This window comes from Halomonas sp. 111, assembly GCF_052379685.1.
GTDB classification, from domain to species: domain Bacteria; phylum Pseudomonadota; class Gammaproteobacteria; order Pseudomonadales; family Halomonadaceae; genus Vreelandella; species Vreelandella citrativorans.
This window is the reverse complement of record NZ_JBQSYV010000001.1, coordinates 1-113,985: the sequence shown is the minus strand read 5'-3', so window position 1 is coordinate 113,985 and position 113,985 is coordinate 1. Positions and strand designations below refer to the sequence as shown.

The window sequence follows — 113,985 nt, the reverse complement described above, 5'->3', positions numbered from 1 at the left end:
CCAGGTAGTAGTCGCAGCTGCCAAATTCAAAGGTCGTGAACTCAAGGTCGATATTAAAGCGCTTGGCTGCGGCTTCAAGGGCGCGAATACCTTCGGGCATGACTTCGGTACCAATGCCGTCGCCAGCGATCACTGCAATACGGTGGGCCATTTGGATTCCTTGTTATTAAAAAAGATGAGCGATGAACGCAGTGTAGCCGCTATCTGAGTGATAATAATCAGGCTACTATTCAAGCTATTGTTGCCTGAAAGTGGAGAATCCATGTCGGCGCTAGACGATCTTGCATTTTTTCAGCAGTTAGCACGTGCAGGAAGTTTGACAGGAACGGCGCGTGAACTGGGGCTTTCGCTGTCGGCGGTGAGCAAGCGCTTAAAGCAGCTAGAGGCGCGGTTGGGCGTGGAGCTTGCCGCACGCACTACTCGGCGGCTGACACTCACGGCAGAAGGCGAACGTTATCTCTCCCGCGGGGCGCTGATTCTGGATGAGTTGGGGGAGCTTGAGAACTCTCTCAACGACACACATAAGCATGGGCTTAGCGGACGGCTGCGGGTTAATGCCACCTTTGGTTTTGGTCGGCAGCACATTGCGCCGCTGCTCTCCACCTTTTGTGCAATGCACCCAGCGGTTGAGGGATGGCTGGAGCTCACCAATTTCCCGCTTAACCTGAGCGATCACGGCTTTGATGTCGGTATACGGATTGGTGAGCCGCCGGATTCCCGTTTGATTGCTCGGCCAATTTTGCCCAATCGCCGAGTGCTGTGTGCTGCGCCTGGTTATATCGCCCGTATGGCACCATTGAACGCGCCTGGCGACCTTGTGCGCCAGGCATGCCTGGTGATTCGTGAAAACGATACGGACTTTCCCCTTTGGCGTTTTGAGCGCTGTAATGACCCTGGGTGTGTTCAGTCAGTGAAGGTGAGTGGGCGGCTGGCCAGTAACGATGGAGAAGTCATAACTCGGTTGGCCCTGGACGGACACGGGATAATGATGCGCTCCTGGTGGGACGTAAACGAGCACTTGGCCAGTGGGGCGCTGGTGCCGCTGCTGCCTGAATGGCAGGGCGTGCGGGCCGACTTTTATGCGGTATTTGAGCAGCGCCGCCATGTGCCCACGCGGTTACGCGCATTTATTGAGCATGTGCAGCGTGACATAAGCGGGCGAGTGCCGCCGTTGCCAGGCCTCGGTCTCGATGAACGACGGTGACCGGCTCATCACGCACTGACACGCTCGGTCAGAAACCATTGGATAAAATAAGTATCTTGTTAGGGACTCAGTTCTGGGTATGTAGCAAGGCCTTTGGCGAGGCGAGCACCGCGACCGGGGAGGGCCGCGGCGCATCCTTGCTACGTTAAATGGTTGCGATGCGTTGGCATAAGATGCGCACTTATAACGTAAGCTGCGCTTTAATAATTGGCCAAGCGGGTTCGCCGTCGGTGTTCGTTACATCGGTAAGCATGGCTTCTACCCGCTCGGGGTGATTGCTGATCCACTCCTGGGCTACCTCGGAAAGCGCACGCTCGTCTTGGCCAAACGCTTGGATCATCCAGCTTTGTTCGTCAGCGGTGAAGCTGAACTGCTCAAAAAACGTAGTGATATTGGGGTTGGCTTCAGCATAGTCGGCGCGCAGCACGGTAAGTACCTCACTTTCACCGTTGTTTTCACCGAACAGGTTATCTGGATCCTCCAAGTAACGCATGGGTAACTCAAGGTTCATCCAGTGAGGAGTCCAGCCGACCCAGACCACCGCTTGTTCACGCTCGATAGCATCGCGAGCGGCGGACAGCATGGCGATTTCGCTGGTATCAACCAGGCGCCAGTCACCCAGCTCCCAAGCGTCATTATCAATGGCGTCATGGAGAATTTCGCTGGCCGCCGAGCCAGCGCCAAAGCTGAGAATCTGACCGTTAAACAGGTCGCGGTTTTCGGCAAGGTCAGCAAAACTTTGAATGCCGCTCTCGTAAATATAGGTAGGCACCGCCAGCGTCATTTGCGCGCCATCAACGTTGTTCGCCACATCAATCAGCACGCCTGACTCTTTGCGTGGGGTGAACATGTCACGCTGAGCAGGCAGCCAGGCGCCCAGAAATACATCGATATCACCGCTCTCCATACCCTGATAGATCACCTGCAGGCCAATCTCTTGCGCGCGGGTTTCATAACCCAGCGGGTTTAACAGCTGTTCGGCTATTTCCGTCTTTACGGTAATGCCAGGCCAAGCGGGAACACCAAAATCAAGTGTTTGATCATCGCCGTGCGTGGTGGACGCAAAGGCAGCGGATAAGAGTGCTGTGGCTACCAACGGCATGCTGGGTGAGAGGCGTAGGCAGGTTTTCATTGAGATCTCCTTGCTGAGTTTTTATATCGCGCGGGGCGGTTTATGAGTGGCGTGCCAACACACGCAGGCGAGAGGCGAGCATGTCGCGGTCCAAATACGTGCCCTGGAGGTGACGAGCGCCGCTATCAAGGGTAATGACGGGGCACGAACGCTAATATCGGTTGCTTCGTCCTGAAAACGAAAATCGACCGGGGCTCACCCGGATAGGATGCGCACTCGTCATGGCTCAAGCAAATGATTAATATGGCCTCTAAGACCTTATTTTACTTATAGGTGAATTTATCATGAGTCAGTTACCGCCACTGTTATGGCTACAGGCATTTGAGTCGGCGGCGCGAACGCTCAGCTTTACCGCGGCTGGAAATGAGTTGGCTGTTACCCAGGCGGCCATTAGTCAGCGAGTTCGGTTGCTGGAGGAGCGGTTGGGGCAAAAGCTCTTTGTGCGCCATGCGCGAAGCTTAACGCTTACGCCTGTAGGGCAAGCCTGGCTGCCCAGTATCAATGATGCTTTTTCGCGGATCAGCGAAGGAACGGCTGAGGTGTTTGGCGCTACCAGCGGGCAGCCTGTGACATTAAGAGCCACGCCGATTCTCCAGCAATCCTGGCTGGCGCCGCGTTTGGCTGCTCTTTACCAGCACTGTCCACACATCACCATTCGCCTGGTCAGCGCTATCTGGCCAGATGACTATGGGGTAGAGGGCGCTGATATCGAAATCCGTTATGGGCGGGGTGAATGGAGTGGCGTTGAAATGCACTCGCTAGGTGATGAACAACTGCTGCCAGTGTGTTCGCCAGCGCTTGCTGCAACGCTAACAACGCCTGCCGATTTAAGAGGGCACACATTGCTTCACGCGGTAGGTTTTGGTGTCGGCTGGTCAGGCTGGCTACAGGCGGCGGGCGTGGGTCATTTGGAAACGCAATGTCGTGCTATGACATGCGATAACCAGGTGATGACGTTAGCGTTAGCTAGCCAAGGCGCAGGGGTCGCGCTCATTCATCACCGTTTGTTGGAACAGCGCAATGACCTGGTGACGCCGTTTCCGGCCATTAGTGTGCCAAGCGATGAGCAGTTCTGGCTGGTACGTCCCAGCCGTCGGCAGGTAGATGACGAAGCAGCCTTAGTCTGGGCGTGGTTAGCGAAAGATATTGGGGCTGCCTAGGAGCGTTTTAAGAATAAATGCTCCAATTTTCTTGCCATTTTCGTGCAGGCGTGAAGAATGAAGCGCCTTCGATAAGTTAAAAAAAGGCGTGTTGTATGGATTTCTCGGTACCTCAACTGTTGACCGCGTTGGTTGATCGCGGCAACGGGCTGTTATGGGGCAGTGTGCTGATCTACTTGCTGATCGGCGCAGGCCTCTACTTTACGATACGAACCGGTGCGATCCAAGTGCGCTATTTCGGTCACATGTTTAAACTGCTGCGCACCTCGCGCAACGCAGGTGACGGAATTTCTTCATTCCAGGCACTCTCCACCAGCCTGGCGGCACGCGTAGGCACCGGCAACCTGGCAGGTGTGGCGGTGGCGATCTATTTTGGTGGCCCAGGCGCGATTTTCTGGATGTGGATGACCGCCATGGTGGGTATGGCGACCAGCTTCATTGAATCTACCTTGGCGCAGGCCTATAAAACAGACCATGGGGATAGCACCTTTCGCGGCGGCCCCGCCCGTTATATTGAACGTGGGCTTGGGCTGCGCTGGCTGGCCGTGCTGTTTTCCATCTGTTTGATTGTAGCGTTTGGATTGGCGTTTAACAGCGTACAGGCCAACTCCATCGCCCAGGCCATGGAGCAGGCATTTGCTGTTCCCACCTGGGCCATGGGGTTAGTCTTGGTGGTAGTTGTGACGCCGATTATCTTTGGTGGCTTAAAGTCCATCGCCAAGGTCGCGGAGCTGGTGGTGCCATTAATGGCTCTGCTTTACCTGCTACTCGCGCTTGTTGTGGTCGGGCTTAATATCGGTGACTTCCCAGCAGCCATCATGACCATTGTGAAGAGCGCCTTTGGCCTTGAGCAAGCGGCTGGTGGGGCTGTGGGGTATGCCGTGTCACAAGCGATTATGAACGGCATTCAACGCGGCCTGTTCTCCAACGAGGCGGGCATGGGTTCGGCGCCGAATGCGGCAGCCACCGCCAGCACGCGGCCTAATCATCCGGCTGCCCAGGGCTTTATTCAGATGCTGGGTGTGTTTCTGGATACGCTGGTTATTTGTACGGCCACGGCGGCCATTATTATTATGGCAGGGCCTGAGCTGTTAGCCGGTGAAGAGACGAATGGTATCCAACTGACCCAAATGGCGCTTTCAAGCCACGTAGGCGATTGGGGAGGCATGTTTGTAGCTGTCGCTATCTTGCTGTTCGCGTTTACTTCTTTGATTGCCAACTACTCTTACGGCGAGTCCAATATTGAGTATTTAGCGGGTCGCCGAGCGCCGGTAGCGATTCTCCTTTACCGCTTGGCGGTGCTGGCGATGATCATGGTGGGATCGATGGCGAGTCTGGGGGCGATCTGGAACTTTGCAGATCTTTCCATGGGTATGATGGCAATTATTAACCTGGTGGCTATCCTGCTGCTTTCACCGGTTGCTTTTGCGCTGTTCCGTGATTACGAGGCGCAGTTGAAGGCAGGCAAAGAACCTACCTTTGACCCCAGCAAATTCCCCACGTTAGCCAATAAGGTTGATCCCAAGGCGTGGCCTAAAAAGCACTAATCATCAGCCAACTAAAACCCTGCTCATACAAAAGCGGGGTTTTTTTTATAGATATCATCATAATTCGATTTTATCGAACGTAACACTCATATCATTGCGCTTTTGATTAATCAAAATCATCGTAAAATAGCGTCAATTCCTTATTAACCCTACGTTGGAGCTTTTTTTAAATGACAACTCGTGCCCTGCTGGTTACCTCCTCTGTACTTGGTGAAAACGGCCAATCTATCGCCTTGGCCAACCACTTCCAAAGCCGTGCGGCTGCCCGCGAAGGCGTCGATGTCACTAAGCGTGACGTGATTGCCGATGCGCTGCCTCACCTGGATATTGCGGAACTGGGCGCATGGCAGACACCGGCTGACGAGCGCAGCGACGAGCAGAAAGCACTGGCTGCTCGCTCTGATGAGCTGTTGGCCGAACTGCGTGCTAATGACGTGTTGGTCCTGGCGGTACCGATGTATAACCTGGGTATTCCTTCGCAGTTAAAAGCCTGGTTTGACCGTGTACTGCGTGCTGGCGAAACGTTCCGTTACACAGAAAACGGCCCACAAGGTCTCGTCGAAGGTAAGCGGGTGATTATCCTGGCGGCCCGTGGTGGTATGTATGCGGGGTCGGACAGGGATAGCCAAACGCCGCACCTGAAAAGCATGCTAGGCTTGATAGGCATTACCGATGTTGATGTCGTGTACGCAGAAGGTCTGAACATGGGCGAAGAGCAGCGTGCTGCAGCACAAAAAGAAGCGTTTCAGGCAATTGATCAGCTGGTGGAAGCGCTATAAGCCCGTTAGCCTGAGGTAATTACGGAGAATTCGTTATGGCCCGTCCCGAGCTTTTGGAGCAGATCTATACGATTGTTGATCAGATTCCGGCGGGGCGGGTCACGACGTATGGGCGTATCGCCGCTATGACCGAAGGCGCCACACCGCGAATGGTGGGGTCTGCCATGCGCCACTTGCCCGATGGTCATGAGCTTCCCTGGCACCGGGTGATTGCGGCCTCACTTAAACTTGCTGACCACGGCGGTGCTACCCGTCAGCATCAGAAATTGCGTGATGAAGGCGTGATGTTTGATGCCAAGGGCCGCGTGCCGCGTCACCTGGTGTGGCCGGATGAGCCGTAGAATACGTCATTTCAATGAGAAGCCGCGCAGTTGCGCGGCTTTTTCGTTGTGCGGTCATTTACCCCTTTCTGAAAAGCGCTAAGTACGTGCCCCATCGAGGTGAACGTCCTGTGCTTTTTTCGTCATGGCACCGGTAAGCCGGCAGAGCAATAAAGCGGCCACGCCACACAGCGTAAGTGTTAGTGGCATCAAGTGAGGCCCTTGGGTCGCCAGGCTGGCAATATAGCCGACGGCCGCCGCGATCACATAGTGCAGGGTACCCATCAGCGCCGACGCCACACCGGCCTGAGTCCCGCCGGCGTTCATGGTTAGCGCGGTCAAATTACCAAACACCAGCCCAAGCGCGCCGATCGCAACCGCTAGCAGCGCCACGTACGTTTCGAACGTGACCATATCCATCGTGACGACCAGATATAAAAGCGCCCCCGCCAGTGTATGTATACCAAGCCCGAGATAAGTCACCCCGGCAGGCGTCATACCGCGTGCAGACAACGCATTGGATAGCATACCAGCGATAATCAGCCCGACGGAATTGGCGGCAAACAGATAGCTGAAATGGGTCGGGGTCATGCCAAAATGGTCGGTAAACACAAACGCCGCGGCGCTGATATAGGTGAAAAGTGACCCCAGAACAAAACCACCGGCCGCCGTATACGCCATGAAGACCCGACGACGCGACTGAGCCAGATACCCACGCACAACACTGCCTACGCTAAGCGCTGTGCGCTGCCTAACGTCAAGCGTCTCGGGAATGCCTATCAGGCTCCATGCCAAGCCGATGACGCCCAAGCCGGCCAGCGCCCAGAAGATACCGCGCCAGCCACCGTGCTCAAGCAGAAAGCCTCCCATCATAGGCGCCACGACGGGTGCAATCATCATGACTTGCATCAATAGCGAAAAGATTTTGGCAGAGCTTTTCACATCGCAAAGATCGGCCACAATGGCACGTGGAGCGACCAGGCCTGCGGCCGCGCCGATGGCCTGTAAAAAGCGGGCGGCGAGCAGCCATTCAAGCGTGGGTGCCATGGCCGCGACCACCGAACCCACCACAAAGATTACAAGCCCCACCAGAAGCGGCATTCTCCGCCCAAAACGCTCCAGCAGCGGGCCATAAAGACACTGCCCCAGCGCTAGTCCTGCCAAAAAGACCGATAGCGTTTGTTGCACGCTGCCCGCCGAGACCTCATAGGTCTGCGCAATCATCGGCATGCCGGGCAGATACATATCAATCGGCATGGCATCGAGTGCGGTCAACAGGGCCAGCAGAATGACCAGCGCCATACCCACTGTACTTTGGTGAGTATTCTCACGAATGACCTGTTCAGTCATGATGCTCTCCTGCAAGCCTTGCGATACTGTCGCCCATGAGGCGTTCAAGTGCGTTGAGACGTGCCTCAAAGCGCTCGGTGCCAATATAGATAAGCGCCACGTGGAGGCTATCCACCATGCCCATGTAGGCGTGGCCTAGCATCAGGGCATCTTGATCGGAAAGTGCCTTTCCCACATGGCGACGCAGCGCTGTCGTGAAATCTGCTAACAGCTGTTGCATGTAAGTTTCGTAGCCTTCCTGAAGCTCATGAAAAAGCGACTCGGGCGGAATATACGAGGTGCGTAGCAGAAACCGAAAGTGCTCTGAGTCGGCGTAGCGTACCAACAACGATTCGCAATAGTGCTGGCCTGGCAGCCCAGTATTGGAGTGCTCAAAGCATTCCTGGGCAAATTGTGATTCAACTTTCAAGGCATCTTCAAACACCGCCGAAAACAGCGCGTCCTTATTTTTGATATGCGAATAAAGCGACGCTTTGCGAATACCGGCGTCGGCAGCAATTCCCGACAATGAAGCGCCCTCATAACCATGCTGGGCAAACTGGGCAACGGCTGCGTTGAGCACCCGGCGCAATGCGGGTGTCGTTGTGGGTAACATTTCTTGCTCTCCAGACATGAAGTTCTTAATGGCGCATGCGTCAAACATGCCAAACCCAAGAGATGCATCATAATGCAAAAACTACCGACCGGTAGGTAGTTTTTTTGGTTTATAAAAAAGGCCCTTTCGGGCCAAATAAAATTGACTGCTATCCGATTTAAAACGTAGCTGTCTAATTTAAAACATTGTGTTGTCGTTGGCCGCTTCTTCCGGCACAGACTGGATGACATCCCAGTGCTCGACGATCATTTCATTTTCAACGCGGAAGATATCCACAACGGCCTCACCGCGATGCTCATCACCATTGGTAGAGTGAACATGCAGCCAGACCAGGTCACCATCGGTCGCACTACGCACGATCTCGCTCTGGTAGTCCGGGTTTTCCTGGAAGTAGCCTGCAAAGTAATCCACGAAAGGCGCTTTGCCATCCGGTACTTCCGGTTCGCGCTTATACTTCAATGGAACCTGATTTCAGTGACCAGTCCCGCCAGCGTAGATCAAACAGATCCTTGCGGCGATCCTTCATGTTCGTCACTGAGCCCTCTGCGCGCACCACGGTTAGGCGAGTCAAATCCAGGTCCGAGAAGAAAATCATCTCGGTATTGGGTGTGGTTTCCGCCAGCACTGCATCGTGGGGGAAGGCGAAGTCAGAAGGGGTAAAGACGGCAGACTGCGCGTACTGAATATCCAGGTTTTCAATCGAGGGCAGGTTGCCGACGCTACCGCAGAGTACCACGTAGCACTCGTTCTCGATGGCACGTGCCTGGCCACAGTGACGAACCCGCAGGTAGCCATTCTTGGTGTCGGTCCAGAACGGTACAAACAGGATATCCATGTCCTGATCGGCCAGTAGACGGCCGAGTTCCGGGAACTCTACGTCGTAGCAGATCAAAATGCCCACGCGGCCTGCATCGGTGTTAAACACCTGCAAGTTGTCACCGCCTTCGATTACCCAATCGCGACGCTCCTGAGGAGTGATATGCAGCTTGGCTTGCTTGTCGACTTCACCATCGCGGTGGAAGAGGTAGGCAACGTTGTAGAGCCGGTCATTTTCGCCCACTTCAATCATTGAGCCGCCAACAATATTGATATTGTAGGAGACCGCCATGCGTGAAAGTTCGGTTTTAAAGCGTTCGGTAAAGCCTGCCAGAAAACGTATCGCCGCCATTTGGTCCTGCTGAGCGGCACGGTCTTGCAAGCCCATCAGCGGGGTGGTAAACAGCTCCGGAAAAACCGCAAAGTCACTCTGGTAATCTGAAAGCGCGTCGACAAAATACTCAATCTGCTGAAGGGCGGCTTCTACCGAGGCAAACTCACGCATCTGCCACTGTACGGCGCCAACACGCACTTGGGTTGGGCGCGTATCCAGCACGTTTTCGGCAGGCTCAAAGAGAATATTGTTCCACTCGAGCAGGGTCGCGTAGCCCTTGGACTGCTCATCTTCGGGCAGGTATTTGCGCAGCAGGCGTTTTACCTGGAAGTCGTTAGCCAGTTGGAACGACAGAATGGGATCATAAATCTCCTTGCGAGAGACTTTTTCGATGTACTGGGCCGGCGTTAGCTCATCGGCATGCTGATAGTATTCGGGAATGCGCCCGCCCGCCAAAATGGCGCGCAGGTTATGCGAACGACACAGCTCTTTGCGCGCTTCGTAAAGGCGCCGCCCCAGGCGGTAACCGCGGTAGTCCGGGTGAATCAGCACATCCAGCCCGTACATCGCATCGCCATTTTCATCGTTGAGAATAATCTCACGATGGCCAATCAGGTCGTCATATTTATGCGGGTTGGAAAACTCGTCGTAATCCACCTGAACCGTTAGCGCGACGCCTACCAGATTGCCGTCATCTTCAATGGCGATCTGGCCGTCGGGAAACTCCTGAATCAGCTTGTCGATGGTGTGGCGGGGCCAGGCGCCGCCAATATTATGATAGACAGCGTCCATCAATGTCTTGAGCTGATCGTAATCATCGCTCGTCAGGTTGCGCACATTTAGATGCAGGTCTTCCAGGGACATATCAGGGGGTTCCAGAATAAAAAAGAAAACAGCCTAGTACATGATGGCTAGGCGCTGCCCGGCTTATTCACCGACACGTTTCCCACCAGTGGGCGCGTCAAGGTTTGCGCCATGATGACGCCCGCCAGAATCAGAAGTCCACCGGTAAAGTGGAAGCCTGCCACTTGCTCGCCCAGCATCGCCATGGCAATCAGTGCGCTGAACAGAGGCATCAGGTTGATAAAAATGCTCGCCTGGTTAGCGCCAATTTGGCGGACCGCGCGCATCCATAAAAATGTGGTAATGACGGAGGCAGGAATGCCTGCATAGAGAATAAGCCCAATGTTCTGGCTATCTACAGGCGTCATTGGCCCCATCAAATAGGGCGGCAGCAAAAACAGTACCGCAAAACATACCTGAGCATAGAGCATTACCCAAGGCGGTAAGTTCATTTTCCAGCGCTTTAGCATAACGCCGTAGAGCGCGTAGCAGCTTGCTGCCACCACCATTAGCGCATCGCCATGGGCAACCTCAAGCTGAAGAAGCGATAAGGGATTACCGCGGCCCAGCAACACGGTGACGCCGATAAAGGCCAGCACGCCGCCCATAACGCCGCCCAGGGTTGGCGGTTCACGCAGGATAAGCGCACTCAGCAGTACGGTTAAAAGCGGCACCATCGCAGCTAGAATCCCCATGTTGGTAGCCGTTGTGGTTTCCGCTGCAACATAGGCCAACCCTTGCCATAGCCCCATACCTAAAAGACCCAGTAAGGCGAGTTTCGGCCAGTTACGGCGTATTTCTGCACGATGACGAAGCACGGCCGGAAGCACGAAGGGCGTCATCACCGCTAGCGCCAACAGCCAGCGTAAAAAAGCGATGCTGCTCGGCGCAATCGCGCCTACGGTCAACTGATTAATGGTCATGTTGCCCGACCAGATCAGCACGGTGGCTAGTGGTGGCAAAAAGTAAATCAACGGCATAGCGGTTTTCCTTATCGTTAGCCGAATAATGTTACGTGCTTTAACGCAATGAGCAAGACTGAGAAACGATGGCTCTGGATCTCCCTGGTAAGTCGTAAAGGGCTGTACGACGGCGATTGGATGTCATACGCTTGTTTGAATAACGCCAAGGAGAACCGTGATGACCCGTGCACCCGCTTACCCGCATCTTTTCCAGCCAATTACGATTGGCCATTTAACGCTGCCCAACCGCATTTTAATGGGCTCCATGCATACCAACCTGGAAGAGACGCCCAATGGGTTTGCAAGATTAGCGGCTTTTTATGCTGAGCGTGCGCGGGCCGGGGTAAGTTTAATCGTCACCGGGGGGATTGCGCCAAATCCGGAAGGCGCGGTGTTTCAGGGCGCCAACGCGCTAACCGATGAGACCCAATTGGCAGAGCATCGCCAAGTGGTGGAGGCTGTTCACGCGGAAGGCGGGCACCTGTGCATGCAGATTCTCCATGCGGGGCGCTACGCCTACTCGCCTGAATTGGTGGCGCCCTCGGCAATTCAGGCACCCATTAATCCATTTACTCCCCGTGAACTAAGTAGTGACGACGTTGAGCAGCAAATTGCCGACTACGTGCGCTGCGCATGCCTGGCGCAACAGGCAGGTTATGACGGCGTCGAAATAATGGGCTCGGAAGGCTATCTGATTAATCAGTTTATTTGCCAGCGGACCAATCAGCGCAGCGATGCCTGGGGCGGTAGTTTTGAGCATCGCATTCGCTTTCCGCTGGAAATTGTTAAACGCATTCGAGCGGCAGTGGGCCAGCGCTTTGTGGTGATTTTTCGCCTGTCGATGATTGACCTGGTGGAAGACGGCAGCACATGGCAAGAGATCGTCACGCTTGGCCAAGCGGTGGAAGCCGCGGGTGCCGATATCATCAATACCGGGATTGGTTGGCATGAAGCGCGGGTGCCCACCATTGTCACTAGCGTGCCACGCGCGGCCTTTACCGAAGTGACCCGGCGAGTAAAAGCAGCGCTTTCGGTGCCGCTGATCACCACTAACCGGATTAATATGCCAGAGATTGCCGAACAGGTGCTGGCCGAAGGCCACGCCGATATGGTGTCCATGGCGCGGCCGTTTTTGGCAGACCCTGAGTGGGTACGTAAAGCCGAAGCGGGGCAGGCCGATGAAATCAATACCTGTATTGCCTGTAACCAGGCCTGCCTGGATCACACCTTTGCAGGCAAGCTCACCTCTTGCTTGGTTAACCCGCGCGCCTGCCATGAAACCGAACTTGTGATTGAACCCGCTATCACGCCTAAACGCGTGGCCGTGGTGGGCGGTGGGCCAGCGGGGCTTGCCACGGCCGTTACCGCCGCCAGTCGGGGCCATCACGTCGTGCTGTTTGAGCAGCGTGACACGCTGGGCGGGCAGTTTAATTACGCGCGTCGGATTCCTGGCAAAGAGGAGTTTAACGAAACCCTACGCTACTACCGCGTCATGCTGGAAAAGTACGCGGTAGAGGTCCGCTTGAACACCCGTGCCACTCCAGAAGCGCTGGCTGAGTTTGACGATATTATCATCGCCAGCGGCGTACGCCCGCGCACGCTGTCGCTGCCCGGCGCTGAACACCCCAGTGTGCTGAGCTATGCCGATGCCGTTGAATCCCCCGAGCGGGTAGGTCGCCGGGTTGCCGTTATCGGGGCAGGCGGTATTGGTTTTGATGTTTCCGAGCTTTTGGCCCATGAAGAGCATCCGGCCCTTGATGTTGATACCTGGTGCGACGAGTGGGGCGTTGACTTGGCCGTTAGCGAACGCGGCGGTTTAAAAGCCCCTGTGGCGCCCGCTGTCTCACGTGACATTGTCATGCTACAGCGTAAAACCTCTAAGCCTGGCAAGTACTTGGGTAAAACCACTGGCTGGGTACACCGGGCTTCGCTAAAGGCACGCGGCGTTTCAACTTTAACGGGCTGCGAGTATCTTAAAATTGATGATGATGGGCTGCATATTCGCCGCGATGGCGAGGACAGCGTGCTGGGTGTGGATACGGTGGTGGTATGCGCGGGGCAGGAGTCAGTGAGTGATTTAGTGGCGCCGCTTGAAGCGCTCGGTAAACCGATTCATATCATTGGCGGTGCCGATGAGGCGGCAGAGCTTGACGCCAAGCGCGCTATTGATCAGGGAATGCGCTTGGCTGCCCAGCTTTAACCGCGTTGATAGTGGCGGGTGACGCTTATCCATAAATGACGATAGACTGACTGATCCATCACCTTATTAAGCATAACGTGATGTTTAAAGGCGCTAGTGGCACCCAGCTGGCGCTGTAACTGTGTCTGCAAAAGACAATGTCAGTGAAAGACAATGTCAGTGAAAAAGGATAATTGCCATGACGTCGGAGTGTACCCCCCGTTTTTTAGCCAGCGATAACACTTCTGGTATTTGTCCGGAAGCCATGGCGTATCTGCTGGAAGCTAATCAGGTTGATGACTTGGCGTATGGCAATGACCATTGGACCGAGCGTGCGGCGAACCGCTTTCGTCAAATGTTTGATTATGACTGCGAAGTGTTTTTTGTTTTTAACGGTACTGCGGCTAACTCACTGGCGCTTTCTGCGATGGGGCGCAGTTACCATAGCGTGATTTGTCATGAGCTGGCGCATATTGAAACTGACGAGTGCGGCGGCCCGGAGTTCTTCTCCAATGGCGCCAAGCTGCTGACCTCGTCAGGGGCGAATGGCAAGCTTACCCCTGAGGGGATTGAGGCGCTGGTGACGCGGCGTAGCGATATTCACTACCCAAAACCTAAAGTGGTTTCGCTGACCCAGGCGACCGAAGTAGGAACGGTATATACCCGTGAAGAACTGCTGGCCATTCGCGCGATTGCCGATAAGCATGATTTGCGTCTACACATGGATGGCGCCCGCTTTGCCAATGCCTGTGCCAGCTTGAATGCTACGCCTGCCGAGCTGACCTGGCAGGTAGGCGTTGATGCACTGTGTTTTTCTGGGACTAAAAATGGCTTGGCGATGGGCGAGGCGATTTTGTTCTTTAATCGCGAGCTGGCAGAAGATTTTTCGTATCGCTGCAAGCAAGCAGGTCAGTTGGCATCCAAAATGCGCTATATATCAGCGCCGTGGCTGGGCCTTTTGGAGAGCGGGGCGTGGCTCACCAATGCTCAACATGCTAACGCAATGGCACAATATTTAACGGAAGGGCTGCAAGCGCTGCCTGGTGTGTCGTTGATGTTTCCTGCTCAGGCAAACAGCGTCTTTGTTGAGTTGCCAGCCCATGCAATTAGCGCCCTAAAAGCCAAGGGGTGGACCTTCTATACGTTTATTGGCGCTGGTGGGGCACGCTTTGTATGTGCCTGGAATACCACCGTTGAATTACTGGATTTACTGATCGCGGATGTCAACGTCGCGCTTGAGCAGCACTCTGGGTAGCAAGACTCTGGAGGTTTTAGGCGTATCGCTTTTTATACCGCCGCTGCACACGCAGCGGCGGTTTTTTTGTAGACGCTCAATAAAAAGGCGTGACGCCTGGCCCGCCATGCCAATGTTGATCATTAGTGAATCGTTAAACGTTTCTGATGAAGTGCTTTTTGGTTAAAACCCTGTTGTATCAACATTCTGCCTTTGAAGTGCGGGACTTTTCTGGCGTATGCCTATGCGTATCACATGTTAGCGTTGAAGTTTTAGTCATCACATTTTGCTAATGCTGGCTACGCTAATAGAGCGACACCTCGTTCGGCTCACCACGATAAAATATTCATCCGGGTGGTGATTGCCTGGGGATGGCCATAGGAGGGTTTCATGAGCATCTTTGACCACGTTCAAGACCGTTTTGCCCGCGTGCAGCAAGAAGACATGAGTTTGGAAGAGTATCTGGCGCTTTGTCGTCGTGACCCAACGGTTTATGCCAGCGCCGCGGAGCGCATGTTGGACGCCATCGGCGAGCCTGCTGTGATTGATACGGCAAAGGATCCGCGCTTATCGCGTATTTTTTCCAATAAGGTAATACGCCGCTACCCGGTTTTTGCTGAGTTTCATGGTATGGAGGAGGCCATTGAGCAGATAGTGGCTTACTTCCGTCATGCCGCCCAAGGACTTGAGGAGCGCAAGCAGATTCTCTATCTGCTGGGGCCGGTGGGTGGCGGTAAATCATCACTTGCGGAGCGCTTAAAACTGCTAATGGAGCGTATTCCTTTTTACGCCATTAAAGGCTCACCCGTTTATGAGTCGCCGCTTGGGTTGTTTTCACCGGAAGAGGATGGCGAACTGCTTGAAAAAGAGTATGGAGTTGCGCCGCGCTATCTGAAAAGTGTGATGTCCCCTTGGGCCGCCAAGCGTTTAAAAGAGTACGGCGGCGATATTTCCCAGTTTCGTGTAGTGCGCCTTTATCCCTCGCGGCTGCACCAGGTAGCAATTTCTAAAACGGAACCGGGTGACGAGAATAACCAGGATATCTCCTCGTTAGTGGGTAAAGTCGATATCCGTCAGCTTGAGCTTTACTCCCAGGATGACCCGGATGCTTATAGCTTCTCGGGCGGGCTTTGCCGCGCTAACCAGGGGTTAATGGAATTCGTTGAGATGTTTAAGGCGCCCATCAAGGTGCTGCATCCGCTGTTGACTGCCACCCAAGAGGGGAATTACAACCCAACGGAGGGGATGGGCGCCATTCCGTTTGATGGCATTATTCTGGCGCACTCCAACGAATCCGAGTGGCAGGCATTTCGCAATAACCGCAACAACGAGGCCTTTCTTGACCGTGTATATATCGTCAAAGTGCCTTACTGCTTGCGAGTGTCTGAAGAGATCAAAATCTATCAAAAGCTACTGGAAGACTCTTCCCTCAATGCCGCACCCTGCGCACCCGATACGCTGCGCATGCTGGCGCAATTCTCGGTACTGTCTCGGTTAAAAGTGCCCGAGAACTCCAGTATCTACTCCAAAATGCGCGTGTACGATGGCGAAAATCTAAAAGATACCGATCCGCGTGCCAAATCGATACAAGAGTACCGCGATGCGGCAGGCGTGGACGAAGGTATGCAAGGCCTCTCCACCCGTTTTGCGTTCAAGATTCTTTCCAAGGTATTTAACTTTGACAGCACCGAGGTTGCCGCTAACCCGGTACACCTGCTGTATGTGTTGGAGCAAGCGCTTGAGCGTGAGCAACTACCCTCTGAAGTATTTGAGCGTTATCTGGGCTTTATTAAAGAATTTTTGGCGCCGCGCTATGTGGAGTTTATTGGCAAAGAGATCCAAACGGCTTATCTCGAATCCTACAGCGAGTATGGGCAGAATATTTTTGATCGCTATGTGACCTATGCCGATTTCTGGATTCAAGACCAGGAGTACCGTGACCCGGATACTGGCGAGCAGTTAAATCGCCAATCGCTTAATGAAGAGCTTGAAAAAATTGAGAAGCCAGCGGGCATTTCCAATCCCAAGGACTTCCGTCATGAAGTGGTGAACTTTGTGCTGCGAGCGCGCGCCCAGAACAACGGTATGAACCCCAGCTGGCAGTCGTATGAGAAGCTTAAAGGGGTTATTGAGCACAAGATGTTTGCCAATACCGAAGAGCTTTTGCCGGTCATCTCGTTTAACGCCAAGGCCTCAACGTCGGACCAGAAAAAACACGAGGACTTCGTCGCTCGGATGGTGGAGCGCGGCTATACCGAGAAGCAGGTGCGCCTGCTTTCCGAGTGGTACCTGCGCGTGCGTAAGTCGCAGTAAGCGCCGGTACTGCAAAGGCCCTTTGGGTTAAGGAGGTCGTATGACCTACTTTATTGATCGAAGACCTAACGCTAAACATAAGAGCGCGGTTAACCGGCAGCGCTTTTTGGAGCGCTACCGTCAGCATATCAAGCGCTCTGTTGAAGAGGCAGTTAACCGCCGCTCCATTACCGATATGGAGCGCGGTGAAAAAATCTCTATCCCCACCAAGGACATTTCCGAGCCGGTGTTTCAGCATGGCCCCGGCGGGGCGCACAATATCGTTTCGCCGGGTAATAAAGAGTTTTTACAGGGTGACAGGATTCGCCGCCCCGGTGGCCAAGGCGGCGGAGGCGGCGCGGGTGAAGGGAGCGCTTCTGACCAAGGCGAAGGTAACGATGAGTTTGCGTTTACGCTTAGCCGAGAGGAGTTTTTAGAGTTTGTTTTCGATGGTCTGGAGCTTCCGCACCTGCAGCGTAAGCCGCTTAAATCATTGGAAGAAGTGAAAATGGTGCGCGCGGGCCTTTCCCGGGATGGCGTGCCCTCGCGTATCAGTATTACGCGTTCCATGCGGGAGGCTTACGCCCGCCGTATTGCCATGCGAGCACCGATCAAGCGAGCGCTAAAAGAAGCTGAGCAAGCGCTGGAGGCAGAAGAGCGCAAGGACAGCGTGCTACGTAATCCGGCACGGGTAGCTGAACTGAAGGCTGACATCGAGCGTTTAAAGAAACGCATCGAGGCAGTGCCGTTTATTGATACCTACGATTTGCGCTATCACCAGTTGGCCGCGCAACCTCAGCCCTCAAGCCAGGCGGTAATGTTCTGTGTCATGGATGTTTCAGGCTCCATGACCCAGAACCATAAAGACATTGCGAAGCGGTTTTTTCTGCTGCTTTACCTTTTTTTAGAGAAGCACTACGAAAAGGTCGAGCTGGTGTTTGTTCGCCACCATACTGCCGCAAAAGAAGTGAGTGAGGAGGAGTTCTTTTACTCCCGCGAAACGGGCGGCACCATTGTCTCAAGCGCACTCACGCTGGTGGATAACATTATTCAAAAGCGCTATCCCGCCGAGCAGTGGAATTTATACGTGGCCCAGGCATCGGATGGCGACAATTGGGACGATGATTCCAGTACCTGTCGCAATTTGCTGATTAAAAAGTTGATGCCTCAACTTCAGTACTACGCATATGTAGAAATCACCCCTCACGATCATCAGTCGCTTTGGCATGAGTATCAGAGCGTTGCTGAGCACTTTCCTGAACGCTTTACGATGCGCCAAATTGTCGAAGCCAGCGATATTTATCCTGTTTTTCGTGAGCTGTTTAAACGCCGCTTGAACCAAGCGCGCTAAACGCGTGCGTGTTGAGGAGTGCGCTATGAATGCATCCCAAAAGCCCATTGCGACCGGTTCTGACTGGAGCTTTAGCGTCTTGGAGCGCTTTAACGACAAGCTCGCTGTGCTTGCTGATGAGTACCGCCTGGATACGTACCCCAATCAAATGGAAGTCATCACCACCGAGCAGATGATGGATGCCTACGCCAGCGTGGGTATGCCGGTGGGCTACCATCACTGGTCATTTGGTAAGCAGTTTCTGGCCGTTGAGCACGCTTACAAACGCGGCCAAATGGGCCTGGCGTACGAGTTGGTGATTAATTCCAACCCTTGTATTGCCTATTTGATGGAAGAAAACACCTTGATGATGCAGGTGCTGGTCATGGCGCATGCCTGCTATGGGCATAATTCCTTCTTCAAGGGCAATTATCTGTTTCGGACCTGGACCGATGCTGAATCGATCGTTGATTATCTGGTGTTTGCACGTCACTACATTGCCAAATGTGAAGAGCGCCACGGCGTCCATGCGGTTGAGCAACTGTTGGATGCGTGTCACGCGCTGCAAAATTACGGCGTTGACCGCTATAAGCGACCTTCGCCGATCTCGGCTGAAGAGGAGGCCAGGCGCCAGGATGAACGGGAAGCCTACCTGCAAACGCAAGTGAATATGTTGTGGCGTACGATTCCTGAGCCGCCTGACAATGCGTCACCGCTGCCTGGTAGCCTTAACAGCGACAACGATCCGCTAGGACTGCACAGCGGCGGAATTTACCCGCCGGAGCCTCAGGAAAATCTGCTCTATTTTATTGAAAAAAATGCCCCGTTATTGGCCCCTTGGCAGCGTGAAATAGTACGTATTGTGCGCAAGCTGGCGCAGTATTTTTACCCCCAGCGCCAAACTCAGGTCATGAATGAGGGGTGGGCATGCTTTTGGCATTACACGTTGATGAATCGCTTGTATGACGAAGGCGATGTTGATGAAGGTCTGATGCTTGAGTTCTTGCAGTCTCACGCCGCGGTCATTAATCAACCTGACTTTGATAGTCCTTACTTCAACGGTATCAATCCGTATGCGTTGGGGTTTGCCATCTTTATGGACATCAAACGGATATGCGAAGCACCGACCGAGGAGGATTATCAGTGGTTTGCTGATATTGCGGGTACGCCTTGGCGTAGTACGCTTGAATTTGCTATGCGCAACTTTAAGGATGAGTCGTTTATTCAGCAGTTTCTGTCGCCCAAGGTAATGCGCGACCTTAAGCTATTTTTAATTGTGGATGATGATCAGTCGGAAACACTCGAAGTTGCGGCTATTCATAATGAACAGGGCTATCGCCGGGTGCGCGATGCGCTTTCTACTCAGTACGCGCTATCGGTGAAAGAGCCAAATATTCAAGTGGTTGAGGCTGATATCCGGGGTGATCGCTCATTAACACTGCACCATGTCCAGGATTGTCGCCGCCCCCTTGGACGTAGTGTCTACCCGGTTATTCGGCACCTGCATGAGCTTTGGGGGTTCCCTGTACGACTGGTTTCCATGGATGAAGGGCGGGTGACGCATCGCTACCGTTGGCCCATAGAGGAGGAGAGTAAAGACAATCCGTAAATGATTACAACGTACAGGCGAGCAACGTATAACGCCCTGCGTTTGGCAGGGCTTTTAGCCGCGTTACCCCTGAGCTACCCAGGATTGACACCAGCCACCAGGTTCAACGCTGTTTTCAGGAAACAGCTGGCAGCCTTGATTACCAGAGGTATAAAACATGCAGTTGTCGCACCGTTCACCTGATTTATAAGCAGGGTGGTCGCTGGCATCGCTCGCTTTTTCAACATAGCTCAGCGCTTGGGCACTCGGTACGGAAGGGTCAAGGCGAGGTAGCGATTGAGCAAAGGCCGTTTTCGATAAAATACCGATGCCCAAGGGTAGGGCTGCCAGCCCCCATACACTGGTGCGTATAAAATGACGGCGGCTCTGATTAGCCATGATCTCTCCTTAAGGTCACTCTCATCGATAAGTCACGGTGATCGGATGGTGGGCCATCGCTTCTGTTTATTACTAGCGGTCAATGACTAACGGTTTATTACTGACCGTTTTGTTACATGCTGTTTTGAGCACCAACCGTTTGACCCTAAATATCGCGTTGTTATCCGCCCATGCTAACGAATAGATGCGTGGCGCGCGACTTCTTCGTTCAAGGCAAGGATTTAGAGAGATTTCGTGCCCAAGCTGCGGATTTAACCAGGCCTGTTATACTCCACGCTTTGGCGGCTGTTGACGTTTTTCTTGCGTATTACGCCACTAAACAGGTGTAGACGGTGTGAGTAAAATGACGATAGGCCTCGGTATCACTTACATTTTTTTAGTGAGGGCGCTATGCAAAACGCAGTTATTTTAATTAATACTGAAAAAGGCCAGGTCAAAGCAGTAGCAGAGCGTTTAGCGGACGTGGAAGGCATTAGTGAGGTGTACTCCACCTGTGGGCGTTATGATCTGGTCGCCATTGCGCGTACCCCGAATTTTGAAAGCTTGGCTGAGCTGGTGACCGAGCGCCTTAACGAGGTTGAGGGGATCAGCGATACGGAAACGCTTAACGCCATGCAGGTACATTCACGCCACGACCTTGAAACCATGTTTTCACTAGGCTGGTAATGTGGACATAGGCACCGGCCACCGCAATGGCCGCGTGTCATAAGCGGGCGATAAAAATTAGCGTGTGGGGAGTAGGGGAACGTGGGGATATCGTTTTGGCGCTGGCGTCGAGAGGGGCGACGTCTGGGCGTCGCTTTGCTGTTTGTGGTCGCGGGAGCGGGGTTATGGGAGTTTCAGGAGCGCCAGCACCAGGATGCGTATACCTGGATGGGCGTTCCCACGTGGGAGAGTTTTCATCCCACCACGTTTCACCGCGTATTACGCAATGAGGGCTATTTAGTTGGCTGGTCGGATGTGCGTGTTAACCCGCTGTGGGTGAGTTACCAACTGGAGGCGGTGCCGGAGGGGACGCAGATTGGCTCACGGCCCAGTTTTCAAGCGGATTGGCGGACCCTCTGGCCGGTAAAAACCGACAGCTATGCCCGGAGTGGCTATGACCGGGGACATATGGCACCTAACTATGCCATTGCCGCAGTGCACGGGCGCGATGCCCAGGTTGATACGTTTTTGATGAGTAACATGACGCCGCAGCGGCCTAATCTAAATCGTCAGCTATGGCAGCGGTTGGAAGAGTCGGTGATCAATCACTTTGCGCCGCGTTTTGATCGCGTGCAGGTGATTACCGGGCCGATATTTCCTGAACATTTTATGGATAATGTGTTTAATCGGGTGGGCTTTGTCGAAGTGCCAGAGGCGTTCTATAAGATTATTGTTGCCCCACACGATGAGGCACCGCTCGCGCTGGCGTTCATCATGCCCCAGGATGTTCGCGGCAACGAACCGTTAGATGACTACCTGGTCACTATTAATGACATAGAAGCGCGTACCGGGCTTAATTTTTTCCCGGACCTGACACCCGAAATGGAAACCGTGCTGGAAGGTGAGTTGCGTACGCAAGGATGGGCACTGGAGGAGGTCGCACGGCGACCTGGGCGTTTTCAGTAGCGTAACGTTTTTGATTAGCGTAAGTGGACTATTTAATGTGCTTCAGCTGGGGGCGGGAAAGCCCTCAGTGACATCGACGAAATAAGGAGGCTAAATACGACGTAGTAAAACAGCGCAAACGTAGGCGCAATATTCAAAATATGGGGATTAATAATAGAAAGGATCGTTTAATGATGCGGACGGGACCAACGTAATGGTGCCCAGGAGAGGACTTGAACCTCCACGTCCATACGGACACTAGCACCTGAAGCTAGCGCGTCTACCAATTCCGCCACCTGGGCGCATCATTTGTACTGCGGGTATTTTGCTGATTGTATTCGTATGGTGCCCAGGAGAGGACTTGAACCTCCACGTCCATACGGACACTAGCACCTGAAGCTAGCGCGTCTACCAATTCCGCCACCTGGGCGAATACATATCAAGCATCAACCACATCAACTTGCCACTGCACCCGCTACTCATGAAAAGAGGATAACATGAGAAAGCGTGGTGCCCAGAAGAGGACTTGAACCTCCACGTCCATACGGACACTAGCACCTGAAGCTAGCGCGTCTACCAATTCCGCCATCTGGGCAAGTGGCGCGTATGATACCGGGGCGCTGGTTAAATGCAAGACCTGAAAGATAATTTTATGGCGCAAATCGCACAATTGCTGCTTAAGGTGGTTGGGTCATGGAACATGCAGCGCTATACTGGCCCCATGACCAAACAAAATATGACGTTTTTCAGCTTACTGCCTATTAACGCAGTCGCTGACTATCCCTACCTGCAGCGACTATCCGCTGCTGTTTTTGTCCGCCTCCCGCAAATGCAATTAAGGATGTCGATCGCATGAAGTATTGGACGTTGAGTGATGATCCGCACGCCGAGCGCGAGGCGCAAAAATATGATAACCCGGCGCCTAGTCGTGAGTATCTGTTAGCGGCGTTGGAAACGTACGGCAAACCGATTACCCATGAAAATATGAGCCGCATGCTGGGCATCGAGGACGAAGATCACCTTGAAGCCGTTCGCCGCCGGATGGCGGCCATGGAGCGTGATGGTCAAGTGTTGCGTGACCGTCGCGGCGCTTATGCATTAATTGATAAGCTTGATTTGATCAAGGGCAGCGTACTGGGGCACCGGGACGGTTTTGGCTTCTTGATTCGTGATGATGGTAAAAAACCAGATCTGTTGTTACCTCCTCGCCAGATGCGTCGCGTGTTCAGTGGTGACCATGTATTGGTCCGTATCAGCGGCACAGACCGCCGTGGCCGCGACGAAGCGACCATTGCCGATGTGATCGCCCGCAATACGCAAACAATGGTGGGTGTATATCGCAGCAATACGCCGGAATTTGGCATACTGATTCCTGAAAATCCGCGTATTACTCAGGAAGTTATTATTCCTCACAGTGCCTGCGCTGGGGCGAAGGATGGCCAGGTGATTTCGGCCAGAATTGTTCAGCAGCCGGCTACCCGCGTGCAGCCTGTGGGTGAAGTGATTGAAGTGTTGGGTGAGCGTATGGACCCTGGCATGGAAATCGATATTGCGATTCGTAGCTACGATATTCCTGCTGAATTTCCGCCTGAGGTGCTGGACCAAACCAGCGGCATTTCAGCGGAAGTGCTGGAGGAAGATAAAAAGCATCGCGTTGACCTGCGAGATACACCGCTGGTTACGATTGATGATGAGTCTGCCAAGGACTTTGATGATGCCGTGTGCGCCTGGCAAACCAAGTCAGGCAGTTGGAAGCTACTCGTCGCGATTGCGGATGTCTCTCACTATGTGCGTCCGGGGACGGCGCTGGATAATGAAGCCCGCACGCGGGGTAACTCGGTGTATTTCCCGGGGCAGGTGGTGCCCATGCTGCCGGAGCTTTTATCCAACGGTCTTTGTTCGCTCAATCCGAACGTGGATCGTCTGGTCATGGTCTGCGAGATGAATATCTCCAAGACTGGGGCGATTAGCCGCTACTCCTTCTATGAAGCCGTGATGAACTCTCATGCTCGCCTCACTTACAACAGCGTGGCGGCGATGCTTGATAACGAGAGCGAAGAGGGTAATGCGCTGCGTGAGGAGCACCGCGAGCTGGTGAAGCCGCTACAAAACCTGCATGAGCTTTATCACTTGCTACGCGGGGCTCGTGAAACGCGTGGCGCGATTGATTTTGATACCACTGAAACGGCGATCATTTTCAACGACGAGCGCAAGATCGAAAAAATTGTGCCGCGTAAGCGTAACGATGCGCACAAGTTAATTGAGGAGTGCATGCTGGCCGCGAACGTTGCGACCGCACGTTTTCTTGATAAGCACGATCTGCCCGCGCTGTACCGTATTCATGAGCGGCCAACGCCTGAGCGATTGGATAAGCTGCGCTTGTTCCTGAATGAGCTGGGCCTTTCCGTGGGTGGCGGCGATATGCCTACCCCGCAGGATTATCAGGCGCTTCGTGAGGCAATTGTTGATCGCCCTGATGCCGATATTATCCAGACGGTCATGCTGCGCTCCATGAATCAGGCGGTGTACTCACCGCAGAATGAAGGTCACTTCGGCTTGGCATATCAGGCGTATGCGCACTTTACGTCGCCGATTCGTCGTTATCCTGATCTGCTCGTACATCGTGCCATTCGTTCGGTTATTCGGGGGCCGCGTCAAACCAATACCGTCGTGCGCGTTGACGGAGCGCCGGTCGATCCGCCGAGCAAATGGTGTCCTTATACATTTGAGCAGATGCTTGAACTTGGCGAACACTGCTCAATGACTGAGCGTCGCGCCGATGAAGCGACCCGGGATGTAGAAAGCTGGCTGAAGTGCGAGTTTATGTCCGACAAGCTGGGCGAAACCTTTGAAGGCACGATTGCGTCGGTTACCCAGTTTGGCTTGTTTGTGCGTCTGGATGCGTTCTATGTCGAAGGCCTGGTGCATGTGACGTCGCTGCCGTCGGATTATTATCACTATGAGGCAGAGAAGCATCGCCTGAAAGGCGAGCGTACCGGTACCACCTATCGCTTGGGTGATGGCTTGACGGTGCAAGTGGCGCGCGTCGATATGGACGACCGGAAAATTGATTTCAGTTTGACCGACGATAAGCCTCGCCCGCGCCGCCAGCCGCGTAAACGCCGCAGTGGCGACACTAATGAAGCGGCCGCTCCCAAGAGCGACGCTGCGCCCAAAAAAGATAAGCCATCTACGCGTCGTGGCCCGCGACGTACGCGTCAGTCAACGCCCAGGAGAAGTTAAGTATGAAATCGGCGTCGTCTCGACGTGGTGCACGTACTACGGTACGTACGCCGGATGGGCTGGACCAGGTCTATGGTACCCACGCCTTGCAAAGTTTGTTGGAGCGCGGTGAAACGCCGCGCGAGCTATGGGTTCAGCAAGGAGCCGGTAGTCGTTTGGCCGAAGTGGTTGCTCAGGCGCAAGCGCGTGGTGCGCGAATTAAAGAGCAGCCGCGTGACCTGCTGGACCAGTTGACTCAAGGGGCTGCGCATCAGGGAGTGGTGGCGTTCTGCCCGCCACTTACGCCTGAAGGCGAAGAGTCCTTGTGGTTAAAGCTGCGTGCCTGGCAGGCGCCAACACCGCCACTTTTGCTAGTGCTGGATGGCGTGACAGACGTGCATAACTTTGGTGCCTGCTTGCGCAGCGCCGATGCTGCTGGGGCACATGGCGTTATTGTGGCAAAAGACAAGGCGGCACCGCTAAACGCAACCGTGCGTAAAGTGGCTTGCGGTGCTGCCGAGGTAGTGCCGGTTTATCAGGTCACCAACATGGCGCGTACGCTTGCCAAGCTTAAAGATGCCGGCGTATGGATTACCGGTACAGCAGGTGAAGCCCAGGCTAGTGTATTTGACATCGATTTGACCGGCCCTACTGCGCTAGTAATGGGAGCAGAAGGGAAGGGCATGCGGCGTTTAACCCGGGAAGCCTGCGATAACCTGGCCAAGCTACCTATGGCAGGGCAGGTTTCAAGCCTTAATGTCTCTGTGGCTACCGGGATTTGTTTGTTTGAGGCAGTACGACAACGCCAGCTTGCAAGTTAACCCTGCGCCCACTAGAATACCTGCGCCCGTTTGTCTACAGGCGGGCGCAGATGTTTACGTTGGTTAAATACCTGTACGTTAGTTGAACACCAGTTCTGCTTAATGCCTTAAATTGCCGTTTGGCGGTAAGTTAGGTGCATTTCAGTAACTCCTTGCTTCCCTGTCGTCGTTCTCGCTTGTGCGGGGCACACACCGGAAGCTGTCAAACCGCAAGGAGATCTCATGCGTCATTATGAAATCGTGTTTATGGTCCATCCGGATCAGAGCGAGCAAGTGCCGGCTATGGTCGAGCGCTACACCAGCATCGTTACCGAAAACGCTGGTACTGTACATCGTCTTGAAGATTGGGGCCGTCGTCACCTGGCTTACCCGATCAACAAGATCCACAAAGCCCACTACGTGCTGATGAACGTTGAATGTACTGGCGAGACGCTCGAAGAAATCGAGAACATCTTCCGCTTCAACGATGCCATCATCCGCAGCCTGGTTGTACGCTGCAAGGAAGCGGTTACTGAAGCTTCTCCGATGATGAAGCCGGCAGAAGAGAAGCGTCCGCGTCGCGAAGACAAGTCGCGCGCTGATGAGTCCGAGTCTGATTCAGACGTCGAAACTGCCTGATTCTATCCACTGCACGTTTTAAGGAGCTAATCCATGGCACGTTTTTTCCGTCGCCGTAAGTTTTGCCGCTTCACTGCTGAAGGCGTCAAGCAGATCGACTATAAAGATCTGGACACCCTGAAAGCTTATATCACCGAAACTGGCAAGATCGTTCCGAGCCGTATCACCGGCACTAAAGCACGCTACCAGCGTCAGTTGGCGACTGCTATCAAGCGTTCGCGCTACCTGGCGCTGCTGCCCTACTCCGATAGCCACCAGTAAGCGTTTAACGTGATGCTGGCACTGGCAAGATGGCTAATGCGAGGGCTGCCTTACGCCGTAGGCGGGGCAGCGCTGGCCACGTTAGTGCCGTGGCTGTTTTGGTTAGGTGCTGCTATTGCTGCTTTGGTAACCCTGCGTAAAGGCTTTGCACCTGCGCTACCGGTTATTATCGCAGCGGCGCTACCCGCCGGTTTTTGGTGGTCGCAAGGCGACGTTATCCCGCTGGCCAGCGTATTGCTGGTAACGCTGATGGCGGTTGTCTTGCGTGAACGGATGCGTTGGAGTGAAGCGTTGCTGGCGGGCACCTTCGTGGCTGCAGCAATGGTACAGTTCGGCATCTTTAGCCTGCCAGGCGACATGGGGCCAATGCTTGAGCAACTACGACAAGGCTCTCCGGACGTTGATCGTATGCTCACAGAGTTGGCTAATCAGGGGTACGATACCCAAATGCTGGCTGCCATTGTGGTAGGGGGCGTTACGGGGCTTGTGGTTCTGATTGCGTCGATTGCATGTTTAGCCTTGGCGCGAAGCTGGCAAGCGGGGTTATATAACCCGGGCGGGTTTCGTGAAGAGTTTCATGCGTTACGACTCGCACCTAAAGAGCTTGCCGTGTTAGCGGTGCTTTGTGTGGTCGGCATGATGCTTGGGGGGCATGCGTTAGCAGTACTCGGCTGGATACCACTACTCGTTGCCGGCATTGCGTTAGTGCATGGTTATATTGGATTAAAGGGGATGAACGGGCTGTGGCTGGTAGCATTTTATGTGCTGCTGATCACGACCTGGCCCACGATTCTCATTGTGCTGCTGTTGGGGCTGATTGATACATTCGCGAACATTCGCGCACGCCTTGCCCGCGGCAACTGACAAGAGGTTTACGAGATGGAAGTCATTCTGCTCGACAACATTGGTAAGCTGGGCGGCCTGGGTGACAAGGTCACTGTTAAGCCTGGTTATGGTCGTAACTACCTGGTGCCTTACGGTTTAGCCGTACCGGCCACCAAAGAGAACGTTGACGCGTTCCAGGCACAGCGTGCTGAGCTTGAAGCTCAAGCGGCTGAGCGTAAAGCAGAAGCCCAAGCCCGCGCTGAGCAGCTGAACGACATCGAGCTTTCGCTTGTGTCTAAAGCTGGCGACGAAGGCAAGTTGTTTGGTTCTATCGGTCCGCGTGATCTGGCCGACGCTATTTCCTCTGCTGGCATCGAGGTTGCCAAGAGCGAAGTGCGTATGCCGCAAGGCCCGATTCGTCAAACTGGCGAATACGACATCGACCTCCACCTGCATGCAGAAGTGGACGCCGTTGTTCGCGTGGTAGTCGTCGCAGAGTAAACTTTGCTGCTGCTATTTACGCCAAAAGGGCGCGGGATTTCCCGCGCCCTTTGTTATTTAAGCCCTGTGTTATTTAAGCCCTGTGCCATTTAAAGAAGGCCTATTTCCAAGCGGCTAGTGGTTTGTTGAAAGCCCTGAGCGTTTAGAAATAACCCTTTATGCGATGACCTAGCGGTGGTTGCTAACGGTTTGTCCGATTAAGATAGTGGTCTTTGTCGGCTATGCTGCACTATTGAAAGGAGCTCGCTATGGACCAGCCTTCTGCTGATCAGGAAACGGCAGCGCTGAAGCTGCCGCCGCATTCGCTGGAGGCGGAGCAGTCGGTGTTAGGCGGGCTAATGCTGGATAATCAGGCGTGGGATACGGTTTCCGAGCGCCTGGTAGCCGATGACTTTTATCGTTATGAGCACCGTTTGGTGTTTAACGTCATGATTCATCTGGCAGAGTCTGGACAACCCCTTGATGTCATCACCTTGTCAGAAGCGCTTGAAGAGCGAGATCACCTGGATACCGTGGGTGGCTTGGCTTTCCTGGCGGAGCTTGCCCGCAATACGCCTTCGGCGAGTAATATTCGCGCCTATTCGGATATTGTGCGTGAGCGGGCAACGCTTAGAAAGCTGATTCGAGCGGCGAATCAGATTGCAGAAGGCGCCTTTGCCCCCCAGGGGCGGCCAGCCGATGAGCTGCTTAATGAAGCTGAGCGGTTGGTTTTTCAGATTGCCGAAGAGCGCCCTAAAACGGGTGGCCCGATTGGCATGAGTGAGCTTCTGACCAAGGCGGTTGATCGCATTGATGAGCTCTTCAACCTGAAGGGCGAAATGACGGGGCTATCAACCGGCTTCCGTGATCTAGATGAAATGACGTCAGGGCTTCAGCCTTCGGACCTGGTCATCATTGCCGGGCGTCCCTCCATGGGTAAAACCACGTTTGCGATGAACCTGGTCGAACACGCGGTTATCGCCAGCGATAAGCCCGTGATGGTGTTCTCCATGGAGATGCCGGCTGAATCGCTGATGCTTAGGGTGCTGTCATCGCTTGGGCGCATCGACCAAACCCGCGTGCGTTCGGGGCAGTTGGAGGATGAGGATTGGCCGCGCCTAACGTCGGCGGTCAATCTGCTTAAAGATAAGCAGCTTTTTATCGATGACACCGCTGCGCTTTCACCTAATGAAATGCGCTCGCGTTTGCGCCGTGTCGTGCGTGAGCACGGCAATATGGCGCTGATCATGATCGACTACCTTCAGTTAATGCAGATCCCCGGTTTTTCTGAAAACCGCACGGGGGAAATATCGGAAATTTCGCGCTCGCTAAAAGGCTTGGCGAAAGAGTTTAAATGTCCGGTAGTGGCGCTTTCTCAGCTTAACCGCTCGCTGGAGCAGCGCCCCAACAAGCGCCCGGTCATGTCTGACTTGCGGGAATCAGGCGCCATCGAGCAGGATGCGGACGTTATCGCCTTCGTCTATCGTGATGAGGTGTATAACCAGGATAATCCAGATAATCAGGGCTTGGCTGAACTCATTATCGGTAAGCAGCGTAACGGGCCTATCGGAACGGTGCATATGGCGTTTATCGGCAAATATACCCGTTTTGAAGACCTGGCTCCCGACAGCTATGGCGAAGCCTTTGGTGACTAGAGTGAGGGTGTGACCAGCATCACGCCCTTGATATATTGAGCATACGGAAAAAGAACGAACGGGAGTAATTCATGGCAGGTGGTTTTCGGCGTGGTAATCGTCAGCGTCTTCCCAAGCTTCAAGGGCGCGGAGAACTTCAGGAATTAGAGCGCGAAGGGCCTTTTAAAGAGTGGCTGGGTATGCCAGACCTTTATCGCTATCAGTTGGTCGTTGATGGTGAGAAGTACAGCTATCAAACAGAAGATGCTGAGCTTCCGGTTGCTATCGGCGATAACGTGGTATTTCGCTACAAAGAGACCAAGGGCGGTAACTGGATTGATCGTAACTCGCTTGGTAAGGCGATTGATCCTTCTGAATATCAGTAGCTTGGCTGTGTTAATAGACTGATGGCCTGAAAACCTCCTGAAAAGTTGCCCTCTTGGTCAATAAGTGCCAATGTAAGGTAACAGGAATGTAATAGGACGCAGTCATGCTGGGTCCTATTGTTGTATCCAATAACAGGAGGGAATCATGGAACTGAAAGCACTTAAACAGTTCGTCGATAGCCACGATAATTTCGAAATTCGCGTTATTACGCATTCGGGTAGTCGTTTTTATCAGCTTGAACTTGAAGATGTAGAAGGCGCGCGGCATATGCTCACCCAACGTGGTAAGCCCATGCTGTTTCGCTCGTTAGATGATGTGTATTTGGAGCTAAAACGTGCGGGTATTCATCGCGCGTACCTGGTTCAACATGTGCCTCAGGACGAAGTTATTGGTCGTGACGCGCATTACAGCGAGCCGCTAGCCTCACGAATGCCGCTGGTTTTTTAAAAAGCGGTTGATGAATCACTCTGTGTATTTACTGAATGCACACACAACAGTTAGCGTAACGTTTTTCCCACCCTCGCCTAAACCCTAATGCGGTGACAGGCAAAGAAACAGCAGCCTGCATTCAACGCTTCTTGCAGGCTCGGTAGCAACAAAGCCCTACCAGCATCCTGGTCAACGCATTGCTTTAACCGCTTAACTTGCCTCTATTCGCCGTGCTTTTCAGGTGTTTTGCTTCTGGCCACCTTGTCGCTATTTTTTTAAGTATCTTCGATCTGCGCTTAAAGCGTATTTGAAGTAAGGCGCGGGGCGGCGGAGTGCCACTTTACCGGTGGTTATACAAATGATGTTGATAGTATAACTTTATGCCGCGCCTTATCGAAAAGTGTTAAGATTTTTGATAATTAGAAGCCGTCTTTGGAGTAAGCGTAATGACCGATAGCGTTGTGGTGGACCTGCCGGGCGAAGGCCGCTTGGCCCATGCATCCAGTGATCATCCGGCCGTGCCGCGGGCAAAAGTAGGTGTAGTTCTGGCTAACCTGGGGACGCCCGATGCCACTGATTATTGGTCGATGCGACGTTATTTAAGTGAGTTTCTCTCCGATAAGCGGGTAGTGGATTATCCCGATTGGAAGTGGCAACCGCTTCTGCAACTGATTATTTTATCCAAGCGGCCTTTTTCGTCGGGTAAAGCGTATAAAAGCATTTGGAACACCGAACAAAACGAAAGCCCGCTACTCACGATCACGCGGGCGCAAACCGAAAAACTGACGGAGCAGCTTAAGGCCTTATACGGCGACAACGTTGAAGTGGATTTCTGTATGCGCTACGGCAATCCTTCAACGCGCAGCGTGTTAACGCGGATGAAAGAAAAGGGCTGTGAGAAGATTGTTTTCTTTCCGCTCTACCCACAGTACGCCTCGCCGACCACTGCAACCGCCAATGATGAGGCGTTTCGCGCCTTAATGAAGATGAAGTGGCAACCCTCTATTCGTACGGTGCCCGCCTATTTTGATCACCCTGCTTATCTACAGGCACTGGCGAATTCAGTAACAGATGTTTATGCCGAACTTGAGGCGCGACCCACCAAGTTAGTCGCCAGCTACCACGGCGTGCCTGAGCGCTATTTGATGGAAGGCGACCCCTACTATTGCCAGTGCCAGAAAACCACACGTCTCTTGGGCGAAACGCTAGGCTTTAGCCAGGAGGAAGTGGATACCACCTTTCAATCACAGTTTGGTCCTGAAAAGTGGGTGGGGCCTGCAACGGTCGAGCACGTAGCCGCGCTTGCCAAGCAGGGTCATAAACATATTGCGATTCTATCGCCTGCTTTCTCCTCCGACTGTGTGGAAACGCTAGAAGAAATCAAGGAGGAGATCCGCGATAGCTTTATGGAAGCAGGCGGCGAAACGTTTAGTTACATTCCCTGCTTAAATGATCGTAATGATCACATAAAGGCGCTGCTGGACATCGTAAATAACGAGCTTTTGGGTTGGCTCCAACAGTCGTAATGAACCGATAATCAAGACGTTATAAACGGCGATGAAGTAACAGTAAGCACGCTATCTATTTGATTTTGAATGATTGCCTGGTAACACGCAGTGGCCTGTTATAGAGTCTACGACTTTATGATCACCTCGCGTGCTTAAAATAAGCGCTGTTACTCTACGGCTTTCGGCGTGCTTGTTAAAATCTGGTCCGAGCGCTTAAGGCAGAGTTATTGACATAGAGCTCTTAAGACAGGGTGCTTGAGACAGAGCAGTTAAGAGAGAGCAGTGAACAGGGATGATGATCGCTACTCACCGCGAGAGGAATTGATGCTCAACGAACCCGCTTCATCATGGGGCAGATACACAGGAGATATCGCTAGATGCAATTCGCCGTTTTGATGGGGTTTGTATTAGCCGCGTTGGCACCACTTATGCAGCGCTGGTTTGCAGACCGTACGAGTATGGTATTGGCCCTTTTTCCTGCGCTCATTGCTGCGTGGCTGTTTTCTCAAGCACCCACAATCATCAATGACGGCCCGCTGCTAATGGAGTGGCAGTGGGTGCCTTCGTTAGGTATCAGCCTCACCTTTATGCTGGATGGTTTGTCCTTACTGTTCGGCTTGTTAATCAGCGTTATTGGCGCGTGCGTATTGGTGTATGCGGGGAGTTACTTAAAAGGCCACCCGGATATCGCGCGGTTTCATATCGCGCTGATGGCTTTTATGGTGTCCATGCTGGGGCTAGTGTTGGCCGATGGGCTGATTACGCTGTTTATTTTTTGGGAGTTAACCAGCGTTACTTCGTACCTGCTGATCGGGTTTAACCATACCGATATGCAGGCGCGTAAGTCGGCTCGCCAAGGGCTTTTTGTCACTTTTGCGGGTGGACTTGCGTTGATGGCCGGGCTTATCTTGCTGGGCATCGCCAGCGACCAGTGGTCGTTAACCGATATTCGCGCAATGGAAACCGACCTGCGAGAGCATGCCCTTTATACGCCCATGCTTATCTGTTTGCTGTTGGGCGCTTTCACTAAATCAGCTCAGTTTCCCTTTCATTTCTGGCTGCCCAACGCCATGGCAGCACCTACACCTGTCTCGGCTTATTTGCACTCCGCCACCATGGTGAAAGCCGGTATTTACCTCATGGCAAGGCTTCAGCCTGAACTGGGTGGAACGGCACTTTGGATAAGCATCCTCTCTGTGGTGGGCGCTATTACGCTGCTGCTGGGCGCTTTCCTGGCTATCCATCACACGAACATTAAAAAGCTGCTGGCTTACTCAACCATTATGGCGCTCGGTACATTGACGATGCTGCTGGGCATTGGCACCGAGTACGCCATGACAGCATTCGTAACTTTTTTGCTCGCACACTCCCTGTACAAAGGGGCGCTGTTCATGGTGGCCGGTATTCTCGATCATGAAACGGGCACCAAGGATGTCACGGCAATGGGCGGGTTAAGGTCTCTGATGCCGGTGACGGCCACCATTGCATTGATAGCGGCGCTATCACTTGCTGGGGTGCCGCCGTTGCTTGGCTTTATTGGCAAAGAGCTTAAGTTTGAAGCGGTGCTGGGCGCAGGGGATTTTCAAGGCTTGCTAGTCGTGTTCGCATTTGTCAGCGCGATTATGACTATCGCCGTGGCGGCGATTGTTGCGCTACGGCCTTTCTACGGCAAGCGTCACGAAACCCCAAAAACGCCGCATGAAGCACCTTTCGGCATGTTAATGGGACCCGCACTGCTAAGCGTAGGCTCGCTGGTTTTTGGTCTGGCGCCCGCCATGTTTGGCGTTGACGCTCTTTTAACGTCAGCGGCAAGTGCGGTGGCAGGGCAGCCGAGAGTAGTGGCGCTGTCACTTTGGTACGGCGTTAATGCGGCGCTGATAATGTCCGTTGTTAGCTTGGGGTTGGGCTTTTTGCTGTTCAAGTACTGGGACAACGTACGAGGCAAGCTAACGTTGCTGACCCCTGTTATGCGTTACGGCCCGGAAGCGGGCTATGAAGGCTTGTTAAATGGCCTGGTTCGGTTTGCGGAATGGCAAACCCGTGTGCTGCAAAATGGCTATATGCGCAACTATATTTTAGTCATGCTGGTCGTGCTGATTACGCTGTTGGGTAACTCCATTCTGGTGCGCCACTCTCCGCTGTTAGCCTTTGAACTTGATGTACGGTTTCATGAGGCTATCGTCGTTGGCACAATGGTGATGGGTGCCCTATATGCAACAATCACCCGCTCCCGGCTGGGTGCTGTCGTGTCAGTGGGTATTATGGGGTTCTCAATCGCGCTGGTCTTTATTCTTTTCAGCGCCCCTGACCTTGGGATCACCCAGCTTCTGGTTGAAACGCTCACGGTTATTTTACTGGTGCTGGTACTGTTCAGACTGCCTCGCTTCTCGCATCTTTCGACCAGCCTGGAGCGTATTCGCGATGGCTCGGTAGCTGCGATGATGGGGATATTAATTTTCCTTCTGATCATGACGGCCTGGAGTATTAACCAGTTCGAGTCCATTTCTACCTATATGGTTGAAAACAGCGCACCGCTCGCTTTTGGCCGTAACATCGTCAACGTCATTTTGGTGGATTACCGGGCGCTGGATACGTTGGGCGAGATGTTTGTACTGGCGCTAGCCGCCATTGGCGTTATCGCTATGCTGAAGCTGCGCCACGAGCCAGAAAGCGCTAAGCCCACCAATGACAGCGGGAATACTGATAGCAGGGAGCCGTACGATGGTTAAATCGGGAACGATTATTTTAAACACGGCGGCCCGCTTTCTAATGCCGCTACAGCTCATGTTTTCGATATTTTTGCTGCTTCGTGGACACGACGAGCCCGGCGGTGGGTTTATTGCAGGGTTAGTAGCGGCGGGGGCGTTTACCTTGTATCTGCTGGCGTTTGGCGTCAGTGCCACAAAAGAGGTTTTACGGATGGTCGACCCTCGCGACTTGATTGGCGTGGGGCTGTTGTTAGGCATGATTTCTGTTGTACCTGCCTGGTTTATGGGTCAGCCGTTTTTAACCGCGCAGTGGTGGACCATTCCGGTTATTGATTTTAAAGCCTCCACCCCGCTGATTTTTGATATTGGCGTTTACTTGGCGGTGTTGGGAGCGGTGATTGGTATGGTGATGGCGTTGATGGAGGTGGATAAGGATGAGCCTTAACATAACAGGAGGATTCGCATGGAACCGGTAATGGCGCTAGCGATTGGGGTTATGTATGCCACCGCTATTTTTATGATGCTGCGACGCTCCATTGTAAAACTGGTTATTGGGCTACTGCTGCTTTCCAACGCTGCTAACTTATTGATCTTTACTACTGCCGGAATGACGCGGGGCGCGCCACCGCTGATTCCAGAAGGTATGGTTCAGCCTATGGGCGATGTCGCTGACCCGTTGCCCCAAGCCGTTGTACTGACGGCTATCGTTATCGCATTTGGTGTGCTGGCCTTTGCTGTTGTATTGATTCGTCGTGCCTATGAAGTGGTGAAGGCTGATGACATGGATAAGATGAAGGATACTGATACGTGAGGCCTGAAGTTGCTCTTCCCGTCCTTTTACCCTTACTTTCAGGGGCTATTTCACTACTGTTTTGGCGTTCAAGGCCAATGCAGCGCTTTATCGCAGTCGCTGGAAATATAGCATTTCTGATCGTTAGCCTTTGGCTGTTTACGACAACCCTTTCCGAAGGCTATGTCACCATGCAAATGGGCAGCTGGCCTGCGCCGTTTGGGATTACGCTCATCGCCGATATGTTAAGTGCGGTGATGGTGCTACTGACCGGTATCATCGGGCTCGCCATGGGGATTTACTCCTTGGCGACGACCGGCCGTGGCCATGAAAAGTTTGGCTACTATCCGTTAATGCACTTGTTGTTAGCCGGGGTGGCGGGAGCCTTTTTGACCGGCGATATCTTCAACCTGTATGTATGGTTTGAAGTAATGCTGGTGGCCTCTTTTGCGCTACTGATTTTGGGCGGCGAGCGGGCCCAGATGGAGGGAGCAATAAAGTACGTAACGCTTAACCTGCTGGCGTCGGTGATCTTTCTGACAGCGGTGGGGCTGCTGTACGGCACGGTCGGTACGCTTAACATGGCCGATATCGCACTGCGCATGAATGCCGTTGAGCACAACGGGATGGTCGAGGTACTCGCGGTGATGTTTATGGTGGCCTTTGGGATCAAGGCGGCGGCCTTTCCGCTCTTTTTCTGGCTGCCTGCGTCTTACCATACGCCGCCGGTTGCCGTTTCAGCGCTGTTCGCAGGCCTTCTCACCAAAGTAGGCGTATATTCACTGTTCCGCGTGTTTACCTTGATCTTTGACCAGTCGATGGACTACCTACAGGAAATAATGTTGTGGGGGGCGGTGCTTACCATGGTGACCGGGGTGCTGGGTGCGGCTGCTCAATATGAGTTTCGGCGTATTTTGTCGTTTCATATCGTCAGCCAGATTGGTTATATGATTCTGGGCTTGGCGCTGTATACACCCTTGGCGATTGCTGGCGGCGTGTTTGCCATCATGCACAATATTATTGTCAAGACGAACCTGTTTTTGATTAGCGGTATCACTCACCGCTTACAGGGCACGTACCAGCTAAAAAAGATGGGTGGGCTTTATAAAGAGCGCCCTTGGCTTGCCGTTGCGTTTTTTATCTCAGCATTTTCCCTCGCGGGGGTTCCTCCGTTATCCGGATTCTTCGCCAAGTTTGTCATTGTGCGGGCAGGTATTGAAGCCGAGGCGTATGTGATTACTGCCATTGCCTTGGGTGTGGGGTTATTAACGCTCTACTCCATGGTCAAGATATGGAACGAAGTCTTCTGGAAATCCTTGCCAGACGATAATCAGGTGCCTGTATCGAATACACCCTCTGGGGATGACGGGCGGCTTATTAAACCCAGCCTGTGGATGATGTATTTGCCCGTGGTGGTGCTGGCTCTGTTTTCAGTGCTAATCGGGGTTTTTGCTGAACCCATCATGAGCGTGATGACCACTATTGGTGACCAATTGCTGGCCCCCAGAGGCTATATTGATGCGGTGTTGGGCGTATCCGCGAGTGTTGAGGATGCGCTACTGATACCAGGCGAGTTGCAGGTAGAAATAATAGGCGGGGGGGACGCGCCATGACCGGTGCTATTTGGAACCTGCTGTTAGGATTGGCGTGGGTGCTACTAAGCGGCGACTTCACTGGCTTAAACCTGCTGGTAGGCATGATTTTCGGCTATATCACGCTGGTGATGATTGAGCCGCAAGTCAGCGCATTAAAAGGCTACCCGGCCAGGATTCCGCGCATTATTGGCTTTCTGGGCTTTTTTCTAAAGGAGCTTGTTCAAGCCAACCTGCGTGTTGCCTTTGATATTGTGACGCCGCCTTGGCACATGCAGCCAGGCGTGATTGCCATGCCGCTTTCCGCACGCACTGAAATGGAAATTACCCTGGTGGCTAATCTGATCTCTTTAACCCCAGGAACGCTGAGCCTGGACGTCTCTGATGACCGCAAGGTGCTTTATATCCACGCCATGTTTCTTGATGATGAAGAAGAGCTAAGACGTAACTTAAAAGAAATGGAGCATCGAGCCTTGGAGTTATTTCGCTAATGGATACGGTTCTCTTGATTAGCCAGATCATTATGGGGCTGGCGCTAGTGTTGACATTTGTGCGTGTGGTGCGCGGGCCAAGCCTGCCTGACCGAGTGGTGGCGCTTGAGCTTTTTTCTACTACGGTGGTCGGGCTGGTAGGCGTTTACGCCATTCAATCCGGGGTAGCCAGCTTTCTGGATGCCGCGATCGTTATTGCGCTAATGGGCTTTCTAGCCGCGATTGGCTTTGCACGCTTTTTGGAACGGGGAGGGCCTCGCGATGATTGAAACGATTAAAGGTGCGCTATTGCTGACAGGCTCTTTATTTATGCTCCTGGCGGCTATTGGCTTGCTACGTTTGCCGGATCTACTAACGCGTATGCATGCCACTACCAAAGCGGCGGCATTAGGCGTTATTTTGATCATGCTGGCATCGGCAATGCATTTTTCTGAGGTAGGCGTGGTCGCTCGCTCCTTTGCGATTATCGTGTTTATCCTGATGACAGCCCCCGTTGCGGCGCATGTGATAGGACGGGCGGGTTACTTTGTGGGCTCTCGACTTTGGAGTGGTACGGTCAAGGATGAGCTTCGTCCCAACTACGACCCGTTAACCCATGAATTAAAAAGCGGTATGGAAACGAATGAAAATGCTAAACGTCAGCCACGAGCGACGGATCCCGACTGATGTCTTGCACTAATTTAGCGGCTAGTAAATAACCAATCGGTAAGAAGCCACCTTCGGGTGGTTTTTTTATAACACAATGTATCAGCAGGAAATGTCAGCGCCGTGACTTTATCTGGTGAAAGGTTGGTAGGCAGGGTTTACGCCACAACGGCTAAGCACGCGTTGTTTTCGTACAAATTCTGGTATCTGCTTGTTTTCCAGGCCATCATCAGGCATGCCAAGGACAGCCCAGGAAGAGACACCATGTTGCCCAAGATTAATTTGCCATTACGTCGCGCTTTTTGTCATACATCACTGGTAGTTACTGCCGGGGTGCTATCGGTAATGTTTAGCGGAAGCCTCTACGCTAACCCGCAGTTGATGACAGAAGTGGATGCCCGCGGTGCCGAAGAGCTACGCTATGCCAACTTTGAACAGTGGCGCAATGAGTTCCGTCGTTATGCAGCTGCTCAGGGGATCAGTGAATCAACGCTAGCCACCGGACTGGATAACGTGCGCTACCGTGAACGGGTGATTGAACTGGACCGTTACCAGCCGGAGTTTGTGCGGCCTATTTGGGAATATCTCGACACTGCCGCCTCCGATACGCGCGTCAATGCCGGCCGTGAGAAACTTGACGCCCACCGCCAGACGGCATTAGAAATGCAGCAACGCTACGGCGTGCCCTCTGAAATCATCGTGGCGATTTGGGGCATCGAGAGCAATTACGGAAGCAATTTTGGTGATTTCTCAACCCTTGAGGCGCTCGCTACCCTGGCATACGACGGGCGTCGCCGGGATTTTGCACGCGGTGAACTGCTTGCGGCGTTACGTATTATTGACCAGGGCGATATCGCAGCCGAGCAAATGGAAGGCTCTTGGGCGGGGGCTATGGGGCATACCCAGTTCATCCCCAGTAGCTTTGAAGCTTATGCCGTGGATGGTGATAACAATGGCCGCCGTGATATCTGGGGCAGTATCCCCGATGTGATGGCTTCCACCGCCAACTATCTGGCGCGGGCAGGTTGGCAAGCAGGCGAACCCTGGGGGGTTGAGTTAGCTCTTCCTGCATCGTTTGATTATTCACAGACCGAGCGCCGCAGTAGCGCCGAGTGGGCGAGTCAGGGTGTACGTGCTTTGCAGGGTGAACTGCCCAATTTCGAGAGCGCGGCCATCGTCATTCCGGCCGGGGCTGAAGGGCCCGCCTTTTTGGTAGGCGCTAATTTTCGAGCGATTTTGCGCTATAACAATGCCACCAGCTACGCCCTGGCCGTGGCGACGTTGGCTGATAAAATTGCCGGGCGTGAGGGAATACGCCAGACATGGCCGCGAGGGCAGACACCTTTAACCCGCGACGATGTCAAAGAACTCCAGCGGCGCTTGAATGAAGCGGGCTATTCGGTAGGCAGGGCTGACGGTGTGATGGGGCCCAATACACGCCAAGGCGTGCGTGACTTTCAACGCAGCCAAGGGCTGACGCCGGATGGCTTCGCTACTCAGGCGCTGCTTGAAAGGCTGCGCTAGGTGCGTAGTTAATGATTAATCACTTATTTCACCAAGGATGATGCTATGGGATTTGTGGCAAAAACGCTGTTAAGTAGTGTGCTGGTAAGTGCATTAGCCGCCAGCGCAGTGGCAAGCGATGATGATAAAGTGTTTGGCTGGGTTGAAAATGCCACCATAGAGCCTTGGGGCATCATGGTGAAGGCCAAGCTTGATAGTGGTGCCCTGACGTCATCTCTGGATGCGCGTGATATCGAAGTGTTTGAGAAAGAGGGCGAGGAGTGGGTGCGCTTTCGCTTAAAGCTAACAGACCAGCAGAACGACGAAGTGTTTAGCGACCGTCTTGAACGGCCGCTCTATCGTGAGTTGGCAGTGCGCGGTGCGGGCGGACGTGATGAGCGCCCCGTTGTATTAATGAATGTGTGCATGGGCGATACGGTTTACGAAGAGCAATTTAGCCTACGTGATCGCGAAGAAATGCATTATCCACTGCTGCTTGGCCGGCGTACCATCAGCCATTTAGGCTTGCTGGACGTGCGCGAAACATTCCAGCAAGAGCCATCCTGCAGTGACGATGCTGAGGTAGTGCCTCACGATCCAGAAGACCAGCAAGCCTAGGTATTGAGCTCTAAAACAGCCGTGACAGCAACGCTGTGACGGCTGTTTCAACGCGTAAAATGCGCGGCCCAAGATGCATCCCCTCACAGCCAGCGTCCAGCAGTTTCTCAACTTCCCATGGGATAAACCCACCTTCTGGGCCGACCAACAGCAGCGTATTGTCGCTGATGCCACGTGGGCAGGCCATCGGCATGCCCGGGTGAGCCACAAGGCCACGGCGACCGCGAAGTAAAGCAGGCAGTTGCTCTTCAAGAAAGGGCCGAAAGCCTTTGGTCAGTGTCACGCTCGGTAGTTGGGTATCACGTGCTTGTTCTAGGCCCAGCACCAGGTGCTGATGAATTTTCTCGGGAAGAAGCTCTGGTGATTGCCAATAGCTTTTCTCTACGCGCTTGGTATGCAGTAAAGTAATTTCCTTCACCCCTAGCGCTGTCACATGCTCAAGCGTTCGCGCCAGCATGCGTGGTCGAGGTAGCGCGAGTACCAAGTGCACGGGAAGAGTGGGGGGAGGCACGTCTGCTAACGGGTCAAGGGCAAATACGGCAAGCTCAGTGGTTAATTCGACCAGCTGTGCCTTTCCCATTAAGCCACCCTGAACACCCACCGTTAACCGGTCACCGAGGGCGGCGCGATGGATATCGCGTAAATGCGCTAATCTGCGTGCGTCTGTTATGCGCGCATGGCCCTGGTGGTCGAGGTCGCTGGGGTGAAGCAAAATCAAATTCATAATCGGCATCTATTGGTCGAAGGGTGGGCACACTGTTGCGCAATATTCTACTCACATGGCTTGCATGGGCGCGTGGTGCAGGCACAATAATAGCATTGGGGAACACCCCCTATCGCGTTTAAGGAGATGCGCTGTGCGCGTAATTCGTAAGTATGCCAATCGCCGGTTGTACGACACTCAGCAAAGCCGTTATGTCACGCTTGAAGATCTGCGCCATCTTATTATTGAAGAAGCGCCGTTTCGGGTTGAGGATGCCAAAAGCGGTGAAGACCTGACGCGTACCATTCTGCTCTCCATCATTATTGAGCAGGAGCAGTCGGATAACGAAGCCGAAGTATTCTCTAACGACCTGCTGGCGCAGCTCATCCGGGTTTATGATATGTCGTCGCCTTTACCGCTGGCGCGTTATCTGGAGCAAGGCACGCAGCTTATGCTGGAGCAGCAAAAGCGTTTGCAAAGCCAATGGCAGCAGGCCATGCGCCATACGCCCATGGAATTTATGCGCGAGCTGGCCGAAGAAAATATGCGCTTTTGGCAAAACACCTTGAACCAGTCGCCCTCCACCAGCGACAAGGATGAGGATAAATCCTCCTAACGCCACGAGTGGTCACCTTGTGGCATAATGCGGCGCATAATCGCTCTCCCGTTCGAGAAGGAAGAACATGAAGGTTTTGATGATAGGTGGCGGCGGCCGCGAACATGCGTTGGCGTGGAAATTAGCGCAATCTGATAATGTTGAGCAGGTATTCGTAGCGCCCGGCAATGCCGGTACGGCGACCGAAGATAAGCTGACCAATATCGATATTGCGGCCACCGACTTGGCCGGGCTGGAAGCATTTGCGCTCCAGGAGCGTATTGGCTTGACCGTCGTCGGTCCGGAAGCGCCTCTGGTCGAAGGCGTCGTTGACCGCTTTCAAGCGGCTGGCCTAACCATCTTTGGCCCTACCCAAGCCGCGGCCCAGCTTGAAGGCTCCAAGTCGTTTACCAAGGACTTCCTGGCGCGCCATGCTATTCCAACGGCGGCTTATCAGACGTTTACCGCGGTAACGCCTGCGCTGGCATATTTACACACGGTCGGTGCGCCTATCGTTATCAAGGCGGATGGCTTGGCGGCAGGTAAGGGCGTGATCGTTGCCATGAGCGAAGTGGAGGCCGAAGCCGCCATTCGCGATATGCTCGAAGCCAATGCCTTTGGCGATGCCGGTGCTCGCGTTGTCATTGAAGAGTTTCTGGAAGGCGAAGAAGCGAGCTTTATCGTCATGGTCGATGGCGAAAACATCGTTCCCATGGCCACCAGCCAGGACCACAAGCGCGCCTATGATGGCGACACAGGCCCTAATACCGGCGGCATGGGCGCTTACTCACCTGCGCCGGTCGTTACGCCAGACGTTGATGCCCGCATCATGGAGCAGGTCATCGTGCCCACGGTTAAAGGGATGGCCGCTGAAGGCAATGCCTATACCGGATTTTTGTATGCCGGGTTGATGATCGACCAGACCGGGCAGCCCAAAGTGATTGAATATAACTGCCGCTTTGGTGACCCCGAAACTCAGCCCATCATGATGCGCCTGACGTCGGATCTTGCTGAGCTTTGCCTTGCCGGTGCCCAGGGGCAGTTGGCGGGTAAAACGTGCCATTGGGATTCACGTGCCGCGGTGGGTGTGGTCATGGCGGCGGGCGGTTATCCAGACAGCTATCGTAAAGGCGATGTCATTGATGGTTTGGCAAAAGCCGAGCAGCACAGCAAAGTGTTCCATGCGGGCACCGCGCTGAACGCGAACAACGAGGTAACGACCTCCGGCGGTCGTGTACTGTGTGTGACGGCACTGGGCGAGAGTGTATTTAGCGCACAGCAGCAGGCTTACAAAGGCGTCAATGAGATTCGCTGGGAGGGCGCTGAATATCGCCGTGATATCGCTTACCGTGCTATTGCGAGAGAAAAAGCGTAATAAGCGCGTTGATACCGTAGCGCAAGGGGCGGGCCACTTATCACCACCGAAAGGAAACAGGTATGGAACGTGTCACGCTGGATTTTCCCGCTAACGCGGTTATTCATCGTCACCCTTTAACGGTGCGGGTAACCGATATGAACTACGGTCGGCATTTGGGGCATGACACAGTGGTTTCGCTGCTACATGAAGCCCGCGTTCACGCTTTTTCCGCCCTGGCGCTATCGGAATGGGACATGCACGGCTATCCAAGCGTGGTGGCCGACTTGGCCGTGCAGTATCAACGTGAAGCGCGTTGGCCTGATGCGTTGACCATTGAAACGGCGGTGCCTGAGCCGCAGGGCAAGGCATTAACCGTTTACCAGCGTATTTTGCAGCGCGACGGCGAACATATCGTGGCGACCGCCCGCGTTAACCAGTTGCTCATCGACGCCAATACTGGGCGGCCGGTTGCGATACCTGAGCCCATCAAGCAGGCCTTGGCCCAAGCGAGGAGCGCTTAATGTCGCGGGAATATCCCATTATCGCCGTGACAGGCTCTTCGGGTGCGGGCACCACGACCGTAAGACGAAGCTTTGAGCGCATGTTTCTACGCGAAGATGTACATGCGGCCATGGTGGACGGTGACGCTTTTCACCGCTATACACGCGATGATCTTCACCGCATGTTTCGTGAAGAGCCTGAGCGTAAGCATGAGCTTTCGCATTTTGCAGTAGAAGCCAACCTGCTTGACCGCCTTGAAGGGGTGTTTGCCGAGTATGGCGAGCACGGTACGGGCACGTTTCGGCACTATATTCACGCGGAAGACAAGCAGAAAATCGAAGCGGGCTACCGCGTAGGCACCTTTACGGAGTGGCAGTCGCTCCCATGTGGTACCGACCTGTTGTTCTATGAAGGTTTACATGGCGGGCTGGTAGCCCAGGAGTACGACATTGCTCGCCATGTGGATCTGTTGGTAGGCGTTGCGCCGACCATGAATCTTGAATGGATTCAGAAAATTGACCGTGATACCAAGCTGCGTGGCTACTCCCAGGAAGCGGTGATCGATACGATTCTGGGCCGCATGAACGATTACGTGCGCTATATTCAGCCGCAATTCTCCCGCACCCATATCAACTTTCAACGGGTGCCTACCGTCGATACGTCCAACCCCTTTGAAGTGCAGGATATCCCCACAGATGCCGAATCGTTTGTGGTGATCCGGTTTCGTGATCCATCAACCGTTGATTTTCCCTGGCTTCTTGCAATGATCAAGGATGCCTTTATGACGCGGCCACATACGCTGGTCGTGCCTGGCGCGCGCATGTCATTAGCCATGGAACTGATTTTGGCACCCCTGGTGCGCCATTTATTATCCCAGCGCCGCTTTCGTTAACCGCGTTTGCAAATGCCGGGCGACAAGCTGCAACGATAACAAGGAGTGGGTATGGAGTGTTTATTCTGCAAAATCATCAATCGTGAGATCCCGGCTGATATCGTTTATGAAGACGAGCACGTTCTCGCCTTTAACGACATTAGCCCTATGGCGCCCACGCATCAGCTGATTATTCCCAAAAAGCACATCGCCACCTTAAATGACATTGAAGAAGACGACCTTGAGCTAGTCGGTCGTTTGCAGTTCACTGCTGCCAGGCTTGCCAAGCAGCAGGGCTTTGCTGAAGACGGTTATCGTGTTGTGATGAATTGCAACGAAAAGGGCGGTCAGACGGTCTACCACATACACATGCATTTATTAGGTGGCCGTCAGTTTACGTGGCCTGCGGGCTAACATACGGCCTTCAAGCTATCTTTAAGACAGCCTTTAAGACAGTTTGCTGTTAAGCGGAGTAAGCCATGAAGCGCCAGCTTAGTCGGTCTGATTGCTTAATTCATCAGTTTGATACAGCGTTACGGTCGCTGATACCTCGCGCCGCTACATCACAGCGTAACCACCCCGCCAGTAAACTTGCAGATAGGGTGTTTGATGGCCACCAACGACGTCATACCGCAGGCCTGATGCGTGTTAATCATGTGATTGGTGTATCGAATCAGGCGCTGTATCAGGGCCAGAGTATTACCGCAGCGCTTCCCCACGCGCGTACGCAAATGGTGCAATCCGCTGCGGAGGCGTTTGATCACTTGGCGTGGTGTGAAGAGCGGCTGGCGCAACTGAATAGTCGCACCAGCTACTTTACGCCCTTTTTCTATACCGCTGCATTTGGGGTTGGGGCTATCTCTGGGTTAACCAGCGAGCGTCTAAGCCTTGGTATGATTGCCGCTACCTGCGAGCTTTCAGGTAAACACTTTGAAGAGCAGCAGGCCAGGCTAATGGCAGACGATCAGCGCTCGCATGCGCTGCTTCGTCAGATGGCTGCGGATGAAGTGCACCAGGCGCATTTAGCGATAGAGGCGGGGGGCCTGCGTTTCCCTGCGCCGATTAAATGGGGGCTACGGTTTATCGCTCAAGGTGCCACTAAAGGCGCCTACTATTTCTGATGTGCTATTTCTGACGTGCTATTGCTTAGTACGGCATCGGGAATGAAAAGCATCAGCAAGGAAGGCAAGTTATCCTTAAATTCTTGACGAATGGCGAGTTATCGCCAACGCTTAATCATGTCAACGCTAATCGTACGTAAGGTAACGTGCGTTTTCTAAAGCAGAAAAGCGTCACCAGGGAAAAGGAGAAAGACGATGCTAGGCAATGCGATGCTGTTTCTGATTATTGCGATTATCGCCGGTGTGCTCGGGTTTTCGGGGATCGCGGGGGTTGCATCAACCATCGCGCAAATTCTATTCGTTCTGTTTCTCATCCTGTTTGTGGTATCGCTCTTTACAGGGCGACGCCGTTAGCATAAGGGCTACTTATAGAGACCTTTCATAAAGACTTTGGATAGAACCAGCTAAACAAAAAGCCCCGTTTGGGGCTTTTTGCATACGGGTCAGCCGTACTGTTACCGGGTATGGAACGCTAAAAATCAGGCATCAATACGCTTGTACTTCATGCGCTTGGGCGTATCGTTACCTACCCGCTTTTTATGATCGTCTTCATAGTCGGTATAGTTACCGTCGAAGAAGACGACTTCAGAGTCACCTTCAAACGCCAGAATGTGCGTGGCAATACGGTCCAGGAACCAGCGATCATGAGAAATCACCATGGCGCAGCCTGGGAAGGCAAGAAGGGCTTCTTCAAGCGCACGCAGTGTCTCAATATCAAGGTCGTTAGATGGCTCATCCAGCAGGAGTACGTTGGCGCCCTGTTTGAGCGTTTGAGCAAGCTGCAAGCGTCCTCGCTCACCGCCGGACAGTTCATCCAGGCGCTTCTGCTGGTCATTACCTTTGAAGTTAAAGCGACCAACGTAGGCACGTGAGGACACTTCGTAGCCGTTGATGTTGAGAATGTCCTGCTCGCCAGACACCGCCTGCCAAACCGTCTGCTTGTCATCAAGCGCATCACGTAGCTGCTCAACGTAAGCGATCTCAACCGTGTCTCCGATGACCACTTCACCCGTGTCTGGCTGCTCTTTACCGGTGATGAGTTTAAACAGGGTCGATTTACCCGCACCGTTTCCGCCGACGATGCCAACAATCGCACCTTGGGGAATAGTGAAGGAAAGGTCTTCATACAGCAGCTTGTCTTCAAAGCGCTTGGAGACATTATGAAACTCGATGACCTTATCACCCAGGCGCGGGCCAGGCGGAATATAGATCTCGTTGGTTTCATTGCGTTTCTGGAAGTCGCCGGACTGCATTTCTTCAAAGCGGTTAAGGCGCGCTTTGCTTTTGGCCTGACGACCTTTAGCGTTACTACGCACCCACTCAAGCTCTTGCTTGATGGCTTTTTGCCGCGATGCTTCCTGCTTGGCTTCCTGGGTTAGGCGGTGCTCTTTTTGCTCTAGCCACTGAGAGTAGTTGCCTTCAAACGGGATGCCTTGGCCACGGTCGAGCTCCAGAATCCAGCCCGCTACGTTGTCCAGGAAGTAACGGTCGTGGGTAATCGCCACAACGGTGCCGTTATAGTCATGCAGGAAGCGCTCCAGCCAGGCAACCGATTCGGCGTCCAGGTGGTTGGTTGGCTCATCCAGAAGCAGCATGTCCGGGCTTGAAAGCAGTAGGCGACAAAGCGCGACACGGCGCCGTTCACCACCTGAAAGGTTGCCTACTTTGGCATCCCACGGTGGCAAGCGAAGCGCTTCGGCAGCGACCTCAAGCTTACGCTCAAGGTTGTGGGCATCGGCGGCTTCAATGATGTTTTCAAGGCGTGCTTGCTCGCTTGCCAGTGCATCGAAGTCGGCATCAGGCTCAGCGTAGGCAGCATAAACAGCGTCCAGCTTCTCCTGCGCTTCCTTGATAGCGCCTAGTGCTTCTTCAACGGTGTCGCGGACATTTTTCTCATCATCAAGCTGCGGTTCTTGGGGGAGATAACCGACATTGATACCCGGCATCGGACGAGCTTCACCCTCAAACTCTTTATCGACACCCGCCATAATGCGCAGCAGTGTGGATTTACCGGCACCGTTTAAACCCAAAACGCCGATTTTGGCGCCCGGGAAAAACGATAGCGAAATATCCTTGAGAATTTGTTTTTTGGGTGGCACAACTTTGCCAACCCGGTTCATGGTGAATACGTATTGCGCCATGGAAATCCGTTAGGTTGATGAATGAGACAGCAACGTGCTGAGTAGCCTCAGATGATAGTGCTCTGTGCTTGGAAAGGCCAGAGGAGGCCACGGGCAACATCCAATGGCTATAAAAAGAAAGCGTGGATTTTGTGATGTGTTGGATGGTGACGAAGAGGGCAACTGGCTCGCTGCCCACTTAAAGGAGCTATTTACGCATCCCAATCATCTTCAATGGCGCGCTGTAAACGACGCTCCTCAAGCCACGCTTCCACCTGTCGGCGGGCGCGTAACGAGTCGGTTTTGCTTGGTTTATGCTTGCCGTATTGATCATCGTTTACGGCATCAAGATTATCGAATTCGTCAGCTTCAAGGTTTTCTGCTGAGTAGTTCTCACGATTTAAGGGGTCACGGCTCATGGTATGCCCTCCAACCCAAGCCGGCAGGCCGGCGTCACGATGGCTTCGTTTGAAAGAAGCGCCAAACGCTGTAGCAGCGCCTAGCCGCTATATAGCGCTACATGGGCTGAAGGTCAAGTGTTGGCGTTAATTAATGAGTCCTGTGCTTTATGGGCGGTGTTATCACTGCGTTGTCATTCAGCTAAAGCCAGTTGTGCCTCCACGCGCTCAGTAACATCTTTTTGTACGCCGATGAAATACATCAGCTGGTCTGTTTCATCAAAAACGGGTGTTGCGGAGAGCGTTGCATTGCAATCATGTCTGTTATTCCACCTCGGGCAGTTTCAGCGCACTAAGCACCGCCCCAGCCGCCGTAAGTGCCAAAAGCAACAGCAACGCCGCACTACCTAGCCATTGGGCCAGCCCGCCAATAACGCCGCCGACGACGAGCATGAGCAGGCCGGTTAAGGTATTGGAAAGAGCAACATACAGAGCCCTGTCATCTTGGCTTGCCATATCTACAATATAGGTTTTGCGCCCCAGGCGGACACCGTGATGGATGATTACCAGCAACGCATACACCAAGGCATATGGCCAAACACTCTGAGTCCAGGCACCGGGTAGCCAGGCCAAGCCAGCGCCTAGTAAACAGCAAGTAACGGTGCCAATAGCCGCATTACGCATTACACGGCGGCTGGATTGGTCGGCTAATTTACCCCAGATAGGGCTTGCCACCATTGCTGCAAGACCCGATACCACGACAAGCAGACCAAGCCCACCCAAATCAGAGCCGCTTTGCTGCTGGCCGAGTAGCGCAATGTAGGGTAGCGCCAGTGCGCTGGAGAGCAGCAATGCTCTGGCAACATTGAAATGTAGAAACGTGCGATCCTTTTTTAAGAGCGATAGGCCAAGCTTGATGCTGTCCCAAGCGCTCTCTCCGCCTTCCACTGCACCTGGTACTTCTTTAATACGTGCGACACAGAGCGCGTTTAGTAGCCAACTGAAGGCGGCAACGCTTAAAAGTACCGCCAGGGCGAGGTTGCCTGGTTGATTACCCAGCAACATCAGCACACCACCCGCCGTCAGGGTTGCCCCGCCCGCTATGCTACCGCTCCACCCCATCAGGGCGCCTCGGCGGCGTTTGGCAATGGTTTTGCCCATGACATCTTTGCTGGCAATTGATGAAAGCCCGCGTGCCAAGGAGAGCAGCACAAGTACAGCTAACACCGCAGCGCCACCCAGGCTTCCGCTCCCCACAAGTGCCAAGACAGCAAGTGCAAATGCGGCAAGTGCCTGGAACAGCGCACCTAAAACCCAAACGCCTTTACGCTTGGGTTTTAGACGAATAAAGCCCGCCACGAATATCTGGGGTAACAGGGCACCAGACTCACGAATAGGCACCAACAGCCCCACCATCCAGATGGGTGCGCCGATAACCCCCATTAGCCAGGGAAGCACCAAGCGTGCGCTGGATAGCTCGTCAGCAAGCTTATTCCCCAGGGAGGCCCATAAGTGCAGAAAAAAATTACGCGGTTGTTCGGCGCAGGCCTGCTCCGGAATATCAGCACAGAGTCGGCTGTCCTCATCGCCCGTTAGCCACTCAAAAACACGCGCTTGAGAAATATTGGGTCCAGCCATTACAGCTCCTTGGCGGTTATACTCCTGGAATGACAAAATGCAGCGACAGAATGCCACCATTATATGGGTAAGGAGACCGAAAGTGTCACGGATCCAGATTCGCTATTGCACGCAATGCCAATGGCTTTTACGCAGTGCCTGGTACGCTCAGGAGCTACTCTCCACTTTCGGGGAGGATTTAGATGAGGTGGCCATTGCACCTGCGCATGGCGGTACCTTTGAAATTTGGTGTGATGACACCTTAATTTGGGAACGCAAGCGTGATAGTGGCTTTCCGGACAGCAAAGTGCTGAAACAGCGTGTTCGCGACCAGATCGAACCGCACCGTGACCTGGGGCATATCGACCGATGAACCAGGATCGTCAGGCTATTCTTTACGGGCTAGGTGCTGTGGCGCTGTGGTCAACGGTGGCGACTGCTTTTAAAGTTGGCCTGGGTTTGATGGGGCCGGTTGAATTAATGTGGCTTGCGGCGTTGGTTTCCTGGCTTTTAATGGGCGCTCTGGTGCTTAAACAAGGTGCTATGAGGCAGGCGTTAACTAGCGGATGGAAAACCGCCTTATGGGCGGGGATCATGAATCCCGTGGCTTACTACCTGGTGCTGTTTGCTGCTTATGATCGCCTGCCTGGCCAGGAAGCGATGGCGCTTAATTATACATGGGCGCTAGCGATGGCATTCCTGGCGGTTCCCATACTGGGGCAGCGGTTAACCCGGGTGGATATTTTGGCAGGTGTGGTGGCTTATGCGGGCGTATGGGTAATTGCGACACGGGGCGCGGTACTCAATGTGTCGTTTGCGGACCCTGTTGGCGTGCTGTTCGCGCTTTCATCGACTCTGTTATGGGCGCTTTACTGGTTGTTTAATGCACGTGATCGTCGCAAGCCTATCGTCGGGCAGTGGCAGAACTTTACCGTTGGACTACCGGTGTTAACCGTTTTATTGCTTATGGGGCCTGGGCTTCAATGGCATGGCTGGAAAGGTTTTGGTGCCGGGGTCTATGTTGGGCTGTTCGAAATGGGGATCGCGTTTGTCCTGTGGCAAATGGCCGTTCATAAGGTTTCACGCACAGCGAAAGTCTCGACCCTGATTTTTCTTTCGCCTCCGGTTTCGCTGATGCTGCTTTATTTAGTGGTTGATGAGCCTCTGCTTTTCTCTACGTTTATTGGATTGGGGCTGATTTTATTTGGGTTGGCACTTCAGCAGCTTCAGGTGAAGCCTGTTGCTGTCGAGCAATAAGTCCCATTTTTATCGCCCGCTGCGCATGGGTTGGGTACAGGAAAAGCATGATGCGCCATCAAGCCGCTCTATGTGTCGGAGCCTCTGTGGCCAGCGTAGCTTTCCTTGCCTCAACCTTGGGCGGCGAAGACCATTTGTGATCAGTTGGCCGATGCCTGATAACCACCGGCCAAAAGCGGTTCAAGCTCAGGCCACACGTTATCCAGAATCATAGGCTGTGCCTCGGCCGTGGGGTGGATGCCATCCTCCTGCATAAGCTGTTCGTTAAGTGCCACACCCTCTAATAAAAACGGCAACAGCGGCACGTCATACTCTTCGGCCAGGGAGTAGTAAACGCCGGTAAAGGCATCCCGGTAGGCCTGGCCATAGTTGGGGGGAATATCGATACCTAACAGCAGCACCTGAGCATCAACCTCCTGGCTTTGCTCAATCATACTTGCCAGGTTAGAACGCATCTGATTGGGCGCAAGGCCACGCAAACCATCGTTGCCACCCAGCTCCAATAGCACGATATCAGGCTGCTGTTTCTCCAAAATGGCGCTAAACCGCTGTAATCCCCCTGAGGTGGTTTCGCCGCTAATACTGGCGTTTACCACCGTTGCCTGGTCGTCCAAGCGCTCTTCCAGCAGGGTGACCCAGCCTTGCTCATGTTCGATACCATAAGCAGCACTCAAGCTATCGCCCATAATGAGTACGGTAGGGGGCTCGCTTGCGTTGATCGCAGGAGCGCTTAAGGTGACTATCAGAACCACTAGGTAGCCAGTTACCATACCGTTACGTTTTTGCCATGCCACAGGGATGCCTCGCTTCATGCCTTACTCCTCAGATAAAGCTGCATACTCGTCCAACGCTGATGCATCGCCACAAGCAGACAGCCACTCTATCACCGACGCCACTGCACAGGGCAAGGTTCCCCATGCCCCGTTGAGTCGGCCTGTGCTGCATGCAGAAATGCTATCGAAGAAAGTGACCAGTGGCGAACGCACGCTAACTATTCTGGATCAACTGTCGTTAAGCGTAGCAGCCGGAGAGAGTGTCGCCATTTTAGGTAAAAGCGGGGCTGGAAAATCAACCCTGTTGGGTCTGCTCGCCGGGTTGGATACCCCCAGCGATGGCGAACTCACGCTGTTTGGTAAGTCGCTGAGCCGTTTGGATGAGGATGGCCGCGCGGCGTTAAGAGCTGGGCGCGTGGGCTTTGTGTTCCAGAACTTTCAGCTGCTACCCACCTTAAGCGCGCTAGAGAATGTGTTACTGCCTTTGGAGCTTTCACCGCGTGCCGGAGAAGACCATATTGCCCAAACATGGCTTGCTAAAGTGGGGTTGGGTGAACGCGTAGACCATCTACCCAAGCAGCTTTCAGGCGGCGAGCAGCAGCGGGTAGCGATTGCCCGGGCGTTTGTCACCGACCCTGAACTGGTGTTTGCGGATGAGCCGACCGGCAACCTCGACCCTGATACCGGCGCTCAGGTGATCGACCTGCTGTTTACCTTGAATCATGAGGTTGGAACAACGCTTATCCTGGTCACCCACGACCACGCTTTGGCACGCCGCTGTGATCGATGCCTGCAATTAACCCAAGGGCAACTAATCCCCTTTGTACCTGCTGATGTACCTGCTGAACCCAGTGTGGCAGGAGAGGGGCAATGAGCGATATGCCATGGCGGCTGGCCGCCAGAAGCTTAAGGCGTGACTTACGCTCGGCGGATGTTCGTGCGCTCTTTGTCGCCCTCGTGCTGGCGGTTGCTGCCTCCACCATGATCGCTTTTTTTCTCGACCGGTTGGAACGCGGCCTTGAGCGTCAGGCTGGGCAAATGCTGGGAGGGGATATCGTATTGGAGCAGCGCACCCCTTTTTCAGAAGAGCTACGCACGACGCTGGAAGAGGCAGGCTTTACGCTAAGCGACCAGGTCGGGCTGGTATCCATGATCAGCTTAGGGGATCGTTTTCAACCAGCTAGCCTCAAAGCCGTGGATGACGTGTACCCGCACTATGGTGTATCGCGTGTCGATTTAGGGGAGGGGGCCGAACAGATAGCCTCGGGGCCACCAGCGGGCCAGGCATGGGCAGACCCGCGCTTGGCGCAGCTGATTGAGGTAGAGCTTGGCGACCGTGTACAGGTAGGGCGAACCGAGTTAACCATCAGCGGCATTATCGAACGGGAAGCGGATCAATCCGCTGGCTTTAGTAATTTTAACCCCCGCTTGATGCTCAATACGGCGGACCTGGAAGCAACCGGTCTTGTTCAGGAAGGCTCGCGTGTCGAGTTCGAATTATTGGCGGCCGGGCCTCCTCAAGCCATCGACAACGTGCAAGGATTACTCACCGAGTTGCGCCAGCAAGGGGTCGAGGTGCGTGATGTTCGGGTGGACCGGCCGCAACTAGGTAACGCACTGCAACGTGCAGACAGCTACCTGGGGTTGGCAGGGCTTGCCGCCGTACTGCTGGCCGGGGTCGCGGTCGCTATGTCAGCAAAGCGCTATGTTGAACGCCATCTGGAGACGGCAGCATTGCTCCGCTGCTTTGGCGCTAGCCAGCAACAGCTTGTCATGCTGTTTAGCCTACAGCTGATCGGGCTGGCGTTGGCGGCGTCCTTGCTTGGCGCACTGCTCGGCGTAGCGGGACAGGCGCTGTTGCTGCATCTTTTGACCAGCTTTTTACCTATTACGCTACCGCCGCCGGGCATTATGCCGCTATGGCTGGGCGTATTAACGGCGATGGCGGTGCTGGTAGGGTTTGCCGGGCCAACGCTATTACGCATTAAACAGGTCAGTGCGCTGAAAGTGCTGCGTCGAGAGTTGGACCCTTTGCCTCCTGCCGCCTGGTGGGTAGCCGGTGTTGCCGCTGCCGTATTTGGCGGCCTGCTATGGCTCTATTCCGGTAGTGCGCCTTTGGCGGTCGCTCTGCTATTGGGGGGAGGTATCATGCTTAGTGCGCTTTGGGGCATCAGCGCGCTGCTACTCAATAGCATTCTTTACGGCATAAAAAAGCTAACGGGTACAAGCGAGTGGATACAGGCGCTGCGCCTGGGCGGGCGCCAACTGGCGCGTCGCCGTCAGGCAGGCGTGGGCCAACTACTGGCATTCTCTGTCACGTTCTTTGCCATGGCGATGATCGTTCTGGTGCGTGGTGACCTGCTTTCAACCTGGCAGGCCCAGTTGCCCGATGACATGCCCAACTACTTCGCCATTAATATCCAGCCTGATGAACGTGACCCCTTTGAGCAAGCCGTAGCGCCCCGTATTGATGCCCAAAGCACGCTGTATCCCATGGTGCGTGGGCGTATTACCGCTATTAATCAGCAGCCTCCCATGGAAGCGGTACCTGAGGATGCTAGAGGCGACGGCTCTCTGCGCCGCGAACTGAACCTGACCTGGCAGGCCGAACTACCGGAAGATAACCAGATAGTGGCGGGGGAGTGGTTCACAAGTGAAGCACCCGTTGATGAGCCTTCCGTTTATAAACCACAAGGCTGGCTAGGCGCGGTTGATGCAGTATCTGCCGATACCGTGCCTGTTTCCATTGAAGAAGGCCTAGCTGACCGGCTGGGACTATCACTCAATGATACGCTCACCTTCTCTGTGGGCGGTGATGAGCTGATAACACGTATCACCAGCGTGCGCAGCCTCAATTGGGACACTTTTAAGCCCAACTTCTTTTTGATTTTCCCGCTGGGCGTGTTGGAGTCGTTTGGACATAGCTATATCACTGCGTTTCATCTGCCTGACGAGGAGCAAGGCCTAATTCGCCAACTGGTGAGCGACTTCCCCGGTGTATCGTTAATAAACGTTGATGCCATTTTAGGCCAGGTACGTGATGTGCTAACTCAGGTAACGCGTGCCATCGAGCTTGTACTGGTACTGGTGTTGTTGGCGGGTGTCAGCGTGCTCTATGCTGCCTTGACCGCAAGCCAGCCGGTACGCGCCCATGAAAGTGGTCTACTGCGTGTCTTTGGAGCAGGCCAGCGAATGATTTCCCGCGTCCAAGGAGCTGAGTATGCCCTGTTGGGTTTTACCAGCGGTTTAATGGGCGCTGTACTGGCCGAAGTCGCGACCGCCGCACTCTATCTCTACTGGCTAGAGCTACCGCCACGTTTTCACCTCACCTTATGGTTAGCGTCACCCCTTGGAGGTGCGCTACTGATCGGATTTATCGGCCATGCGTTATCGCGTGGGCTACGCCGTCAAGCGCCTGCGGCGAGCCTGGGTTTGCTCGGTGAGGCCTAGGGATATGACTGACTAAAATTAAATCCAGCAAAGCGATCCAACCGCCATGAGTGGCATTCATGCAGTACCTGACGCGGATGCGATGAAAGTCGCGTCCGGCTGCGTTATGATAGCGGCCTGATTTCTTTCATGAACGATCCTTATCTACGAGGTTTCCCGCCAATGTTCAGCCGCGATATGACAATTGCCGGATTTGATGATGCGCTGTTTGACGCCATGCAGAAAGAAGTGGCCCGTCAAGAAGCCCACATTGAGTTAATTGCTTCCGAAAACTACGCAAGCCCCCGCGTAATGGAAGCGCAAGGCAGTCAGCTGACCAACAAATACGCTGAAGGTTATCCGGGCAAGCGCTACTATGGCGGCTGCGAGTTTGTTGATATCGCTGAAAACCTCGCGATTGACTACGCAAAAGAGCTGTTTGGCGCCACCTACGTGAACGTTCAGCCGCACTCCGGCTCCCAAGCCAACAGCGCGGTATTTTTAGCGCTGGTTAAGCCGGGCGACACCATTTTAGGCATGAGCCTGGACGCGGGCGGTCACTTGACCCACGGCGCCAAGCCTAGCTTTTCTGGCAAGCAGTACAATGCGGTTCAGTACGGCTTAAACGAGCAAGGCCTGATTGATTATGATCAAGTGGCTGAACTGGCCCGTGAACACAAGCCGAAAATGATCATTGCCGGTTTCTCTGCCTACTCACAAATTGTTGATTGGGCCAAATTCCGCGAAATCGCCGATGAAATAGGCGCTTATCTGCTAGTCGACATGGCCCACGTGGCGGGTCTGGTCGCTGCGGGCGTTTACCCAAGCCCCTTGCCTCATGCGCATGTGGTCACGTCAACGACACACAAAACGCTGCGTGGTCCGCGTAGTGGCGTGATTCTGTCAGCTGAAAACGATGCCGACATTGAGAAAAAGCTGCAGTCTGCCGTATTCCCCGGCGGTCAGGGCGGCCCGTTAATGCACGCGATAGCGGCCAAAGCGGTCTGCTTCAAAGAAGCCATGTCGCCTGAGTTTAAAGCCTACCAGCAGCAGGTCGTTAAAAATGCCAAGGTAATGGCCGGTGTGTTTATGGAGCGCGGTTTTGATATTGTTTCCGGCGGTACCGAAGACCACCTGTTCCTGCTCTCATTAATCAAGCAGGGCGTGACCGGTAAAGATGCCGATGCGGCACTAGGCCGTGCCCATATCACTGTTAACAAAAACGCCGTGCCTAACGACCCGCAAAGCCCGTTTGTTACCTCGGGTCTGCGTATCGGTACGCCAGCAGTCACGACGCGTGGTTTCGGTGAAGAAGAGTGCCGTCAGCTTGCTGGCTGGATCAGTGACATTCTGGACGTGCTAGCCAAAGGCGAAGACACCGGCGCCGTTGAAGACCAAGTGGCAGAGAAAGTGGCAGAAGTTTGCGGCCGCTTCCCGGTTTATAAGTAACGTTATGATAAGTGGGTGTGAGAAGTGCCAGGTTAGTCCGTAAGGCTCACCAATTCACGCCATGCTTGAAAAAAGGCCTGCACGTTAAATCGTGTAGGCCTTTTGGTTTTAGCGACGCGTAAAAGTAAAATGATGCCTGATTACTCAGGGCGAGGGATAAACGACGCCATCGCTTCGAGAATTTGATCAACGTCAGGGATGCGCCCATCCTGGTTAAATAAACACTTATGCTGTGGCTCGTACCTGGGCCAATAGCGGTAAGGCAGCGTCGAATAAAAAATGCCCAAGGTGGGCGTGTGCGTGGCCAGTGCCAGGTTTCTTACGCCCGTATCGCCGCAAACAAGTAAATCTGCTTGGGCCATGGTGTGCGTAAGCTCCTCCAGGGGGAGTTTGTGCTGGATCGTAATGTTGGCGTGCTGCGCGGCCTCGGCGAGCATGAAATCCCCTTTTTCACTCTCGTTGGCCCCTTCCAGCAAAATATGCTGATAATCAGGAAACTGTGAGGCAGCGCGTAACATAAGCGCCTTCCATACGTCCTGTGGAACAGATTTATTGGTTCCAGACGCAAAGGGGAAATAGTAGATAGCGCGAGCACTCTCGCTTGGGGAGTGAACGGGCAGCGCAAAATCGAGTGGGTACGAGGGCTGGTTGCCGAATACGCTTAAGAAGTCGAGTAAGACCTCGGCTTCGTAATGGTAGTTTGAGCGGGGCAGAGTAACGTCATACAGCCAGCGGTTGTACCAAGGGCGATATGGAAACCCCATTTTTAAATGCGCACTGCTCAATAGTGTGAGTGCCCTTGAGCGAGAGGTATCCGCAAGGTCAAACACAATATCGAACTTACCAAGCGTTGTAAGCGATTTGTACTGTTCTTGAATGCCGGTTGATGTGTCATGGATGAAAATGTCATCGACCAGGTCTTCAGGCACGGCATAGCGGTATTTGCGGGTGGTTGCCAGCGTCACGTGCGCGTTAGGAAAGGTCCTTTTTAATTCAACCAGGAAGGGACGGGCCGCCATATAGTCGCCGAAAGCACATTGGCGTATTACTAAAACACGCTGGATATCCTCATGGCGTGTTTGGTTGGCCCACTGTAGAGATTTTTTCTTGAAATAACCTGACTTATCTTTCCATATCTTCATACTGCAGGGCCTGATAATAACGATTAAAACGACATTGCCGGTGAGACATACAGGGCAGTTGAGTAGGTGGCCCATAGTGAGTGTTCACTATGGGCGCGTTTACCAGCTCCCTTGGCCTTCCAGCAAGCTACGCATGTTATTATCCAGCTTTACTTGAAAGTCTGCACTGCCCAATACCATGGCATCGCTTGAACGTACGACACGTGTGCTTACGTAGAGGTAATCCTGCCCTTGGGCATAGGTGCCCATCAAAATAGAGCGTGCATTATATTGTGAGCTTAAGCTCTGTACCTCGCGAGAAAGGATCAACTCGCCCACTTTCTCCTCAATAAACATGCTGTGGCGCATTTTGACTTCACGCACCTGCATGCCCTGCTGCGCAAGGGCCGAGGCCATGATTTCCGAACTGATACGCCCAAACGTGGAGGATTGTGTGAGGTTGTCGATGTTGACAAAGGTCGCGGCAATCATGGGGTTGTAGCGCGTGATATCTGGGTTGCCAGCCACCATCTGTTGAGCGGCTTTATGCGCCAGTTCAGAGAGGTCGGGCTCTGGCGGACGCGTGTTAGCACTGTTCGTGGCACAGCCTGCTATGAAAAGCAGCAAAAGGCCCATCAATAACAGGCGGCTAGCCGCTAGAAACGGGTGAGGATGCGGTGATGTCGACGGTATGAAATGCATGGCGTTACCAGGTACCTGTTACCGGGATAGAGGGGACAGCCGGTGCTTGCGGAACGCGATGCGGCGCATATTGGCGGCGGTCGCCTGCATTGATGTAATAGATATTCGATGAGGAGTAAAGAATACGCTCATCGTCGGTTATCTGAATGGTGATAATCACCTCTTCATTGCCTGTAGAGGTCCAGCTACCGCTAACGGCGTCGGCAGCAATCCCGGCGGGTATTAATCCAAGCGCGGGTTCAGCCCAGTGGTTATAGGGGATAGTCGCGACCGCAATGCCTGCTGTTAGGGCTGTAAAGGTACCGACTGGCGGGCGAATAAAGCCCCGGTCTCGGTGTTCAACTATTTCCACGCCGATATGGACGTCGGCGGTGTTGGCCGTTGGCACCGTAGTGAGGTTGGCGCCACGCGAAACGAGCTCGCTGGTCAGTAGCGTGCGGAAACCGCGTTCAAATTCGCCGCCGCTATACGTACTCAAGCTTTGGTGGTCAGGCTCGGTAATATATAAATCCCGAAAACGCACGCGCTCACGCTGTAGAATGCGGTTGGTTTCATAGCGCGCCAGTACTTCCCAGTGGTGAGCGGCCTGCATACGTTGCTGCTCAGTATAAGGATAGGTGGTGGCGATGGGGGCTTGCGAGGTGTTGGCATAGAAGCAGCCGCTTAGCAGTAAGCTTGCAAACCCTGCACAGGCAATGCGGAATAATGGGGGCGTTAGTAAATGGCTTAAGCAGCTCTGCACCAGAGGTTCCTTATCGTGTCATAGGGTCTTTGATAGACTTGTCTAGTTTTACCATGCTTGGTAACCATCGGCCACGGGATTGAAAACTTGAATGAGCGATAACACGCATGCTTGAAGACCATCGCGGCGGCTCGCGCCATGATACGCTAATGTCCGCCTATCCTGCCGATGAAAGTGGTAGCGGATGGATGATTAGCTACATCGATATTATGACGCTGCTGGTGGCGCTGTTTGTCATTATTGTGGCGGCAGCGGGTGCCAAGGCACCTGAACTGTTTCAAGCATCCTCAGAAGAGGCGGCTCAAACGTCAGACCTTGCACTTGACATACCGCTTCCAGAGCCAATAGAAAATGCACAGCAGCAGCGCACTATTGAGGTGTGGCGGCGAGGGCTGGACCCTTATGCGCTGAGCGCGGCACTTGGCGTTGCCGGGTTGCCCAATCGTATTGCTGAACCTGAGGCTACACCCGAAGCGCCGCCGCCACTGCTGGCACTTGCCCCAGTGGAGGTTTTACCGCCTGAAGAGGTTGCTGAGCCGTTAGCGTGGATGCCTCCTGTGGAGCTGCCCACGCTGTTAATGCGCACGGATGATGAGGCATTAGCGACGCCCTTGGCCGATTATATGGTGCTACTGACAGACCACCCCCCGGTGAATGTTCAGGAAGTATCCATGGATGCGATCAATAGTGCCCAGGTACTTCAGGCCTCCCTGGTCGAGCGTGTTGATGTCTCCCCCTATTTGCCCGACCTGGAAGGTGTTGAGGTTTCCCGGGTGGCGGAGGGGATTAGTTTACGCGTTCAGGATCAACTGCTGTTCCCTTCCGCTGAGGCGGAGCTTACCAGTGGAGGAAGCTCACTGGTCGGCAGCCTGCTGGAAACCATTCAGCGATACGAAGGGGAGGTGTGGGTAGAGGGCCACTCAGACAGCCAGAGTATTAGCACCGAGGAGTTTTCTTCAAACTGGGCACTCTCCAGTGCACGGGCCATTGCCATTGTCGAAGCACTAGAAGCGGAAGGCGTCGCGCCTGAGCGCCTAAGAGCGGTTGGGCTCGCCGCTACTCAGCCACTTGAAGATAACAGCACGCCAGAAGGACGGTCACGCAATCGACGCGTCGAGGTCGTCATTCATATTGAGTAAAAAAGCCCGCCGGGGTGGGCGGGCAAAAGAGCTTGGCTCGAAGTAGCTCGCTAGCCTCAGGGGAGGGGGGGAATTGCTAGCGAGTACAATTTAAGCATAGTTGTAGTGTAGGTTTTTCCAAGCGTTTAAAGTCGGCTTAAACGTTTTGACAAGGCCCACGTTTTATAACCTTGCTGAAATGCATCATAACAGTGTGTTTAGCTGGCGCTGCTTCAAATACTGCTTAAATAAATTGTGGGACAGGCTTTAGCCAGCGAATGGGGTTGAACCAACCCCGGGAGACCTGTGGCCTCCTTCGCCGATATGTCGAGCCACCCGTGGCGCTGGGCTCCCACAATGTTTGCCTGGTCTTGAGGCTTGATGAGCATTGTGGGAGCTTTAGCCAGCGAATGGGGCTTGTGTGCTTGTTAGTGGTATTGCGGGAGGGCTGCTTGCGCTTCTTCGCCGTTTTGATCTACACGGAAGTGGGCAACTTTCTGACGCAGTTGAGTACTAAGCTGCGCTAACCTTTGGGTGGTATGAGTACTCTGTTGCACCAGCCCGGCGTTTTGTTGGGTCATCTGGTCCATCTGGGTCACGGCCAGGTTGACCTGCTCAATACCGCTGCTCTGTTCACTGGTGGCGGCGGATATCTCCTGTACCAGCGTGCTGAGCTGTTGGATATCGGTGACCACGCTATTGATAATGTCGCCGGTATTGCGGACTTGCTGGCTGCCTTCGGCGACTTTAGCGCCGGAGTTTTCAATCAGCTTTTTGATTTCCTGAGCGGCCGATGCTGAACGGCTGGCAAGCTGGCGTACCTCATTGGCGACCACCGCAAAGCCACGGCCCTGTTCGCCTGCGCGTGCTGCTTCCACCGAGGCATTCAGTGCCAAGATATTGGTCTGAAACGCGATGGCATCAATGGTGTTCACGATACTGCTCATTTCCGCCGAGCTTTCATTAATCGTGGCCATGGTACTGACCACCGTGGTCATTGCGTCGCTGCCGCGCTGGGCATTATTCGCCGTGTTCGTGGCCAATTGGCGGGCATGCTCGGCATGGTCAGCATTCTGTTTCACAGTGGCGGTGAGCTCTTCCATGCTGGAGGCTGTTTCGGCAAGGGAGGCAGCCTGCTGTTCGGTGCGGGTTGAAAGCTCTTCGTTAACGCCCACAATTTGCTCAACGCCACTGTTGACCTGGTCGGCACCGTGATGAATATCGCCAATCGTTCCGGCTAACGTCTGCCGCATACGATTAATATCATAAAGCAGGCTTGCTTGGTCACGGCTGGAAAGCTGGGTACTACGGGTAAGGTCGCCATCCGCAATATAACGCACCACCGTTGCCGCGTAGCGCGGGTCCCCGCCCAGGCGGCGAGAAACATCACGAATGACCCAGCCCATCAGCAGAGTGGCCGGCAAGCCGATGATTAACAGCATGATGATGGAATGCAGCAAGTTGGCAATGAATGCTTCGTTAATATCATCCACATAAACGCCGGTTGCCAGTGACCACTCCCACTCAGGCAGGTAGGCCACATAGCTGATTTTAGGTAGCTGCTCGTCGCCATTGGCACGGCGAGCATGGTAGCCAACGTGGCCGCCTCCCGCTTGCGCTGTGCGAAGCAGTTCGGGATACAGCAGCATGCCGCCGGCATCTTCATAGCGGCTCATATCATCGCCAGGTGTTCGGCTAGGGTGGGAGATGACAATTAAATCGTCATTGAAAGAGAAAATATATTCGCCAGCGCCAAAGCTCACACTGGACATATTATCGATAGCGCGTTGTTGCGCTTCTTCAAGGCTCAGTTCGCCAGCGGCGACCCTTTCTTGTAACACTTCAATCTGGTTATGCACGCTTTCGACGATGTACTGAATGCTGTCGCGGCGTTCGCTTTCGATCGTTTGGCGATTTTCCCAGGCAAGCCAGCCCACCAGCAGCAGCATGGTGATCCAGATGATGCCCAGCGTTCCCCAGAGTTTTTGTGTTGTTGTTATTTGCATTAATATTTTCCTATCACAGCTAAGTAAGTAACGAACACTATACTGTATCGGCCTAACGCTCTATTACTTAAGGCGAGCTAAATAAAATTCGTTAAAAGAGTGTTGAAAATTCGCAATAAGCGCGCTGAAAAGGCGGCGGCATACAATCAAAAACGCCCCCGTGGCCAAAAAGCCAAGGGGGCGTTTTTTCTGCTGCTAGCCTGGTTTAAAAATCGCTATCGTCGTGTGTAACGCGTGACGTTGATGAGCGTGATGGCAGAGGGGTTAGGGGCGACTGGTGATCCACTCGGAAGTGAGACACACGCTCGCGCAGTTGGGTACTAAGCTGCGCAAGCATCTGGGTCGCGTGATTGCTCTCTTGCACCAGCCCGGCGTTTTGTTGGGTCATCTGGTCCATCTGGGTTACGGCCAGGTTGACCTGCTCAATGCCGCTGCTCTGCTCACTGGTGGCGGCGGATATCTCCTGTACCAGCGTACTGAGCTGTTGGATATCGGTGACCGCGCTATTGATAATGTCACCAGTATTGCGGACTTGCTGGCTGCCTTCGGCGACTTTAGCGCCGGAGTTTTCAATCAGCTTTTTGATTTCCTGAGCGGCCGATGCCGAACGGCTGGCAAGCTGACGTACCTCATTGGCGACCACTGCAAAGCCACGGCCCTGTTCACCTGCGCGTGCTGCTTCCACCGAGGCATTCAGTGCCAAGATATTGGTCTGAAACGCGATAGCATCAATGGTGTTCACGATACTGCTCATTTCTGCCGAGCTTTCGTTAATCGTGGCCATGGTACTGACCACCGTGGCCATGGCGTCGCTGCCGCGCTGGGCATTATTCGCCGTGTTCGTGGCCAATTGGCGAGCATGCTCGGCATGGTCAGCATTCTGTTTTACAGTGGCGGTGAGCTCTTCCATGCTGGAGGCTGTTTCGGCAAGGGAGGCCGCCTGCTGTTCGGTGCGGGTTGAAAGCTCTTCGTTAACGCCCACAATTTGCTCAACGCCACTGTTGACCTGGTCGGCACCGTGATGAATATTGCCAATTGTTTCGGCCAATGACTCCCGCATACGATTAATATTATAAAGCAGGCTCGCTTGGTCATGGCTGGAAAGCTGGGTACTACGGGTAAGGTCGCCATCCGCAATATAACGCACCACCGTTGCCGCGTAGCGCGGGTCCCCGCCCAGGCGGCGAGAAACATCACGAATCACCCAGCCCATCAGTACCGTGACAGGAATGCCAATAATTAGCAGCGCAATCAGGGAGCGAATGATACTGCTAACAAAGGCTGCATTAATGTCATCTACATATACACCCGCGCCAAAAGCCCAGTTCCATTCAGGAATATAGGCAAAATAACTGATTTTAGGGAACTGTTCGTCACCCGAAAGCCGGCGCGAAAAGTAATCAACGTGCCCACCCCCTGAGCGTGCGGCTTCAAGAAACGCAGCGTACAAATACATGCCTTGTGTGTCTTGAAAACTGCTCATATCCTCGCCAAGCGGGCGATTTGGATGTGATACGATCTTTAGTTGATCATCAAAGGCAAAGATATACTCGCCTTCAGCGAAGCTAGCGTTTGCCAGGCTGTCAATGCCACGTTGCTGCGCTTCGGCGAGTGTGAGCTCGCCGCTGGCTACCTTGCCTTGAAGGGCATCTAGCTGTGAGTGAAGGCTTTCTACGACGCTTTGAATAGTGTTACGACGTTCCTGCTCAATGGTTTGACGAGTCTCCCAGGTTAGCCAGCCAACCAGCGTTAGCATGGCGAGGCAAATAATTCCCAGGATGCTCCAGAGTTTTTGATTCGTGGTTAATCGTGTCATGGTGTTCTTGTCATAGCCTTTCAAATAATGATTGAAGCTTGTATATCGGCCGAATTGGCGATGTGTTTAAGAGAAAGGCCGTTTAATTTTTCAAGAGGGAGGCAAAAACGAAATGCCTGCGGTGCAGGCATTTTTAAAACAGTACCTTAGCTATTTTTGTTAAGAAAAATTAATGCGTTATTGTGTTTCTGGCGCCGGGCTACCCATCAGCTCGAGCAGCTGTGCTGCCTCCGGCATTCCTTGAATGCGATCAATGCGCACAACGCCACTGGCTACTTCACGCTGAAAAGCGCTGGTGGGCGTTGCGTAAAGTCCTAATGCGTCAAACAGCTGGTTATTCGTGTACACCTGCTCTTCAATATCACGGGGCTGTGCGCTGGCTGTTATTGCTTCCCCCTCTTCATGACGCTTGAGGGCTGCACTTGGGTCATCAGCCGCCAGCAGCGTGGCGGCTTTGGCAGGGCTATCAGGCGCTAAAATGCCCACCATGATATGGCGTAACTGTACCTCGCCAGCCTCCACCCACGGGCGGGTTTTCTTCCAAAATGCCTGACAGTAGGGGCAGTTGGCATCAGTGAAGGTGTATATCACCCTGGGGGCTTCGGTGCTGCCATCCTGTATCCAGTGGCTATCTTCGAGTAGTTGCCATGTTTCGGCTTCCAACACTGCGCGGACATGCTGGTCCAACTGGGCTTCCGTCAGGTTCTCGCCCTGGTGATCCGTTAGCGTGCCGACAATCGCGTGCTCGCCATCTGGTGTTAAATAAATGGCTATTTCCTGGCCTTGGGCGCTCGCACCAAAACCGCTTAGCCCACCTGGCGCGTCAAACTGGCCGTGAATTTCCCAGCCTTGGTCGGCCAATGCCTGCACCGGTGCAGGCAGCGCGTTAGCGTGGCTGATATTGAAGCCTGCGAACAGTAGCAAGCCGCTGAGGGCTGTGGAGGTTTTAAAAGCATTGCGTTTTTTAAAAGAGACGTTAAGCGTACGGAGGGTAAGCGGCATCACAACATCCTTGCATAAGGAGCATAATAAGTGACGCTAACCTATCAGAGCCTGCCACCGAAGCATACACAAACGCCTCAGAGAGGGGGGGCATAGCACTTGAAACAGAGGCGCCGCGCTACGAAAAAGTGGCCATGTTGATGCCGGTAGCGCATACAATGCATTTTGTCTTCTGAATTCATTAATCCCATGTATTGAACCAATGCAGCGTGTGTGTCAAATCGTTACAATGGCGGGCTAGACACTACTGTTATTGCATCATGGTCCGCGCTTAAACGCTGCAGACATAACGTTTGGGTCGATTGATGGATGAAAACGCGTTTGAGAACAGTCTTGAAAAACAGTGAGTGATAACAGGTTATAACATGCTTACTCGTGCGGCTTACAGCACGGGCTGACAACAGGTTGACCGCTATGCATTGCCCTTTTTGTGGTGCTAATGATACTCGAGTGACTGATTCGCGTTTGGTAGCGGAGGGTGATCAGGTGCGTCGGCGCCGACAGTGTGCCAGTTGCCAAGAGCGCTTTACTACCTATGAAACGGCAGAGTTTTTGATGCCAAGAGTTGTAAAGTCGGATGGCTCGCGCGAAAGCTTTAATGAAGTAAAGCTACGTGCCGGAATGTTACGCGCCTTAGAGAAGCGCCCGGTCAGCGCTGAAGCTATTGAAGCGGCAGTTGAGCGTATTCGCCAAACCCTGCGCGCCCGAGGCGATCGTGAAATCAATGCGCGTGATATTGGTGAGTCCGTGATGCAGGCATTAAGCAACCTGGATCAGGTGGCGTATATCCGGTTTGCCTCGGTCTATCGTAAGTTCCAGGACATAGACGAGTTTCGCGCTGAAATTGATCGTCTCTCCCAAGAGCCCTCTTTGCCATCGGAGCGTGATAAGGAAGATACGTAATGAGTACCGTTGCCGCGTTTAGCGACGCTGACCACCGCTATATGGCGCGTGCCTTGCAATTAGCCAGGCAAGGGCTTTATACCACTGACCCTAATCCGCGCGTAGGCTGCGTCATTGTACAGCAGCCGCCTGGCCAGCCCGGGCATATTGTGGGGGAGGGTTTTCATATGCGGGCGGGCGAGCCGCATGCGGAAGTTCATGCGCTCAATGCCGCGGGTGACAAGGCCAAAGGGGCAACGGCTTACGTCACGTTAGAGCCCTGTTTTCATACAGGGCGGACAGGGCCATGTGCGTTGGCGCTTAAAAATGCCCAGGTGGCACGTGTTGTGGTCGCCATGGTCGACCCTAACCCGCAGGTCAGTGGGCAAGGAATTGAGCTACTAAAGGCGGCCGGTATCGACGTGCAAATCGGCTTGTTAGAGCAAGATGCACGGGCGTTAAACCCTGGTTTTATCGCTCGTATGCAGCGTAAACGACCCTTTGTGCGTCTAAAAATGGCCATGAGTTTGGATGGGCGTACAGCGATGGGGTCGGGTGAGTCGCAGTGGATAACGGGCCCTGAAGCGCGCAGCCATGTTCAGCGCCTGCGCGCGCGTTCGAGCGCTATTTTGAGTGGCGTTGACTCGATCATTATGGATGATTCACGGTTGACGCTGCGGGCTGATCAACTGCAAGTAGCGAATGCTGACATCGTGGCGTTACGTCAGCCACTGCGCGTTATTGTGGATACGCGTTTGCGCCTGCCTTTAGCGGCGGCCTGTTTACGTGAGCCTGGCCGTACCTTAATAATGACCACGCCCGCACACTCGCCAGAAAAACGCGCCAAGTTAACGGCGGCTGGCGCAGAGGTGCATGTGTTTGAGGCGGGGAGCGATGGGCGTCTTCCGCTGGGCGAATTGCTTGGCTGGCTGGCTGAAAACGAACAGGTCAACGAGCTGCTGGTGGAGACAGGTGCTACGCTCGCTGGTGCGCTGCTGGATGCCAGGTTGGTGGATGAGTTGCAGCTTTTTGTGGCACCCACGTTATTGGGGGGCGAGGCAAAACCGCTCTTTGCGCTACCAGGGCTTTCACAAATGGCGGATCAGCGGCGTTTAAGCATTCATGATATACGAGCGATAGGGCGAGATTGGCGTATTATTGCCTCGCCAGAGCCCGACTAGCGCAGGCGGCGATAGCAAGGTACTCTGTCGCAATTAACAGTGTCGCAATTAATCGTGTCGCAATTATCCGTATTGCAATTGGTTGTGTTGTAATTCAGTGCCGCTATCGGCTTTTGATGGTTGCCCGCTTATTGTTATCAATGTTGGCGGTACGATGGTTACGTAGTGCGCAGCCCCAGTGTTGCGCGGCATCGCATACGCTGCGAACTCATATTTAGGAGCTTCCATGGTGAATTCTTCCTCGGGGGGCTTAGCCTCTATTGCTGAACTGGTAGACGATATCCGCCAAGGCAAGATGGTCATCCTTATGGATGATGAGGGGCGCGAAAATGAAGGCGATATCATCATGGTGGCTGAAAAAGTGCAGGCCGAGCATATCAACTTTATGGCGCGGTTTGCCCGTGGCCTGATTTGTATGCCGATGACGCGCGAACGGTGCGAGCAGCTTAACCTGCCGTTGATGGTGCGCGACAATGGCTCAGGGTTTGGTACCAAGTTCACGCTCTCTATTGAAGCAACCCAAGGCGTGACCACGGGTATTTCTGCGGCAGACCGGGCGCGGACGGTTCAAGCGGCCTGTGCGCCTTATGCCAAACCGACCGACCTTGTTCAGCCGGGGCACATTTTTCCGTTAATGGCTGAGCCCGGCGGTGTGTTGCGTCGTGCAGGCCATACCGAGGCGGCCTGTGATCTGGCAGCGCTGGCGGGCTGTGACCCCAGCGGTGTAATTTGTGAAGTGATGAACGATGATGGCAGTATGGCGCGCCGCCCAGAGCTTGAGGCGTTTGCCCTACAGCATGGTATCAAAATCGGTACCATTGCCGACTTGATTCATTACCGTATTGTTCATGAGCAAACCATTGACCATGTTGAAACATCAATGGTCATGACGTCCCAGGGCGAGCTGGCGCTGCATGTTTTCCGTGATCGTATTCAGGGCGCACATCATTTGGCGCTGGTGAAAGGGCAGCCCACGCCAGAGCAGACCACGACCGTACGCGTTCATTTAGCCGATACGCTGCGTGACGTGCTTGGTTTGGCGAAAGATGATCAGGGGCGCTGGAACGCCCATCGCGCCCTGGAAGAGGTCGCGGGTTCTTCCGCCGGCGTACTGGTGCTTATTGATGATGGCCGCCCACATCAGGATTTGAAAGACCAGTTGGATGTGTTCTTGGATCGTGTGCGCACCCCGCGCACCAGTGAATCTGATGGCACAGGCAACTATTTAACGATTGGTACTGGCTCGCAGATTCTACGCCATCTAGGGGTAGGTAAGATGCGGCTACTAAGCTCACCGTGGAAATTTTCAGCGCTCTCGGGCTTCGACCTTGAAGTGGTCGAGCTTGTGGGGCCTGATGACATCACGTGTGAGCCAATTTCTCAGCAGGAATAAATTGATGCAATCCCTCTCTCAAGTAGAAGGCACGTTTGTCGACGTCGATGGTCGCTACGTTATTGTGGTTGGCCGGTTCAATCATCATGTGGTTGATAGCCTTGTGGAAGGCGCGATTGATAGTTTGACACGTCATGGCGTAGACGCCGAAAACATTCACCTTGTTCACGTGCCGGGCGCCTGGGAATTGCCGCTCGCTGTGAAGCGTGTTCTGAAGGTAATGAAACCTGATGCAGTGATTGCGCTGGGCGCGGTTATTCGTGGCGGTACGCCGCACTTTGAGTACGTGGCGGGCGGCTGTAATACGGCTATCAACCATTTACAGCTGGAGTTTGATACACCGGTTGCCAATGGCGTTTTAACCGTTGAGTCCATCGAACAGGCAATTGAGCGTGCGGGCACCAAGGCGGGTAATAAAGGAACGGAAGCTGCAATGGCGGCGATGGAGATGGTCTCACTGCTGCGCGCGTTACCGCCAGGAGAGTCACAATGAGCGAGCGCCGTGAGCGTAAGGCCTCTGCTGCCCAGCAGAGCCGCCATGCTGCCCGTGAGCTAGCCGTCCAGGGGCTTTACCAGTGGCAGATGACGGGTAAATCAATCACCTCCGTTGAAGCCGAGTTCCGCAGCCAGCTCGCCGATGACGACCTGGAAGACCATGAAAACTGGGTTAAGGTAATGGAGATTGCCGACAAGGCACTCTTTCATGAGCTTTTGCACAATACGGCACGCTATAAGACCGAGCTGGATCGCGAAATATCACCGTTGCTGGACCGCCGTCTGGAAGATCTGGATGCCGTCGAGCTGGCTATTCTACGCTTGGGCGCCTACGAGCTTTCTCGCCGTATGGAAGTACCGTATCGCGTGGTGATTAATGAAGGCGTTGAACTGGCTAAATCCTTTGGCGCAACCGACGGCCATAAATACGTAAACGGTATTCTCGACAAGCTGGCTAACCGCTTGCGAAGTGCCGAAGTCAGCGCCCGCCGCCTGTAACGGCGCGCCGTCTGGTACTGTGTTAAGGGGCCTTTGTGCTTGCTGAATTTGATTTGATTCGCCGTTATCTGATGCCGTCGCAAACGCCACTCCTGGCAGATGGTGTCGCACTGGGTGGTGGCGACGACGCTGCCCTGTTAGTGCCTAAAGCGGGTCATCAACTAGCGGTGAGCGTTGATACCTCTGTCGTTGATGTTCACTTCCCGCATGATGCGCCCGCCTTTGCGGTGGGGCATCGCTCGCTCGCCGTCGCATTAAGCGATTTGGCGGCCATGGGGGCAGACCCACGCTGGTGCTTTATGGCGCTCACGCTTGATCAGCGTACGTTTGCCAATGATCACGCGATTCATGCCTGGCTTGAAGCGTTCGCCAAGGGGTTTCATACGCTTTGTCAGCGTCAGGCCACCACCTTGGCCGGTGGCGATGTTACCTCAGGTGCGCTTACGATTGGCGTTACCGTGATGGGTGAGGCGCCGACGGGGCATGCCTTGACCCGCGCCGGGGCAACGCCTGGCGATATGATCGCCGTGACTGGCGCCTTGGGCGGCGGGGCGGGTGGGCTAGCCCTTTGGCAACGTGGCGAGCGTGATCTTCAACACCCCTTGCTGCGTCGTTATCTCCTGCCTGAACCACGTTTGGCCGCAGGTGTAGCGCTTCGAGGGCTAGCCTCCGCCGCTATTGATATTTCTGACGGACTGCTGGCGGACCTTGGTCATCTACGCAAGGCATCAGGTGTTGGGGCGACGCTCGATATGACATCGCTGCCGCTAGCTGAGGCGCTGGAAAGTAGTCTTGGCCGTGACGCTGCCTGCAACGCTGCGCTCTCAGGGGGGGACGATTATGAACTGTTGGTTACTCTGCCGGCTGAAAACGTTGCCAGTGCGCAGCGCGCGCTTGGCAAGCTGGGGCTACCCTTAACCGTGATTGGTCAATGCAGTGACACGTTGGGTGTAAAAGGGATTGCACCGAACCTGGGGACTGGCTGGCAGCATTTTAATGAGGGGGCGCCATGAACCGTGCACCACCAAGTGTGTGGCGTCGCCCAACGCATTTTTTTGCGTTTGGTTTAGGCAGTGGAACGGTGCCTTGGGCGCCAGGCACCTTTGGCACGCTGGCTGCTATTCCTTTCTACTGGATTATGGCGGAACTGCCCTTGGGCTGGTATTTGGGCATCGTGTTCGTGGCCTTTGTGGTTGGCGTTTGGCTCTGTGATAAAACATCGCACGATTTAGGGGTGCATGATCATTCCGGCATTGTTTGGGATGAGTTTGTCGGCTACTGGATCACCATGGCTGCCGTTCCCTTCTCCTGGGAGGCGGCGCTGTGGGGGTTTATTGTTTTTCGCATTTTTGATGTGTTTAAGCCTTGGCCTATCCGCTGGGCTGACCGACGAGTGGCTGGTGGCTTTGGTATCATGATTGATGATGTCATGGCAGGGATCTATGCCTGGAGTACCATGCACTTATGGTATTGGTTGCACTAAAACGCAACCGCAGGTGACACTGGGCAACACTCACTTCCTATTCGTGCGGTTGCTCAAGGAGATGGCATGCGCAAGGAACGCTTAATTGTCCCTATTTTGGCAGCACTAGCCGTTGTCTGGATGGCGGGACAGCTGCTATCCAGCGTGCTGTTTGAGCGTAGCCTCCGCCAAGCGCTGGAAGATCTGGAGGCACGGGGAGAGTGGCGCGTGTCTCGTGTTGAGAGCAGTCGGGGATGGTTAAGTTCTCAGGGCCGCCTTCTGCTTTCCCCCCTGCTGGGACGTCCCTGGCAATTGGAGCTTACTTACCGTGCACGTCACGGTATTTTAAGCACGGACGTTGAAGGTGCTTTTCTGCCACGATTGGATACGGCGTTACAGCGGGCGGTAGGGGAGGTGACTGCCACCTCCGCACCACGTTGGAAAGGCCGTTACCACACGCTTAGTGGGCATAGTGAGCTACAGCTGGCGTTGGCGCCATTTATTATTCAGCAAAGCGGGCGAGAGCTAGAGGTCCGTGGAGGGCGGCTGCGGTTGGAGGGCGTGTTTGGCGATTGGCGATTACGCGTTCGTATGGACCAGTTAGCGCTAACCGATGGCGCGGCACAGTTAACCCTGGGACCGCTGCTGCTTGAAAGCCGTTACACCTATATCGAAGATGCCCACCATTTCGCTCAGCGCGACCATCTGCATGTTGACGCCTTGTCACTTCACTACCCAGCCTATGACGTAAAACTGGCACCGCTGGATATACACAGCTACATGGTGCTGGATGAAAGTGAGTTGCGTCTCACTGGCGAACTCATTATGGGCGACGTTATGGTGCCTACGGAGGCACCCGATACGGCGCTGCTTAATGGGCATATTGTCATGGAGCTATCACGCCTTAACGCTGATGCGATACGTCAGGCTATCCGTCGGCTGCGCCAGGAAGCTGCTTGGGGAGATACCAGTTTGCCGATGGCCGAGGGGTTGTTATCCCGACTTGAACCTGACCTGCTGCAAATATTGAGTGACTCTCCGCGATTGGATGTTATCACCGTAGACGTGGATAGCCCGCTGTTGGGGATTCGCGTTGATGCTGATGGCGCGCTCTTCTTCGATGCTCGAAAGCTGGATCAGCTCAATGTCACTTTGCTTGATAAGCAGGAAGAGCGTGCCCGTTGGCTTGAACGCCTTGACGGCGATTTTATTTGGCATGATGCACCGACGGTGGTCGCCTTATGGCTGGGCTTGCCGTTAGGAACCCGTGAGCTGCAGTTTGACGTTATACGCGGGAATTGGCGTGTTAACGGTCGTCCCATGCCGGACCTCTGGTCGCAATAGACGGCGCCAAGGGTTGAAGTTTAAGCCTGTTGCCCGCATTCCATAAGCAATGCTAAGCGGTATATCCGCTAGTCACTGTTTACCGGAGGGTATATGAGCGACCAGGAGTACGACCGCGATGACGACAATCTCGGCTGGCTGGGAGAAGATGTCCCGTCATCTGCTGAGACTGACCATATAGGTGAAGAAGAGCATCATCGCTCCGATGGCGAGCGGACAAACTCGTTGGTTCCTGCCAGTGATATGCTGCCTGAACGCATTTATTTACTGCCCATTCATAACCGCCCTTTTTTCCCCGCCCAGGTTCAGCCACTGGTCATTAATCGTGAACGCTGGGAAGAGACCATGCGTCGCGTAGGCAATACGCCCCATAAAACATTGGGCGTTGCCTTTGTGGGCGAGGGCGGTGTGGAGTCGTTAGGTCACGACGATTTTCCCGAGATTGGCACCGCCGTTAAAGTGCATAAACTAAAGGGCGAGGACCAGCAGATTCAGTTTATTGCCCAAGGTGTGCAGCGTTTTCAAATCAAGCGCTGGCTGTCTAAAGAGCCGCCGTATCTCGTTGAAGTTACCTATCCCAAAGAGCCTGTTGATGCGGAAAACGAGGAGACGCGTGCGTATGCCATGGCGATTATTAACGGCATCAAAGAGTTGCTGCCGATTAATCCGCTGTATGGCGAAGAGTTAAAGCACTATCTGAACCGCTTTAGCCCTCATCAGCCAGGCCCCCTTACCGATTTTGCCGCCGCGATTACGTCAGCCAAAGGCCCTGAGCTTCAGGATGTGCTGAATACGTTGCCGGTAGAAGAGCGGATGCACAAGGTGCTGCCACTGCTGCGTAAGGAAATTGAAGTCGCGCAACTGCAAAGCGAGATCAGTGAGCAGGTTAATGCGCAAATGCAGGATCGGCAGCGTGAATTCTTCCTGCGCGAGCAGTTAAAAGTCATTCAGCGTGAGCTGGGTATTTCCAAGGATGACCGCGAAAACGACGTTGATACCTTTAAAGGCCGTTTGGAGTCGCTGGTCGTTCCCGAGCGCGTCCAGAGCCGTATCGATGATGAGCTGAATAAGCTAAGCGTGCTGGAAACCGGGTCACCCGAGTACGGCACGACCCGCAACTACCTGGATTGGCTAACGTCATTGCCCTGGGGGGTCACCAGCCAGGATAAGCTTGATCTAAGCCATGCGCGTGAAGTGTTAAACCGCGATCACGATGGTTTGCAGGACGTGAAAGAACGTATTATCGAGTTCCTCGCGGAAGGCACATTTAAAGGCGATGTAGGCGGTTCCATCGTACTGCTGGTAGGCCCGCCAGGGGTCGGTAAGACGTCTATTGGCCGCTCTATCGCAGAGGCGCTGGGCCGCGAGTTTTATCGTTTTTCTGTCGGCGGAATGCGCGATGAAGCTGAGATTAAAGGCCATCGCCGTACCTACGTGGGCGCCATGCCTGGTAAGCTGGTGCAGGCATTTAAAGAAGTCGAAGTCGAGAATCCGGTGATTATGCTGGATGAAATCGACAAGCTGGGGCAGTCGTTCCAGGGGGACCCTGCCTCAGCGCTGCTTGAGGTGTTAGACCCTGAGCAGAATGTTGACTTCCTGGACCACTATCTGGATGTCCGGATGGACCTTTCCAAGGTGCTGTTTATCTGCACGGCTAACACGCTGGACTCGATCCCCGGCCCGCTTTTGGACCGCATGGAGCAAATTCGCCTTTCAGGTTATATCGCGGAAGAGAAGCAGGCGATTGCCAAGCACCACCTGTGGCCGAAGCTTCTTAAGCGCAATAACATGCCTAAAAAGCGTATCAACTTAACCGAGGCGGCGTTAAAGCAGGTTATTGAAGGCTACGCCCGTGAGGCCGGCGTTCGGCAACTCGAAAAGCAGCTTCACCGTATTGTACGTAAAGCGGCGGTCAAGCTCCTGGAAGAGGAGATCGAAACCGTCAAGATTTCGGTCAACAACCTGGAGGAGTTTTTGGGAGCGCCTCTTTTCCGTAAGGAAAAAGCCCTCAAAGGCGAAGGCGTGGTGACAGGGCTTGCCTGGACATCCATGGGGGGGGCAACCTTGCCTATTGAAGCGGGTAAAGTTCACGCGCTGGACCGGGGATTCAAGCTGACCGGTAAGCTTGGCGATGTCATGAAAGAGTCTGCCAACATTGCCTACAGCTACACCCTGGGCCACCTGCAGGAGTATGGCGCCGATACTGACTTCTTTGATTCAGCGTTTGTTCACCTGCATGTGCCCGAGGGCGCAACACCCAAGGATGGTCCTTCGGCGGGTGTCACCATGACCACCGCGCTACTCTCGCTCGCCAAGCATCAGCCCATTACGCGGCCACTGGCAATGACGGGAGAGCTCACCCTGACCGGTCAGGTGCTTCCTGTTGGCGGCATTCGTGAGAAAGTGATTGCTGCCCGGCGTAGCGACATTTTTGAGGTGATACTGCCCGAGGCCAACCGCCGCGATTACGAAGAACTCCCTGATTATCTTAAGAAAGGTATGACGATACACTTCGCTAACCGCTATAAAGACGTAGCTAACGTTGTCTTTAAGAATTGAAACATACGCCAGGGAAGGGCTGGGCGAGAGTAGATGATTTAAAACATATTTTCTTATCGAACATCGCGAAAAACCTCGTACTTCTAGTGCGAGGATGGATAGCGAGGGGCGCGAGAGCGTCCCTAGTCCGGCCTCGATTGTTGCTCAATATACTGTTTGACCATGCTCAGGGGGGCGCCTCCGACACTTCCCGCAAAGTAGCTTGGACTCCACAGCGAGTTCTTCCGGTAGGCGGGCTGCACCAGTTCAGGGTGTAGTAACTTCATCCGCCGGCTGGATACCCCCTTCAAACTATTCACCAGCTTGGATACCGCCACTTTGGGTGGAAAGTTGACAAGCAAATGGACGTGATCGGTTTCACCGTTGAACTCCTGTAGCTCCGCCTCGAAGTCCCGACACACTCGGTCGAAAAGCAATTCGAGGGAGTTGAGATGCGCGCCGGTGAACACCTTGCCCCGATACTTGGTGACAAAGACCAAATGGGCATGGAGTTTAAAAACGCAGTTTCTTCCTGTTCTGATAGCTTGTTTGGTTTCCATAGACCAAGTATATTCGAAGCCATGAAGCAGACCAAGACCCTCAAGGTTCGAGTGAAGGACAAACACGCCGCCGAGCTTAACCGCATGGCCCGCAGCGTGAATTTTGTTTGGAACTACCTCAACGAACTGTCTTCTCGAGCCATTCGGGAGAAAGGTCTGTTTCTGTCTGCCTACGACATGCATCCCTATACCAAGGGTGCTGGCAAGGACCTCGGCCTGCACAGCCAAACGCTGCAATGCATCGCTGCTGAATACGTTGCCCGCCGCAAGCAGTTCAAAAAGCCCCGCCTGAATTGGCGCAAGTCCGGCGGTGTACGCCGCTCACTTGGCTGGATTCCGGTCAATACCGGCGCGGCCAAGTGGAAGAACGGGCAGGTATTTCACAACGGCACCTACTTCAAGGTGTGGGATAGCTACGGCCTGTCGACATACAAGTTCCGTGCCGGCAGTTTCAACGAAGATAGCCGGGGCCGGTGGTATTTCAATGTTGCGGTCGAGGTGGACGTGCAGCCAACGCTTGGGCAGGGCGCCGTTGGCATCGACCTTGGGCTCAAGGATGTGGCCACCTGTAGCGATGGAGGAAGGCTGGAAAATAGCCGCTTCTACCGCCGCATGGAAGACCAGTTGGCGACAGCCCAACGTGCGCGTAACAAGCGGCGGGTAAAGGCTATTCACGCCAAGATCAAGAACCGTCGCCAGGACGCGCAGCACAAGTTTTCCCGGAAACTCGTCAACCAGTACGGCGAAATCGTCGTGGGCGATGTTTCCTCAACCAAGCTCGCGAAGACCAAGATGGCCAAAAGCGTCTACGACGCTGGCTGGTCACAACTGAAAACGATGCTGGAATATAAATGCGCTCACGCAGGCATCGTCTTCAAGGTCGTTCGCGAAACCAACACCACCCGCGCCTGTTCGTCGTGCGGCTCGCTTAGCGGGCCGCAGGGCGTCAACGGGTTGCGAGTAAGGGTCTGGGAGTGCGTGGAGTGTGGTGTACTCCACGACCGGGACGTGAATGCGGCCCGGAATATCCTCAGCCTCGGGGCAGGACGTTGCCCTCAAGAAGTTGGAATCCCCGTCCTTTAGGGCGGGGAGGACGTCAATCTACGCAATGTACTCAACGGCTTAGCGGGTGCGCGCCACCTGACCTTTCAGATTGCGGCAGGGAACCTGGCGGCCAGCAACAAGCAAACTAGCCACGATGAGCTCGGGGAGCTGCTCTACTCACTGGATACCATGCGCTTTAGTTTGGCCAGTATCGTCACTGATCTGGATAGCCGAGTGTCGATCGTGACCCCGGCCGTTAGGCAGATTGCTGCTGAAAACGAAGAGCTTTCATCACGGACCGAGCAGCAAGCATCATCGCTTCAGCAAACCGCTGCCAGCATGGAAGAGATGACCTCCACCGTGCAGCAGAATACTGAAAACGCGCGTCAGGCAACCGAGCTTGCCATGCAAAATGCCGACAGCACACGCGATACCGGCAAACAGATGGAAGCCCTGGTTGAGCGTATGCAGCGCATTGCCCAAAGCGCAGAAAAAATGACCGAAATGATCAGCGTGATTGATGGCATTGCGTTTCAGACCAACATACTGGCGCTCAATGCCTCTGTCGAAGCGGCCCGCGCGGGCGATCATGGCCGCGGCTTTGCCGTTGTCGCTAGCGAAGTGCGTAATCTAGCGGGGCGGAGCGCGACGGCCTCCCAGGAGATCCGCAAGATGATCGACAGTACTACTCAAGAGGTCAGTGGCGGGCGGAGTGCTGTAGAGCAGGCAGAGCGCGCCATTGAAAATGTGATGCAGCAGGTAAACCGTGTCAGCGTGTTAATGGAATCCATTAGTGCAGCCTCTAATGAGCAGAGCAGCGGTATCGGACAAATTAATTCAGCCGTTGCTGAAATGGACCATGTGACACAGCAAAATGCATCAAAAGTGCAGTCAATCGCGGCGTCAGCCGACAATCTGGCGCTAGAGGCCTTTGAGCTGGCCAACGTGGTCGATGCGTTCCGGTTAAAAGGTTTTCAAGAAGAGAGTGCCAAAGCCGCCCGCGATAAGCTTTCGTTTACGCATAAGGCTCAGCAGAAAACAACCAGGCAGCTGTCCGCCGCCAGTAATGCCGCGCCTAATAAACTCGCCGCCCAGCCTCAGCACGACCAGTGGGAAGAGTTTTAAGCATCTAACGCCTCAACACTCCCTTACGGGATAGATGCCACCCTCCAAGGTGGCATTTTAGAAACGCGTCAGCGGATAAATCTCGTCGGATACTACATCTGGTCTGTGAGCAGCGCTCATGCCACAATCATGGATGCTGGATTCACCTGCCCACCGCCGAGTTGGCAGCGGGCCAAAAAAAAGATGTAGAGGACACTATGCCTGAGTATCGCTCCCGTACGACCACCGCTGGCCGCAATATGGCTGGCGCCCGCGCTTTATGGCGCGCCACGGGTATGAAAGATGACGATTTTCACAAACCTATTATCGCGGTCGCCAACTCGTTTACCCAATTTGTCCCCGGTCACGTCCACCTGAAAGATATGGGCCAACTGGTGGCGCGTGAAATTGAGAAAGCCGGTGGCGTAGCCAAGGAATTCAACACTATTGCCGTCGATGACGGCATCGCGATGGGCCACGATGGCATGCTGTACTCGCTGCCCAGCCGCGACATTATCGCCGACAGCGTTGAGTACATGTGTAACGCGCACTGTGCCGATGCGTTGGTATGTATCTCCAACTGCGACAAGATTACCCCTGGCATGTTGATGGCTGCTATGCGCCTGAATATTCCGGTCGTCTTTGTCTCAGGCGGACCCATGGAAGCCGGCAAAACCAAGCTGTTAAATCATGGCCTGGATTTGGTAGACGCCATGGTAATGGCGGCTGACGACAGCGTGGATGATGAAACGCTGGCCGAAGTTGAGCGTAGCGCTTGTCCCACTTGCGGCAGCTGCTCAGGCATGTTTACCGCCAATTCAATGAACTGTCTGACCGAAGCGCTCGGCCTGGCGCTGCCGGGTAACGGCACTGTGCTGGCGACACACTCGGACCGTCGTCGTCTGTTTGAAAACGCGGGCCACAAGATTGTTGAGCTGGCTAAGCGTTACTACGAAGGCAATGAGGCGCACCTGCTGCCTCGCGCGATTGGCTCGAAAGCCGCTTTTCGTAACGCGATGACCCTGGATATCGCCATGGGCGGTTCCACCAATACCATTTTGCACCTGCTGGCGGCCGCGCAAGAAGCGGAAGTCGACTTCACCATGTCGGATATCGATCAGCTTTCCCGTGAAGTGCCTCAACTGTGTAAAGTGGCGCCCAACACCCAGAAGTACCACATTGAAGATGTGCACCGGGCGGGTGGCATCATGGCGATCCTGGGTGAGCTTGATCGCGCGGGCGTGCTGGATACCTCGGTGCCCACGGTTTACGGTGATAGTCTCAAGACCGCGCTGGACGAGTGGGACATCATGCGCTCACCCAGCCCGGAAGTGGTTGAGTTCTTTAAAGCAGGTCCTGGTGGAGTGCCCACCCAGACGGCCTTCTCGCAAAGCACGCGCTGGCCAAGCCTGGACGGTGACCGAGCGACTGGCTGTATCCGTAACCTGGAGCACGCGTTCTCAACCCAGGGCGGCTTGGCCGTGCTTTACGGCAACATCGCGCTGGACGGCTGTGTGGTCAAAACCGCCGGTGTTGATGATTCGATCCTACTGTTTGAAGGCACGGCCCACGTCGTGGAGTCCCAGGACCAGGCGGTCGCCAACGTACTGGATGGCAAGGTAAAAGAGGGTGATGTCGTGGTGATTCGCTACGAAGGCCCTAAAGGCGGTCCCGGCATGCAGGAAATGCTGTATCCAACCTCATACCTTAAATCCAAAGGGCTGGGCAAAGCCTGCGCGCTACTGACCGATGGTCGCTTCTCGGGGGGGACATCCGGTTTGTCCATTGGCCACGTATCGCCGGAAGCGGCAGCGGGCGGTGCAATCGGCCTGGTGGAGCAGGGCGATACCATCATCATTGATATCCCCAATCGCACGATTAACGTCAAGCTTTCCGATGCTGAGCTTACCGCTCGTCGCGAAGCGATGGATGCCAAAGGAAAAGAGGCTTGGAAACCGGTCGAGCAGCGCCCCCGCAAAGTGACGCCTGCGCTAAAGGCCTATGCACTGTTAGCGACGTCCGCTGACAAAGGAGCGGTGCGCGATCTTTCCAAGCTCGATTAAACGTTCGCAAGGAGCATTATGAAAGCAACGATCAATGTGGGCCTGGTAGGTTATGGGTTCGCGAGTAAAACGTTTCATGTACCGCTCATTCAGGCCACGGAAGGCCTGGATTTGGTCGCGGTGTCCTCAAGCGACGCCGCTAAGGTGCAGGCGGATTTGCCTGATGTAGAGGTCGAGAGTGAGGCGCGGGCATTATGCCAGCGTTACGATATTGACCTTATTGTGATTCCTACCCCCAACGATACCCACTTTCAGCTTGCCAAAATGGCACTTTCTGCGGGCAAGCACGTGGTGGTGGATAAACCGTTTACCGTGACGCTGTCAGAAGCCAAGCAGTTAAAATCGCTGGCCGTGGTGAAAGAGCGTTTGATCTCGGTGTTTCATAATCGCCGTTGGGATAGCGATTTTTTAACGGTTAAGGCTTTGCTTGAGACAGGCACGCTAGGACGTGTGACCGGTTTCGAGTCGCGCTTTGATAGGTTCAAACCAGAAGTACGTGACCGCTGGCGCGAGAAAGCCACGGCGGGTGGCGGTCTCTGGTTTGACCTAGGGCCACACCTGCTAGATCAGGCATGTGAGCTGTTCGGGATGCCCAACGCCATTTTGCTGGAGCTGGGTACTCGCCGCGAGGGCGCGCAAGCCGATGACGATTTTCTCGCGCTACTGGCCTACGATGACCGGCGTGTTCAGTTAAGTGCCAGTGCGCTAGTGGCCGAAGCGACACCACGTTTTCGGATACATGGCACGCAAGGCAGCTATATAAAATACGGTCTGGACCCTCAAGAAGATCGCCTGAAAGCAGGGGAGGTGCCTGCTGTTAATTGGGGAGAAGATACCCCAGGCACGTTGACGCTACGCGATGGGGAGGATGAAAAGGCATCACTGACAAGCCATGAGCATCCTACTCAGCCGGGTAACTACCTGGCCTATTACCAAGGAATCGTCGAGGCTCTTCAAGGCCGTGCTGCGCTACCGGTAGATATCGAAGCCGCGCTACGCTCGATGACGCTTTTGGAAGCGGGGCAGGATAGCTACCGCCAACGCCGCTGGATAGCGCTTAAACCCCACTTTTAACCCAACACGAAGATCGGCACCCTCTTCACGCGGGTGCCTTATTTGCTCGTTCCTCGCAAAACGTTACCACGCGCTACAATTCTCGCTAGGTCCGTAAGTAGCGCAAATTTGTAGCGCGTGGTAAGCGCAGCGCACCCGCGGGAGCAACGCGAAGCGTTGCCGGGGTTGGGTGGCGGGGTGCAATAGCATAGACATAAGCACGGTGGCGCAGCCAAGGCGGCTTGCGCCGCCACCCGCGGGTGCCTTATTTACTCGTTCCCCGCAAAACGTTACCACGCGCTACGATTCTCGCTGGATTCGAAAATAGCGCAAATTCGTAGCGCGTGGTAAGCGCAGCGCACCCGCGAGAGCAACGCGAAGCGTTGCCGGGGTTGGGTGGCGGGGTGCAATAGCATAGACATAAGCACGGTGGCACAGCCAAGGCGGCTTGCGCCGCCACCCGCGGGTGCCTTATTTACTCGTTCCTCGCAAAACGTTACCACGCGCTACAATTCTTGCTGGATCCAAAAATAGCGCAAATTCGTAGCGCGTGGTAAGCGCAGCGCATCCGCGAGAGCAACGCGAAGCGTTGCCGGGATTGGGTGGCGGGGTGCAATAGCATAGACATAAACACGGTGGCACAAGCCAAGGCGGCTTGCGCCGCCACTCGCGGGTGCCTTATTTGCTCGTTTCTCGCAAAACGTTACCACGCGCTACGATTCTTGCTGGATTCGAACATAGCGCAAATTTGTAGCGCGTGGTAAGCGCAGCGTACCCGCGGGAGCAACGCGAAGCGTTGCCGGGTGATGAGGTACAAAAGCATAAGCACGGAGGCACAGCCAAGGCGGCTTGGCGCCGCCACTCGCGGGTGCCTTATTTGCTCGTTCCTCGCAAAACGTTACCACGCGCTACGGTTTTTGCGGGATTCGAAAATAGCGCAAATTTGTAGCGCGTATAAGCGCAGCGCACCCGCGGGAGCAACGCGAAGCGTTGCCGGGGTTGGGTGGCGCGGCCAAGGAGGCTTGCGCCGCCACTCGCGGGTGCCTTATTTGCTCGTTCCTTGCAAAATGTTACCACGCGCTACGGTTTTTGCTGGATTCGAAAAGCGGGGCCGGCATTACCTCACAACAAATCAGCAGCGTCCTGACGCTTCTCGTCACGTAATTTATCGCGGGCGATATACAGGGCTGCTATGGCACGGGCTTCATGAAAATCGTCGCGTAGCAAAAGGGCAGGTAGCTCTTCGATGGGGTGGGTCTCGACAATAAGCGGCTCTGGCTCATCGCCCGGCAGCCGTTTGGCATACAGGTCGGTTGCGATTAATACCTGCATGCGATGGCGCATATAGTTGGGGGCCAGTGAAAGCTCAACTAAAGGCTCGATGCAGTGAGCGCCAAAGCCGCACTCTTCCATCAATTCACGGTTAGCCGCGGTAATAACATCCTCGCCCGGGTCCACCAATCCTTTGGGAAGCGTTAATACGTAGTCTTCAAAACCTGCCGCGTACTCGCGTATCAGCAACACATGGTCAGGGTCAGGCATGGCCACAATCATTACCGCACCACGGTCGGCGCCGGTTAAACGCTCAAACTGGCGCTCCTCGCCGTTCGAGAAGCGTAAATCCAGCGACTCAATATGAAACAAGCGGCTTTTGGCTACGCTCTCACGGGCCAGTATCTGCGGCTTGCGCAGGTAGCCGGTGGGAGAATCAGATGCTGACATAAGGGCCTCCATGGCTGCTAAATAAGGGTTAGGCTACAATAGCACGCTTACTCTTTTAGACTGGAGCGGCAATGATTGATTGGCGCGAAATTGATACCGTGCTGTTGGATATGGACGGTACGCTGCTGGACCTACACTTTGACAGCCACTTCTGGTTGGAGCATCTCCCGCGCCGTTATAGAGAGCTTCATCAGCTTGATGAAGCATCTCAAAATGCACTCCAGCAGCGCATTATGGGCGAGCAGGGCACGCTAAACTGGTACAGCCTGGCGTACTGGAGCCGAGAGCTGAATGTCGACGTTGTTGCGCTCAAGCGGGAAGTGCAGCATTTAATTGGTCTACGTAGCGATGCACTCGACTTCTTAGCGTGGCTAAAGCAGGCCCATCCCCGAGTGATATTGGCCACCAACGCTGATAGAGCCAGCCTATCGCTTAAATTGCCGTTAACAGGGTTGGAAAACTACCTGGATGCCATCATCTCCTCTGAAGATGTAGGGGCAGCGAAAGAGGAGCAGGCATTTTGGTTTGCACTGCAAGACATCGAACCTTTTGACCCGGCCCGTACCCTGTTTATAGACGATAACTCCCGCGTGCTGGAAAGCGCCCGCGAATTTGGCATCCGGCATTTGCTGGGTATTAAACAGCCAGACAGCCAGCGCCCAGAAAAAGAGCTGCAGGAGTTTATCGCTCTGGACCGATTTGCCCAACTGCTGCCAGAAAACGTACCGGGGTAGCAAGGAGAGCGTTAATGAGCGACACCGTTCGCTTGGATAAGTGGTTATGGGCAGCGCGGTTTTTTAAAACCCGTGCGCTCGCTAAAAAAGCCATTGAAGGTGGCAAGGTGCATTATGACGGTGCGCGTGTCAAAACCAGTAAAAATGTCGAGCTGGGGGCGCTTATCCGCGTGCCTCAGGGATGGGATATTTACGAGGTCAAAGTAACCGAGCTTTCTGACCAGCGTCGCGGTGCGCCTGAGGCCCGAAAACTCTATGCAGAGACCACCGAAAGTGCCGAGCGCCGTGCCCGTGAGACCGAAGCCCGCAGGCTTACTAATCAAGCCATGCAGCACCCCCTCAAACGGCCTGATAAAAAGCAGCGCCGCGATATACAGCGCTTTCAGCGTCAGCCCAGCGAGTAGCCGACGTTTCCTGCCTGGGGCTGCCTTCACCGTTAAGGCAGGCTAGCCCGCCAAGCGCCTACTTTAAGTACCCTTTTACTGCAGGACCTTGTTATGTCTGATCAAATTCAGCGGTTTATGTTTGACCAAACCAACGTGCGTGGCGAAATCGTAACGCTAGCCACTGCCTACCACGAAGTGCTCACGCGCCACGCGTATCCGCCCGCCGTCAATGAGCTGTTGGGGGAACTGCTGGCCGCTGTCGCGCTACTAACCGATACCATTAAGTTGGACGGCACCTTGAGTATTGAAGTGCGTGGCCAGGGCGTGCTGTCGCTGCTAATGGCGGAGTCCAACCCCGGCGGCGAGCTACGTGCGATTGCGCGTGTGGCACAAGACAGCCACTTGCCCAGCGAGCGAGCAGACTTTCGTGAATTGGTCGGAGAAGGTCAAATTGTCATTACGCTCGACCCGCGTGAAGGCAAGCGCTACCAAGGCATTGTCGCGCTGGATCACGAAACGCTCAGTGGCTGTCTGGAAGCCTATTTTGGAAAATCCGAACAGTTGCCTACGCGCTTGTGGTTAGCGGCAGATGGCGAGCGTGCTGGTGGCCTATTGCTGCAGCGCCTGCCTGATGCCTCGCAAAATCAGGATGTCGATGCGTGGGAGCGCAGCGTCGCGTTGGCCGATACGATCAAGCCTGAGGAGCTTTTGGGGTTAGAGCAGCGCGAAGTGCTTTATCGCCTTTATCATGAAGAGACGGTTCGGGTCTTTGATCCTAAAGCCCTGCGTTTTGGCTGTACCTGTTCGCGGGAGCGAATGGCGGGAGGATTGATCACGTTAGGCGCTGCTGAACTGCGCGATATTGTGCGTGAAAAAGGCGCTATTGATACGCAATGCCACTTCTGTCACACGAAATATCACTACACTGCGGCTGATGTTGAGACATTATTGGAGAACCCGGATGCACCATCGCCGGTTATTCACTGATTATGTAGTCGTTTATCAAGGCGCTGATTAACGGGGTGTGCTCGCAAAAGGGCAGTAGCGACAACGGTTGTAGCGATTTCACCCTGAAAATAGTTGAAAACTTACTGCGCTGCAATAAGAAATATTGTGTATTTGTAGTAGTTTAACTACAAAATATTTGCTCAAAGCCCCCGTTTCCCGGGGGCTTTCTTTTTGCAATAATGCGCCTGACTTCAGCACACCCAGCGCAATGTAATGTTGTTGGGATGACCTTTTTTTGGTGGCGTTAACAGCGCCCGGTAACGAGAGAATGGCCGCAAGGCCCAGGAATCAAAATGACCACGACTCAAGCCGCTCCCCAAGCCCACGTGAATCTTAGCAGCGCCGAATTAATCGAGCGCGCCGTGGCCCGTGGTGAAGGCCGCCTGTCGGCAGATGGCGCTCTGGCCATCAATACTGGCGTACGTACGGGGCGTTCGCCAGCTGACCGCTTTATTGTCGATGAACCGTCGACGCGTGACAGTATTGATTGGGGCAGCGTCAACCGCCCGTTTGATGCCGCTAAATTCGACGCTTTGTGGGCGCGGGTTGAAGAGTATCTAAGCCGTCGTGAGTATTTTGTATCTGAGCTGCATGTGGGTAGTGATTCCACCCACTATCTGCCGGTCCGCGCGACCACTGAAACCGCTTGGCAGAATCTTTTCGGCCGCACCATGTTTGTACGTCCGAGCGCTTACAACCCGGCGGGTAAAGATGAGTGGGTCATTCTCAACGCGGCAAATTTTGAGTGCGAGCCGAGCCGTGATGGCACCAACTCTGACGGCTGCGTAATTATCAATTTCGCCGAGAAAAAAGTGCTGATCGCCGGTATGCGCTACGCAGGCGAAATGAAAAAAGCCATGTTCTCGGTACAGAACTTCCTGCTGCCAGCGTCTGACGTGCTGCCGATGCACTGCTCGGCCAACGTGGGTGAAGATGGTGAAACTTGCCTGTTCTTCGGTCTTTCTGGTACGGGTAAAACCACGCTTTCCGCTGACCCGGCACGTTACCTGATCGGTGATGACGAGCACGCCTGGGGCGACGGTATCGTCTTCAACATGGAAGGTGGTTGCTACGCCAAATGTATCGACCTTTCCGAGAAAAACGAGCCGGTTATCTGGAACGCGATTAAGTTCGGCACGGTGCTTGAAAACGTGGTGCTCAATGACCGCCTCGAGCCTGACTACGCCGACGACAGCCTGACGCAGAACTCGCGTGCCGCGTATCCGCTTGAGCATATTGAAAAGCGCGTGCCGGAAAACCTGGCGGGCGAGCCCAATGCCATCGTCTTTTTGACCTGCGATATGTCAGGCGTATTGCCGCCGGTGTCAGTGCTTTCCAAAGAAGCCGCGGCTTACCACTTCCTTTCCGGTTACACCGCAAAGGTTGGCTCTACCGAAATGGGCTCTTCAGAAGGCTTGGCCGCTACGTTCTCTACCTGCTTTGGTGCCCCGTTCTTCCCGCGCCCGGCGCGTGAGTACGCGGATCTTCTGATCAAACGTGTTGATAAGAAAGACGCTCAGGTTTACCTGGTCAATACCGGCTGGACGGGCGGCGCGTTTGGGGAAGGCGGTTCACGCTTCTCTATCCCGACGACGCGCGCGATTATCAGTGCGATTCAGTCAGGCGTGTTGCGCGATGTAGAAACGCGCCATATCGAAGGCTTGAACCTTGACGTGCCGGTTGCCGTGCCAGGCGTTGATTCCAGCCTGCTTGACCCGCGTGATACTTGGCAAGACCGCGCTGCCTACGACCAGCACCTGAAAGAGCTAGCGACTAAATTCGTGGATAACTTCAAGAAGTTTGAAGGGGTGAGCGAAGCGATCCTCAAGGCAGGCCCGCAGTTGGGTTGATATTGAGTAGTGGCGAGCAAAGCACGCCAAGCCAGAAGGCCGCCCACGGGCGGCCTTCTGCTATTTGCATGGTTGAAGGTTCAGTTGAGGCCTGCGCGTCGCGTGCAGATAAAGCGGTAGTAGGCTGATTGTGATACCTTGTCAGCACTAAAAAATGCTGCATGAGTTAGTTGCAATTTATGGATGTCAATCAGCGAATTATTTCCCGCTTAGCCGACGAGCTAGGCGTGCGTACCCAGCAAGTAGCGGCTACGGTAGAGCTGTTGGATGGCGGTGCCACCGTGCCGTTTATTGCCCGTTACCGTAAAGAAATTACCGGGGCATTAGATGATACCCAACTGCGTCAGTTGGATGAGCGGTTGCGCTATCTGCGCGAGCTTGAAGAGCGCCGTGCCGCTGTCCTGGAAGCCATTGATGAGCAGGGCAAGTTGGATGCATCGCTCAAGGCGAGCATAGACGCGGCAGAAACCAAGCAACGCCTTGAAGATCTCTATTTACCCTTTAAGAAAAAACGCCGCACAAAGGCACAAATCGCGCGTGAAGCGGGGCTTGAGCCGTTGGCGGATGCGCTGCTGGCGAATCCCGCGCTTGACCCTGAAGCGGAAGCAGCCGGCTACCTGCGACCGGCAGAGGGTGATATTCCCGCCGTTGAAGATGCCAAAGCGGCGCTGGACGGCGCTAAACAAATCCTGATGGAGCGCTTTGCCGAAGACCCCGAGCTAATCGGTCGGTTGCGCGAGCGCCTCTGGCAAGAGGGTGAGCTGAGTGCCCGTGTGCTGGAGGGCAAGCAGCAAGAAGGCGCTAAGTTTGCGGATTACTTTGAGCACGATGAAAAGCTTGCCAAAGTGCCTTCACACCGTGCGCTTGCCATGTTCCGTGGCCGCAATGAAGGCGTGCTGAGCCTCGCTATTCGCTTGTCTGGTGAAGATGATGCGCCTATTCATCCCGCCCAGGTGGCCATTGCCAAACAGGTGGGCATTAGCGATGAGGGCCGCGCTGCTGATAAATGGTTGGGCGAGGTGGTCCGTTGGACATGGCGAGTGAAACTCTACACAGCGCTGGAAACCGAGCTGCTGGGGCGTTTGCGCGAGCAGGCTGAGCAAACTGCCATCGAAGTATTTGCCGCCAATCTGAAAGACCTGCTGTTGGCCGCACCCGCTGGGCAAAAAATCACCCTGGCGCTTGATCCAGGTTTGCGTACCGGTTGCAAGGTGGCGGTCATTGACGCAACCGGGCAGTTTATCGACCAGGCGACTATTTACCCGCATGCGCCACAAAACCGCTGGGATGAGTCGCTCAACGTGCTGGCTAAGCTCGTTAAGCAGCATGGCGTTCAACTGGTTGCTGTTGGGAACGGCACCGCCAGCCGTGAAACCGACAAGCTGGCAGGGGAGCTACTGAAAGCACTGGCGCCTGAGTATCGGGTCAGCAAAGTGATGGTATCGGAAGCCGGGGCGTCTGTTTACTCCGCTTCGGAATATGCTTCTCGTGAGCTGCCGGATCTTGATGTAACAATACGCGGCGCGGTGTCGATTGCTCGCCGTTTGCAAGACCCGCTGGCTGAGCTGGTTAAAATTGAGCCCAAGTCGATTGGCGTAGGCCAGTATCAGCATGACGTTTCTCAGGTACAGCTATCGCGTAGCCTAGAGGCTGTCATTGAAGATTGTGTTAATGCCGTGGGGGTTGACCTTAACACGGCGTCAAGCGCGTTGCTCTCACGAGTGGCAGGCCTAAGTGCTGCGATAGCTGAGAATATCGTGGCCCAGCGTAACAGCCTTGGTGCGTTTAAAAGCCGTAAAGCACTGCTGGACGTTAGCCGCCTGGGCCCCAAAACCTTTGAGCAGTGCGCAGGTTTTTTGCGCATCAGCAATGCGGATAACCCGTTGGATGCAAGTGCCGTTCACCCGGAAGCCTATACCCTGGTCGAGCGCATCGCTAAACAGAGTGGCCGTGATGTTAAAGGCTTGATTGGCGATAGCGCTGCGCTGAAAGCGTTAAAGCCCGCTGATTTTGCCGATGAGCGCTTTGGTGTGCCCACGGTCAGCGACATTCTGAGCGAGCTTGATAAGCCGGGGCGTGACCCACGGCCTGAATTTAAAGCTGCAGAATTCCGCGAGGGCGTGGAAACGCTCAAGGATTTGAAGTTGGGCATGGTGCTGGAGGGTACCGTGACGAACGTAACGCCCTTTGGTGCGTTTGTAGATATTGGCGTCCATCAGGATGGTCTGGTACATATCTCTGCACTGTCTGATCGCTTTATTGACGACCCACGTAGCGTAGTTAAAGCGGGTGATATTGTGTCGGTAAAAGTGATGAGCGTGGATATTGCACGTAAGCGGGTGGGGCTTTCCATGCGCCTGAATGATGAGCCGGAACGCGAGCAAGAGCGCGCGTCATCAGCCGTTAATAAAGGGTCGCAAAAGTCACCACGTAGCCAACGACCTGCCAGTAAGAGCACGGAAACTTCGGCGCCAATGGGGGCGCTGGGGGCGGCATTGCTGAAAGCCAAGCAGGGCAAGTAGACGCATACGTTGAACGCTTATGTAACTTGAAGGCTTGCGTGGCTTGAAAATACATGTCTTGAAAATATTAGGGCTGCCGCCATATCCTGCCTTTTATGATTGATGGATATGCTGGCGATGCCACCTGATTTCACCAGGGCTCGTCCAAAACGAGCCTTACTGACAAGGAGTGTTCACCTTGCCTGAACCACTCACTGTGCCATCTTCGCTGACCTCCCAGGTTGAGCGATTGTTACCCAGCGCGCGCTTGGGCCGCATGGGACGCTTACGCCGCGGGCTGGAAAAAGAAGGACTGCGGGTTGATGCAAACGGCCATATTGCGCAAACCCCGCACCCAAGTGCTTTGGGTTCCAAGCTAACGCACCCGCATATCACCACTGATTATTCAGAAGCGTTGATTGAATACATTACCCCGGTGTATTCGCAGCCGCGTGAAGCCTTGGCTTTTTTATCGGATCTGCACACCTTTACCTATCAGCACCTTGACCAGGAGTGGGTCTGGCCGGGGAGTATGCCGTCACGGCTTTCAGGTAATGCCAGCGTGCCCATTGCGGATTACGGCTCTTCCAACGTTGGCACCATGAAGCACGTCTACCGTAAAGGGCTGGACGTACGTTATGGGCGGATCATGCAGGCAATTGCTGGCGTACACTACAACGTCTCGTTACCTGATGATATGTGGCACGCGCTGCGCGAGCTGGAAGGTGCGAATAATATCCCGTTTAACGACTATCGTTCGACGCGCTATTTTGGCCTTATCCGTAATTTTCGACGTCATAGCTGGCTGCTGCTTTATCTGTTTGGCGCTTCGCCTGCGGTAGATAAAAGCTTTTTGCCTAACGGCAACGTGCCTGAAAAGTTGAAGCCACTCAACGACGATACGTTTTATGCACCGTTCGCTACAACGCTGCGTATGTCGGATCTAGGCTATCAAAACAAGGTCCAGGCTCAGCTTAAAATCTGCTTTAACTCGCTATCCAACTATGTGAACACGTTGCGCCATGCGATCTCAACGCCGTGGCCGGATTACGAAAAACTCGGCGTTAATGTAGAGGGTAACTGGCAGCAGTTGAATGCCAATATTCTCCAGATAGAGAACGAGTACTACAGCGATATTCGTCCCAAGCGCGTCGCCAAGCATAACGAAACGCCTAGCCAAGCGCTTGAAGCGCGCGGTGTTGAGTATATTGAAGTGCGCTGCTTGGACCTGAATCCCTTTGACCCGCTGGGTGTCACCGAGACGCAGATGCGCTTTGTCGACACCTTCCTGATGTGGTGTTTACTCAGCGATAGCCCGTGGATTTCTGATGATGAGTGCGACCGCCTGGACGACAACCGTCGTTGGGTGGTGGAGCGCGGCCGTGACCCAGAATTAACGCTGATTCGTAATGGCCAGACCACCTCGGTTAGTGAGTGGGGCGAGCAGATTTTTGCAGAATTACACGAAGTCGCCCGCCTGCTGGATGCTGTGGAAGACGATGCGCCTCACGCGGCAGCACTCAATGAGCTGGCCCCGCGTTTGCAAGATCCTTCTCTGACGCCCTCGGCTCAGCTGTTGGCGCTTATGAAAGAGGGCAATGGTTCGTTAAGTGATACGCTGCTTGGGCTGGCCAAGGAGCAGAGCGAAAAGCTTAAAAACACACCCATGCTGCGCTCACGCGAAGCCTTGCTTGACCAGTTGATTGAGACCTCGCATCAGCAGCAGAAAGATATAGAAGCGGCAGACCAGGAGAGTTTTGCTGACTTCCTCGATACGTACTTTACCAAAGCGCGTGAATCGCGCGCGTTGTCTGCGTTACTACTTGAGGAGAGGCAATGAAGCCCACAGCACTTCGCCCCGTGGCCCTTGCAGGCTTGGCATTTTGTGTCTTGATGATGGCCGTCGCGCTTGGCCTTGAGCATATTGTGGGTCTTGAACCCTGCCCGTTGTGCATTTTTCAGCGCGTAGCGGTCATTGCTGCAGGCGTGATCTTTGCGGTTGCGGCTATCCACAACCCAAGCGGCTGTGTGGGGAAAGGCATTTACGGTGTGTTGGGGGTGATAGCGGTAGCCACCGGCGCGTTTATTGCCGGTCGCCATGTGTGGCTGCAAACCCTCCCGGCTGACGAGGTACCGTCCTGTGGCCCAGGTCTTGGCTACATGATGGATATCCTGCCCATGCAGGATGTCGTTGCCATGGTGTTGACTGGCTCTGGAGAGTGCGCCGAGATTGACGTTACCTTTATGGGGGCTTCTCTGCCTGCCTGGACATTCCTCGGCTTTGTTATCCTGGCGCTTGTACCTCTGCGGATATTGTGGCTAGCTATCAAGCGATAGATGGCTGTTTGTGCGGCCAGCGTTTTGGCTGGCCGTTAGCATCAAGGAAACGGCCCCTAACAGAATTGACAGAGAAGGGTGGAAAAGCGAGTCTTGCTCTGTTGTAGGTGGCTATTAGCAAGGAGAAGCCCATGCTCGAAGATTGCAAAAACGCCCAAGAGCGCTGGGGAGGCGTTCATGGCTTGATTGACCGCTGGCTGGAGCAGCGCCGCACGCTTTTGGCGAGTTTTATCGAGCTAAAGGAAGCCTGTGACACTGAACTAGAAGCCGTTAGCAAAGAGCGCATTGATACCTTTAGCCAAATGCTCATGGATTATATTAGCGCGGGGCATTTTGAGATTTACCCCCAGCTCGCGGAAGAAGCGAAAGCTTTTGATGATGAGAGCGCGCTGCACATCGCATCACGGCTGCTGGAACGCCTTGAGATGTCTACGCAAATGGTGCTTGAGTTCGACCAGGATTACGAGTCACCTGTGCGTTGCCAGCAGCATTTGGTGCGCCTACCCGCCTGGATTGACCGCTTGGCAAAAGGCCTCACTGAGCGTTTTGCGCTAGAAGATCAGCTCATTGCCCGCTTGCACGCCGCCAATACCCCCAGCTAAGCCTTTCCTCTTCATTGCTTGTTGTTGTGCGCCAGATAAAAGCACCCTTGAAGGTGCTTTTTGTCGCATTTTATTCCGGCTAATCTTCCCAGACGCCCTGGTTTAATGGGGCGATACTTGCTGCTTGGTTGAGGCTTCCTAATACTGTTTCTTTTTATGAAGGAGACGTTTACATAAGTTGATTTAGTAATAAATAAGCTATAGTTTGCCTGAAGTGTGGTTTAACTATTAATAAGATGAGGAAGAGTAGTATGCGACGTTTTTCCAAGCCTTGTTTAGCAGGTTTTTGCCTATCGGCGATCAGTATTGCCCTCGCGCCCACAGTGGCCGCATGTACCTCCCTTCTTTATAGCGACGCAAATGATAAATTTTATGCGGGCCGCACCATGGAACTGCCCATGGAGCTACCTTATAAAGTGTCCTACTTTCCAGCAGGCACTAGCTTTGGCTCGCAGGCTGATAAACATCACGTGCTGGACTTTACCGGCCAAAACGCCTTTGTTGCCGTTACGGTGCCGGACCCCGTATCAAAAGATTTAAAAGTAGCTGAAGGCGTTAACGACAAGGGATTGACGTTTGGCTTGCTGGCGTATGCCAGCACCGAAGGCCCCGCCGATATGGTTAACAATACGCAGGCGGTGCTGGCAGCTATCGACCTCGGCGCTTGGGCGCTTTCTCAGTTTTCTACCGTTGACGAAGTAAAGCAGGCGTTAGAAGAGCAACCTGTTATGGTGACGTCGCTACTGCCGATGGGCGTGCTGGATACGCCGTTTCACTACACGTTGCACGATGCCACGGGTAAATCCATCGTGATTGAGTTTGCCAATCACGAGCAGAATGTTATCGACAACCCGCTAGGGGTTATGACCAACGGGCCAGAATTTTCCTGGCACATGACCAACCTGAATAACTACACGTTTTTAAGTAACGTTGACCAATCAAAGCTTGAGCTGAGTGGGGTAAAACTTGCTCAGCCTGACTCAGGAATTGCGACGGCCGGGCTGCCTGCGTCGAATACTTCAGTTGGGCGCTTTGTGCGTGCTATTTACTACTCCCAGTTTGCTGAAAAAGCGGAAAATGCAGACAGCGCCATCACGACGCTTGCCCATGTCATGAATAACTTTGACCGGCCGCGCGGTATTACCATCGACAACCGATTCCGCGACTCGATTGAAAATATTGCTGCCCCCGGCGTTAACAATGACCGTGTCTATACCTCGGAGTACACCTCCTGGACGTCACTGATTGACCTTCAGCAGCGGACGCTTCACCTGCGCTCTTACGATAGCCTTAACTACATCCATTTCGATCTGGATGAGCTAACGGATATTGATGAGATCCGTCATGTTGAACTAAAGGACGTAGTTCATGGCCCGCAAGATGCCACGCTGGCCTTGAGTCAATAAGCTAGCGTTTACAGAGCTAGTGTTTATAAGAGAAAGGGGGCCGCTCAAACGGCCCCCTGTGTTCGCGCTACGGCTTGCGGCGGTGTAGTTTGCCACCCAGCACCAGCATGCAGGGCGTCAACAGCAGGGTGAGGGCAGTCGCGAAGGTAAGCCCGCCTGCAATAGCGCTCGACATCTGTGTCCACCACTGCGCTGAAGGGGCGTTGAACCCAAGTGACGGTGCGAACAGGTTGACGTTCATGCTCAGTACCATCGGCATCAAACCCAGTACCGTGGTGATTGCCGTTAACAGCACAGGGCGAAGCCGCAAACAGCCTGCTTCCAATGCGGCCTCGGCCGGTGCCATCCCTTCAAGACGTAGCTCATTATAGGTATCGATTAATACGATATTGTTATTCACCACGATACCGGCCAGCGCAATGACCCCCATACCGACCATCACAATGCCAAAGGCCTGACCCGTGATCAGCAGCCCTATCAATATTCCGGCTGTCGAGAAGACGATGGCCGAAAGCACTAGAATCGCTTGGTAGAAGCTGTTGAATTGAGTCACCAGGATCAGCGACATCAGCCCAATAGCGACAAAGAACGCACTGATCAAGAACTGCATCGCCTCCAGTTGGTCCTCCTGTTCACCGGCCACATTCACCATCAAATCATCGGGCAGCTTGTCTTGCGCTGCCTGGAACAGTGCCCTTAAACGTTCATCTGCCAGGTACCCCGGCGCCAAATCAGCTTCGACGGTAATGGCTCGGCGCCCATTAATACGATTAAGTGTGCCTACTTTAGGTGCCGGAGTAATCTCCACGAAGTGAGAAATAGGCACCTGCCCGCGCGGTGTGTTTATCGTCATGCGGCCGAGTTGGTCGAGTGAGCGCCAACCTTCCGGTAACCGAATTCGAATATCGACCTCATCACTAACGTCAGGCGGCCGGTAGCTGGCCACCTGTAAGCCGTTGGTAAGCAGTTGCACCGCACTGCCAATGGTTGTGATATCAGTGCCCATGCGCGCGGCCGCTTCCCGGTCAACATTGATCCGCCACTCCACGCCTGGCAGGCTACGGTTATCCTGAATGGCAACGAACCCCCCTAGCTCATGCATGATGGCTTGTAACTGGTCCACCCCTGCATCGGCAACGGCTGGATTCATGGCGCTGACTTCCAGAACGATAGGCTTTCCGCCTCCTGGCCCCATCTCCTGCTCCTGAAACTCCAAGCGAATACCGGGAATGTCGCTGGCGCGTTCGGCCATATCGGCCAAAATTTCTCGGGAAGGGCGGCGTTCATACCAATCAATAAACTGAAACTGGAGTACGCCGATAACATCGTTCCCCAGTTGCTCGTTGGGAACGGCAAACGAACGCGCATAGAGCGCCTGTACTTCGCTCATCCCTGATAGCCGTGCCTCCACGCGCTGAACAATGGCATCCGCCTCTAGAGCAGAAAAGTCGCCACGGGCGCGTACCAACACCTGGGCACTGTCCGGCTCAACGTTGGGGAAGAAGTCGACCCCGTGATTGAGGCGCCCGTAGGCTGTGTAAATTAATGCCAGCAGCAGCACGGCAATGATAAGTACCCAGCCAGGGCGAGCCAGCAGGCGGGAAAGTAAGCGCCGGTAGGCGCGGCCCAGCCGAGTGCTTTGGTCGGGGCGAACTCCGCCCTGCGCTGGCTTGGTGGCCGTGCGGGTAAACAGTCGCCCAAGCGTGGGTAAGAAAATCAGCGCCATGGCCAGCGACGCCAGTAAACAGAGAATAACGGTTGCAGGCAGATACTTCATAAACTGACCGACCATGCCGGGCCAAAACAGCAGGGGGATAAACACCGCAAGTGTCGTGGCGGTAGAGGCGATCACCGGCCAGCTCATACGTGAGGCAGCGTTCAGCCATGCCTGGTGGGGCGATTGCCCCTCGCGCAGATGACGATCTGCCAGCTCGCTCACCACAATCGCCCCATCTACCAGCATGCCCGCGACCAGAATCAAGGCGAAGAGCACCACAATGTTGAGCGTGAACCCAAACGCCCAGACCAGCAGAATACCGGTTAAAAAGGCGCCAGGAATAGTCAGGCCCACCAGAAGCGCCATGCGCAAACCCATCACGGCGACCACCACGATGAGGACCAGTACTACGGCGGTCAGCACGTTATTGAGAAGCTCTGAGAGCATATCCTCAACCGTGACCGATTGGTCGAGAATGGTGGTGATATTTAACTGCTCGGGCAGCAAATCACTTGCCTGGTCGAGTGTCTCGCGCACCGCAGCAATGGTGGCAATAATGTTGGCTCCAGCGCGTTTGGATATTTCCAATACTACGGCGGGCTGGTCATCAATACGGGCAAAGCCTGCGGGGTCTTTAAAGGTGGGGTGAATCCAGGCGACGTCGCCAAAGGTAACAACGCGGTCCTCATCCACCTTCACTGGCATGTTCATAACATCTTCAAGCGACTCGATAACGCCGGGCACCTTCAACGCTATACGGCCTGCGCCAGTATCCAGGCTGCCCGCCGCTACCAGCCGGTTGTTATTGGAGACGATGTTAAACAGCTCGTTAAAATCGATGCCGTAACTCTCCAGCACCAGTGGGTCGACCACGATCTCCAGCAAGTCCTCCTGTTCACCACCAATATCCACTTCCAGCACATCAGCGATGCCTTCAATCTCCTCCTTTAGGCGGCGCGCCACGGTAATCCGTTCTCGGGTATCCAGTTGCCCGGAAAGGCCAATACTGAGTACCGGAAACTCTGACACATTGACTTCCATAACCCGCGGTTCATCCGCTTCGGAAGGTAAGTCGCTGCGGGCGATATCAACGCGGTCACGAACGTCGGAAAGCGCCGTGTCAGGGTCAAAGCCTGGGTCAAACTCCAATGAAATAGAAGCGTGGCCTTCGTTGGATTGGGCAGTGAACTTTCGCAGTCCTGCAATGCCGCGCAGTTCCTGCTCCATAGGACGAATCAGCAGACGCTCGCCATCCTCCGGGCTCACGCCCTCCAGCGTTAGCGAAACGTAAATCAGCGGAATCGTAACGTCGGGGTTGGCTTCCTTGGGAATGACCTGCCAGGCAACCACGCCTGCCAGCAGCAGGCTAACCAGCAGAAACAGAGTGGTGCGCGTATGGTGAAGCGCGGCATCAATCAACTGGCGCATTAGCGGGCCTCGGATGCAGCGTCAACAGAAACAGGCTCGACAACCTCGCCTGCATTCACAAGGCCAGCGCCCAGCGTGATTAAGCGCACCTGATCGGGCAGCCCACTGACGTAGGCACTTTCAATCGTCGCGCTAACCAGTTCTACCGGCGTCTCAATCACTTCGTTATCGGCATTGATATGCTTGATGGTCAGCTGATTTTCATGGCCGAGAGACAGCAGAGCAGGCGAGAGGCTGTGTACAGAGCGGGGCGGCAGGGTAATCGTAAGCTCTGCGCTACCGCCGGACATGGGCAGCTGCAAAGGGTTATCCAGCGTTGCTTCGACATAGAACGTACGCGTCGCTTCATTGGCCCGGCGGCTAATAAAGCTCAGCTCGCCCTCAAGATGAGCGCCATTGAGCAAGCGAGCCGTAACGGGCAGGCCAACGGCCAGGTCACCCACTTGTTGCTGAGACACCCAAGCGGTGCCGGTTAAACGGCGATCATCTACCAGTCGCCCCCACTCTTCGCCGGGTTGAACGAGATCACCCAATTCAACCTCAACACGGTCTAGCGTGCCGCTAAATGGGGCTTGGGGGCGTGAGTCGGCAAGCTGTTTTTCAAGCTGAGCGACTTGCGCTGCACTCGCGCTTAACGAGGCTTGTAAACGTAGCAGTTCGGGCTGGGAAATAAGCTGACGATCACGCAAATTCTGGGCGCCGGAGTATTCGGCTTGGGAGAGCGAAAGTTCATCGCGGGCTTGCTGTAAGCGTTCCGGCAGGGCGTCGTTATCCAGCACAAGTAGCGTATCCCCGGCCTCAACAGGGCTCCCTTGGGCAACAGGTTTTTCAACGACAAACCCACCGACGTTGGCGCGCAGGGTGACCTCACGCTCGGCGGTTAGCTGGCCTTGAACCATTTGCTGAGGGATGTAGGGCACGCTGTCGAGTGTCATCACTTCAACGCGCGGACCGCTTACGGAGCTACTTTGTGCCTCGGGAGGCGCGGATTGAAAGCGCTGGAAATCGCCCAGCAATAACCAAATGACCAGACCCAATACCAGTAAACTGGCCAGCATATAAGAAGAGGGAAGTTTGCGCATAAAGGGGGATCTATCCCTGGCAACTGTGTGCAACGACACACGAACAAGAAAAAAGGTGCAGCGATACAATAGCGCAACCAACGGCTTGCAGCGAGTGATTGGCAGGCCCGATGAAGGCAAAGTCACCGTATGGATGATTGAGTTTTTGCATGACTGCGCATAACATCTTGGCATCTTGAGTTCTGTCGACCCATTTGAAGGCGAACCAACCAAGGAGCAATGATGAAAGATCCAGTACGTATTGCGATTACCGGCGGTGCCGGCCAGATCAGTTACTCTCTTATTTTCCGCATCGCCGCTGGCGATATGCTGGGGCCGGATCAGCCTGTCATTCTTCAGCTGCTCGAAATTCCGCAAGCAATGGACGCGCTGAACGGCGTAGTAATGGAAGTCAACGACTGCGCCTTCCCGCTGGTACAAGACATTGTTGCCACTGACGATGCCAACGTTGCATTTAAAGATGCCGACTTCGCTTTGTTAGTCGGTGCGCGCCCGCGTGGCCCGGGTATGGAGCGTAAAGATCTGCTGGAAGCCAACGCCGCGATCTTCTCTGTACAAGGTAAAGCACTGAACGATCACGCTAGCCGTGACGTTAAAGTGCTGGTGGTGGGTAACCCGGCCAACACCAACGCGCTGATTGCTTCGTGCAACGCGCCGGACCTGGACAAAGGTCAGTTCACTGCCATGACGCGTCTGGACCATAACCGCGCCCTGACGCAGCTGGCCCAGAAAACCGGCAAGCACGTGACCGACGTTGAAAACATGATCATCTGGGGCAATCACAGCGCAACCCAGTACCCCGATATCGCTCAGTGCAAGGTTGACGGTAAAGCGGCGTTTGATCTGGTTGAACGTGATTGGTACGAAAACGACTTTATCCCGACGGTACAGCAGCGCGGTGCGGCGATCATCAAAGCACGTGGCGCGTCTTCTGCCGCCTCCGCTGCCTCTTCAGCCATCGACCATATGCACGACTGGGCGCTGGGTTCCAAAGGTATCGTCAGCATGGCGATTCCGTCTGACGGCAGCTACGGCATCGCCGAAGGTATCATCTACTCCTACCCAGTGCGTTGCCAGAGCGGCAAGTATGAAATCGTTCAAGGCTTTGAGCTTGACGAATTCAGCCAAGAGAAGATGAAAGCAACCGAGAAAGAACTGCGTGAAGAGCGCGCAGCCGTTGAGCACCTGCTCGGCTAAACGCGCTTCTGATTCTGTTAGTAACAACAACCCCGCAAGCCCAGGCTTGCGGGGTTGTTGTTTTATAAGTAACGCTTATTATTTCTATAATATGGACAAGATACGATGATTTTAAAGTAAAGAGAAAGGTGCTTCGGATGAGCTTAATTACTCAAAAGCAGGCTGCAAGGACAAATAAGAAGGGCCAGTCGCCTGAGCAAGCGCTTCATCGGGAATGGGAGCGTATTATCAAGCTGAAAGCGGGTAACGAACGGCTTGAGGATGATTTGAAAACCTTTGAAAAAGAATGCCTAGAGGTTATCGGGCCAGTAGAAGAGCAGGCGGCAGAGGCAATACTGGACCAAACCCGGCATTTAGGTACCTTTTTGTCGCGTAAATCATTAGCCCAGTGGCAACGCGCCGAGTTGATGGGCTGGATTGAAGAAAATCTAAACGATCTTCTGGCAAATCCTTTCTGTGATAGGCAAGTGCTTGAGGAGGTGCTTCAGCATATCGTTGATATGGATAACAGTAGGCTATCGCCGGAGCAGAGGCACGCGTATCAAAATAATAATGAAGATGGCATGAATGATGGTGCTCAGTATGCGCAAGAGGACTCAGAAGATATTGACAGTGAGAGCTTTGAGGCTTTGGAAGAGGAGCTTTTTGAAGAGTTCTTTCATCAGCAGCAAGAGCAGCAGCAAGAAAGAGAGCGGGAGCAAGAAGGTCAACAATCCTTGCAAGCGATGCTGGGAAAGTCATCTGTCAATATGATCTTTCGACGCTTAGCTCGCCTGCTGCATCCTGACCGAGAGTTGGATGCTGATCTTAAGCAGCTACGTGGCGAGCAGATGGGGCGAGCGACTCATGCAAGAGACAGCAACGATCTATTCACGCTGTTTTCAATGTATGAGGAGCATGTCGGCGAGTCACCCTTGGCTGACTTGGGGGATGATAAAAAGGTGCTAAAATTGCTGAAATCTTACTCGCGGACATTGCGGGAGCAGCGTGACGATATTATTAATGTTACTCCTATACGTGCGGGTTTTTATCAGCATTTTTATGATGCCAAACCAGAGATTAGAAAGCGTAAACTACAGGAGTATTGCAAGAAGGCAAGAGATCAGGCGAAGCGAGAAAAAGAGATTACTCACTCCATTCGCAGTATTGCGACACTCAAGCCTCATCTGGAAGAACGCTATGACATGGGGATGTCTCAGTTTGCTGTCGAAAGCTTGCTAGCATCCTATTAGCGCGTTTTTTGATCTCGCGACGGTGTGCAACCATTTGAGGGGATTCTTGTAGCGCGTGGTAAGCGAAGCGCACCCGCAGCGGCGGCCCGGCGCGGGAGCAGCGCGCAGCGGTGCCGGGGTTGATTCTGTGCCTTTAGGCGTCGTACCGCCGCCATTCGCGGGTGCCTTGCCGCTCGTTCCTCACGGCGCGTTACCGCGCGCTACTATATGTGGCCATTTGGGGGGGATTCTCGTAGCGCGTGGTAAGCGCAGCGCACCCGCGGGAGCAGCGCGCAGCGTTGCCGGGGTTAATTATGTGCCTTTAGGCGTCGTACCGCCGCCATTCGCGGGTGCCTTGCCGCTCGTTCCTCACGGCGCGTTACCGCGCGCTACGATGTGTGCAGCCATCTGAGGGGATTCTTGTAGCGCGTGGTAAGCGAAGCGCACCCGCGGGAGCAGCGCGCAGCGGTGCCGGGGTTGATTCTGTGCCTTTAGGCGTCGTACCGCCGCCATTCGTGGGTGCCTTGCCGTTCGTTCCTCACGGCGCGTTACCACGCGCTACGATGTGTGCGGCCATCTGAGGGGATTCTTGTAGCGCGTGGTAAGCGCCGCGCAGCGTTGCCGGGGTTGAATGCGGTGGCACATCCGGGCGACGTACCGCCGCCATTCGCGGGTGCCTTGCCGTTCGTTCCTCACGGCGTGTTACCACGCGCTACGATGTGTGCAACCATCTGAGGGGATTCTCGTAGCGCGTGGTAAGCGCAGCGCACCCGCGGGAGCAGCGCGCAGCGGTGCCGGGGTTGATTATGTGCCTCTAGGCGTCGTGCCGCCGCCATTCGCGGGTGCCTTGCCGTTCGTTCCTCACGGCGCGTTACCACGCGCTACGACGTGTGCAACCATCTGTTAGGTGATTCTCGTAGCGCGTGGTAAGCGAAGCGCACCCGCAAAAGCAGCGCGCAGCGGTGCCGGGGTTGAATGCGGTGGCGCAGCCGGGGCGTCGTACCGCCGCCATTCGCGGGTGCCTTGCCGTTCGTTCCTCACGGCGCGTTACCGCGCGCTACGATGTGTGCAATCATCTGAGGGGATTCTGTAGCGCGTGGTAAGCGCCAGCGCACCCGCAGCGGCGGCCCGGCGCGGGAGCAGCGCGCAGCGGTGCCGGTTGATTTTGTGCCTCTAGGCGCCATCTGCGGGAGCCGTGCGCAGTCACCTGACAGGTGATTCTCTTAAAGCACTAATCACGAAGGCTCATGATGCGCCATTGGCGCTGTTCGGCTACCTGGCGGAGGGTGTTGTCCGGGTCAACGGCTACCGGGTGATCAACCTCTTCAAGCAACGGCAGGTCATTATGTGAGTCGCTGTAAAACCAGGCGCCGTCCAGCGTAAAGTCCTTGTCTTCTAACCATTCATGCAAACGGGTAATTTTGCCTTCCCGATAACTGGGGATGCCGGAGACGCGCCCGGTATAGCGACCATTCTCCATTTCCGGGTTAACCGCGATCAAATAATCAACGCCCAAGCGCTCAGCAATGGGGGCGGTAATAAAATGGTTGGTCGCGGTCACAATAAGCAGCGTGTCGCCCCGGGTGCGGTGTCGGGCCAATAACTCTTCGGCCTTGGAAAGAATATGCGGTTCTATTTTGCTGGCCATAAATTGCTGATGCCAGGCCGCTAACTGTTCAGGTGTGTTATCCGCTAACGGCTTAAGTGCCACTTCCAGAAACGCCGCCATATCCAGCGTGCCAGCCTTGTAATCGGCCATAAAACGCTCATTGGCTTCGCGATAGGCGATGGGGTCTACAGCGCCTTGCTCGAGTAAAAACTCACCCCATGCATGATCGCTGTCGATGGATATCAGCGTATTATCCAGATCGAAAATAGCCAGGCTCACGGCGCTCCCCTTGTGGTCGATTGTCGTTTGAAATTTATAGGTATGAACGGCAAAACAAAGGGGCGGATTATCGCAGAGTCCTTGGTTCTTTCCCACCCGAGCCGCGCACGTGTTCACGACTTGGCGTTATATTGTATTGATACGCTTGTCACCCTTGTGGAAAAATGGGGATAACTGAAAATTTAATAAGGTGATGTCCGTGATCGACGCTGACGGCTTTCGCCCCAATGTTGGCATTATCATTGCCAACAGCCAGGGGCAGCTGCTTTGGGCGCGTCGTGTAGGACAGAATGCGTGGCAGTTTCCCCAGGGAGGCATTAACGCAAGCGAAACACCGCAACAGGCTCTTTTTCGTGAGCTTTTTGAGGAAATCGGCCTAACCGCCGATGATGTTGATATTATCGCCTGTACCCGGGGATGGCTGCGCTACCGTCTACCACGACGCATGATTCGTACCCATTCACGGCCAGTGTGTATTGGCCAAAAACAGAAATGGTATTTGCTGAGAATTCGCTGTCAGGAAAATCGAATTTGTATGACGGCAACGCCCAAGCCTGAATTCGATGGTTGGCGGTGGGTGAGCTATTGGTACCCACTCGGGCAAGTGGTACCGTTCAAACGAGAGGTGTATCGGCGCGCGCTAAGAGAGCTTTCTCCCCGCGTTCAGCGCCTGGCACAAGATGATGAAAAATAACGTGCTCCACGGCTCTGGATGAGCGGTGAAAGTCTGTCGAAAAGATCCTCAGCGAGGCAAACAATGTGAAAAGTAAAACGTCCATGCTTGAGGTATTGCGTCGTGTTATTCAGGAAGTAAACGGTGCACGCAACCTGGACGCCGCGCTGTCGACGATGGTGCGTCGTATCCGCAAGGCCATGCAGACCGACGTGTGCTCATTCTACCTTTATGATAAAGAGCTTGAGTCGCTCGTTTTAATGGAAACGATTGGTCTGCGTACTCAAGCGGTAGGGCGCGTTGTGCTACCGTTAGGGGAAGGGTTGGTGGGCCAAGTGGCCAAGCGCAGCGAGCCCTTGAACCTGGAAGATGCACGGCTTCACCCTCATTTTCGCTATTTTGAATCGACCGGTGAGGAGCGCTATTCCAGTTTTCTAGGCGTGCCGATTATTCACCAGCGCCATATGCTGGGTGTGCTGGTTGTTCAGCAGGCTGAAAAACGCCGCTATGATGATCAAGATGAAGCCTTCCTGGTCACCATGGCCGCTCAGTTGGCAGGCGTGCTGGCTCATGCGTTGGCAACGGGTAACCTTGCGCGGCCTGCCTTACCGGGCGGGCAGACCATGTTTAAAGGGGTCGCAGCGTCGCCCGGTGTTGCCATGGGCGAGGTGGTCGTTATTACGCCACCGGCTGACCTTAATAGCGTGCCAGACCTAATCCCCAATAATGAAGCGTATGAAATTGCGCGTTTAAAAGAGGCGATCGGTAAAACTCGCGATGAAATTCGTGCAGCGGCCGAGCGTCTGGTCAACCGAATCTCCTCCCAGGAGCTGGCGCTTTTTGATGTTTACCAGCAGATGCTGGGTGAAGCAGCCCTTTCTGAAGAGGTTGAAAAGCGTATTCGTGAAGGGCAGTGGGCGCCGGGTGCGCTTGCCGATGTAGTGCGACGCCACGTTCAATATCTGGAGCGGGTAGATGACGATTATCTCCGCGAGCGCGCTGCGGATATTCGTGATTTAGGCCGCCGGGTATTGGCCCATTTGCAAGAGGGAGCGCCCTCAACGCCTGAAACCTACCCCGATAACGCCATTTTAGTGGGCGATGAAATTAGTGTCGCCATGTTGGGCGAAGTGCCGCGAGAGAAACTCAAGGGGTTGGTTTCTGTGCGAGGTTCAGGTACATCGCACGTTGCCATTGTCGCCCGTGCTATGGGGATCCCCACGGTGCTGGGCATGATGGATTTACCCTTGCCACGCTTAAGTGGCGCACCGGTTGTGTTGGATGGTCACCGTGGGCGGCTGTTTGTTCGTCCATCGGCTGAGCTGACGTCGCGTTATGAAAGCTTAATTGCGGACGAGCAAGCGTTAAGCGAGCTTCTGGAGCATGAGCAGGACCTGCCCAGTACGACCCCGGATGGCCATGAAATGCCGCTGATGGTCAATACGGGGCTGGCGGTAGATGCCACCACACTGCTCAAAAGCCGTATTGCGGGTGTTGGGCTTTATCGTACGGAAGTGCCGTTTATGATTACGGAGCGCTTCCCTGGCGAACAAGAGCAGATGCGCATGTATCGCGAGCAGTTGGAAGGGTTTGCGCCCTTGCCCGTGGTGATGCGGACGCTGGATATTGGGGGCGATAAAGACCTGCCTTACTTCCCCATTGAAGAGGCCAATCCTTTTCTAGGCTGGCGCGGGATGCGGGTAACGCTGGATCATCCTGAAGTGCTCATGGTGCAGCTGCGTGCCATGCTGAAGGCTTCTCATGGTTTAAACAACCTCTCTGTGCTTTTCCCGATGATTACCAATGTTGAGGAAGTGGATGAGGCGCTGCGACTATTGGATCGCGCGATTATCGAACTGGGGGAAGAGGACATCATCATAAAGCGTCCCAAGGTGGGCGTGATGATTGAGGTGCCAGCGACTATTTATCAAATGGATGCGCTGGCAAAGCGGGTCGACTTTTTCTCTGTGGGCAGTAATGATCTCACCCAGTATTTGCTGGCGGTTGACCGTAACAATGCACGAGTTTCCAGCCTTTATGATGCAATGCATCCGGCACTTTTAGGCGCCCTGCAGGAGCTTTCCCAGGATGCCAAGCGGCTTAATAAACCCATTTCGTTATGCGGCGAATTGGCCGGTGACCCCGCGGGTGCGCTGTTATTAATGGCCATGGGGTTTAACACGCTTTCAATGAACGCCCCCAGTTTACCCAAAGTGCGTGCGGCCATTCGGCGCGTGACACTTCATGATGCCAAAGCACTGTTGGCTGAGATCATGTGTCTGGACACGCCTTTCCAGGTACACGAGCACCTCAATAAGCGCATGGACGAATGGCAGCTTTCGCACCTGTTGCCTCCACGCGATTAACGCTGTTGCCTCACGATATGGCCAGGGTCGTTTCGCCTTTGAAACGACCCATGGGCCCAAAGCGTTGCTCGGTGATGTCTATATGGCCTTGGTGATCGAGCGTTAACCAGCTCGTGGCGCGCGTGCCGTAAGTCTCGCCCAGAATAAACGCGGCAGAAAGCCTTCGCTCTAGCGCAAGCTCAACCCCTGTCTTGGGTAGCTGGGCGTCCGGTGCTTGTTGAGTGTTATGCAGTGCTTGGCCCAACGGGGAGCGCCAGTTATCCAGCGAGCTTTGCGCTAGTGCTTCTCGCACGCTTTGCACTTTTAGCCAGGGAGTGTTCAATTCCGCATTGGAAAGGCCATGCACGCCGGGCGGCACATCGCTGAGCGTAATGCCGTGCTGGCCATGATGGAGATACCAAAGCCGGTCTGTGGTGGCGACTAATAAATTAAACCCTGCGTAGCGGTGAGCTTTATGGTGAGCAAGGTCGGTTAGCCACTGCTCAATATTGCTGCACTGGAGCGCATTGGCGACAAGTTCGCCCCGGCTGGGTGCATCGAGAGGTGTCACCATCGCAAGGTCGCGTACATTGGTAAGCGCCGCGACTCTACCGCCTCGTGTGGCAGCAAGCCATGAGCCGCCTGCTTCAAGGTCACGCCCGCCTAAAAGGGAGGGGGCGTCATCCCAATAGCCTAAAGGCGCCGTTGGCCGGACATGAAGCTCATCACGATTACCTGCCAAGCGTAAGGGCAGCGCTGTGCCAGGTTGCCAAGCGAATGCCATCAAGCACATAGAGAGTCCTCAGCATTGGTCATTATCGACAAGCTCAGCATGACAGCTTAAGGGCATAGTCGTACACTTGTGCGAGTAACGTAACACTCATCACCTCATCGGGGTGAATTGTCTCTAGCCAATCAGGAAGGCGCGAACGCATGCAACGCAATCGCGAAGAGCATTTCTGGAACATCATCGTTTGGCCTACTCTCTGGCCAATGTTACTTATTCAGGCCGCGCTAGTCGTGCTGTGCATGCTGGTTGGGCTCGCCGTTTGGTGGATGTCGCCTACACAGGCGCCATGGAGTGCCACCTTGTGGGTGGCGCTTGCACTGCTATTGGGCAGCTCCATGAATGTATCCGCCTTTCTGATGCTGGTTAAAGTACGTACAAAACAGAAAGAAGCCTATTTTATGCAGGAGTTGGACGAGCTTGAACGGCATAGTGAGTCGCTGCGGTTTAGTGTCTTGAAAATGTTGCCTGACAAAAAGCACACCGTACCTGAACTCAACAGGGCACCTGTTCGACCGCTGAGACGCCTGGCCCAAATGAATGAAATGTTTTCAGGGCTTGGGCGCTATATTGAAAGCGCTCAGCGATCACACCACCCCACCGAGCAAGTAAAAGAAGATCAGGCACTGTTGGATGATATTCATCATCATCAACAGCAGCAGCTAAAGCGGCTTGTTGCCGGACGTGACCGGGCGCGAGAAGAGTCACGTTTAAAATCAGGCTATTTAACACTGCTTCAGCGTGAAACTGATGATCTGGATGAGCAGTTAGGACGCATCCTGGAAAGTGACGAGTGTTCGCAGTGTCGTCGTCAGGTCGTGGATATCCGTGAGCACTTGGCTGATGTGCGCACGTTGCTGACCAATCTGGTTTATCAACGTGTTAATGAGAACGACGTGACACCTGCCAATACAGTATCAAGCCACGTTTTACGCGTTCTCGTGGTTGATGATGGTCCGGTTAACCTGATGCTGGCGCGGCAAATGCTGGAAGTTCACGAGTTAGATGTCGAGGGCGTAAGCAGTGGCGAGCAAGCGCTTGAGCGCCAACAATCTACCTCGTTTGATTTAGTCTTTATGGATATTTTTATGCCTACTCTTGATGGCTTGGAAACCACCCGGCGCTGGCGGGCTTATGAACAGGCAAGCGGAAAGCGTCCTAGTATCCTGATTGCGCTAACGGCCAATGCGGACAACGCAGGCATTGCCGAGTGCAAAAAAGCAGGCATGAATGACTTGCTCACCAAGCCATATCAACCTGAAAAATTACTGGGAATGATTTCCAAATGGCTGCCCGATAGCCCACACAAGGCGCCTGGCCAATGAGTGTGATGACTATCTTTTTGGGTTACTTAGCCTTGGGCGCGGCTGCAGGTACGATGGCGGGGCTTTTTGGTGTCGGTGGTGGGCTTATTATCGTTCCGGTACTGGTTTTTGCATTTGGCCTGCAAAACATACCGCCAGAGATCACCATGCATCTTGCCGTAGGCACGTCGTTGGCCACTATTGTCATCACCGGAGCCTCTTCTGCGCTGGGGCATTTTCGTCAAGGAAGTGTTTATCGCCCCTGGTTTTTAGCGCTGCTCCCGGGTTTGATGGTGGGCGCCATTGGCGGTGTGTTTATTGCGGGGAGTCTCTCGGGGGGCGTATTGGGCACACTCTTTGGCATCTTTGTTCTGCTGTTAGCAACCAAGATGGTTTTTGGTCTATCGCCCAAGGCTGGCTCTATTGCCCCAGGCAAATTTGCGATGGTCGTGGCCGGCGGTATAGTAGGCGCCATATCCGCTTTATTTGGCATCGGCGGCGGCGCAATGACGGTACCATGGTTGTCTCGGTGTGGGGCAACCATGACACAAGCCGTAGGTACCTCTGCTGCATGCGGGCTGCCTATCGCATTAGTGGGCGCCATTACCTTTATGGTAATGGGGTGGGGGCATCCCCTCTTGCCTGCCTGGGCTACCGGGTTTGTGATGTGGCCTGCTTTTTTTGGCATTGTCGTCACCAGCGTACCGTTTGCGCGTGTTGGCGTTCGCCTGGCCCATGTGTTACCTGCTCATGTATTAAGGTTGTGCTTTGCGCTGCTGTTGGCTGTGGTCGGTCTACGCTTCGTTTTGGCTTAATTAGTGCAGTAATAGCCTTAGTGACTTTCTTCCTCCTCCGTAATTAGAGTATTTCAATGATGAATTACCCAGCAATTGACCCTGTGGTGTTCTCCCTTGGGCCGCTTCAAGTGCATTGGTACGGCCTTATGTATGTCGTGGGGTTTGTCGCCGCGTGGTGGTTGGGCTGTCGGCGAGCTTCTCGGGTAGGGCTTACTAAAGACGATATTGGTGACCTGATATTCTACTGTGCGATAGGTGTGGTCGCTGGTGGACGGCTGGGGTATGCACTTTTTTACGGCTTAGGACAGTGGTCGGCTGACCCGCTATGGATCTTCCGTGTGTGGGATGGCGGCATGAGCTTTCATGGCGGATTGCTCGGTGTGCTGCTGGCAGCCTGGTGGTTTGCACGCCGCAAGCAGCTTGCCTTTTTTACCCTGACGGATTTTATTGCCCCACTGGTACCCATTGGCTTGGGCGCTGGTCGAGTAGGCAACTTTATTAACCATGAGCTTCCTGGGCGAGTAACATCGTTGCCGTGGGGGATGCCGTTCCCCGGGATGGGGCCAGAGCCACGCCATCCCTCAGCGCTTTACGAAGCCCTGCTTGAGGGGTTGGTGCTGTTTGTGATTTTGTGGTGGGTGTCTGCCAAACCCCGCGCGCGAGGGTTCATTTCAGGGCTGTTTTTAATCGGTTACGGCGCATTCCGCTTCCTGGTGGAATTTGTCCGCATGCCCGACGCGCATATTGGCTACCTGGCATTCGGATGGGTCACCATGGGAATGTTGCTGACGGTGCCCATGATCGCACTAGGATTAGTCCTTATGGCATGGTCCCGCTCGCAACCGGTGGATGCCAAGGTTTAAGCGTTAGTCGTGAAGTAAGTGCCAAAGCAACAGCGCGTTACACCCAAATAATCAAAAAGTTAGCCAATTTGTAGCGCGTGGTAAGCGCAGCGCACCCGCAGCGGCGGCCCGGCGCGGAAGCACCGCGCAGCGGTGCCAAGTGCAGAGAGGTGCCAGGGCGAACGAGGTACCCATGGGCGTCGTTCCGCCGCCTCCCGCGGGTGCCTTGCCGTTCGTTCCTCACGGCGCGTTACCACGCGCTACACCCGAATAATCAAAAGGTTAGCTAATTTGTAGCGCGTGGTAAGCGCAGCGCACCCGCGGAAGCACCGCGCAGCGGTGCCAAGTGCAGAAAGGTGCCAAGATGCAAAGAGGTACCCATGGGCGTCGTTCCGCCGCCTCCCGCGGGTGCCTTGCCGTTCGTCCCTCACGGCGCGTTACCACGCGCTACATCTAAATAATCAAAGCGTTAGATGAATTTGTAGCGCGTGGTAAGCGCAGCGCACCCGCAGCGGCGGCCCGGCGCGGAAGCGCAGCGGTGCAGGGCTTGCGAATGCTTCATCAGCCATTAACCCCTCGCGCTAGACCCTCGCAGCCAAGCGGCCTAGAATACGCTTCTATATAGCCTGCAATTTTGGAAACTCTGTGACTGTTACCACGCCTACATCAAATATGACGACGAATGCCAGCGCGCAACCTGCGCTTGAACAGCCGTATTTGGATCTAATGCGCACTGTGTTGGAGCATGGCGTTGACCGCAACGACCGTACCGGGGTGGGCACACGCTCGGTGTTTGGTCATCAAATGCGGTTTGATTTATCACGCGGCTTTCCACTGATAACGACGAAAAAGCTGCATTTGCGCTCTATTATCCATGAGCTCTTGTGGTTTCTGAAAGGCGATACCAATATTGCCTATTTACAGCAAAACGGTGTACGCATTTGGGACGAATGGGCTGATGAGCACGGCAATCTTGGCCCTGTTTATGGCTATCAATGGCGCAGCTGGCCCGATCCTAAAGGAGGCAGTGTCGATCAAATTGCCAACGTATTGAAGCAAATTCGTACCACACCACAGTCGCGCCGGTTGATAGTTTCCGCCTGGAATCCTGCTCAGGTTGATGAAATGAAACTGCCGCCTTGCCACTGTCTGTTTCAGTTCTATGTAGCAAACGGTCGCCTTTCCTGCCAGCTTTACCAGCGCAGTGCCGATATTTTTCTTGGCGTACCGTTCAATATTGCAAGCTACGCGCTACTGCTGGCGATGGTGGCGCAGGTAACGGGGCTTGAGCCAGGAGAGTTTATTCATACGCTGGGGGATGCACATCTCTATAGCAACCATTTTGAGCAAGCGAAAGAGCAGCTCACGCGTGAGCCGAAAGTACCGCCTCGGCTGGTGCTGAATCCTGAGGTGAATGACCTGTTTGCATTTACCTTTGATGATATCCACATCGAAGCGTATGACGCCCACCCCCATATAAAAGCCAAGGTAGCGGTATGAGCCTTACCAGCAATGAATTTGAGCCCTTAGTCCCTGTTGCCATGATTGTAGCAATGTCCAAAAACCGTGTTATTGGTGTGGATGGTAAGCTGCCTTGGCATCTTCCGGAAGATCTTAAATTCTTCAAACGTATGACTCAGGCAAAACCGTTGGTCATGGGGCGCAAAACGTATACCTCCATTGGTAAGCCGCTGCCGAATCGGCTTAATATAGTCGTAACACATAATAAAGAGTTCGCACCCGACGGTGTTCGCGTCTGCCACGACTTGCCCGCCGCTTTGGCACTGGCAGACCAGCAGGCAACGATTGATGCGGCTGAAGAAATTATGGTGATGGGGGGAGGAGAGATCTATCGTCAAGCGCTACCATTCGTACAGCGGCTTTACATCACAGAAGTGGATGTTGAAGTGGAAGGTGATGCTGCGTTCCCCGAATTGGCAGCAGATGAGTGGCGGGAAGTGCAGCGTGTGGCTGGAACGCCTTCTGATGGCAAGCCGGCGTACGATTTTGTAGTTTATGAGCGCACTGCTGACTAAAAAAGGTCAAAGGAGAAGGTATGGCCGCCAGCGTAATGCAGTTATTAGACAGCTTGGAGTCGCGCCTTGAGCAGGCTCAAAGGGAGTTGCAAGCCCTGCGGCGGGAGAACATACAGCTAAAAGAGCAACTCATGGGTCAAGCCGTCGCGCTTGATAGCGCCAACACGTCAGGCCAGCTAAGTGCGACGAGTGTGGGTGAAAATGTTACACCGCCGTCTTCTCAATATCCGGCCGAGCAGCCTCAGCCCGTGCCAGCCAGCTCAGGTGCTGAAGCGGTAGCAAAGACGGCTGAGGCAGGGGCGCAGCCACCGTCTCCTCATGCCCTTCTAAAAGAGTGGTATAAACGTTACCCGGATACCTTTTTCAAAGGCCATACGAAGCCCTTAAAAGTTGGTATTCATCAAGACCTGGCAGCGCGTGAGCCTTGGTCAGGCAAGCTGATTCGCCGTGCATTGGCTAATTACGTGAATTTGCCACGTTATTTAAAATCAGTAAGGGAAGGGGTAGAGCGTATTGACTTGGATGGCCAGTTGGCCGGAAAGGTAGATAAAGAGGCAGCTTTGCACGCTGCGGAAAAACGTAAAGCTAAACAGCAAGAGGGAAGAGCGCCTGCACGTGTGCCAAGCACTCCTAAAAAAGCCCCTTTAGAAGAAAGCGCTCGCTTGGAAATGACAGCCAATACGCCTAAATCTAGTGAGCCTACGCACAAAAGTGAAAATAAAACCGAACAACCAAAGACGCTTAGCTTGGATGATAAGCTAAAAGGCCTACAGCAGAAATATAAAGCGCACTGAGACCTGGTTGTATTGGCGAGGTTCCACAAAATTCCATATTTCGTAAAAAAACACTGTTTTTTTTATTGCGTTCGGGGGAATCCCGGTATAGAGTTTGACGTGCGAGCATTGGACTATAACAAGGTTTGTTTGAGGACGTGCCACATACCACTGGGAAAAACCAGAGGATGAGAAAACGAGTACGGCCCGCAAGCCAACTGCTGAAGGCCTATATAAGCCCGGCAGCTACGATCGAAACAGTAAGCTAGTTAAGGAACCTATATCATGAAAAAGACACTTTTAGCGACTGCTATCATCGGTGCCCTGAGCGCCACAGCTGCCGCTCAAGCAGCTACCGTATATGACCAGGACGGCACCAAGCTGGACATCTATGGCCGTATCGGTCTGGGCATCGAGGGTGGCGGTAAACAGTACAACGACAAAGGCCAGCGTATTAACCGTAGTGGCGACTTCGTCAACGTTGGATCGCGTCTTGGTCTGCGCATGAGCCAGGCGATCACTAGCGACATGACTGCATTTGGTCGTCTTGAGTGGCGCTTCAAAGCCAACAGCGAAGAAGATGCTGGCAACGGCTTTGACGAACTGCGCCAAAGCTACCTGGGTATTCAGAGCCAGCAGTACGGTACCTTCCAGGCGGGTAACTTTGACAGCTTCTACCTGCAGTTCGTTTCCAGCCCGTTCGATGTTTACATCAACAACGGTCTGCAGTTCGCTGGTAACGGCAAACAGTCGCGTGGCGACTCTATTGGTTACTACACGCCTGATCTAGAAGGTTTCACTGCCTTCCTGCAGCTGAAAAACTACAGCGAGCGTGGCCTGCGTGAAGGTGTTGATCGCCTTAATGCTGATGGCGAAGTAGTTGGTACCAGTGAAGCAGGTAATGTTATCGCGCCGCAAGGTGGTATTCGCTATGAGAACGGTCCTGTTACGGTAGGTCTGGGTTTTGTTGAAGACGTACGTCGTGGCGGTGGTAACGGTAAAATGATGTATGGCCTGATCGGTCAATACGAGTTCACCGACCAGTTCTCTGCGCGTCTGGGCTATGAAAATCGCCAAAACAATAATGGCGACAGCTACAAAGATAGCATGGGTGCGAATGACGAAAACGGCTACAACACGGTTGGTTTAGGTGCTACCTATACCACTGGTCCTTGGGCATTCACAGGTGATTTCTACAACATCAACCGTGACGGTCAGGACAACAGCAAAGCCTGGTCTCTGGGTGGTTACTACAAAGTTTCCAGCGCTATGGACGTGTTCGTGGAAGTTAACGATAACGATGCCAAAGCTGGTAGCGGCAGCGACAACAGCACTCGTCGCCAGGTCGATAACCTGACTGACGATGCATACTGGCTGACAGGCGTTCGTTACTTCTTCTAAGCCTGGTTTAACAACCTTGCTTTAAGGGTAATCTGCCTAGCAGACCTAATAGAACCGGCCTCTTTTGAGGCCGGTTTTTTATGTTGCTGTTGGATGTTGAATTGTTAAAAATAATAAAAAACGTCGTAGAATTGAATCAGAGCTAGTATGTTAAATATTTAGCTATAATTGTGATTCAGCTTGAATGCTGCTGATTTTAACCCAATGAGTTAATGTAAAATGAAGCCAAAATTTTATGAGCCACCTAGCCTGGAAGATATGAATCTAGTGGATATGGTGGTATTGCTACTAAAACAGTGGAAGTTAATGCTACTGTTTATTTCTCTTTTTTTTGTAACTATTGCATTACTGGCTTTTTTGAAGCCAGCAAAATATGATTTTGTAACCATATATAGCTTGGCCTCATACGAAACCATGGATGGAGCGCGGCATGGCCTTGAAGCTCAAGAAGAAGTTGTTGCCAAAGTTAATAATGTTTTCGTTGAGCAAGAGCGTAGAAAGTTGTTGTCGAGTGGTAAAGTCAAAAATTTTCCCATTAATGTAGCAGCTACAAGCCTTAATGAGACTTTACTTGTAAAGATATCTAGTAGGGCCACTGAAGAAGATCAACCAGTAGTTGAACTTCTTCATAAAGGAGTGGCTAAAGCAATTTCGAGTGAGCAAAAAAAATTAGTGGAAACGTTAAAAGAGAAACTTGATCGTCAGTATGAACTTTACTCCCAAGCATTTGATTCAGTTCGCAGTTCTAATAATGAGAATGCGGGTCCGCTTAGAGCATTTTATATGGAAAGAATGCTTCAGCTTGAGTCTCGCATGGTAAGTCTTAATCAGGGTCGCCCGACTGGGATTGCTATACAAGGACTTGAACCCGCGGGTATGGGGAAGAGGTTTATATTAGCTATAGGCCTATTTTTGGCGTTATTGTTGGCTCCATTAGTTGCAATGTGCAGTGTTTTTGTTACACAGGTAATTGTTGCGTATCGCCATAAAGGTAAATAAATCTATAGTGAGATGTGACTGACTGTCGGAGCCTCAAATGGATGTTAAGCTAAAAAAATGCTTTAACGTGATGCTGTTAGTTTTTCTTTTTCTATGGCCTGTTATAGATACATTGAATGGATATTTTTATTATCATAATAACTCGATGCCTAGTATATCGGCAGTTTATAAATCTTTTGTTTTTATAATGATTGCTCTTTTGTTAATGGTATATCATCCACGCCGTTTTTTACACTTGCTTTTTTTTATAACTGTTTCTGTTGCTTGCTTGTCATACCAGCTTATAATATATGAAGAAATAATCGAAAGTGCTGCATGGGTTGTGAGAGGGCTTTTAACATTAGCGCTGTTGTTTTATATAATAGGGGAAAGCCGGTATGAGGGTATTTGGAAAAAAGAAACAATTGTAATGTTGATGTTTTTCTATTTTCTTGTGATGGCTATCAATGTATTGCTAG

At 54.0% G+C, this 113,985-nt stretch carries 107 protein-coding genes, 3 tRNA genes and 1 pseudogene (1 of these 111 only partly in view); 81 read left to right on the top strand and 30 right to left on the bottom strand.

Annotated features, from left to right (window positions below):
- A protein-coding gene (locus ACT3T7_RS00555) for a tartrate dehydrogenase (RefSeq protein ID WP_193053912.1) crosses the window boundary here: on the bottom strand, positions 1–151 show its beginning. The gene continues 923 nt to the left of window position 1, outside the view; only the first 151 of its 1,074 coding nucleotides appear in the window; its start codon is at positions 149–151; the stop codon falls past the left edge of the window.
- A gap of 111 nt (positions 152–262) precedes the next feature.
- Between ACT3T7_RS00555 and ACT3T7_RS00550 the strand changes: the two genes are divergently transcribed.
- Positions 263–1,204 (top strand): LysR family transcriptional regulator, encoded by a 942-nt coding sequence (locus ACT3T7_RS00550; RefSeq protein ID WP_444629746.1) that lies wholly within the window; start codon positions 263–265, stop codon positions 1,202–1,204.
- Between the two features lie 181 nt (positions 1,205–1,385).
- Here the strand turns inward: ACT3T7_RS00550 and ACT3T7_RS00545 are convergent, their stop codons facing one another.
- Complete coding sequence (locus ACT3T7_RS00545) at positions 1,386–2,336, bottom strand: ABC transporter substrate-binding protein (RefSeq protein WP_444629745.1); 951 nt, start codon at positions 2,334–2,336, stop codon at positions 1,386–1,388.
- A 284-nt stretch (positions 2,337–2,620) separates the two neighbouring features.
- Here ACT3T7_RS00545 and ACT3T7_RS00540 point away from each other — a divergent pair, with 284 nt between their 5' ends.
- From ACT3T7_RS00540 to ACT3T7_RS00525, 4 genes are all read left to right on the top strand, one after another.
- Positions 2,621–3,496: a LysR substrate-binding domain-containing protein gene (locus ACT3T7_RS00540; RefSeq protein ID WP_444629744.1), complete on the top strand. Its 876-nt coding sequence runs from the start codon at positions 2,621–2,623 to the stop codon at positions 3,494–3,496.
- A 95-nt stretch (positions 3,497–3,591) separates the two neighbouring features.
- A complete protein-coding gene (locus ACT3T7_RS00535; protein WP_172116074.1) occupies positions 3,592–5,043 on the top strand; it encodes an alanine/glycine:cation symporter family protein in 1,452 nt (483 codons plus the stop codon).
- A gap of 170 nt (positions 5,044–5,213) precedes the next feature.
- Positions 5,214–5,822 carry an FMN-dependent NADH-azoreductase gene (locus ACT3T7_RS00530; protein ID WP_172116075.1) on the top strand — a complete coding sequence of 203 codons (609 nt, stop codon included), beginning with the start codon at positions 5,214–5,216 and terminating at the stop codon, positions 5,820–5,822.
- Positions 5,823–5,857: 35 nt separating this feature from the next.
- Positions 5,858–6,163, top strand: a complete 306-nt coding sequence (locus ACT3T7_RS00525) for an MGMT family protein (RefSeq protein ID WP_087108490.1) — start codon at positions 5,858–5,860, stop codon at positions 6,161–6,163.
- A 78-nt stretch (positions 6,164–6,241) separates the two neighbouring features.
- Here the strand turns inward: ACT3T7_RS00525 and ACT3T7_RS00520 are convergent, their stop codons facing one another.
- From ACT3T7_RS00520 to ACT3T7_RS00500, 5 genes are all read right to left on the bottom strand, one after another.
- Positions 6,242–7,492, bottom strand: a complete 1,251-nt coding sequence (locus tag ACT3T7_RS00520) for a multidrug effflux MFS transporter (RefSeq protein ID WP_444629743.1) — start codon at positions 7,490–7,492, stop codon at positions 6,242–6,244.
- Positions 7,485–8,087 (bottom strand): TetR/AcrR family transcriptional regulator, encoded by a 603-nt coding sequence (locus tag ACT3T7_RS00515; protein WP_444629742.1) that lies wholly within the window; start codon positions 8,085–8,087, stop codon positions 7,485–7,487. The genes ACT3T7_RS00520 and ACT3T7_RS00515 overlap by 8 nt, the downstream gene beginning before the upstream one ends.
- A gap of 177 nt (positions 8,088–8,264) precedes the next feature.
- Positions 8,265–8,546 (bottom strand): nuclear transport factor 2 family protein, encoded by a 282-nt coding sequence (locus tag ACT3T7_RS00510; protein ID WP_444629741.1) that lies wholly within the window; start codon positions 8,544–8,546, stop codon positions 8,265–8,267.
- Positions 8,536–10,101, bottom strand: coding sequence for a bifunctional GNAT family N-acetyltransferase/carbon-nitrogen hydrolase family protein (locus ACT3T7_RS00505; RefSeq protein WP_172116078.1), 1,566 nt, complete (start codon positions 10,099–10,101; stop codon positions 8,536–8,538). Before ACT3T7_RS00505 ends, ACT3T7_RS00510 begins: the two co-directional genes overlap by 11 nt.
- A 47-nt stretch (positions 10,102–10,148) precedes the next feature.
- Positions 10,149–11,060: a DMT family transporter gene (locus ACT3T7_RS00500; RefSeq protein WP_172116079.1), complete on the bottom strand. Its 912-nt coding sequence runs from the start codon at positions 11,058–11,060 to the stop codon at positions 10,149–10,151.
- Between the two features lie 160 nt (positions 11,061–11,220).
- On the opposite strand from ACT3T7_RS00500, the gene ACT3T7_RS00495 reads away from it, so the two are divergent.
- From ACT3T7_RS00495 to ACT3T7_RS00475, 5 genes are all read left to right on the top strand, one after another.
- Positions 11,221–13,242 (top strand): FAD-dependent oxidoreductase, encoded by a 2,022-nt coding sequence (locus ACT3T7_RS00495; protein ID WP_444629740.1) that lies wholly within the window; start codon positions 11,221–11,223, stop codon positions 13,240–13,242.
- A gap of 178 nt (positions 13,243–13,420) precedes the next feature.
- Positions 13,421–14,476: a threonine aldolase family protein gene (locus ACT3T7_RS00490; protein ID WP_444629739.1), complete on the top strand. Its 1,056-nt coding sequence runs from the start codon at positions 13,421–13,423 to the stop codon at positions 14,474–14,476.
- Between the two features lie 369 nt (positions 14,477–14,845).
- On the top strand, positions 14,846–16,768 hold the full coding sequence (locus tag ACT3T7_RS00485) for a PrkA family serine protein kinase (RefSeq protein ID WP_444629738.1): 1,923 nt from the start codon (positions 14,846–14,848) through the stop codon (positions 16,766–16,768).
- Between the two features lie 40 nt (positions 16,769–16,808).
- On the top strand, positions 16,809–18,098 hold the full coding sequence (locus ACT3T7_RS00480; protein ID WP_444629737.1) for a YeaH/YhbH family protein: 1,290 nt from the start codon (positions 16,809–16,811) through the stop codon (positions 18,096–18,098).
- A 25-nt stretch (positions 18,099–18,123) separates the two neighbouring features.
- A complete protein-coding gene (locus tag ACT3T7_RS00475; RefSeq protein ID WP_444629736.1) occupies positions 18,124–19,686 on the top strand; it encodes a SpoVR family protein in 1,563 nt (520 codons plus the stop codon).
- 63 nt (positions 19,687–19,749) lie between these two features.
- Here the strand turns inward: ACT3T7_RS00475 and ACT3T7_RS00470 are convergent, their stop codons facing one another.
- Positions 19,750–20,064, bottom strand: coding sequence for a high-potential iron-sulfur protein (locus tag ACT3T7_RS00470; RefSeq protein ID WP_444629735.1), 315 nt, complete (start codon positions 20,062–20,064; stop codon positions 19,750–19,752).
- Between the two features lie 390 nt (positions 20,065–20,454).
- On the opposite strand from ACT3T7_RS00470, the gene ACT3T7_RS00465 reads away from it, so the two are divergent.
- Positions 20,455–20,730 (top strand): Lrp/AsnC family transcriptional regulator, encoded by a 276-nt coding sequence (locus ACT3T7_RS00465; protein WP_172116086.1) that lies wholly within the window; start codon positions 20,455–20,457, stop codon positions 20,728–20,730.
- An 81-nt stretch (positions 20,731–20,811) separates the two neighbouring features.
- The gene (locus tag ACT3T7_RS00460; protein ID WP_193057060.1) at positions 20,812–21,675 is read left to right on the top strand and encodes a DNA/RNA non-specific endonuclease; all 864 of its coding nucleotides are present in this window, start codon (positions 20,812–20,814) and stop codon (positions 21,673–21,675) included.
- Positions 21,676–21,869: 194 nt separating this feature from the next.
- Here the strand turns inward: ACT3T7_RS00460 and ACT3T7_RS00455 are convergent.
- The 3 genes from ACT3T7_RS00455 to ACT3T7_RS00445 all read right to left on the bottom strand — a co-directional run bounded on the left by ACT3T7_RS00455 (position 21,870) and on the right by ACT3T7_RS00445 (position 22,249).
- Positions 21,870–21,956 (bottom strand) — tRNA-Leu (locus tag ACT3T7_RS00455).
- Positions 21,957–21,997: 41 nt separating this feature from the next.
- Positions 21,998–22,084 (bottom strand) — tRNA-Leu (locus tag ACT3T7_RS00450).
- 78 nt (positions 22,085–22,162) lie between these two features.
- Positions 22,163–22,249: transfer RNA gene (locus tag ACT3T7_RS00445), tRNA-Leu, on the bottom strand.
- Positions 22,250–22,282: 33 nt separating this feature from the next.
- On the opposite strand from ACT3T7_RS00445, the gene ACT3T7_RS00440 reads away from it, so the two are divergent.
- The 20 genes from ACT3T7_RS00440 to rloA3 all read left to right on the top strand — a co-directional run bounded on the left by ACT3T7_RS00440 (position 22,283) and on the right by rloA3 (position 40,186).
- Positions 22,283–22,510 (top strand): hypothetical protein, encoded by a 228-nt coding sequence (locus ACT3T7_RS00440; protein ID WP_172116088.1) that lies wholly within the window; start codon positions 22,283–22,285, stop codon positions 22,508–22,510.
- Positions 22,507–24,897, top strand: coding sequence for a ribonuclease R (gene rnr, locus ACT3T7_RS00435; protein WP_193054995.1), 2,391 nt, complete (start codon positions 22,507–22,509; stop codon positions 24,895–24,897). Before ACT3T7_RS00440 ends, rnr begins: the two co-directional genes overlap by 4 nt.
- Positions 24,898–24,899: 2 nt before the next feature.
- Positions 24,900–25,697 (top strand): 23S rRNA (guanosine(2251)-2'-O)-methyltransferase RlmB, encoded by a 798-nt coding sequence (gene rlmB, locus ACT3T7_RS00430; protein WP_172116090.1) that lies wholly within the window; start codon positions 24,900–24,902, stop codon positions 25,695–25,697.
- 222 nt (positions 25,698–25,919) lie between these two features.
- Positions 25,920–26,315, top strand: a complete 396-nt coding sequence (rpsF, locus tag ACT3T7_RS00425) for a 30S ribosomal protein S6 (RefSeq protein WP_087107800.1) — start codon at positions 25,920–25,922, stop codon at positions 26,313–26,315.
- Between the two features lie 33 nt (positions 26,316–26,348).
- Positions 26,349–26,576: a 30S ribosomal protein S18 gene (rpsR, locus tag ACT3T7_RS00420; RefSeq protein WP_009097135.1), complete on the top strand. Its 228-nt coding sequence runs from the start codon at positions 26,349–26,351 to the stop codon at positions 26,574–26,576.
- A gap of 12 nt (positions 26,577–26,588) precedes the next feature.
- Entirely contained in the window at positions 26,589–27,440 is an 852-nt protein-coding gene (locus ACT3T7_RS00415) for a hypothetical protein (RefSeq protein WP_087107798.1), read from the top strand.
- Between the two features lie 15 nt (positions 27,441–27,455).
- Complete coding sequence (gene rplI / locus ACT3T7_RS00410) at positions 27,456–27,902, top strand: 50S ribosomal protein L9 (RefSeq protein WP_172116091.1); 447 nt, start codon at positions 27,456–27,458, stop codon at positions 27,900–27,902.
- 248 nt (positions 27,903–28,150) lie between these two features.
- Entirely contained in the window at positions 28,151–29,536 is a 1,386-nt protein-coding gene (gene dnaB, locus ACT3T7_RS00405; protein ID WP_193057058.1) for a replicative DNA helicase, read from the top strand.
- A gap of 71 nt (positions 29,537–29,607) precedes the next feature.
- Positions 29,608–29,901, top strand: coding sequence for a hypothetical protein (locus ACT3T7_RS00400; protein ID WP_087107793.1), 294 nt, complete (start codon positions 29,608–29,610; stop codon positions 29,899–29,901).
- Between the two features lie 145 nt (positions 29,902–30,046).
- Positions 30,047–30,349 carry a DUF6482 family protein gene (locus ACT3T7_RS00395; RefSeq protein WP_172116093.1) on the top strand — a complete coding sequence of 101 codons (303 nt, stop codon included), beginning with the start codon at positions 30,047–30,049 and terminating at the stop codon, positions 30,347–30,349.
- Between the two features lie 428 nt (positions 30,350–30,777).
- The gene (gene hemH / locus ACT3T7_RS00390) at positions 30,778–31,857 is read left to right on the top strand and encodes a ferrochelatase (RefSeq protein ID WP_444629734.1); all 1,080 of its coding nucleotides are present in this window, start codon (positions 30,778–30,780) and stop codon (positions 31,855–31,857) included.
- A gap of 359 nt (positions 31,858–32,216) precedes the next feature.
- A complete protein-coding gene (locus ACT3T7_RS00385) occupies positions 32,217–34,568 on the top strand; it encodes a putative monovalent cation/H+ antiporter subunit A (protein WP_444629733.1) in 2,352 nt (783 codons plus the stop codon).
- On the top strand, positions 34,561–34,992 hold the full coding sequence (locus ACT3T7_RS00380) for a Na+/H+ antiporter subunit B (RefSeq protein WP_087107785.1): 432 nt from the start codon (positions 34,561–34,563) through the stop codon (positions 34,990–34,992). The genes ACT3T7_RS00385 and ACT3T7_RS00380 overlap by 8 nt, the downstream gene beginning before the upstream one ends.
- Positions 34,993–35,010: 18 nt before the next feature.
- Entirely contained in the window at positions 35,011–35,358 is a 348-nt protein-coding gene (locus ACT3T7_RS00375) for a Na+/H+ antiporter subunit C (RefSeq protein WP_172116096.1), read from the top strand.
- The gene (locus ACT3T7_RS00370) at positions 35,355–36,950 is read left to right on the top strand and encodes a Na+/H+ antiporter subunit D (RefSeq protein ID WP_444629732.1); all 1,596 of its coding nucleotides are present in this window, start codon (positions 35,355–35,357) and stop codon (positions 36,948–36,950) included. Before ACT3T7_RS00375 ends, ACT3T7_RS00370 begins: the two co-directional genes overlap by 4 nt.
- Positions 36,947–37,420 (top strand): Na+/H+ antiporter subunit E, encoded by a 474-nt coding sequence (locus ACT3T7_RS00365; RefSeq protein WP_193057055.1) that lies wholly within the window; start codon positions 36,947–36,949, stop codon positions 37,418–37,420. Before ACT3T7_RS00370 ends, ACT3T7_RS00365 begins: the two co-directional genes overlap by 4 nt.
- Entirely contained in the window at positions 37,420–37,689 is a 270-nt protein-coding gene (locus ACT3T7_RS00360) for a monovalent cation/H+ antiporter complex subunit F (RefSeq protein WP_192527952.1), read from the top strand. The genes ACT3T7_RS00365 and ACT3T7_RS00360 overlap by 1 nt, the downstream gene beginning before the upstream one ends.
- Entirely contained in the window at positions 37,682–38,086 is a 405-nt protein-coding gene (gene mnhG / locus ACT3T7_RS00355; protein ID WP_193055000.1) for a monovalent cation/H(+) antiporter subunit G, read from the top strand. The genes ACT3T7_RS00360 and mnhG overlap by 8 nt, the downstream gene beginning before the upstream one ends.
- 324 nt (positions 38,087–38,410) lie before the next feature.
- Positions 38,411–39,589, top strand: a complete 1,179-nt coding sequence (locus ACT3T7_RS00350; RefSeq protein WP_444629843.1) for a lytic murein transglycosylase — start codon at positions 38,411–38,413, stop codon at positions 39,587–39,589.
- A 45-nt stretch (positions 39,590–39,634) separates the two neighbouring features.
- A complete protein-coding gene (gene rloA3 / locus ACT3T7_RS00345) occupies positions 39,635–40,186 on the top strand; it encodes a retropepsin-like aspartic peptidase RloA3 (protein WP_172116101.1) in 552 nt (183 codons plus the stop codon).
- Between the two features lie 10 nt (positions 40,187–40,196).
- Here rloA3 and ACT3T7_RS00340 read toward each other — a convergent pair whose 3' ends face one another.
- A complete protein-coding gene (locus ACT3T7_RS00340) occupies positions 40,197–40,910 on the bottom strand; it encodes a 16S rRNA (uracil(1498)-N(3))-methyltransferase (protein ID WP_444629731.1) in 714 nt (237 codons plus the stop codon).
- Positions 40,911–41,043: 133 nt separating this feature from the next.
- On the opposite strand from ACT3T7_RS00340, the gene phaR reads away from it, so the two are divergent.
- The 7 genes from phaR (at position 41,044) to ACT3T7_RS00305 (ending at position 45,688) form a co-directional block, all read left to right on the top strand.
- Positions 41,044–41,505 (top strand): polyhydroxyalkanoate synthesis repressor PhaR, encoded by a 462-nt coding sequence (gene phaR / locus ACT3T7_RS00335; protein ID WP_444629730.1) that lies wholly within the window; start codon positions 41,044–41,046, stop codon positions 41,503–41,505.
- A gap of 67 nt (positions 41,506–41,572) precedes the next feature.
- Positions 41,573–42,859, top strand: a complete 1,287-nt coding sequence (gene purD, locus ACT3T7_RS00330) for a phosphoribosylamine--glycine ligase (protein WP_444629729.1) — start codon at positions 41,573–41,575, stop codon at positions 42,857–42,859.
- A gap of 62 nt (positions 42,860–42,921) precedes the next feature.
- Entirely contained in the window at positions 42,922–43,362 is a 441-nt protein-coding gene (locus tag ACT3T7_RS00325) for an acyl-CoA thioesterase (protein ID WP_441678291.1), read from the top strand.
- On the top strand, positions 43,362–44,234 hold the full coding sequence (locus tag ACT3T7_RS00320; protein WP_444629728.1) for a phosphoribulokinase: 873 nt from the start codon (positions 43,362–43,364) through the stop codon (positions 44,232–44,234). Before ACT3T7_RS00325 ends, ACT3T7_RS00320 begins: the two co-directional genes overlap by 1 nt.
- A 51-nt stretch (positions 44,235–44,285) precedes the next feature.
- Positions 44,286–44,627 carry a histidine triad nucleotide-binding protein gene (locus ACT3T7_RS00315; RefSeq protein ID WP_444629727.1) on the top strand — a complete coding sequence of 114 codons (342 nt, stop codon included), beginning with the start codon at positions 44,286–44,288 and terminating at the stop codon, positions 44,625–44,627.
- A 65-nt stretch (positions 44,628–44,692) separates the two neighbouring features.
- A complete protein-coding gene (gene coq7, locus ACT3T7_RS00310; protein ID WP_441678295.1) occupies positions 44,693–45,334 on the top strand; it encodes a 2-polyprenyl-3-methyl-6-methoxy-1,4-benzoquinone monooxygenase in 642 nt (213 codons plus the stop codon).
- Between the two features lie 195 nt (positions 45,335–45,529).
- The gene (locus tag ACT3T7_RS00305) at positions 45,530–45,688 is read left to right on the top strand and encodes a DUF1328 domain-containing protein (protein WP_018918588.1); all 159 of its coding nucleotides are present in this window, start codon (positions 45,530–45,532) and stop codon (positions 45,686–45,688) included.
- A gap of 125 nt (positions 45,689–45,813) precedes the next feature.
- Here the strand turns inward: ACT3T7_RS00305 and ettA are convergent, their stop codons facing one another.
- The 3 genes from ettA to ACT3T7_RS00290 all read right to left on the bottom strand — a co-directional run bounded on the left by ettA (position 45,814) and on the right by ACT3T7_RS00290 (position 49,490).
- Complete coding sequence (ettA, locus tag ACT3T7_RS00300; protein ID WP_172116109.1) at positions 45,814–47,475, bottom strand: energy-dependent translational throttle protein EttA; 1,662 nt, start codon at positions 47,473–47,475, stop codon at positions 45,814–45,816.
- Between the two features lie 191 nt (positions 47,476–47,666).
- Positions 47,667–47,873 (bottom strand): PA3496 family putative envelope integrity protein, encoded by a 207-nt coding sequence (locus ACT3T7_RS00295; protein ID WP_172116110.1) that lies wholly within the window; start codon positions 47,871–47,873, stop codon positions 47,667–47,669.
- A gap of 303 nt (positions 47,874–48,176) precedes the next feature.
- Positions 48,177–49,490 carry an MFS transporter gene (locus tag ACT3T7_RS00290; RefSeq protein WP_444629726.1) on the bottom strand — a complete coding sequence of 438 codons (1,314 nt, stop codon included), beginning with the start codon at positions 49,488–49,490 and terminating at the stop codon, positions 48,177–48,179.
- Positions 49,491–49,572: 82 nt separating this feature from the next.
- Between ACT3T7_RS00290 and ACT3T7_RS00285 the strand changes: the two genes are divergently transcribed.
- Together ACT3T7_RS00285 and ACT3T7_RS00280 are read left to right on the top strand one after the other, a co-directional pair.
- On the top strand, positions 49,573–49,842 hold the full coding sequence (locus ACT3T7_RS00285) for a SelT/SelW/SelH family protein (RefSeq protein WP_328515367.1): 270 nt from the start codon (positions 49,573–49,575) through the stop codon (positions 49,840–49,842).
- On the top strand, positions 49,839–50,726 hold the full coding sequence (locus ACT3T7_RS00280) for a DMT family transporter (RefSeq protein WP_193057026.1): 888 nt from the start codon (positions 49,839–49,841) through the stop codon (positions 50,724–50,726). Before ACT3T7_RS00285 ends, ACT3T7_RS00280 begins: the two co-directional genes overlap by 4 nt.
- 140 nt (positions 50,727–50,866) lie before the next feature.
- Here ACT3T7_RS00280 and ACT3T7_RS00275 read toward each other — a convergent pair whose 3' ends face one another.
- Positions 50,867–51,538 (bottom strand): arylesterase, encoded by a 672-nt coding sequence (locus tag ACT3T7_RS00275; RefSeq protein WP_193057025.1) that lies wholly within the window; start codon positions 51,536–51,538, stop codon positions 50,867–50,869.
- Here ACT3T7_RS00275 and ACT3T7_RS00270 point away from each other — a divergent pair.
- The 3 genes from ACT3T7_RS00270 (at position 51,537) to glyA (ending at position 56,377) form a co-directional block, all read left to right on the top strand.
- Positions 51,537–52,373, top strand: coding sequence for an ABC transporter ATP-binding protein (locus ACT3T7_RS00270; RefSeq protein ID WP_444629725.1), 837 nt, complete (start codon positions 51,537–51,539; stop codon positions 52,371–52,373). The genes ACT3T7_RS00275 and ACT3T7_RS00270 overlap by 2 nt on opposite strands.
- Positions 52,370–54,949, top strand: coding sequence for an ABC transporter permease (locus ACT3T7_RS00265; RefSeq protein ID WP_444629724.1), 2,580 nt, complete (start codon positions 52,370–52,372; stop codon positions 54,947–54,949). Before ACT3T7_RS00270 ends, ACT3T7_RS00265 begins: the two co-directional genes overlap by 4 nt.
- 162 nt (positions 54,950–55,111) lie before the next feature.
- Positions 55,112–56,377: a serine hydroxymethyltransferase gene (gene glyA, locus ACT3T7_RS00260; RefSeq protein ID WP_444629842.1), complete on the top strand. Its 1,266-nt coding sequence runs from the start codon at positions 55,112–55,114 to the stop codon at positions 56,375–56,377.
- Between the two features lie 140 nt (positions 56,378–56,517).
- Here the strand turns inward: glyA and ACT3T7_RS00255 are convergent, their stop codons facing one another.
- The 3 genes from ACT3T7_RS00255 to ACT3T7_RS00245 form a co-directional block, all read right to left on the bottom strand.
- On the bottom strand, positions 56,518–57,519 hold the full coding sequence (locus ACT3T7_RS00255) for a glycosyltransferase family 9 protein (protein ID WP_444629723.1): 1,002 nt from the start codon (positions 57,517–57,519) through the stop codon (positions 56,518–56,520).
- 99 nt (positions 57,520–57,618) lie between these two features.
- On the bottom strand, positions 57,619–58,200 hold the full coding sequence (locus ACT3T7_RS00250; protein ID WP_444629722.1) for a FlgO family outer membrane protein: 582 nt from the start codon (positions 58,198–58,200) through the stop codon (positions 57,619–57,621).
- A 4-nt stretch (positions 58,201–58,204) separates the two neighbouring features.
- Positions 58,205–58,942 (bottom strand): hypothetical protein, encoded by a 738-nt coding sequence (locus tag ACT3T7_RS00245; protein ID WP_444629721.1) that lies wholly within the window; start codon positions 58,940–58,942, stop codon positions 58,205–58,207.
- 107 nt (positions 58,943–59,049) lie between these two features.
- On the opposite strand from ACT3T7_RS00245, the gene ACT3T7_RS00240 reads away from it, so the two are divergent.
- Positions 59,050–60,081: an OmpA family protein gene (locus tag ACT3T7_RS00240; protein WP_444629720.1), complete on the top strand. Its 1,032-nt coding sequence runs from the start codon at positions 59,050–59,052 to the stop codon at positions 60,079–60,081.
- A 407-nt stretch (positions 60,082–60,488) separates the two neighbouring features.
- Here ACT3T7_RS00240 and ACT3T7_RS00235 read toward each other — a convergent pair whose 3' ends face one another.
- The 3 genes from ACT3T7_RS00235 to dsbG form a co-directional block, all read right to left on the bottom strand.
- Positions 60,489–62,066 (bottom strand): methyl-accepting chemotaxis protein, encoded by a 1,578-nt coding sequence (locus tag ACT3T7_RS00235; RefSeq protein ID WP_172116154.1) that lies wholly within the window; start codon positions 62,064–62,066, stop codon positions 60,489–60,491.
- Positions 62,067–62,271: 205 nt separating this feature from the next.
- On the bottom strand, positions 62,272–63,882 hold the full coding sequence (locus ACT3T7_RS00230) for a methyl-accepting chemotaxis protein (protein ID WP_192527968.1): 1,611 nt from the start codon (positions 63,880–63,882) through the stop codon (positions 62,272–62,274).
- A gap of 177 nt (positions 63,883–64,059) precedes the next feature.
- Entirely contained in the window at positions 64,060–64,884 is an 825-nt protein-coding gene (dsbG, locus tag ACT3T7_RS00225) for a thiol:disulfide interchange protein DsbG (RefSeq protein ID WP_444629719.1), read from the bottom strand.
- Positions 64,885–65,298: 414 nt separating this feature from the next.
- Here dsbG and nrdR point away from each other — a divergent pair, with 414 nt between their 5' ends.
- Together nrdR and ribD are read left to right on the top strand one after the other, a co-directional pair.
- Positions 65,299–65,787 carry a transcriptional regulator NrdR gene (gene nrdR / locus ACT3T7_RS00220; protein WP_172116157.1) on the top strand — a complete coding sequence of 163 codons (489 nt, stop codon included), beginning with the start codon at positions 65,299–65,301 and terminating at the stop codon, positions 65,785–65,787.
- On the top strand, positions 65,787–66,947 hold the full coding sequence (gene ribD / locus ACT3T7_RS00215) for a bifunctional diaminohydroxyphosphoribosylaminopyrimidine deaminase/5-amino-6-(5-phosphoribosylamino)uracil reductase RibD (RefSeq protein WP_444629718.1): 1,161 nt from the start codon (positions 65,787–65,789) through the stop codon (positions 66,945–66,947). Before nrdR ends, ribD begins: the two co-directional genes overlap by 1 nt.
- A 63-nt stretch (positions 66,948–67,010) precedes the next feature.
- On the opposite strand, the gene ACT3T7_RS00210 is transcribed toward ribD, so the two are convergent.
- A complete protein-coding gene (locus ACT3T7_RS00210) occupies positions 67,011–67,175 on the bottom strand; it encodes a hypothetical protein (RefSeq protein WP_192527971.1) in 165 nt (54 codons plus the stop codon).
- Here ACT3T7_RS00210 and ribBA point away from each other — a divergent pair.
- The 7 genes from ribBA to lon all read left to right on the top strand — a co-directional run bounded on the left by ribBA (position 67,174) and on the right by lon (position 74,698).
- A complete protein-coding gene (ribBA, locus tag ACT3T7_RS00205) occupies positions 67,174–68,340 on the top strand; it encodes a bifunctional 3,4-dihydroxy-2-butanone-4-phosphate synthase/GTP cyclohydrolase II (RefSeq protein WP_444629717.1) in 1,167 nt (388 codons plus the stop codon). The genes ACT3T7_RS00210 and ribBA overlap by 2 nt on opposite strands.
- Positions 68,341–68,344: 4 nt before the next feature.
- Positions 68,345–68,833 carry a 6,7-dimethyl-8-ribityllumazine synthase gene (gene ribH / locus ACT3T7_RS00200; RefSeq protein ID WP_192527973.1) on the top strand — a complete coding sequence of 163 codons (489 nt, stop codon included), beginning with the start codon at positions 68,345–68,347 and terminating at the stop codon, positions 68,831–68,833.
- Positions 68,830–69,333 (top strand): transcription antitermination factor NusB, encoded by a 504-nt coding sequence (nusB, locus tag ACT3T7_RS00195; RefSeq protein WP_444629716.1) that lies wholly within the window; start codon positions 68,830–68,832, stop codon positions 69,331–69,333. The genes ribH and nusB overlap by 4 nt, the downstream gene beginning before the upstream one ends.
- Positions 69,334–69,368: 35 nt before the next feature.
- Positions 69,369–70,346: a thiamine-phosphate kinase gene (thiL, locus tag ACT3T7_RS00190; protein ID WP_444629715.1), complete on the top strand. Its 978-nt coding sequence runs from the start codon at positions 69,369–69,371 to the stop codon at positions 70,344–70,346.
- Positions 70,343–70,816, top strand: coding sequence for a phosphatidylglycerophosphatase A family protein (locus ACT3T7_RS00185; RefSeq protein WP_087105686.1), 474 nt, complete (start codon positions 70,343–70,345; stop codon positions 70,814–70,816). The genes thiL and ACT3T7_RS00185 overlap by 4 nt, the downstream gene beginning before the upstream one ends.
- Positions 70,817–70,882: 66 nt before the next feature.
- Positions 70,883–72,139, top strand: a complete 1,257-nt coding sequence (locus ACT3T7_RS00180) for a DUF945 family protein (RefSeq protein WP_444629714.1) — start codon at positions 70,883–70,885, stop codon at positions 72,137–72,139.
- Between the two features lie 93 nt (positions 72,140–72,232).
- Positions 72,233–74,698: an endopeptidase La gene (lon, locus tag ACT3T7_RS00175; RefSeq protein ID WP_444629713.1), complete on the top strand. Its 2,466-nt coding sequence runs from the start codon at positions 72,233–72,235 to the stop codon at positions 74,696–74,698.
- Positions 74,699–74,820: 122 nt separating this feature from the next.
- Here lon and tnpA read toward each other — a convergent pair whose 3' ends face one another.
- Complete coding sequence (tnpA, locus tag ACT3T7_RS00170) at positions 74,821–75,237, bottom strand: IS200/IS605 family transposase (RefSeq protein ID WP_172116163.1); 417 nt, start codon at positions 75,235–75,237, stop codon at positions 74,821–74,823.
- On the opposite strand from tnpA, the gene ACT3T7_RS00165 reads away from it, so the two are divergent.
- The 4 genes from ACT3T7_RS00165 to ACT3T7_RS00150 all read left to right on the top strand — a co-directional run bounded on the left by ACT3T7_RS00165 (position 75,130) and on the right by ACT3T7_RS00150 (position 80,522).
- Complete coding sequence (locus ACT3T7_RS00165) at positions 75,130–76,320, top strand: RNA-guided endonuclease InsQ/TnpB family protein (protein ID WP_253926937.1); 1,191 nt, start codon at positions 75,130–75,132, stop codon at positions 76,318–76,320. The two genes, tnpA and ACT3T7_RS00165, sit on opposite strands and share 108 nt — an antisense overlap.
- 150 nt (positions 76,321–76,470) lie before the next feature.
- A complete protein-coding gene (locus ACT3T7_RS00160; protein WP_444622170.1) occupies positions 76,471–77,406 on the top strand; it encodes a methyl-accepting chemotaxis protein in 936 nt (311 codons plus the stop codon).
- 197 nt (positions 77,407–77,603) lie between these two features.
- Complete coding sequence (gene ilvD / locus ACT3T7_RS00155) at positions 77,604–79,448, top strand: dihydroxy-acid dehydratase (protein ID WP_444629712.1); 1,845 nt, start codon at positions 77,604–77,606, stop codon at positions 79,446–79,448.
- 18 nt (positions 79,449–79,466) lie between these two features.
- Positions 79,467–80,522 carry an oxidoreductase gene (locus tag ACT3T7_RS00150; RefSeq protein WP_192527979.1) on the top strand — a complete coding sequence of 352 codons (1,056 nt, stop codon included), beginning with the start codon at positions 79,467–79,469 and terminating at the stop codon, positions 80,520–80,522.
- 1,101 nt (positions 80,523–81,623) lie between these two features.
- Here ACT3T7_RS00150 and nudE read toward each other — a convergent pair.
- Positions 81,624–82,223 carry an ADP compounds hydrolase NudE gene (nudE, locus tag ACT3T7_RS00145; protein ID WP_192527980.1) on the bottom strand — a complete coding sequence of 200 codons (600 nt, stop codon included), beginning with the start codon at positions 82,221–82,223 and terminating at the stop codon, positions 81,624–81,626.
- A 71-nt stretch (positions 82,224–82,294) separates the two neighbouring features.
- Between nudE and yrfG the strand changes: the two genes are divergently transcribed.
- From yrfG to ACT3T7_RS00100, 9 genes are all read left to right on the top strand, one after another.
- Positions 82,295–82,957 carry a GMP/IMP nucleotidase gene (gene yrfG / locus ACT3T7_RS00140; RefSeq protein WP_172116167.1) on the top strand — a complete coding sequence of 221 codons (663 nt, stop codon included), beginning with the start codon at positions 82,295–82,297 and terminating at the stop codon, positions 82,955–82,957.
- Between the two features lie 14 nt (positions 82,958–82,971).
- Positions 82,972–83,361: a ribosome-associated heat shock protein Hsp15 gene (gene hslR / locus ACT3T7_RS00135; RefSeq protein ID WP_444629711.1), complete on the top strand. Its 390-nt coding sequence runs from the start codon at positions 82,972–82,974 to the stop codon at positions 83,359–83,361.
- A gap of 93 nt (positions 83,362–83,454) precedes the next feature.
- Positions 83,455–84,330 (top strand): Hsp33 family molecular chaperone HslO, encoded by an 876-nt coding sequence (gene hslO / locus ACT3T7_RS00130; protein WP_193055052.1) that lies wholly within the window; start codon positions 83,455–83,457, stop codon positions 84,328–84,330.
- 314 nt (positions 84,331–84,644) lie between these two features.
- On the top strand, positions 84,645–86,201 hold the full coding sequence (locus tag ACT3T7_RS00125) for a phosphoenolpyruvate carboxykinase (protein WP_192527983.1): 1,557 nt from the start codon (positions 84,645–84,647) through the stop codon (positions 86,199–86,201).
- A 179-nt stretch (positions 86,202–86,380) separates the two neighbouring features.
- Positions 86,381–88,723, top strand: a complete 2,343-nt coding sequence (locus tag ACT3T7_RS00120) for a Tex family protein (protein ID WP_444629710.1) — start codon at positions 86,381–86,383, stop codon at positions 88,721–88,723.
- 178 nt (positions 88,724–88,901) lie between these two features.
- Positions 88,902–90,542 carry a glutamate--cysteine ligase gene (gshA, locus tag ACT3T7_RS00115; protein WP_192527985.1) on the top strand — a complete coding sequence of 547 codons (1,641 nt, stop codon included), beginning with the start codon at positions 88,902–88,904 and terminating at the stop codon, positions 90,540–90,542.
- Entirely contained in the window at positions 90,539–91,039 is a 501-nt protein-coding gene (locus tag ACT3T7_RS00110) for a disulfide bond formation protein B (RefSeq protein ID WP_444629709.1), read from the top strand. Before gshA ends, ACT3T7_RS00110 begins: the two co-directional genes overlap by 4 nt.
- Positions 91,040–91,170: 131 nt before the next feature.
- Positions 91,171–91,641, top strand: coding sequence for a sigma D regulator (gene rsd / locus ACT3T7_RS00105; RefSeq protein ID WP_192527987.1), 471 nt, complete (start codon positions 91,171–91,173; stop codon positions 91,639–91,641).
- Positions 91,642–91,877: 236 nt separating this feature from the next.
- A complete protein-coding gene (locus ACT3T7_RS00100) occupies positions 91,878–93,047 on the top strand; it encodes a linear amide C-N hydrolase (RefSeq protein WP_444629708.1) in 1,170 nt (389 codons plus the stop codon).
- Positions 93,048–93,114: 67 nt separating this feature from the next.
- Here the strand turns inward: ACT3T7_RS00100 and ACT3T7_RS00095 are convergent, their stop codons facing one another.
- Both ACT3T7_RS00095 and ACT3T7_RS00090 read right to left on the bottom strand, forming a co-directional pair.
- On the bottom strand, positions 93,115–96,192 hold the full coding sequence (locus ACT3T7_RS00095) for an efflux RND transporter permease subunit (protein ID WP_444629707.1): 3,078 nt from the start codon (positions 96,190–96,192) through the stop codon (positions 93,115–93,117).
- A complete protein-coding gene (locus ACT3T7_RS00090; RefSeq protein ID WP_444629706.1) occupies positions 96,192–97,274 on the bottom strand; it encodes an efflux RND transporter periplasmic adaptor subunit in 1,083 nt (360 codons plus the stop codon). Before ACT3T7_RS00090 ends, ACT3T7_RS00095 begins: the two co-directional genes overlap by 1 nt.
- 222 nt (positions 97,275–97,496) lie before the next feature.
- Here ACT3T7_RS00090 and ACT3T7_RS00085 point away from each other — a divergent pair, with 222 nt between their 5' ends.
- The 3 genes from ACT3T7_RS00085 (at position 97,497) to ACT3T7_RS00075 (ending at position 100,094) form a co-directional block, all read left to right on the top strand.
- Positions 97,497–98,471: a malate dehydrogenase gene (locus tag ACT3T7_RS00085; protein ID WP_444629705.1), complete on the top strand. Its 975-nt coding sequence runs from the start codon at positions 97,497–97,499 to the stop codon at positions 98,469–98,471.
- Between the two features lie 137 nt (positions 98,472–98,608).
- Complete coding sequence (locus ACT3T7_RS00080; RefSeq protein ID WP_172116179.1) at positions 98,609–99,703, top strand: hypothetical protein; 1,095 nt, start codon at positions 98,609–98,611, stop codon at positions 99,701–99,703.
- Between the two features lie 55 nt (positions 99,704–99,758).
- On the top strand, positions 99,759–100,094 hold the full coding sequence (locus tag ACT3T7_RS00075; RefSeq protein WP_444629704.1) for a hypothetical protein: 336 nt from the start codon (positions 99,759–99,761) through the stop codon (positions 100,092–100,094).
- Positions 100,095–100,220: 126 nt separating this feature from the next.
- On the opposite strand, the gene ACT3T7_RS00070 is transcribed toward ACT3T7_RS00075, so the two are convergent.
- Together ACT3T7_RS00070 and ACT3T7_RS00065 are read right to left on the bottom strand one after the other, a co-directional pair.
- A complete protein-coding gene (locus tag ACT3T7_RS00070) occupies positions 100,221–100,349 on the bottom strand; it encodes a hypothetical protein (RefSeq protein ID WP_444627894.1) in 129 nt (42 codons plus the stop codon).
- Positions 100,350–100,913: 564 nt separating this feature from the next.
- Positions 100,914–101,570, bottom strand: coding sequence for an HAD family hydrolase (locus ACT3T7_RS00065; protein ID WP_172116180.1), 657 nt, complete (start codon positions 101,568–101,570; stop codon positions 100,914–100,916).
- 199 nt (positions 101,571–101,769) lie between these two features.
- On the opposite strand from ACT3T7_RS00065, the gene ACT3T7_RS00060 reads away from it, so the two are divergent.
- Entirely contained in the window at positions 101,770–102,264 is a 495-nt protein-coding gene (locus tag ACT3T7_RS00060; protein ID WP_172116181.1) for an RNA pyrophosphohydrolase, read from the top strand.
- Positions 102,265–102,347: 83 nt separating this feature from the next.
- Positions 102,348–104,609 (top strand): phosphoenolpyruvate--protein phosphotransferase, encoded by a 2,262-nt coding sequence (gene ptsP / locus ACT3T7_RS00055; RefSeq protein ID WP_444629841.1) that lies wholly within the window; start codon positions 102,348–102,350, stop codon positions 104,607–104,609.
- 10 nt (positions 104,610–104,619) lie between these two features.
- On the opposite strand, the gene ACT3T7_RS00050 is transcribed toward ptsP, so the two are convergent.
- Positions 104,620–105,381, bottom strand: a complete 762-nt coding sequence (locus ACT3T7_RS00050; protein WP_444629703.1) for an NRDE family protein — start codon at positions 105,379–105,381, stop codon at positions 104,620–104,622.
- 140 nt (positions 105,382–105,521) lie between these two features.
- Here ACT3T7_RS00050 and ACT3T7_RS00045 point away from each other — a divergent pair, with 140 nt between their 5' ends.
- The 9 genes and pseudogenes from ACT3T7_RS00045 to ACT3T7_RS00005 form a co-directional block, all read left to right on the top strand.
- A complete protein-coding gene (locus ACT3T7_RS00045; RefSeq protein ID WP_444629702.1) occupies positions 105,522–106,700 on the top strand; it encodes a response regulator in 1,179 nt (392 codons plus the stop codon).
- Positions 106,697–107,494: a sulfite exporter TauE/SafE family protein gene (locus ACT3T7_RS00040; RefSeq protein WP_444629701.1), complete on the top strand. Its 798-nt coding sequence runs from the start codon at positions 106,697–106,699 to the stop codon at positions 107,492–107,494. Before ACT3T7_RS00045 ends, ACT3T7_RS00040 begins: the two co-directional genes overlap by 4 nt.
- A 56-nt stretch (positions 107,495–107,550) precedes the next feature.
- Positions 107,551–108,339 carry a prolipoprotein diacylglyceryl transferase gene (gene lgt, locus ACT3T7_RS00035; protein ID WP_444629700.1) on the top strand — a complete coding sequence of 263 codons (789 nt, stop codon included), beginning with the start codon at positions 107,551–107,553 and terminating at the stop codon, positions 108,337–108,339.
- Positions 108,340–108,990: 651 nt separating this feature from the next.
- Positions 108,991–109,818: a thymidylate synthase gene (locus tag ACT3T7_RS00030; RefSeq protein ID WP_444627932.1), complete on the top strand. Its 828-nt coding sequence runs from the start codon at positions 108,991–108,993 to the stop codon at positions 109,816–109,818.
- Positions 109,815–110,354, top strand: coding sequence for a dihydrofolate reductase (locus ACT3T7_RS00025; RefSeq protein WP_444621941.1), 540 nt, complete (start codon positions 109,815–109,817; stop codon positions 110,352–110,354). Before ACT3T7_RS00030 ends, ACT3T7_RS00025 begins: the two co-directional genes overlap by 4 nt.
- 20 nt (positions 110,355–110,374) lie before the next feature.
- Entirely contained in the window at positions 110,375–111,148 is a 774-nt protein-coding gene (locus ACT3T7_RS00020; protein ID WP_444629699.1) for a ProQ/FINO family protein, read from the top strand.
- Positions 111,149–111,412: 264 nt separating this feature from the next.
- A complete protein-coding gene (locus ACT3T7_RS00015) occupies positions 111,413–112,528 on the top strand; it encodes a porin (RefSeq protein WP_444629698.1) in 1,116 nt (371 codons plus the stop codon).
- A gap of 219 nt (positions 112,529–112,747) precedes the next feature.
- Positions 112,748–113,527, top strand: coding sequence for a lipopolysaccharide biosynthesis protein (locus tag ACT3T7_RS00010; protein WP_444629697.1), 780 nt, complete (start codon positions 112,748–112,750; stop codon positions 113,525–113,527).
- 37 nt (positions 113,528–113,564) lie between these two features.
- Positions 113,565–113,985 (top strand): annotated as a pseudogene (locus tag ACT3T7_RS00005) (hypothetical protein); the annotation flags it as partial.

Coding starts and splice junctions, on each gene's coding strand:
- ACT3T7_RS00550 (WP_444629746.1), top strand. CDS start 263: ATGTCGGCGCTAGACGATCTTGCATTTTTTCAGCAGTTAGCACGTGCA.
- ACT3T7_RS00545 (WP_444629745.1), bottom strand. CDS start 2,336: ATGAAAACCTGCCTACGCCTCTCACCCAGCATGCCGTTGGTAGCCACA.
- ACT3T7_RS00540 (WP_444629744.1), top strand. CDS start 2,621: ATGAGTCAGTTACCGCCACTGTTATGGCTACAGGCATTTGAGTCGGCG.
- ACT3T7_RS00535 (WP_172116074.1), top strand. CDS start 3,592: ATGGATTTCTCGGTACCTCAACTGTTGACCGCGTTGGTTGATCGCGGC.
- ACT3T7_RS00530 (WP_172116075.1), top strand. CDS start 5,214: ATGACAACTCGTGCCCTGCTGGTTACCTCCTCTGTACTTGGTGAAAAC.
- ACT3T7_RS00525 (WP_087108490.1), top strand. CDS start 5,858: ATGGCCCGTCCCGAGCTTTTGGAGCAGATCTATACGATTGTTGATCAG.
- ACT3T7_RS00520 (WP_444629743.1), bottom strand. CDS start 7,492: ATGACTGAACAGGTCATTCGTGAGAATACTCACCAAAGTACAGTGGGT.
- ACT3T7_RS00515 (WP_444629742.1), bottom strand. CDS start 8,087: ATGTTACCCACAACGACACCCGCATTGCGCCGGGTGCTCAACGCAGCC.
- ACT3T7_RS00505 (WP_172116078.1), bottom strand. CDS start 10,101: ATGTCCCTGGAAGACCTGCATCTAAATGTGCGCAACCTGACGAGCGAT.
- ACT3T7_RS00500 (WP_172116079.1), bottom strand. CDS start 11,060: ATGCCGTTGATTTACTTTTTGCCACCACTAGCCACCGTGCTGATCTGG.
- ACT3T7_RS00495 (WP_444629740.1), top strand. CDS start 11,221: ATGACCCGTGCACCCGCTTACCCGCATCTTTTCCAGCCAATTACGATT.
- ACT3T7_RS00490 (WP_444629739.1), top strand. CDS start 13,421: ATGACGTCGGAGTGTACCCCCCGTTTTTTAGCCAGCGATAACACTTCT.
- ACT3T7_RS00485 (WP_444629738.1), top strand. CDS start 14,846: ATGAGCATCTTTGACCACGTTCAAGACCGTTTTGCCCGCGTGCAGCAA.
- ACT3T7_RS00480 (WP_444629737.1), top strand. CDS start 16,809: ATGACCTACTTTATTGATCGAAGACCTAACGCTAAACATAAGAGCGCG.
- ACT3T7_RS00475 (WP_444629736.1), top strand. CDS start 18,124: ATGAATGCATCCCAAAAGCCCATTGCGACCGGTTCTGACTGGAGCTTT.
- ACT3T7_RS00470 (WP_444629735.1), bottom strand. CDS start 20,064: ATGGCTAATCAGAGCCGCCGTCATTTTATACGCACCAGTGTATGGGGG.
- ACT3T7_RS00465 (WP_172116086.1), top strand. CDS start 20,455: ATGCAAAACGCAGTTATTTTAATTAATACTGAAAAAGGCCAGGTCAAA.
- ACT3T7_RS00440 (WP_172116088.1), top strand. CDS start 22,283: ATGCAAGACCTGAAAGATAATTTTATGGCGCAAATCGCACAATTGCTG.
- rnr (WP_193054995.1), top strand. CDS start 22,507: ATGAAGTATTGGACGTTGAGTGATGATCCGCACGCCGAGCGCGAGGCG.
- rlmB (WP_172116090.1), top strand. CDS start 24,900: ATGAAATCGGCGTCGTCTCGACGTGGTGCACGTACTACGGTACGTACG.
- rpsF (WP_087107800.1), top strand. CDS start 25,920: ATGCGTCATTATGAAATCGTGTTTATGGTCCATCCGGATCAGAGCGAG.
- rpsR (WP_009097135.1), top strand. CDS start 26,349: ATGGCACGTTTTTTCCGTCGCCGTAAGTTTTGCCGCTTCACTGCTGAA.
- ACT3T7_RS00415 (WP_087107798.1), top strand. CDS start 26,589: ATGCTGGCACTGGCAAGATGGCTAATGCGAGGGCTGCCTTACGCCGTA.
- rplI (WP_172116091.1), top strand. CDS start 27,456: ATGGAAGTCATTCTGCTCGACAACATTGGTAAGCTGGGCGGCCTGGGT.
- dnaB (WP_193057058.1), top strand. CDS start 28,151: ATGGACCAGCCTTCTGCTGATCAGGAAACGGCAGCGCTGAAGCTGCCG.
- ACT3T7_RS00400 (WP_087107793.1), top strand. CDS start 29,608: ATGGCAGGTGGTTTTCGGCGTGGTAATCGTCAGCGTCTTCCCAAGCTT.
- ACT3T7_RS00395 (WP_172116093.1), top strand. CDS start 30,047: ATGGAACTGAAAGCACTTAAACAGTTCGTCGATAGCCACGATAATTTC.
- hemH (WP_444629734.1), top strand. CDS start 30,778: ATGACCGATAGCGTTGTGGTGGACCTGCCGGGCGAAGGCCGCTTGGCC.
- ACT3T7_RS00385 (WP_444629733.1), top strand. CDS start 32,217: ATGCAATTCGCCGTTTTGATGGGGTTTGTATTAGCCGCGTTGGCACCA.
- ACT3T7_RS00380 (WP_087107785.1), top strand. CDS start 34,561: ATGGTTAAATCGGGAACGATTATTTTAAACACGGCGGCCCGCTTTCTA.
- ACT3T7_RS00375 (WP_172116096.1), top strand. CDS start 35,011: ATGGAACCGGTAATGGCGCTAGCGATTGGGGTTATGTATGCCACCGCT.
- ACT3T7_RS00365 (WP_193057055.1), top strand. CDS start 36,947: ATGACCGGTGCTATTTGGAACCTGCTGTTAGGATTGGCGTGGGTGCTA.
- ACT3T7_RS00360 (WP_192527952.1), top strand. CDS start 37,420: ATGGATACGGTTCTCTTGATTAGCCAGATCATTATGGGGCTGGCGCTA.
- mnhG (WP_193055000.1), top strand. CDS start 37,682: ATGATTGAAACGATTAAAGGTGCGCTATTGCTGACAGGCTCTTTATTT.
- ACT3T7_RS00350 (WP_444629843.1), top strand. CDS start 38,411: ATGTTTAGCGGAAGCCTCTACGCTAACCCGCAGTTGATGACAGAAGTG.
- rloA3 (WP_172116101.1), top strand. CDS start 39,635: ATGGGATTTGTGGCAAAAACGCTGTTAAGTAGTGTGCTGGTAAGTGCA.
- ACT3T7_RS00340 (WP_444629731.1), bottom strand. CDS start 40,910: ATGAATTTGATTTTGCTTCACCCCAGCGACCTCGACCACCAGGGCCAT.
- purD (WP_444629729.1), top strand. CDS start 41,573: ATGAAGGTTTTGATGATAGGTGGCGGCGGCCGCGAACATGCGTTGGCG.
- ACT3T7_RS00325 (WP_441678291.1), top strand. CDS start 42,922: ATGGAACGTGTCACGCTGGATTTTCCCGCTAACGCGGTTATTCATCGT.
- ACT3T7_RS00320 (WP_444629728.1), top strand. CDS start 43,362: ATGTCGCGGGAATATCCCATTATCGCCGTGACAGGCTCTTCGGGTGCG.
- ACT3T7_RS00315 (WP_444629727.1), top strand. CDS start 44,286: ATGGAGTGTTTATTCTGCAAAATCATCAATCGTGAGATCCCGGCTGAT.
- coq7 (WP_441678295.1), top strand. CDS start 44,693: ATGAAGCGCCAGCTTAGTCGGTCTGATTGCTTAATTCATCAGTTTGAT.
- ACT3T7_RS00305 (WP_018918588.1), top strand. CDS start 45,530: ATGCTAGGCAATGCGATGCTGTTTCTGATTATTGCGATTATCGCCGGT.
- ettA (WP_172116109.1), bottom strand. CDS start 47,475: ATGGCGCAATACGTATTCACCATGAACCGGGTTGGCAAAGTTGTGCCA.
- ACT3T7_RS00295 (WP_172116110.1), bottom strand. CDS start 47,873: ATGAGCCGTGACCCCTTAAATCGTGAGAACTACTCAGCAGAAAACCTT.
- ACT3T7_RS00290 (WP_444629726.1), bottom strand. CDS start 49,490: ATGGCTGGACCCAATATTTCTCAAGCGCGTGTTTTTGAGTGGCTAACG.
- ACT3T7_RS00280 (WP_193057026.1), top strand. CDS start 49,839: ATGAACCAGGATCGTCAGGCTATTCTTTACGGGCTAGGTGCTGTGGCG.
- ACT3T7_RS00270 (WP_444629725.1), top strand. CDS start 51,537: ATGCCTTACTCCTCAGATAAAGCTGCATACTCGTCCAACGCTGATGCA.
- ACT3T7_RS00275 (WP_193057025.1), bottom strand. CDS start 51,538: ATGAAGCGAGGCATCCCTGTGGCATGGCAAAAACGTAACGGTATGGTA.
- ACT3T7_RS00265 (WP_444629724.1), top strand. CDS start 52,370: ATGAGCGATATGCCATGGCGGCTGGCCGCCAGAAGCTTAAGGCGTGAC.
- glyA (WP_444629842.1), top strand. CDS start 55,112: ATGTTCAGCCGCGATATGACAATTGCCGGATTTGATGATGCGCTGTTT.
- ACT3T7_RS00255 (WP_444629723.1), bottom strand. CDS start 57,519: ATGAAGATATGGAAAGATAAGTCAGGTTATTTCAAGAAAAAATCTCTA.
- ACT3T7_RS00250 (WP_444629722.1), bottom strand. CDS start 58,200: ATGCATTTCATACCGTCGACATCACCGCATCCTCACCCGTTTCTAGCG.
- ACT3T7_RS00240 (WP_444629720.1), top strand. CDS start 59,050: ATGCTTGAAGACCATCGCGGCGGCTCGCGCCATGATACGCTAATGTCC.
- ACT3T7_RS00235 (WP_172116154.1), bottom strand. CDS start 62,066: ATGCAAATAACAACAACACAAAAACTCTGGGGAACGCTGGGCATCATC.
- ACT3T7_RS00230 (WP_192527968.1), bottom strand. CDS start 63,882: ATGACACGATTAACCACGAATCAAAAACTCTGGAGCATCCTGGGAATT.
- dsbG (WP_444629719.1), bottom strand. CDS start 64,884: ATGCCGCTTACCCTCCGTACGCTTAACGTCTCTTTTAAAAAACGCAAT.
- nrdR (WP_172116157.1), top strand. CDS start 65,299: ATGCATTGCCCTTTTTGTGGTGCTAATGATACTCGAGTGACTGATTCG.
- ribD (WP_444629718.1), top strand. CDS start 65,787: ATGAGTACCGTTGCCGCGTTTAGCGACGCTGACCACCGCTATATGGCG.
- ribBA (WP_444629717.1), top strand. CDS start 67,174: ATGGTGAATTCTTCCTCGGGGGGCTTAGCCTCTATTGCTGAACTGGTA.
- ACT3T7_RS00210 (WP_192527971.1), bottom strand. CDS start 67,175: ATGGAAGCTCCTAAATATGAGTTCGCAGCGTATGCGATGCCGCGCAAC.
- ribH (WP_192527973.1), top strand. CDS start 68,345: ATGCAATCCCTCTCTCAAGTAGAAGGCACGTTTGTCGACGTCGATGGT.
- nusB (WP_444629716.1), top strand. CDS start 68,830: ATGAGCGAGCGCCGTGAGCGTAAGGCCTCTGCTGCCCAGCAGAGCCGC.
- ACT3T7_RS00185 (WP_087105686.1), top strand. CDS start 70,343: ATGAACCGTGCACCACCAAGTGTGTGGCGTCGCCCAACGCATTTTTTT.
- ACT3T7_RS00180 (WP_444629714.1), top strand. CDS start 70,883: ATGCGCAAGGAACGCTTAATTGTCCCTATTTTGGCAGCACTAGCCGTT.
- lon (WP_444629713.1), top strand. CDS start 72,233: ATGAGCGACCAGGAGTACGACCGCGATGACGACAATCTCGGCTGGCTG.
- ACT3T7_RS00165 (WP_253926937.1), top strand. CDS start 75,130: ATGCGCGCCGGTGAACACCTTGCCCCGATACTTGGTGACAAAGACCAA.
- tnpA (WP_172116163.1), bottom strand. CDS start 75,237: ATGGAAACCAAACAAGCTATCAGAACAGGAAGAAACTGCGTTTTTAAA.
- ACT3T7_RS00160 (WP_444622170.1), top strand. CDS start 76,471: ATGCGCTTTAGTTTGGCCAGTATCGTCACTGATCTGGATAGCCGAGTG.
- ilvD (WP_444629712.1), top strand. CDS start 77,604: ATGCCTGAGTATCGCTCCCGTACGACCACCGCTGGCCGCAATATGGCT.
- ACT3T7_RS00150 (WP_192527979.1), top strand. CDS start 79,467: ATGAAAGCAACGATCAATGTGGGCCTGGTAGGTTATGGGTTCGCGAGT.
- nudE (WP_192527980.1), bottom strand. CDS start 82,223: ATGTCAGCATCTGATTCTCCCACCGGCTACCTGCGCAAGCCGCAGATA.
- yrfG (WP_172116167.1), top strand. CDS start 82,295: ATGATTGATTGGCGCGAAATTGATACCGTGCTGTTGGATATGGACGGT.
- hslR (WP_444629711.1), top strand. CDS start 82,972: ATGAGCGACACCGTTCGCTTGGATAAGTGGTTATGGGCAGCGCGGTTT.
- hslO (WP_193055052.1), top strand. CDS start 83,455: ATGTCTGATCAAATTCAGCGGTTTATGTTTGACCAAACCAACGTGCGT.
- ACT3T7_RS00125 (WP_192527983.1), top strand. CDS start 84,645: ATGACCACGACTCAAGCCGCTCCCCAAGCCCACGTGAATCTTAGCAGC.
- ACT3T7_RS00120 (WP_444629710.1), top strand. CDS start 86,381: ATGGATGTCAATCAGCGAATTATTTCCCGCTTAGCCGACGAGCTAGGC.
- ACT3T7_RS00110 (WP_444629709.1), top strand. CDS start 90,539: ATGAAGCCCACAGCACTTCGCCCCGTGGCCCTTGCAGGCTTGGCATTT.
- rsd (WP_192527987.1), top strand. CDS start 91,171: ATGCTCGAAGATTGCAAAAACGCCCAAGAGCGCTGGGGAGGCGTTCAT.
- ACT3T7_RS00100 (WP_444629708.1), top strand. CDS start 91,878: ATGAGGAAGAGTAGTATGCGACGTTTTTCCAAGCCTTGTTTAGCAGGT.
- ACT3T7_RS00095 (WP_444629707.1), bottom strand. CDS start 96,192: ATGCGCCAGTTGATTGATGCCGCGCTTCACCATACGCGCACCACTCTG.
- ACT3T7_RS00090 (WP_444629706.1), bottom strand. CDS start 97,274: ATGCGCAAACTTCCCTCTTCTTATATGCTGGCCAGTTTACTGGTATTG.
- ACT3T7_RS00085 (WP_444629705.1), top strand. CDS start 97,497: ATGAAAGATCCAGTACGTATTGCGATTACCGGCGGTGCCGGCCAGATC.
- ACT3T7_RS00080 (WP_172116179.1), top strand. CDS start 98,609: ATGAGCTTAATTACTCAAAAGCAGGCTGCAAGGACAAATAAGAAGGGC.
- ACT3T7_RS00070 (WP_444627894.1), bottom strand. CDS start 100,349: ATGGCGGCGGTACGTCGCCCGGATGTGCCACCGCATTCAACCCCGGCA.
- ptsP (WP_444629841.1), top strand. CDS start 102,348: ATGCTTGAGGTATTGCGTCGTGTTATTCAGGAAGTAAACGGTGCACGC.
- ACT3T7_RS00050 (WP_444629703.1), bottom strand. CDS start 105,381: ATGTGCTTGATGGCATTCGCTTGGCAACCTGGCACAGCGCTGCCCTTA.
- ACT3T7_RS00045 (WP_444629702.1), top strand. CDS start 105,522: ATGCAACGCAATCGCGAAGAGCATTTCTGGAACATCATCGTTTGGCCT.
- ACT3T7_RS00040 (WP_444629701.1), top strand. CDS start 106,697: ATGAGTGTGATGACTATCTTTTTGGGTTACTTAGCCTTGGGCGCGGCT.
- lgt (WP_444629700.1), top strand. CDS start 107,551: ATGATGAATTACCCAGCAATTGACCCTGTGGTGTTCTCCCTTGGGCCG.
- ACT3T7_RS00030 (WP_444627932.1), top strand. CDS start 108,991: ATGACGACGAATGCCAGCGCGCAACCTGCGCTTGAACAGCCGTATTTG.
- ACT3T7_RS00025 (WP_444621941.1), top strand. CDS start 109,815: ATGAGCCTTACCAGCAATGAATTTGAGCCCTTAGTCCCTGTTGCCATG.
- ACT3T7_RS00020 (WP_444629699.1), top strand. CDS start 110,375: ATGGCCGCCAGCGTAATGCAGTTATTAGACAGCTTGGAGTCGCGCCTT.
- ACT3T7_RS00015 (WP_444629698.1), top strand. CDS start 111,413: ATGAAAAAGACACTTTTAGCGACTGCTATCATCGGTGCCCTGAGCGCC.
- ACT3T7_RS00010 (WP_444629697.1), top strand. CDS start 112,748: ATGAAGCCAAAATTTTATGAGCCACCTAGCCTGGAAGATATGAATCTA.